The sequence below is a fragment of the Streptomyces sp. NPDC096324 genome (genome assembly GCF_044763015.1).
GTDB lineage: Bacteria > Actinomycetota > Actinomycetes > Streptomycetales > Streptomycetaceae > Streptomyces.
Window position 1 is genome coordinate 1 of sequence record NZ_JBIWFK010000001.1, and the last position, 114,547, is coordinate 114,547.

At 72.0% G+C, this 114,547-nt stretch carries 94 protein-coding genes and 2 pseudogenes (1 of these 96 cut by a window edge); 43 read left to right on the top strand and 53 right to left on the bottom strand.

All coding sequences use genetic code 11. The features are described 5' to 3' along the window. Positions 1-105 precede the first annotated feature (105 nt). Entirely contained in the window at positions 106-609 is a 504-nt protein-coding gene (locus tag ACIQ7M_RS00005) for a hypothetical protein (RefSeq protein ID WP_403638191.1), read from the top strand. 384 nt (positions 610-993) lie between these two features. Here the strand turns inward: ACIQ7M_RS00005 and ACIQ7M_RS00010 are convergent, their stop codons facing one another. The 11 genes from ACIQ7M_RS00010 to ACIQ7M_RS00060 all read right to left on the bottom strand — a co-directional run bounded on the left by ACIQ7M_RS00010 (position 994) and on the right by ACIQ7M_RS00060 (position 15,079). Next, entirely contained in the window at positions 994-2,403 is a 1,410-nt protein-coding gene (locus ACIQ7M_RS00010; RefSeq protein ID WP_403638193.1) for a DUF6177 family protein, read from the bottom strand. Continuing rightward, positions 2,400-6,395, bottom strand: coding sequence for a type VII secretion protein EccCa (gene eccCa / locus ACIQ7M_RS00015; protein ID WP_403638195.1), 3,996 nt, complete (start codon positions 6,393-6,395; stop codon positions 2,400-2,402). Before eccCa ends, ACIQ7M_RS00010 begins: the two co-directional genes overlap by 4 nt. A gap of 43 nt (positions 6,396-6,438) precedes the next feature. Continuing rightward, positions 6,439-7,599 (bottom strand): hypothetical protein, encoded by a 1,161-nt coding sequence (locus ACIQ7M_RS00020; RefSeq protein WP_403638197.1) that lies wholly within the window; start codon positions 7,597-7,599, stop codon positions 6,439-6,441. A gap of 10 nt (positions 7,600-7,609) precedes the next feature. Next, a complete protein-coding gene (eccD, locus tag ACIQ7M_RS00025) occupies positions 7,610-8,989 on the bottom strand; it encodes a type VII secretion integral membrane protein EccD (RefSeq protein WP_403638199.1) in 1,380 nt (459 codons plus the stop codon). Positions 8,990-9,010: 21 nt separating this feature from the next. Then, complete coding sequence (locus tag ACIQ7M_RS00030; RefSeq protein ID WP_403638201.1) at positions 9,011-9,289, bottom strand: hypothetical protein; 279 nt, start codon at positions 9,287-9,289, stop codon at positions 9,011-9,013. A gap of 45 nt (positions 9,290-9,334) precedes the next feature. Further along, positions 9,335-10,207: an immunity 49 family protein gene (locus ACIQ7M_RS00035; RefSeq protein WP_403638203.1), complete on the bottom strand. Its 873-nt coding sequence runs from the start codon at positions 10,205-10,207 to the stop codon at positions 9,335-9,337. A 12-nt stretch (positions 10,208-10,219) separates the two neighbouring features. Further along, on the bottom strand, positions 10,220-12,715 hold the full coding sequence (locus ACIQ7M_RS00040; RefSeq protein ID WP_403638205.1) for a hypothetical protein: 2,496 nt from the start codon (positions 12,713-12,715) through the stop codon (positions 10,220-10,222). Beyond that, positions 12,712-13,107, bottom strand: coding sequence for a DUF6507 family protein (locus ACIQ7M_RS00045; RefSeq protein ID WP_403638207.1), 396 nt, complete (start codon positions 13,105-13,107; stop codon positions 12,712-12,714). Before ACIQ7M_RS00045 ends, ACIQ7M_RS00040 begins: the two co-directional genes overlap by 4 nt. 46 nt (positions 13,108-13,153) lie before the next feature. Next, positions 13,154-13,465 carry a pore-forming ESAT-6 family protein gene (locus ACIQ7M_RS00050; RefSeq protein ID WP_371648594.1) on the bottom strand — a complete coding sequence of 104 codons (312 nt, stop codon included), beginning with the start codon at positions 13,463-13,465 and terminating at the stop codon, positions 13,154-13,156. Between the two features lie 23 nt (positions 13,466-13,488). Then, complete coding sequence (locus ACIQ7M_RS00055; RefSeq protein ID WP_054236766.1) at positions 13,489-13,821, bottom strand: hypothetical protein; 333 nt, start codon at positions 13,819-13,821, stop codon at positions 13,489-13,491. A gap of 502 nt (positions 13,822-14,323) precedes the next feature. After that, the gene (locus tag ACIQ7M_RS00060) at positions 14,324-15,079 is read right to left on the bottom strand and encodes a transposase family protein (RefSeq protein WP_403638210.1); all 756 of its coding nucleotides are present in this window, start codon (positions 15,077-15,079) and stop codon (positions 14,324-14,326) included. A gap of 137 nt (positions 15,080-15,216) precedes the next feature. Here ACIQ7M_RS00060 and ACIQ7M_RS00065 point away from each other — a divergent pair. Further along, positions 15,217-15,426 (top strand): annotated as a pseudogene (locus ACIQ7M_RS00065) (peptide-methionine (R)-S-oxide reductase); the annotation flags it as partial. Between the two features lie 99 nt (positions 15,427-15,525). On the opposite strand, the gene ACIQ7M_RS00070 reads toward ACIQ7M_RS00065, so the two are convergent. Beyond that, positions 15,526-16,584 (bottom strand): YbhN family protein, encoded by a 1,059-nt coding sequence (locus tag ACIQ7M_RS00070; protein WP_403638212.1) that lies wholly within the window; start codon positions 16,582-16,584, stop codon positions 15,526-15,528. Between the two features lie 516 nt (positions 16,585-17,100). Between ACIQ7M_RS00070 and ACIQ7M_RS00075 the strand changes: the two genes are divergently transcribed. Next, positions 17,101-18,489, top strand: coding sequence for a YhgE/Pip domain-containing protein (locus tag ACIQ7M_RS00075; protein WP_403638214.1), 1,389 nt, complete (start codon positions 17,101-17,103; stop codon positions 18,487-18,489). A gap of 37 nt (positions 18,490-18,526) precedes the next feature. Here the strand turns inward: ACIQ7M_RS00075 and ACIQ7M_RS00080 are convergent, their stop codons facing one another. Continuing rightward, complete coding sequence (locus tag ACIQ7M_RS00080) at positions 18,527-19,396, bottom strand: LysR family transcriptional regulator (RefSeq protein WP_389840903.1); 870 nt, start codon at positions 19,394-19,396, stop codon at positions 18,527-18,529. 99 nt (positions 19,397-19,495) lie between these two features. Then, positions 19,496-20,464 carry a helix-turn-helix domain-containing protein gene (locus tag ACIQ7M_RS00085; RefSeq protein ID WP_386980498.1) on the bottom strand — a complete coding sequence of 323 codons (969 nt, stop codon included), beginning with the start codon at positions 20,462-20,464 and terminating at the stop codon, positions 19,496-19,498. Between the two features lie 209 nt (positions 20,465-20,673). Here ACIQ7M_RS00085 and ACIQ7M_RS00090 point away from each other — a divergent pair, with 209 nt between their 5' ends. From ACIQ7M_RS00090 to ACIQ7M_RS00110, 5 genes are read left to right on the top strand one after another with little or no spacing between them, the layout of a single operon-like run. After that, positions 20,674-22,056, top strand: a complete 1,383-nt coding sequence (locus ACIQ7M_RS00090; protein ID WP_403638217.1) for an ATP-binding protein — start codon at positions 20,674-20,676, stop codon at positions 22,054-22,056. Beyond that, entirely contained in the window at positions 22,053-22,466 is a 414-nt protein-coding gene (locus ACIQ7M_RS00095) for a roadblock/LC7 domain-containing protein (protein WP_355768310.1), read from the top strand. Before ACIQ7M_RS00090 ends, ACIQ7M_RS00095 begins: the two co-directional genes overlap by 4 nt. Beyond that, positions 22,463-22,828 carry a DUF742 domain-containing protein gene (locus ACIQ7M_RS00100; protein ID WP_355768307.1) on the top strand — a complete coding sequence of 122 codons (366 nt, stop codon included), beginning with the start codon at positions 22,463-22,465 and terminating at the stop codon, positions 22,826-22,828. The genes ACIQ7M_RS00095 and ACIQ7M_RS00100 overlap by 4 nt, the downstream gene beginning before the upstream one ends. After that, a complete protein-coding gene (locus ACIQ7M_RS00105; protein ID WP_403638220.1) occupies positions 22,806-23,420 on the top strand; it encodes a GTP-binding protein in 615 nt (204 codons plus the stop codon). The genes ACIQ7M_RS00100 and ACIQ7M_RS00105 overlap by 23 nt, the downstream gene beginning before the upstream one ends. Beyond that, entirely contained in the window at positions 23,417-24,757 is a 1,341-nt protein-coding gene (locus ACIQ7M_RS00110; protein WP_355768301.1) for a cytochrome P450, read from the top strand. The genes ACIQ7M_RS00105 and ACIQ7M_RS00110 overlap by 4 nt, the downstream gene beginning before the upstream one ends. Positions 24,758-24,770: 13 nt before the next feature. Here the strand turns inward: ACIQ7M_RS00110 and ACIQ7M_RS00115 are convergent, their stop codons facing one another. The 3 genes from ACIQ7M_RS00115 to ACIQ7M_RS00125 form a co-directional block, all read right to left on the bottom strand. Next, complete coding sequence (locus ACIQ7M_RS00115; protein ID WP_403638222.1) at positions 24,771-26,015, bottom strand: cytochrome P450; 1,245 nt, start codon at positions 26,013-26,015, stop codon at positions 24,771-24,773. A 228-nt stretch (positions 26,016-26,243) separates the two neighbouring features. After that, positions 26,244-26,657 carry a DUF6114 domain-containing protein gene (locus ACIQ7M_RS00120; RefSeq protein ID WP_403638224.1) on the bottom strand — a complete coding sequence of 138 codons (414 nt, stop codon included), beginning with the start codon at positions 26,655-26,657 and terminating at the stop codon, positions 26,244-26,246. Beyond that, positions 26,657-27,328, bottom strand: coding sequence for a DUF6230 family protein (locus ACIQ7M_RS00125; protein WP_355768293.1), 672 nt, complete (start codon positions 27,326-27,328; stop codon positions 26,657-26,659). Before ACIQ7M_RS00125 ends, ACIQ7M_RS00120 begins: the two co-directional genes overlap by 1 nt. A 716-nt stretch (positions 27,329-28,044) precedes the next feature. On the opposite strand from ACIQ7M_RS00125, the gene ACIQ7M_RS00130 reads away from it, so the two are divergent. Continuing rightward, positions 28,045-28,710 (top strand): Tat pathway signal sequence domain protein, encoded by a 666-nt coding sequence (locus tag ACIQ7M_RS00130; protein ID WP_403638226.1) that lies wholly within the window; start codon positions 28,045-28,047, stop codon positions 28,708-28,710. Positions 28,711-28,728: 18 nt separating this feature from the next. Here ACIQ7M_RS00130 and ACIQ7M_RS00135 read toward each other — a convergent pair whose 3' ends face one another. Continuing rightward, positions 28,729-29,685, bottom strand: a complete 957-nt coding sequence (locus ACIQ7M_RS00135; protein WP_403638228.1) for a lytic polysaccharide monooxygenase — start codon at positions 29,683-29,685, stop codon at positions 28,729-28,731. Between the two features lie 394 nt (positions 29,686-30,079). Between ACIQ7M_RS00135 and ACIQ7M_RS00140 the strand changes: the two genes are divergently transcribed. The 6 genes from ACIQ7M_RS00140 to ACIQ7M_RS00165 all read left to right on the top strand — a co-directional run bounded on the left by ACIQ7M_RS00140 (position 30,080) and on the right by ACIQ7M_RS00165 (position 37,670). Then, positions 30,080-31,282 (top strand): damage-control phosphatase ARMT1 family protein, encoded by a 1,203-nt coding sequence (locus ACIQ7M_RS00140; protein WP_403638230.1) that lies wholly within the window; start codon positions 30,080-30,082, stop codon positions 31,280-31,282. 270 nt (positions 31,283-31,552) lie between these two features. Next, positions 31,553-33,730: a germacradienol/geosmin synthase Cyc2 gene (gene cyc2, locus ACIQ7M_RS00145; RefSeq protein WP_403638232.1), complete on the top strand. Its 2,178-nt coding sequence runs from the start codon at positions 31,553-31,555 to the stop codon at positions 33,728-33,730. A 129-nt stretch (positions 33,731-33,859) separates the two neighbouring features. Further along, on the top strand, positions 33,860-34,570 hold the full coding sequence (locus ACIQ7M_RS00150; protein ID WP_403638234.1) for a PDZ domain-containing protein: 711 nt from the start codon (positions 33,860-33,862) through the stop codon (positions 34,568-34,570). A gap of 231 nt (positions 34,571-34,801) precedes the next feature. Continuing rightward, complete coding sequence (locus tag ACIQ7M_RS00155) at positions 34,802-35,422, top strand: LysE family translocator (protein WP_403638236.1); 621 nt, start codon at positions 34,802-34,804, stop codon at positions 35,420-35,422. A 96-nt stretch (positions 35,423-35,518) separates the two neighbouring features. After that, complete coding sequence (locus tag ACIQ7M_RS00160; RefSeq protein WP_403638238.1) at positions 35,519-36,643, top strand: aminopeptidase P family protein; 1,125 nt, start codon at positions 35,519-35,521, stop codon at positions 36,641-36,643. A 64-nt stretch (positions 36,644-36,707) separates the two neighbouring features. After that, positions 36,708-37,670, top strand: a complete 963-nt coding sequence (locus tag ACIQ7M_RS00165) for an aminoglycoside phosphotransferase family protein (RefSeq protein WP_403638240.1) — start codon at positions 36,708-36,710, stop codon at positions 37,668-37,670. 21 nt (positions 37,671-37,691) lie between these two features. Here ACIQ7M_RS00165 and treZ read toward each other — a convergent pair whose 3' ends face one another. After that, entirely contained in the window at positions 37,692-39,437 is a 1,746-nt protein-coding gene (gene treZ, locus ACIQ7M_RS00170; protein WP_403638242.1) for a malto-oligosyltrehalose trehalohydrolase, read from the bottom strand. Between the two features lie 193 nt (positions 39,438-39,630). On the opposite strand from treZ, the gene ACIQ7M_RS00175 reads away from it, so the two are divergent. The 3 genes from ACIQ7M_RS00175 (at position 39,631) to ACIQ7M_RS00185 (ending at position 42,206) form a co-directional block, all read left to right on the top strand. Then, complete coding sequence (locus tag ACIQ7M_RS00175; RefSeq protein ID WP_355760177.1) at positions 39,631-40,197, top strand: DUF1707 and FHA domain-containing protein; 567 nt, start codon at positions 39,631-39,633, stop codon at positions 40,195-40,197. Positions 40,198-40,461: 264 nt separating this feature from the next. Beyond that, the gene (locus tag ACIQ7M_RS00180) at positions 40,462-41,787 is read left to right on the top strand and encodes a M14 family zinc carboxypeptidase (RefSeq protein ID WP_355760175.1); all 1,326 of its coding nucleotides are present in this window, start codon (positions 40,462-40,464) and stop codon (positions 41,785-41,787) included. Further along, entirely contained in the window at positions 41,784-42,206 is a 423-nt protein-coding gene (locus ACIQ7M_RS00185) for an SSI family serine proteinase inhibitor (protein ID WP_403638245.1), read from the top strand. The genes ACIQ7M_RS00180 and ACIQ7M_RS00185 overlap by 4 nt, the downstream gene beginning before the upstream one ends. Before the next feature lies 1 nt (position 42,207). On the opposite strand, the gene ACIQ7M_RS00190 is transcribed toward ACIQ7M_RS00185, so the two are convergent. Further along, a complete protein-coding gene (locus tag ACIQ7M_RS00190; protein WP_403638247.1) occupies positions 42,208-43,458 on the bottom strand; it encodes a M14 family zinc carboxypeptidase in 1,251 nt (416 codons plus the stop codon). Between the two features lie 568 nt (positions 43,459-44,026). Between ACIQ7M_RS00190 and ACIQ7M_RS00195 the strand changes: the two genes are divergently transcribed. Further along, on the top strand, positions 44,027-45,118 hold the full coding sequence (locus ACIQ7M_RS00195; protein WP_403638249.1) for a cytochrome P450: 1,092 nt from the start codon (positions 44,027-44,029) through the stop codon (positions 45,116-45,118). On the opposite strand, the gene treY is transcribed toward ACIQ7M_RS00195, so the two are convergent. Together treY and glgX are read right to left on the bottom strand one after the other, a co-directional pair. Beyond that, positions 45,078-47,525 carry a malto-oligosyltrehalose synthase gene (gene treY, locus ACIQ7M_RS00200; protein WP_403638251.1) on the bottom strand — a complete coding sequence of 816 codons (2,448 nt, stop codon included), beginning with the start codon at positions 47,523-47,525 and terminating at the stop codon, positions 45,078-45,080. The genes ACIQ7M_RS00195 and treY overlap by 41 nt on opposite strands. Positions 47,526-47,701: 176 nt before the next feature. Next, entirely contained in the window at positions 47,702-49,810 is a 2,109-nt protein-coding gene (gene glgX / locus ACIQ7M_RS00205; RefSeq protein ID WP_355760165.1) for a glycogen debranching protein GlgX, read from the bottom strand. A gap of 178 nt (positions 49,811-49,988) precedes the next feature. On the opposite strand from glgX, the gene ACIQ7M_RS00210 reads away from it, so the two are divergent. From ACIQ7M_RS00210 to ACIQ7M_RS00225, 4 genes are all read left to right on the top strand, one after another. Next, a complete protein-coding gene (locus ACIQ7M_RS00210; RefSeq protein WP_403638253.1) occupies positions 49,989-50,801 on the top strand; it encodes a Tat pathway signal sequence domain protein in 813 nt (270 codons plus the stop codon). Positions 50,802-50,857: 56 nt separating this feature from the next. Further along, positions 50,858-52,174, top strand: a complete 1,317-nt coding sequence (locus tag ACIQ7M_RS00215) for a copper amine oxidase (RefSeq protein WP_403638255.1) — start codon at positions 50,858-50,860, stop codon at positions 52,172-52,174. Between the two features lie 118 nt (positions 52,175-52,292). Continuing rightward, a complete protein-coding gene (locus ACIQ7M_RS00220; protein ID WP_355760160.1) occupies positions 52,293-53,531 on the top strand; it encodes an SAV2148 family HEPN domain-containing protein in 1,239 nt (412 codons plus the stop codon). Between the two features lie 105 nt (positions 53,532-53,636). Continuing rightward, on the top strand, positions 53,637-54,359 hold the full coding sequence (locus ACIQ7M_RS00225) for a 3'-5' exonuclease (RefSeq protein WP_403638257.1): 723 nt from the start codon (positions 53,637-53,639) through the stop codon (positions 54,357-54,359). 82 nt (positions 54,360-54,441) lie between these two features. On the opposite strand, the gene ACIQ7M_RS00230 is transcribed toward ACIQ7M_RS00225, so the two are convergent. Both ACIQ7M_RS00230 and ACIQ7M_RS00235 read right to left on the bottom strand, forming a co-directional pair. Next, complete coding sequence (locus tag ACIQ7M_RS00230) at positions 54,442-55,305, bottom strand: phosphotransferase enzyme family protein (RefSeq protein ID WP_403638259.1); 864 nt, start codon at positions 55,303-55,305, stop codon at positions 54,442-54,444. A 198-nt stretch (positions 55,306-55,503) separates the two neighbouring features. Then, entirely contained in the window at positions 55,504-57,780 is a 2,277-nt protein-coding gene (locus ACIQ7M_RS00235) for an MMPL family transporter (protein WP_403638261.1), read from the bottom strand. Positions 57,781-58,079: 299 nt separating this feature from the next. On the opposite strand from ACIQ7M_RS00235, the gene ACIQ7M_RS00240 reads away from it, so the two are divergent. The 3 genes from ACIQ7M_RS00240 (at position 58,080) to ACIQ7M_RS00250 (ending at position 59,710) form a co-directional block, all read left to right on the top strand. Continuing rightward, entirely contained in the window at positions 58,080-58,628 is a 549-nt protein-coding gene (locus ACIQ7M_RS00240; RefSeq protein ID WP_355760153.1) for a DUF1697 domain-containing protein, read from the top strand. After that, positions 58,621-59,016: a DUF4440 domain-containing protein gene (locus ACIQ7M_RS00245; RefSeq protein WP_403638264.1), complete on the top strand. Its 396-nt coding sequence runs from the start codon at positions 58,621-58,623 to the stop codon at positions 59,014-59,016. The genes ACIQ7M_RS00240 and ACIQ7M_RS00245 overlap by 8 nt, the downstream gene beginning before the upstream one ends. A gap of 76 nt (positions 59,017-59,092) precedes the next feature. Continuing rightward, positions 59,093-59,710 carry a DsbA family protein gene (locus tag ACIQ7M_RS00250; protein ID WP_355760149.1) on the top strand — a complete coding sequence of 206 codons (618 nt, stop codon included), beginning with the start codon at positions 59,093-59,095 and terminating at the stop codon, positions 59,708-59,710. 27 nt (positions 59,711-59,737) lie between these two features. On the opposite strand, the gene ACIQ7M_RS00255 is transcribed toward ACIQ7M_RS00250, so the two are convergent. From ACIQ7M_RS00255 to ACIQ7M_RS00325, 15 genes are all read right to left on the bottom strand, one after another. Then, complete coding sequence (locus ACIQ7M_RS00255) at positions 59,738-60,484, bottom strand: sirohydrochlorin chelatase (RefSeq protein WP_403638267.1); 747 nt, start codon at positions 60,482-60,484, stop codon at positions 59,738-59,740. Positions 60,485-60,491: 7 nt separating this feature from the next. Beyond that, positions 60,492-61,394 carry an ABC transporter permease gene (locus tag ACIQ7M_RS00260; RefSeq protein ID WP_403638269.1) on the bottom strand — a complete coding sequence of 301 codons (903 nt, stop codon included), beginning with the start codon at positions 61,392-61,394 and terminating at the stop codon, positions 60,492-60,494. Then, positions 61,381-62,169, bottom strand: coding sequence for an ABC transporter ATP-binding protein (locus ACIQ7M_RS00265; RefSeq protein ID WP_403638271.1), 789 nt, complete (start codon positions 62,167-62,169; stop codon positions 61,381-61,383). The genes ACIQ7M_RS00260 and ACIQ7M_RS00265 overlap by 14 nt, the downstream gene beginning before the upstream one ends. Positions 62,170-62,205: 36 nt before the next feature. Further along, positions 62,206-63,327: an aliphatic sulfonate ABC transporter substrate-binding protein gene (locus tag ACIQ7M_RS00270; RefSeq protein WP_403638273.1), complete on the bottom strand. Its 1,122-nt coding sequence runs from the start codon at positions 63,325-63,327 to the stop codon at positions 62,206-62,208. A 226-nt stretch (positions 63,328-63,553) separates the two neighbouring features. Beyond that, positions 63,554-64,909, bottom strand: a complete 1,356-nt coding sequence (locus ACIQ7M_RS00275; RefSeq protein ID WP_403638275.1) for a sulfate adenylyltransferase subunit 1 — start codon at positions 64,907-64,909, stop codon at positions 63,554-63,556. Between the two features lie 2 nt (positions 64,910-64,911). After that, positions 64,912-65,850: a sulfate adenylyltransferase subunit CysD gene (gene cysD, locus ACIQ7M_RS00280; protein WP_355760137.1), complete on the bottom strand. Its 939-nt coding sequence runs from the start codon at positions 65,848-65,850 to the stop codon at positions 64,912-64,914. After that, positions 65,847-66,383: an adenylyl-sulfate kinase gene (cysC, locus tag ACIQ7M_RS00285; protein ID WP_351861320.1), complete on the bottom strand. Its 537-nt coding sequence runs from the start codon at positions 66,381-66,383 to the stop codon at positions 65,847-65,849. Before cysC ends, cysD begins: the two co-directional genes overlap by 4 nt. Positions 66,384-66,442: 59 nt before the next feature. Further along, positions 66,443-67,153: a phosphoadenylyl-sulfate reductase gene (locus ACIQ7M_RS00290; RefSeq protein WP_386980435.1), complete on the bottom strand. Its 711-nt coding sequence runs from the start codon at positions 67,151-67,153 to the stop codon at positions 66,443-66,445. Further along, complete coding sequence (locus tag ACIQ7M_RS00295) at positions 67,150-67,329, bottom strand: hypothetical protein (RefSeq protein WP_403638278.1); 180 nt, start codon at positions 67,327-67,329, stop codon at positions 67,150-67,152. Before ACIQ7M_RS00295 ends, ACIQ7M_RS00290 begins: the two co-directional genes overlap by 4 nt. Next, positions 67,326-69,020 carry a nitrite/sulfite reductase gene (locus tag ACIQ7M_RS00300; protein ID WP_355760131.1) on the bottom strand — a complete coding sequence of 565 codons (1,695 nt, stop codon included), beginning with the start codon at positions 69,018-69,020 and terminating at the stop codon, positions 67,326-67,328. Before ACIQ7M_RS00300 ends, ACIQ7M_RS00295 begins: the two co-directional genes overlap by 4 nt. A 135-nt stretch (positions 69,021-69,155) precedes the next feature. Next, entirely contained in the window at positions 69,156-69,239 is an 84-nt protein-coding gene (locus ACIQ7M_RS00305; protein ID WP_309486338.1) for a putative leader peptide, read from the bottom strand. Positions 69,240-69,448: 209 nt separating this feature from the next. Next, positions 69,449-70,021 carry a GNAT family N-acetyltransferase gene (locus ACIQ7M_RS00310; protein ID WP_403638280.1) on the bottom strand — a complete coding sequence of 191 codons (573 nt, stop codon included), beginning with the start codon at positions 70,019-70,021 and terminating at the stop codon, positions 69,449-69,451. A gap of 126 nt (positions 70,022-70,147) precedes the next feature. Continuing rightward, on the bottom strand, positions 70,148-71,476 hold the full coding sequence (locus tag ACIQ7M_RS00315; protein WP_403638282.1) for a hypothetical protein: 1,329 nt from the start codon (positions 71,474-71,476) through the stop codon (positions 70,148-70,150). Between the two features lie 160 nt (positions 71,477-71,636). Continuing rightward, positions 71,637-72,932 (bottom strand): GAF domain-containing protein, encoded by a 1,296-nt coding sequence (locus tag ACIQ7M_RS00320; protein WP_403638284.1) that lies wholly within the window; start codon positions 72,930-72,932, stop codon positions 71,637-71,639. A 268-nt stretch (positions 72,933-73,200) separates the two neighbouring features. Then, positions 73,201-74,835 (bottom strand): acyl-CoA dehydrogenase family protein, encoded by a 1,635-nt coding sequence (locus ACIQ7M_RS00325; RefSeq protein WP_403638286.1) that lies wholly within the window; start codon positions 74,833-74,835, stop codon positions 73,201-73,203. A 17-nt stretch (positions 74,836-74,852) separates the two neighbouring features. Between ACIQ7M_RS00325 and ACIQ7M_RS00330 the strand changes: the two genes are divergently transcribed. After that, a complete protein-coding gene (locus ACIQ7M_RS00330; protein WP_355760121.1) occupies positions 74,853-76,022 on the top strand; it encodes a YihY/virulence factor BrkB family protein in 1,170 nt (389 codons plus the stop codon). Positions 76,023-76,041: 19 nt separating this feature from the next. Here ACIQ7M_RS00330 and ACIQ7M_RS00335 read toward each other — a convergent pair whose 3' ends face one another. After that, on the bottom strand, positions 76,042-76,878 hold the full coding sequence (locus ACIQ7M_RS00335) for an NmrA family NAD(P)-binding protein (protein WP_403638289.1): 837 nt from the start codon (positions 76,876-76,878) through the stop codon (positions 76,042-76,044). A 113-nt stretch (positions 76,879-76,991) separates the two neighbouring features. Between ACIQ7M_RS00335 and ACIQ7M_RS00340 the strand changes: the two genes are divergently transcribed. Continuing rightward, positions 76,992-77,963 carry an AraC family transcriptional regulator gene (locus ACIQ7M_RS00340; RefSeq protein ID WP_355760118.1) on the top strand — a complete coding sequence of 324 codons (972 nt, stop codon included), beginning with the start codon at positions 76,992-76,994 and terminating at the stop codon, positions 77,961-77,963. A 343-nt stretch (positions 77,964-78,306) separates the two neighbouring features. Then, a complete protein-coding gene (locus ACIQ7M_RS00345; protein WP_403639196.1) occupies positions 78,307-78,996 on the top strand; it encodes a helix-turn-helix domain-containing protein in 690 nt (229 codons plus the stop codon). A 9-nt stretch (positions 78,997-79,005) separates the two neighbouring features. On the opposite strand, the gene ACIQ7M_RS00350 is transcribed toward ACIQ7M_RS00345, so the two are convergent. Next, entirely contained in the window at positions 79,006-79,425 is a 420-nt protein-coding gene (locus ACIQ7M_RS00350) for a VOC family protein (RefSeq protein WP_355760116.1), read from the bottom strand. 84 nt (positions 79,426-79,509) lie between these two features. On the opposite strand from ACIQ7M_RS00350, the gene ACIQ7M_RS00355 reads away from it, so the two are divergent. Together ACIQ7M_RS00355 and ACIQ7M_RS00360 are read left to right on the top strand one after the other, a co-directional pair. Next, the gene (locus tag ACIQ7M_RS00355) at positions 79,510-80,199 is read left to right on the top strand and encodes a ThuA domain-containing protein (protein WP_403638291.1); all 690 of its coding nucleotides are present in this window, start codon (positions 79,510-79,512) and stop codon (positions 80,197-80,199) included. A gap of 216 nt (positions 80,200-80,415) precedes the next feature. Next, positions 80,416-81,966: pseudogene (locus ACIQ7M_RS00360) on the top strand (carboxylesterase/lipase family protein); the annotation flags it as partial. A gap of 646 nt (positions 81,967-82,612) precedes the next feature. Here ACIQ7M_RS00360 and mmuM read toward each other — a convergent pair. Continuing rightward, complete coding sequence (gene mmuM / locus ACIQ7M_RS00365) at positions 82,613-83,539, bottom strand: homocysteine S-methyltransferase (RefSeq protein ID WP_403638294.1); 927 nt, start codon at positions 83,537-83,539, stop codon at positions 82,613-82,615. Between the two features lie 154 nt (positions 83,540-83,693). Here mmuM and ACIQ7M_RS00370 point away from each other — a divergent pair, with 154 nt between their 5' ends. After that, complete coding sequence (locus ACIQ7M_RS00370; RefSeq protein WP_403638296.1) at positions 83,694-84,296, top strand: nitroreductase family protein; 603 nt, start codon at positions 83,694-83,696, stop codon at positions 84,294-84,296. Between the two features lie 271 nt (positions 84,297-84,567). After that, positions 84,568-86,028 carry an RICIN domain-containing protein gene (locus ACIQ7M_RS00375; RefSeq protein WP_403638298.1) on the top strand — a complete coding sequence of 487 codons (1,461 nt, stop codon included), beginning with the start codon at positions 84,568-84,570 and terminating at the stop codon, positions 86,026-86,028. A gap of 19 nt (positions 86,029-86,047) precedes the next feature. Here ACIQ7M_RS00375 and ACIQ7M_RS00380 read toward each other — a convergent pair whose 3' ends face one another. Beyond that, complete coding sequence (locus ACIQ7M_RS00380) at positions 86,048-88,594, bottom strand: Hsp70 family protein (protein WP_403638300.1); 2,547 nt, start codon at positions 88,592-88,594, stop codon at positions 86,048-86,050. Then, entirely contained in the window at positions 88,587-88,985 is a 399-nt protein-coding gene (locus ACIQ7M_RS00385; RefSeq protein ID WP_403638302.1) for a hypothetical protein, read from the bottom strand. Before ACIQ7M_RS00385 ends, ACIQ7M_RS00380 begins: the two co-directional genes overlap by 8 nt. A 380-nt stretch (positions 88,986-89,365) precedes the next feature. Here ACIQ7M_RS00385 and ACIQ7M_RS00390 point away from each other — a divergent pair, with 380 nt between their 5' ends. After that, entirely contained in the window at positions 89,366-91,102 is a 1,737-nt protein-coding gene (locus ACIQ7M_RS00390) for a DUF2264 domain-containing protein (protein ID WP_403638304.1), read from the top strand. Positions 91,103-91,157: 55 nt separating this feature from the next. After that, positions 91,158-91,892, top strand: coding sequence for a rhomboid family intramembrane serine protease (locus tag ACIQ7M_RS00395; protein WP_403638306.1), 735 nt, complete (start codon positions 91,158-91,160; stop codon positions 91,890-91,892). Between the two features lie 8 nt (positions 91,893-91,900). On the opposite strand, the gene ACIQ7M_RS00400 is transcribed toward ACIQ7M_RS00395, so the two are convergent. Further along, complete coding sequence (locus ACIQ7M_RS00400) at positions 91,901-92,500, bottom strand: TetR/AcrR family transcriptional regulator (protein ID WP_403638308.1); 600 nt, start codon at positions 92,498-92,500, stop codon at positions 91,901-91,903. A 247-nt stretch (positions 92,501-92,747) separates the two neighbouring features. On the opposite strand from ACIQ7M_RS00400, the gene ACIQ7M_RS00405 reads away from it, so the two are divergent. Both ACIQ7M_RS00405 and ACIQ7M_RS00410 read left to right on the top strand, forming a co-directional pair. Further along, the gene (locus ACIQ7M_RS00405; RefSeq protein WP_355760099.1) at positions 92,748-94,457 is read left to right on the top strand and encodes a PHP domain-containing protein; all 1,710 of its coding nucleotides are present in this window, start codon (positions 92,748-92,750) and stop codon (positions 94,455-94,457) included. Continuing rightward, positions 94,454-95,074, top strand: a complete 621-nt coding sequence (locus ACIQ7M_RS00410) for a hypothetical protein (RefSeq protein WP_403638311.1) — start codon at positions 94,454-94,456, stop codon at positions 95,072-95,074. The genes ACIQ7M_RS00405 and ACIQ7M_RS00410 overlap by 4 nt, the downstream gene beginning before the upstream one ends. 55 nt (positions 95,075-95,129) lie before the next feature. Here the strand turns inward: ACIQ7M_RS00410 and ACIQ7M_RS00415 are convergent, their stop codons facing one another. The 6 genes from ACIQ7M_RS00415 to ACIQ7M_RS00440 all read right to left on the bottom strand — a co-directional run bounded on the left by ACIQ7M_RS00415 (position 95,130) and on the right by ACIQ7M_RS00440 (position 104,151). After that, positions 95,130-98,063 carry a glycoside hydrolase family 2 TIM barrel-domain containing protein gene (locus ACIQ7M_RS00415; RefSeq protein ID WP_403638313.1) on the bottom strand — a complete coding sequence of 978 codons (2,934 nt, stop codon included), beginning with the start codon at positions 98,061-98,063 and terminating at the stop codon, positions 95,130-95,132. Between the two features lie 12 nt (positions 98,064-98,075). Next, on the bottom strand, positions 98,076-98,969 hold the full coding sequence (locus tag ACIQ7M_RS00420; RefSeq protein WP_403638315.1) for a carbohydrate ABC transporter permease: 894 nt from the start codon (positions 98,967-98,969) through the stop codon (positions 98,076-98,078). Next, positions 98,966-99,931 carry a carbohydrate ABC transporter permease gene (locus ACIQ7M_RS00425; protein WP_403638317.1) on the bottom strand — a complete coding sequence of 322 codons (966 nt, stop codon included), beginning with the start codon at positions 99,929-99,931 and terminating at the stop codon, positions 98,966-98,968. Before ACIQ7M_RS00425 ends, ACIQ7M_RS00420 begins: the two co-directional genes overlap by 4 nt. Before the next feature lie 20 nt (positions 99,932-99,951). Next, the gene (locus tag ACIQ7M_RS00430; RefSeq protein ID WP_403638319.1) at positions 99,952-101,214 is read right to left on the bottom strand and encodes an ABC transporter substrate-binding protein; all 1,263 of its coding nucleotides are present in this window, start codon (positions 101,212-101,214) and stop codon (positions 99,952-99,954) included. Between the two features lie 298 nt (positions 101,215-101,512). Continuing rightward, positions 101,513-102,760, bottom strand: coding sequence for an ROK family transcriptional regulator (locus tag ACIQ7M_RS00435; RefSeq protein ID WP_403638321.1), 1,248 nt, complete (start codon positions 102,758-102,760; stop codon positions 101,513-101,515). A gap of 140 nt (positions 102,761-102,900) precedes the next feature. Further along, positions 102,901-104,151: an FAD-binding protein gene (locus tag ACIQ7M_RS00440; protein ID WP_403638323.1), complete on the bottom strand. Its 1,251-nt coding sequence runs from the start codon at positions 104,149-104,151 to the stop codon at positions 102,901-102,903. 229 nt (positions 104,152-104,380) lie between these two features. Here ACIQ7M_RS00440 and ACIQ7M_RS00445 point away from each other — a divergent pair, with 229 nt between their 5' ends. Then, positions 104,381-105,358, top strand: coding sequence for a hydroxyacid dehydrogenase (locus tag ACIQ7M_RS00445; protein WP_403639198.1), 978 nt, complete (start codon positions 104,381-104,383; stop codon positions 105,356-105,358). A 107-nt stretch (positions 105,359-105,465) separates the two neighbouring features. Here ACIQ7M_RS00445 and ACIQ7M_RS00450 read toward each other — a convergent pair whose 3' ends face one another. After that, positions 105,466-106,314 carry an alpha/beta fold hydrolase gene (locus tag ACIQ7M_RS00450; RefSeq protein ID WP_403638325.1) on the bottom strand — a complete coding sequence of 283 codons (849 nt, stop codon included), beginning with the start codon at positions 106,312-106,314 and terminating at the stop codon, positions 105,466-105,468. Between the two features lie 163 nt (positions 106,315-106,477). Between ACIQ7M_RS00450 and ACIQ7M_RS00455 the strand changes: the two genes are divergently transcribed. The 4 genes from ACIQ7M_RS00455 (at position 106,478) to ACIQ7M_RS00470 (ending at position 112,998) form a co-directional block, all read left to right on the top strand. Beyond that, the gene (locus ACIQ7M_RS00455) at positions 106,478-107,800 is read left to right on the top strand and encodes a radical SAM protein (RefSeq protein WP_403638327.1); all 1,323 of its coding nucleotides are present in this window, start codon (positions 106,478-106,480) and stop codon (positions 107,798-107,800) included. 474 nt (positions 107,801-108,274) lie between these two features. Beyond that, positions 108,275-109,786, top strand: a complete 1,512-nt coding sequence (locus ACIQ7M_RS00460) for a cellulose binding domain-containing protein (protein WP_403638329.1) — start codon at positions 108,275-108,277, stop codon at positions 109,784-109,786. Positions 109,787-110,087: 301 nt separating this feature from the next. Then, positions 110,088-111,203 carry a ribosome small subunit-dependent GTPase A gene (rsgA, locus tag ACIQ7M_RS00465; protein ID WP_403638331.1) on the top strand — a complete coding sequence of 372 codons (1,116 nt, stop codon included), beginning with the start codon at positions 110,088-110,090 and terminating at the stop codon, positions 111,201-111,203. 271 nt (positions 111,204-111,474) lie between these two features. Beyond that, a complete protein-coding gene (locus tag ACIQ7M_RS00470; RefSeq protein WP_403638333.1) occupies positions 111,475-112,998 on the top strand; it encodes a DNA-3-methyladenine glycosylase 2 family protein in 1,524 nt (507 codons plus the stop codon). Here ACIQ7M_RS00470 and ACIQ7M_RS00475 read toward each other — a convergent pair. After that, positions 112,937-113,305, bottom strand: a complete 369-nt coding sequence (locus tag ACIQ7M_RS00475; protein WP_355760073.1) for a PPOX class F420-dependent oxidoreductase — start codon at positions 113,303-113,305, stop codon at positions 112,937-112,939. The two genes, ACIQ7M_RS00470 and ACIQ7M_RS00475, sit on opposite strands and share 62 nt — an antisense overlap. Positions 113,306-113,566: 261 nt before the next feature. Between ACIQ7M_RS00475 and ACIQ7M_RS00480 the strand changes: the two genes are divergently transcribed. Next, positions 113,567-114,547, top strand: the 5' portion of a protein-coding gene (locus ACIQ7M_RS00480) for an SGNH/GDSL hydrolase family protein (RefSeq protein ID WP_403638335.1). It continues 339 nt past the right edge of the window; only the first 981 of its 1,320 coding nucleotides appear in the window; its start codon is at positions 113,567-113,569; the stop codon falls past the right edge of the window.

Here is a 114,547-nt window from a genome sequence, read left to right on the forward strand (position 1 = left end):
ACAGCTCCCACAAACCGTCCGGCACCATCCGCTCAACAAGCGAAGCAGTCACCACCCCAGACTGCCGCAAGATCACGCCAAACGAAATGGCGTCTAAGCCCTGCCGTGCTCATCGACGACGTGCGGGGGCTGAGCACTCTGGCATTGCTAGCCTCGGGGTGGTGGCAGGAAAGCCCCGACGACAACGCAGAGCTGACGGCAAGCCGCTGGCGTCATCTGGCGGAACAGTGGGTCGAAGAAGCAGCGCTGAGCCGAGCAGCTCCGGGTGTACAGGAGCTCGAGGACTCCTGGGATTTGTCGGCACCGCTCATTTCCTCGCCCAGGTCCAGTGAGGACGGTGGGAGCAGCGTTTCACTGCTCATCGGCGCTCAGGGTGCTGCGGCCCGGGAGAGGGTCATGCAGTCCGATGGCCCTGCGACGCACAGTCTGGGGCAGCTATGGGATCCGGTGCGGGTAACGGCAACGGCCGAGGATTGGGTCGTCGGTGTGGACAGTCGGTCGGTCTCGGCGCTTTCCTTCCAGCTCCGCGGCCGCCTCGCCGCCGAACTGTGGCAGCAGGCTGGCGTTGGACGCGATCTAGCGGGAACAGCCGACCGCCTTCCGGGCTGACGAGCATGTGAGACGAGGGCCTCCACCTTGCAGTCGAGGCCCTCGTCGGGCTCGCACGGACGCTCGGCTGACGAATACCGCAGCAGCCGCCTCGCGGTTCCGCGGCACCGAATGCGGGATCCGGACATCAATCCGGAACGCCACCGTTACTGCGTGAACGGCCCGTCCGGCTGCAGGCCAGCGCACGCGTAGCGCTGGCTCGAGAGCGCTCACCTCAACGTCGGCCTGCGAGACGACCGCCGGCTGCGTGGCCAGGAGCGGTCGCTCCGCCGACGTCGAGGAGAAGGTCGGTGAGTGCCCAAGGCACCGACGTCGCCGCCGACTGCGTCGATCACGCTGCGGATTGCTCGTGTCCGCCGTGTGCCCAGTCGTCTAGGTCCAGGTTCATGAGACCTGCTTCAGGTGCTGGGTGAGCTGTTGGAGGGTGTTCCAGGCGCGGGGGTCTGTTCCGTGGCCGAGTGGGTAGTGGAGGGCGGGTTCGGTTAGAGGGCCTACTTGGGTGGGTGAGAGGTTGAGGGGTGGGTGGAGGGCCTGGTCGAGGCCGATGTCCTGGACTGATTGGGAGCCCAGCGTGAACGAGATGGGGATGGGTGGGGCCTCGAAGCGCGGGAGGATCGTCAGGTCGCGGCAGGCGCTCCGTAGTGAGGTGAGCATGCTGGTGAGGCCGTGCTGCGTGGTGAGGGATTCAGCGAGAGGCTCAATGGCGTCAAGGGGTGTGGTTTCGTCCTTGCCATAGCCAAGGGTGAGAGTGATGTCCTCCTCGACGCCAGCGGGAGTGCGCGTGATGCGGACGGTGGCGATGGTCGGGCGGTCGGGGTGGCCGACGGCGATCAGCCAGGTCGGCTGGGGGGCGCGGCCACGGGCGAGATCGGTCAACTGTCTCGTGGACCAGGGAAGGTTGACAGGTTCGGCGGTGCTCCAGCCGGCGGGTGGGGTGCCGGTGAGGTGCTGCCAGGCGGTTTCCAGGGCGCGGCCGAGGATGAGGTCTTTGTCGGCGGGGTGCAGGGTGCGCAGGGAGAGGATGAGCTGGCGTTCGCCGGTGTCGGGGCTGGCCGTGAAGGCCTTGGCGACGGAGGCCTTGCCGTTCTGGTCTCGGATGGGGGTGAAGGTGCCGCCCTTCCAGTGGAGTACGGCGCCGGAAAGGCCGTCGTAGAAGCCGTGGTCCGGGTCTTGGATGACCCAGCGGTTGGGGTGGCCGAGCAGGGCGGTGCGGGTGGGCAGGGTCAGGCGGGTGGTGGGTGGGGTGACGATCTGCAGGGCGCGGTCGTCGGTGGTCGCGCCGCGCAGGGCGTCGGAGAGCCAGCTGGTCATGGTGACGAGGGGGCGATCCTGGATGACCACGGCCGCCTTGGCGGTGAGTACGTCCACCGCCGGCGCCGATGTGGCGGGGACGGGGACGGCGGAGATGTCCGTGGTGAGCGGGACGACGTCGGTGGAGGCCGCTTCCGGGGGCCACACCGTGCCGCCCAGGACGGTGGCGAGGCGTCCGGCGAAGGAGCCCGCCAGTCGGCCGCCTTCCGCGACGGCGGTGGAGGCTCGGGCCTCCGTCCACCACACCGGGCTGTCCGGGACACCGGGACCGGTGCCGAGGAGGCGGGTGGTCTCCCCGGGGACCTGGACCAGGATGGGGGCCTCGACGGAGACGAGGGGGCGGCCGCCAGGGGTGCAGAGCTGGATGACGGCGCCGTCGGCCAGGGTGTTCACGCCGAGGTCGGGGCCGCCTGCGTAGAGGCCCGCGAGGAGTGTGCGCAGGTCCGGCATCTTCGGGGTGAGGGCGATGACGTCCTTGGTCACAGCTGTCCGGCCTCTTCGTCTGCCTCGTCTGCGAGCGCGGTCTGTATGAGTTGGTGGTGGCGGCCGCGGCGTATGAGGGTGCCGCGGCCGGGCGGTTGCGCGGAGGCGTACAGGCCAGGGAAGAGCTGGCCCTCGGTGCGGTCGCCGGTCATGAGGAGGGCGGTGGTGCCGGTCTCGCGCAGGGTGGTCAGCAGGGGTTCGTACAAGGCACGGGAGGATCCGGCGGTGCGGCGGGCAATGACGAAGTGGAGACCGATGTCCTGGGCGGAGGAGATGTACGGCAGGAACGGAGCCAGGGGCTGCTGGCCGGCGGTGGTGAGGATGTCGTAGTCGTCGACGAGGATCACGATGCGCGGCCCCGTGAACGCGGGCTCCGCGCCGACCGCGTCCGGGTCCGCCGTCTCTGGCAGGCGTTTCTCCAACTCGGTGGCGATGCCGGTGGCCAGCGCTGCGGCCAGCTTCGCATTGTGGGCGTAGCCGCCGCGGTACGGTTCCGGAACGGCACCGCGCAGGCCGCGGCGCGGGTCGTAGATGCCGAAGACCAGCTCCTCGTCTCCGTACCGGTCGATAAGTTGACGGGCCATCAGTTTCAGTAGGTTGGTCTTGCCGCACTCGTTGTCGCCGAGGATCAGCAGATGCTGATCGCTTCCGAACAGGTCCAGCAGCGCGGGGGCGAGCGCGTCCTGGTCCACGCCTATGGGGATTGTCCTGGGTTCGACGGCCGGTGAGGGGAGTTTCGCCGCGGGGAGCCGTGTGGGGAGCACCCGTACCGGGGCGGCGACGTCACCGTGCCAGCCGGCGCGGATCGTGCGGGCGGACCGCTCGAGGACGGACGCGAGGTCGCCCGTGCCGGGGCGGCTGTCGATGCGGGGCAGTGCGACCTGCGCGAACAACTTGCCGTCGGTCAGCACCCGGCCCGGCACTTCGGGTGACAGCGTCTCGGACAGCTTGCGGTCGATGGATGAGTCGGCCGGGTCGTTGAGGCGCAGTTCGACGCGGGTGCCGAACATCGACTGGGTGGCGATGCGGACGTCGTTCCAGCGCAGCATTCCGGCGACGACGTGGATGCCGTATCCGCCGCCGCGCTTGAGCAGGTCGGCCACGGCGTCGTCGAGTTCGGCGAACTCGTCGCGCAACGCGCCGAATCCGTCGATGAGCAGGACGAGGTCGGTCGAGCCGAGTTGGGGCAGCTTGCCCTGGGCACGCAGGTGACGCAGCTGGTCGATGGAGTCGATGCCGTACGCGCGGAAGAGTTCCTCGCGTTGGCCGAGCATGGTGCGGATCTCGGCGACCGTGCGGGCTGCCCGTTCGTGGTCCGCCCTTCCCGAGATGCCGCCGACATGCGGCAGTCCGGCCAGCGCGGACAGACCGCCGCCGACCAGGTCGAGGCCATAGACGGCGACGTCGTACGGGGTGTGGGTGAGAGCCAGGGAGAGGGCGAGGGTACGCAGCAGGGTGGTCTTGCCGGACTGCGGGCCGCCGATGACGGCCGTGTGGCCGCCGGCGACGGTCAGGTCCAGCAGCCACGGCTGCTGCCACTGCTTGGCCGGATCGTCCAGGATGCCCAGCGGAACGCGCATCGCGCCGTCGCGGTGCGCGAGCCGGAGGCCCTCCGCGCCGGCTTCGAGGGGACCGGCCGCAGTGTCGAGGGTGATGGCGTCAGGCAACGGCGGCAGCCAGATCCGGCGTACCGGCGGGGCCGCGGTCGCGAGTTGGCCGACCATCACCGACATCACCGTCGGCCCGGTCTCGCGCTTGGTGGCGGCGTACTCCTGCGCGGCATCCTCATGGGGTGTGCCGAGCGTGTTGTACGTCGGATACGGCGAGGCGAGCGGTTCGTCGTCCTGCTTGTCGCGCAGGGCGGGCCCGAGGTGGGCGCCGGAGACGTACCCGGCCTTGAAGCGTTCGTAGGTGGAGGTGTCGACCTTCAGATAGCCGAAGCCCGGTAGCGGAGGCAGGTGGAAGGCGTCCGTGGTGTCCAGCACGGTGCGCGACTCGTCGGCGGAGAAGGTCCGCAGGCCCAGGCGGTACGACAGATACGTGTCCAAGCCCTTGAGCTTGCCGCCTTCGATGCGCTGGCTGGACAGCAACAGGTGGACGCCGATGGAACGGCCGATACGGCCGATGGACAGGAACAGGTCGATGAAGTCCGGCTTGGCCGTGAGGAGTTCGCCGAACTCGTCGATGACGACGAACAGGTGCGGCAGGGGCTCGAGGTCCGGGCGACCGGTGGCGCGCAGGGCGGCGTAGTGGCCGATGTCGGCGATGTTGCCAGAGTCCTTGAGTACCTGCTGGCGGCGCTTGACCTCACCGGCGAGACTGCTGTGGACGCGCTCAACGAGCCCGGCCTGGTTCTCCAGGTTGGTGATCACGCCGGCCACGTGCGGGAGGTCGGTGAACGGGGCGAAGGTGGCGCCGCCCTTGTAGTCGACCAGGACGAGGGCCAGGTCTTCGGGGGAGTGGGTGGCGGCGAGCGCGAGGACGAGGGTGCGCAGCAGTTCGCTCTTGCCGGAGCCGGTCGCGCCCACGCACAATCCGTGCGGGCCCATGCCGAGCTCGGAGGACTCCTTCAGGTCCAGCAACACCGGCTCGTGACGGTCCGTCAAGCCAATGGGTACGCGCAGGAATGCTCGCTCGCTGCGCGGCGCCCACAGTCTTTTGATGTTGAGTGCCGCAGGGTCGTCGATGCCCAGCAGGCCGGGGAAGTCCACCGGCCCGGAGACAGGGGTTCCCTCGGCCGTGGACTCCGCCGACAACCTGACGGGGGCCAGCATCCGGGCCAGCCCCTCCGCGCCCGCGACGCTCACGGCATCCGATGAGCCCTGTGCCACCGTCGACGTCTCGCGCAGGTCCTCCACGGCGATCCGGTCGCCTTCGACGGTGATGCGGACCGTCACCTGATCCGGCTCGTGCACCTGCTGCTCCAGCAGGTGCAGCACGGTCACGCCCATGTCCGGCAGATCAACCGCCGTGTCAGGGCGGGGCAGTTCGGCGGCCGTCTCGCCGTACTCGTCGCTGACGATCAGCAGTCGACCGGTCATCCGCAGCGCGCCTCGGTCCGACAGTCCGCGCCGTACCTCTGCCGCGTACGAGGCCCGCTGCCGTAGATCATCGCGGCACAACGCGGCCAGCTGGGGCATGCTGGGCGCGATACGGCGGGCGGCGACCGGACCTTCGCGTCGGCCCGGATCGAGCACGTGGGGCAGCCACTTGGCCCACTCCCACTCAGCCAGCTGCTCGCCGGGTATGCCGAGCGCGACGGCCACGTCGTCCGGGGCGTGCGTGACCGCCGTCTGGATCAGCAACGCGCGAGCCACCCGCAGCACACCCTCGCGGTCCCCGACGACGCTGACGTTGCCCGCCCGGTCCAAAGGCACGGTGAGGGGGAAGTTCGTTGCCGTGGCGAACCGGTTCTGCAGGGCGCGAGCCTCGTTGAGCATGAACGGGTCCGGCGGAGTCAGGACCCCGCCCGCGCTGTTCTGCCCGACCACCAGCTCCTGCACTGGTACGTCCCCGGTGCCCACCCGTACCCGCAGGAAGTCCGGGTCCTGGCGGCGCCGCTCCCACAATCGTGCCGGATTGCGTACCAAGTCGTACAAGGCCTCGGGCGGTGGATCGAGCAGCTGGGACTGCCGGCGCCGCTCCCGCTCGCCGGTGCCGAGCTCGTCGCGCAGCTCCTCAAGGTATTCGAGGTAGCGCTCGCGTTGGGTGCGCCGGGTGCGCTGCGCCTTGCCCCGCTGGGACAGGAACAGTGCCACCGCGCCGAGCAGGGCGAAGACCAGGACGATCGCGCCGAGCGCGGCGAACTGGCTGTTGCGGATGACGGTCATCATCACAACCGAACTGATGACGCCGGCCATCGGCAGCAGTGCGGTCGCCGCGTTGCCGATCTTTCCCTCGGGCAGGTTGGGCGGCGGCTCGATGGTGCGCGGCTGCGGCGGGGTGAGGGGGCGGGTGGCGCGCGCGGGCCGGTGGACGAGGTGCTGTGTCACGGACTGGCCTTTTCTTGAACGGGTCCTGAAGCCTGGCTCGTGCTCATCGCGTCCTCACTGCGCGGTGCATCGCCTCCGCCGCGAGGCGGACGGCGGCGTCCCGGGTGGCCCGGCCCAGCATCGCGGTGTGGATGGGGCCTCCCTGGGCCAGATGCCGGTCGTAGGGGAGCGGTACGACGGACACACCCGTCTCTCGCAGGTGCGCGGTGGCCGTCTTCTCGTCGAGCGTGGTGTCCGGGGAGCTCGCGGACAGCGCCACGACGGTGCCGGCCAGGGCGGAGTGCGGCAGCTGGGCCAGCCAGTCCAGGACCTGCCGGGTGCCGTTGACGCCCTCCGCGGTCATCGGGGCGACCACCACCCGGGCATGCGCGGTGTCCATCGCCGTCCGGGCCACTTCGCCGGGCAGGGTCTCGCAGTCCACCACCGTCACCGCGAAGTAGCGCCGCAGCGCCAGCGTGACCGTGCGGTAGGTGCGGACGTCCATCGGCGCGCCGACGCGCCCCTGGCTCGCGGGCAGCAGCCAGCCGCCATCGGACACCGGAACCAAGTAGCCGGTGACGTCGGTGAGTTGCATTGCGGGGGTCAGGATCTGCGCGAGGTCCGCGCACGACCAGCGCACTGATTTGGCGCCCATCCGTACGGGGAGGGTTCCGAGTGCGGCATCGGCCTCCAGGGTGAGGACAGGGTCGTGTCGGTAGTGGTTGAAGGTGCGGCCCAGCAGGGCGGAGACGGTCGACTTGCCCACTCCGCCCCGGATGGACGTGACCGCGATGACCCGGCCGGTGGTGACCGGCTGCTGCAGCTCCCGAGCGAGGCGTGTCTCTTCGGTGACGTCCTGGGTGGCTGACGTGGCGAGTTTGCGGAGCGTGTGTCCGGTGCGGCGGGTCACGGAATCGCCGTGTTGGGGGCGACCCAGGGCGTGTGCCAGGCGGGGGTCGACGGTCGGCACGGACTCCGGGGTGTGCAGGGGAAGCCGGGGATCACGGGGTGACCGGACAGCGGGTTCCGACTGCGCTGCCGGGGCAGCCTGCTGAGGGAAACCCGGAGAGGCAGCGGGACCTGCATCAGCGGGCGGTTCCGGGGCGGGGTGCATCAGTCGAGGCCGCGCGGTGGGCTCGGGGGCGGGCTTGGCCGCTTCGTCCGCTGCATCGTGCTGCCCCAACTGCCGCAGCACGTCCTGCTGCCAGTCCCCTCCCTGAGCCATGAAGTCACCCCTACGCGAAGGTGCCGAGCAGACGCCCGTACACACCGAACGCCCCGATGACGAGCGGGAACAAGGCGATTACTCCCACCGACTCGAGCACGTCGCCGAAGCGCCGCAGCCGCACCCGCACATGCTCGGCAGGCTGCACCGCCAGCACCATCAAGGGCAGGACGGCCAGCGTGACGAGCACGGCCAACGGCCCCGCGGCACCGGAGTGCTCCTGCCACACCCCGACGAGCCGGACGGCGACCACGGCACCGGCCCCGAACAGCGCCACGACCTCGATGACGAGCGGGAAGGCACGCACCCGCAGCGCCAGAACGACCGCGACCACCACGGCGAGCAGGACGGTCCACGCCGAAGGTGCCCGCAGTACGAGAAGCCCCGCCGCCATGGCCGAGACGGCCAGGACGATCGTGGCGAGCGCCAGGCCACGATGAGTGGCAGTTAGGGCGGTGCTCACCTGATACCGGCTCACGGACGTGCCGCTGGAGCGCCGGTCGTCCAGCCCGGACAGACCGGACGCCATGAGCGCGAGCCGCGGCAGCACGCCGAGGGCGACAACCGAGACGACGCTCAGCAAGGCCCCCACACGAGCCTGTTCCACTGACGTACCCGCGCCCGATTGGACAGCGACCGCCACCTGCCAGCAGAGGACACAGCCAACGACTGTGGCAGCGCCGACGAGGCCGCCGCGGCCCAGTGCCGTGAACCAGCCCAGCAGGAGCAGCGTCACAACGAGTGCGACCGCGACGCCGGCCAGCCGCACCGCCCCGGACCAGGCATGGGCATCCGCCAGGGTCCATGCCCCCAGCGCCCCGAGAGTTCCCCCGGTGACGAGGAGCGTGGTGGCCAGGCCACGTTGCCCGGCCCGCCCCAAGAGAGCCCCCGCGAGTACGGACACCGCGGCGACGGCCATCAGAGTGGTGCCTACCACCGGCAGCGCGAACTCCCTGCGGGCCAGGGCCCCGGCCACGACGGCCCAGCCGACCGTCGCGACTCCCGAGACGATGCGCCGGGATGCAGGGCTCCACCGCCACGCACGTACATTCAGATCGTCAGCGACCTCATCAATGACGTCGTGCACCACGGGCGCCGCAGGGGCGTCCTCCAGCCGCACGAGCCGCAGGACGGCGCCGTCCGGAACCCCGGCCGATTCCAGCGTGCTGTCGTGCGCGAGCGCCGAACCCTCCGTGGTGACGAGATGCCGCAACTCGGGCCGGTCCGATGTCCGGTCGTCCAGCAGCCGCATCACTTCGGGCAAGAGCAGCCCGACTGGTTCCTGAGAGGGCAGGACGAGATCAACCCGCCTCCGCTCGCCGATCAGAGTGACCCGGCTCAAAGCAGTCCGGTTCGGCGTCGTACGGCTCAGGGACCCCGCAGATATCACGCGTTCGAACCTATCATCGAGTCATCGGGTGGAAGACGCCGAAGGCGCCGCGGAAGGCGAGGAAGAGGGAACGGAGGTGCCGTACGGGCTTTTCCCGATGATCCGGTGCGAAACGAACGACCAGCCCACGCATCCGGCGCACAACACCGCCGCGACCGCGATCCCGGCGAACACCTTGCCGAGCCGCTCGTCCACCGACCGCCGCTGCCGCTGCGTCCCGAACAGGACGGCATCCCTCAGCCGCCGGCGCCGAACCGACACCGACTCCAGCAATTGGCTGTCGTAATCCTGGGCTGCCACAGGTTTCCGTTGTCCGTTTCAGTTCTCAGGGTTACGTACAGGTTCTCAGGTGGCGTACTCGCCGACCCAGTTGCGCTGGAGAAGTGCCTTCGGCAGGTACTCGGACTCGACCTCGATGGGAAAGTCGTTGTCATAGGCCATGCAGGCGATGGCGAGTGGGCCGAGAGCGACCAGGCCGTCGCTGCTCAGGGATCGTGCTTCGTCGCCGGTCCAGTACTGCTTGTGCCAGGTGAGGGCTTGGGCCAGTGACCTATTGAACTGATCGGTCTCTTGACGGTTGTAGAGTTGGAAGAGCTCGAGTGGTGGATACAGGAGCATCAGCATGGTGTCCCTGTCGGCGACCTGGGCCACGTCGGGGTCTGTGCCGTTGATCGCAGCGACCAGTTTGTCCCACGTGTTTGCAGCCTGGCCGTGCCAGTAACTCTGCAGAGCCTCCACCCAGTCGTAGGTGTACTCGTCGAACAGAGCGCCGGACGCACGAAGGAACGACACAGGTACTTGCATCAGCCGGTCGAGGCGCTCATTCTCACGGCAGATCATCGCCAGGTAGACCGAGGTGATCCAGGCTCCCGCGTGCGTATAGGACGTCGGGCCGGTCGCCGGGAGGTTCTTCACCTGTCCGGTGCTCCCGATACGGCAGGGTACGGGGCCTTCGACTGCCGTGGCCGAGTCGAACAAGGCGGAGCCGACCTGCATGGCCGTGACCCACGCCTCCCACGTTTCGAAGTTACCTCCATACGGATCCGTCAAGCAGTACGACTTGGCCACTGTCAGGGAGCTGCCCAGGGCTCGGGAACGGGACATCTCCGACTCCTCGAGCCGACTGAGCATTCGACCGAGGCTCTCGATGCGCGCGGCATTGCCCTCCGCCGCAACGCTCTCTGCGGGGAAGCCGTGGCGGGAAACGCTCGTGGCCACTGGGTCTCTCCTCTAGTAAATCTTGAAATGCTCCAGCACGGCACCAGCGTACGAGGTGCCCGCGTGATCGTTCGCCTTCACCAGGACGTACTGCAGCTTGCCCTTCTCCAGAGCCTCGGACAGGTCGTCCGCGATCCTGACGTCCTCTGGGCCTCGTTTCCACATCTCCTCGAGGATCGTTTCCACGTACAGCTTGGTGCCCTGCTTGACGCGCATGCCTCTGGCCGAATCGCCCGCCCCGTTGCGCCAGTCGAGTTCCCCTTTTGGCGCCTTCGCCTCGACTATGAGGTAATCGCCGTTATTGCCGAGCTTGTACACCTGGTCGAACATGTTGGCGCCGTTTGAGGTCTTCGGGAGTTCGACCCACTCGGCGTTTGGGAACTCGTGGGGAGTTACGTGTAGTTCGGCAGCCTTCTCGCCGAGATTCTCGGATATCTTGCTGTTGTTCGGCAGGTCGCCGAGCTGTTGGTGATAGGCGTTCTGGGCGTCTTCGAGGGCCTTCTTCGCTGCGGCGGACGGACTGTCCTCGAATGCCTTTTCCGCCTTGGCGAGGTCCATGGACACCCTGCGGTTCTTCGTCGCCTCGTTGAGGTCCGAGCGATGCGCGGGATCGACCGAGTCCGGGCCGAGTGGCGTCCGGTCGTGCCTGATCTCGGATGGCCCGCTCGGCAGGTCATGTGCGGCGACCCACTTGTTTCCAGCGTTCTTGGCCAACTGGGGGAGCTCGACGCCGTCCACCAACTTTGTGGTGCCGTCCGCATTCAACAGGTGCCTACGGCGACCCAATTTGTCGTAGTGCTCCTTGAACCACGTCCGGTCCGGGTCGTTGGCCTTCCGGATGTGCTCGTCCTGGATCTGCTTCCGCTCTGCGGCGGTCAGCTCCCGCTCTCCGCCGTTGCCGCCGTTTCCGGTGCCCTCGTTCGTATGGTGCGCAGGCGGGACGGCCCCGTCGCCGGCGTGGCCCGTGCCGCCCACAGCGTCGTCGCCGGTCCGGCCGACGTCGTCCAGGCCACCGCTTCCGTGGCCACCTGACCCCGTGCCGGCATGGCCATTGCTGATCGGACCAGCGCCGGACCTGGGGGTCTCGGGACTGACGGGATGTGTGGCTCCAGCTCTGCCGGATGCTTCCCCCGCGTGAGCCGTGGCTCCGGGCGTGTGTGAGGAAGCGCCGACTCCGACGGGCTCCCGCTGCTGCGCCGGTGTTCCCTCCGGCGTGGCCCGCGTATCCGCGGCCGCTTCCTGGCGCGGCGGGTCCCCGATGACGTTGCCGTGCTTGTCGACGGGGATGAACTTGCCGTCCTCGATGACGACTTTGGAGCCGTCGCCGAGTTCGATGACGCTGTGGATGCGCTGGGAGTCCGCCGAGGCGCCGATGCCGGTGCGGATTCCGGCGGTGAGGTCGGAGAGCTTGGGCAGTGCGCTGATGGCTTTGCCGGTCGCTTTGAGGCCGACGGCGACCGGGTCGATGTACTCGCCGACCTTGGCGGCGATCCCGGCGCCCTTGGCAACCGCGCCGACTTCCCCGCCCTTGGCCGCGACGGCCAGGGGGCCGGCGCCGAGGGTGAGGCCGTTGAAGACGACCGTTGCCGCGGCGCGGGCGGGATTCTCGCTCCACATGTCCCAGGCGACCATGGACTTGGCGAAGTCCTTGGCGGCCTTTTTCTGCCGGACCTCCGTGGCGCTCTCCTTGTCCGGGCCGATCGCCCAGTCCATGAGCGCGTCGTACGGCTTGGCGGTGTACTGGCCGATCCCGCTGACGACGTCCCCGAGATGCCCCCAGGCGTCCCCGGCCGCGTCCGAGCCGTTCCAGCCGACCAGGGTGCCCAGTCCCTTGACGCCGCCCCAGATGTTGTCGATGACGAGGCCGTCCCAGAAGAAGCTCTTGGCCCAGTAGCCGACCTCCCACGCGTGGTGGGACTCGCTTTCCGGGACGCCCCAGGGCGTCTTCTTGGCGTGCTTGAGGACGTCGAGGTCGTAGCCGTACATCACCGTCTTCTTGTCGACGGTGTGGTGACCGTCGTCGACCACGAACTCCGGCCCGCCGAGGAGGGATGAGATCTTGGTGGCGGCCCGGCGCTCGGCCTCCCGGAAGGCGCTTTCAGCGGCGGCGACGCCGTCCATGAGCTCCTGGTGACGGTGGATCTTGTCCCCGTCGTACGTCCAGTTGTCGTCGCCCTCGACGCTGTCGACGAACGCGAAGGCGTCGGTCTTGAGCTGGGCGAGCTTCTTGGCGAGCGGACGGGCCTCGATGGAGTAAGTGTCCAGAGCGTCCGCGACCGTCTCCAGCTGGGCGGCGAAGGCGTCGGCTTTGTCCATCACCGGCTGGGTGGTGGCGAACAGGTCGTCGGCCTCGGGCGCTGTGTAGAAGGCCTCCAGCATCTGGAAGCGGGAGTGCACGTCCATGCCGCCGTTGCGGATCCCGATGGCGTCGCCGCGCAGCCCGGAGGTGTCCTTGTCAAGCTGGTCGAAGTCGCCGATGAACTGGGGTATGCCGGACGGGTCGATCACCTGGCGCCGCCGTCCTTGCCCTTGCCGCCCTGGCCAGGCAGATCGACCTTCGGTGCGCCGAGCGCCTTGTGTTCGGCCTGGGCGGCCATCTCGAGATCCCCGGCCAGGTAGTACGCGGTCGCCTCCCGTGCCCCGTTCACCGACTTCGCCGCCCGCGCGCCGAGGTACAGCACGTCACCCGCGGTCTTCTCGACGAAGATGGCCAGCGCCGCGCCGATCGCGCCGGTTGGCGCGGACCCGCAGTACGGTCCGCTGATCGTGCCGGCGGAGGTGGCCGCGCTCTCCACATCCGTCCCGTACGCCTTGACGTCCTTGGCCACGTCGTCCATCGCGTCCGCGACCAGAGAGGTCACGAACTCGACGCCGGACGACGAGATGTCCCACCCCGACATGCCAAACCCCCGTGGAAACGTTCCTGCTTACTACGGTCGGCCCCGGTCAGCCGATGTTGTCGACGGCGGCGCGGGCCTTGGCCATGGTCGACTGGGCAGTGCCGTCGTTCTGCTCCAGCGTGGTGCGGACGAGGCGGATGATGTCGCGGACCTCGTTCGCGGCGCGGTTCCAGCGGATTTCCTTGCCGTGGTACTCGTCGGCGACACCGTCGGCGGTGAAGTCGGCCATCGCGGCCTTCACCGCGCGGTCGCGGTCACCGAGGACGCGCTCCAGCTGGCCGATGATGCCCTGCAGGCTGCCCTGCACCTCGGTGGAGGCGCCAGTGTCGTACGAGCGGCGGTCCTGGTTCTGCCCCATGGTCAAGCTCCCCCTGTGCGTGTTTATCGGGCGCCGAAGCGGGCGGCGTCGAAGTTGGACTGGCCCATGTTCTGGTGGGCGTTGTCCTCCTGCTCTAGATCGCCGGAGCCGAACGCGGTGTCCATGCCGCCCTGGCCGCCCAGGATCGCGCTCAGGGATCCGTTCAACGCGTTGGTGATCTCGTCTGTATGCGCCTTGAAAGAGTCGAACGCGGCCTTGCCCGCGCCGTTGAACTTCCCCTCCAGCGGCTCCGCTGCCTGGACCAGCCACCGGATCAGCGTGCCCAGGTCCTCAGTTGAGCCGACCGTGCTCTTACCGAGATCCGCCAGGGTCGACGACCCCATGTCGAACTTCATCCACCCGCCCCCGTGTCAATCGTGTTGTCCGCCATGACAGTTCACATTCGACAGTTGCGACGTCCTTGTGCGCCAGACAGTTCCCGCCTGCCGCGCACGCCTCATGGCGTGTCGAACATCTTCTCGTATCGCGCGTTGCAGGCGCAACGCAGTACAGCGTGAAGTGGCGTGATCCATCTCATGAGTTGTCTCACTGCATACCTGATCCGACTTGAGGAGTCGGTCAGGTCGCGGTGTCCGCGCAGGGAGCGGAACGGATCCGCGGGCCCGAGAAGCGTTCCAGGGCTCCGAGTCGTCAGACGTTCTCGGCGGTGTCCACGGTGAACAGCGTGCCGAGGTAGCTGCGCTCGTAACGTTCGTCGAGCCCCTTCATGCCTCTTTCCGCCTCTGGGCCTCCAGACGTCGTGGCAGGTGCAATGGACTGCTCACCTGCGCTCGGCCAGATCGTCTACCGACATCCCGGGTCCGATCAGCTCGAGCCAGCAGTGAGCGTTTTCCAACCTCACGCTGACGCGTGGTGGAGGACGAGGACAGCCTTCACGACGTCGGTGATTCGGTTGGTGCTGCAGCGGAGCTTCCGTAGGAGGCGCCAGCTCTTGAGGGTGGCCATGGCCCGCTCGCCAAGGCAGCGGATCTTGGCGTGGGTGGTGTTGTGGCGACGCTTCCATCGCTTGAGGCGGCGGCCCCGAAACGGTACGCGGACGGGTCCGCCGGCGCCTTGATATGCCTTGTCCGCCCAGCATTTGAGTCCCGCATCGGCGAGGGCTTCGATGATGCTGTGCTGCCGCGCGGCGGTCAGGTCGTGAGTCGAGCCGGGCAGAGCCGGCGAGGCCCAGAGCAGCCGTCCGAACGGATCGGTGAGGACCTGGACGTTCATGCCGTGGCGTTTGTGTTTCCCGGAGTAGTACGGGGTGTCGGCGGCGATGCGGTCGATCGGCAGCAGGGTGCCGTCGAGGATCACGAACGCCTTCGTCCGGATCGTCTTCATCGCCTCGGCCAGGGACGGGGCGAGGGCGGCCAGGGCCTCGACGGCTTCACGTATGTAGCGGTAGACGGTCGCGATCCCGATGCCGAACCCGGCAGCGAGCTGGGCGTAGGTGTCACCGCACCGTAGATGGGCCAGGGCGAGCAGTGCCTGACGTGCGGCGGGAAGGCGCCGCCACCGCGTTCCGATCTCCTGCCGCCGGGCTGTCAGTTGTCTGGTCAGGAACCGCAGGGTGCGGCTGGACAGATCAATCGAGGACGGGTAGACAAGCACGCGAAGCTCCTGGCGGACACGGGTGATCTTGGTCGAGAACCCGTCTACCAGGGGCTTCGTCGTTGCGCAGGACAGTCCAACTCGCGGTCAGGTACCGCAGCTTGAAAAGGGCTCAGTAATGTGCATCCACAAACCAAGGCTGGCCGTCCTTCTACGACCCGAAGGACTCGGACGCTGTCGAGCTGATCCAGGACCGTTCGCTCGGAATGGTGCGGACGGAGGTGCGGTGCTCCCGCTGCGGGTCGCACCTCGGCCATGTCTTCGAGGGCGAGGGCTACGCGACGCCGACGGATCAGCGGTACTGCATCAACAGCATCTCGCTGCGGCTGACGCCGGACGAGGGCTGAGCGCGGCCGGCCGGCGCCGTTCGGGGCCGGCCGACCGACCCCGTTCGGGGCCGGGCGTGGTCGGCGGGGCTGTCGTGCCCGGCCGGCGCCGGCCTTCGTTCAGAGCACCTTGCGGTGGACCAGGGCCGACAGGATGAGCGTGCCCGGGAGCAGCGGGATCCAGGCCGTCAGGACGCGGTAGCCGATGACGGTGGCCGTCGACAGGCCCGCCGGGGCGCCCAGCGAGACCATCGTGAACACCATCGCCGCGTCCACCGGGCCGATTCCGCCCGGCGCGGGCACGGCGCCGACGGCGGTACTGGCGATCAGCAGCGCGAACACCACCTGGGCCCAGGACAGCGGCAGCCCGAGCGAGAAGCCGACCGCCGCGATCGTGCTGCCCTGGAGCAACGGGGCGACGGCCGAACCACCCCAGAGGGCGAGGACGCGGCTCGGCCGGGTGTGCAGGATCCGTACGTCGGTCAGGGCCGTACGGACCAGGTCGACGACGGGGCGGCGCAGCGAACGGACGATCGTCAGGAGCAGAACGGCGATCGTGAGGCCGAGCACCACGCTTCCCCCCGCGAGGAGCAGCGTCCGGCGGTCCGGGGCGAGTCCGCCGAGCCGGCGGGTGTCCTCGAGCGCCAGCAGGAAGAAGACCAGCACCGGGATCCGAGCCACCGGCTTGACCAGCGAGTACAGGGCGAGCGAGGCGGTGGCGCGAGCCAGCGGGATGCCCCGGCCCAGCAGGAAGCGCAGGGTGACGGCGTGGGCTCCGAGGCTCGACGGCAGGACGAGGTTGGCGGCGCCGGCGGCCAGCTGTGACGCCAGCAGCAGGCCGGGTGGCAGCCTCTCCGGGAGGGCGCCCTGCCGGATGCACGCGGCGACCACCCAGCCCAGCAGGGTGAAGAGGACCCCCGCGAGCAGCCACCGGGGATCGGCGTCACCCAGTTGGACGGCGCCGTCGTGCCAGGCCTGCCGGTCCAGCGCCGCCCACGTCCCGATCACCACGAGAGGGAGCAGCGCCAGGGCCAGCCGGGTGAGGCGACCGGGAGCCGTCAGAGCCGTGAGGCGGGTGGCGGAAAGGGAGTCACCGGTGCGTGCCCCGTCGCCGGGTGCCGGTGCGGTGACGGTGGCGGGGGCGGTGGCGGGGAGGCTGTCGAGCGGGGGCAGGGACACGGCGCACGTCGTCCTTCCGCGTCGCGCCCGGGTACGGACGGACGGATCCGAGGCGATACAACGGGGACGGGGAGAACGTTCCCGTTCGGTGTGACGTCACGGTGTCCGGGAGGGGAAGCGGGACCACCGTGTGAGCGACACGGCCGAAGACACCGACCGCGGTGACGAACGTACGACCCGTGGGGCGAACCCGCGACCGCAGAATCCGGCCTGGAAACCCGTAATCCGGCCCGGGAACCCCGGAATCCGGCCCAGGCGGGCGAAGCCCGGCCCCGGGGCGGCGACGGCGGCGGGGGCGGCACGCCGAGGTGTGATCCGGTTGCCGTGCGCGCGGCCGTCGTCGGGTGTGCGGTGTCCTCGGGTGTGCGGCCGGGGCCGTCGCCGGGGGCTCGGCGAGTCGCCGTCCGTGACGCGCGCGCACCCCCGATCCTGGCCTGACGTGCGGTCCTGGACTCCCCGGCCGAGGGCCGCGCGCCCAACGCCGTCCCCGTGCCGCCCCGGAACCTGTGGAGAACCATGGACGCCGACAGCAATCACCCCGAGGAGCCCCCGGGCACAGCGGGCGCGGATGGCGCCGCCGCACGCGCCGGTGACCACGCCGACGGCCCGGACACGCCCGTGCGGGCGCGTGCCGCCACGCTCCTGCGCCGCCCGAAGCTGTGGCTGGTACCCACCGTGCTGACGGGTCTGCTCGCGCTGCTGCTGTCGCTGCTCTACATGGGCGGCATCGTCAACCCGAACGGACATCTGCGCCGCCTGCCGATCGGCCTGGTCGACGAGGACACCGGCAAGCCCCCTCCCGGGCAACGGCGGAACGCGGGCGCCCAGGTCACCGCGGCCATCGCCGCGAGCGACACCTCCGGCGCGGCGGGCTGGCGCAGACTCACCAGCGCGCAGGCCCAGGACGAACTCTCCTCCGGCAAGATCTACGGAGCCCTCGTCGTCCCCCGGAACTTCACCGACTCCCTGACCGCGCTGACCACGGCGAACGCCACCGTCCGGCCCACCATGACGGTGCTGACGAACCCCGGTATGGGCAGCCTCGGCTCGTCCCTGGCCTCCCGGATCACCACGGCGGCGGCCCAACAGGTCTCCACGACCATCGGCAGACAACTCACGGCGTCCCCCGTCACCGCGAAGGCGGACGCCACGACGAGGCTGCTGCTCGCCGACCCCGTCCAGATCGTCACCCGGGTCGGACACCCCATCGGCGCGCACAGCGGTCTCGGGCTGAGCGCGTTCTACTACACCCTGCTCCTGGTGCTGGCCGGGTTCCTCGGCGGCAACCTCATCGGCACCGGCGTCGACACGGCCCTCGGCTACGCCGACACCGAGATCGGCCCCTGGCACACCCGCCGCCCCACCGTGCCCATCAGCCGCACCCAGACCCTGCTGCTGAAGATGGTCATGACCGCCGGGATCACCGTGCTCACGGTGTCCCTCGTCATGCTGGCCACCGTCGCGATCCTGGGCATGGACGCCACCCACCTGCCGCTGTTGTGGCTCTACTCGTACTGCGCGAGCCTGGCCGTCGGACTGGGCGTCCAGGCCATCAACGCGGCGTTCGGCGGGATCGGCCAGCTCGTGTCCATGTTCGTGTTCATCGTGCTGGGCCTGCCCTCCTCGGGCGCCACCGTCCCGCTCCAGGCGGTCCCCGGCTTCTACCGGTTCCTGTCCATCTTCGAGCCGATGCGCCAGCTCAGCGACGGGGTGCGCGCCATCCTGTTCTTCGACGCGCGGGCCGACGCCGGGCTCGGCCGCGCCTGGCTCATGATCGCCGTCGGTACCGTGCTCGCCCTCGTCTTCGGCTTCGCGATGACCCGCTACTACGACCGCAAGGGCCTGGACCGGCTGACCCCCCAGCCGCCCGCCCACCCGGCCTCCCGCCCCGCGGCATCCACCTGACGACCGGGCCGGAGGTCCGGCGCGCCGGAGCCCGTCCTCAGGTCATGTGCCGCAGGAGCGCGGTGACCGCGGGAGGGGTCTCGCCGCGGGGGTGGATCAGCATGAGCTTCCAGTGCGGCGCGTGCCGGGCGAACGCGTGGGTGCCGAGGCCCGGGAACCGCCCCGCGATCGAGGCGGGCATGACACAGACGCCCAGGTCGTCGCGGACGAGCTCGGCCGCGGCCACGATGTCGTCGACCTCGAAGGCCGGCTCCCGTTCCACACCTGCGGCACGGAAGGCCCGGTCCACGCAGAGGCGGATCGCCCAGCCCGGAGTGAACTCCACCAACGGAAGCCGGGCCGCCGCGCCGAGGGTGACCGTGCCGTCGGGGCCGGACGCGGTCAGCGCGCGCGCCGGGGCGGACACCAGCACCATCTCCTCGTACGACAGCAGCCGGGTCACCAGACCGCGCTGCCGCTGCCGGTCGAGCGCCACCACGGCCAGGTCGACGCTGCCCTCCCGCAGCCCGTCCCGGATGTCGGGGAGGGATCCCTGCCGCAAGCGCACCACCACGCCCGGATGCTCGGCGCGCAGAGCGGCCAGCGGCCGGTGCAGATCGGCCCAGACACCCCGTGCCGTGCCGATGGTGACCCGGCCCCGGAGCTGTCCCCTGACCAGGTCGACGGTCGCCCGCGCCTGCTCGGCCGCCCGCAGCGCGGCGCGCGCCGCCGGGACGAAGACCTCACCCGCCGGGGTCAGGGACACCCGGTGCGTGGTGCGGTCGAACAGCGGGGTGCCCAGCTCCCGTTCCAGCGCGAGGACGGCGCTCGACACGGCGGACTGCACCACGCGCAGCCGCTGGGCCGCCGCCGTGAAACCGCCCTCCTCGGCGACCGCGACCACGACCTCCATCTGCCGCAGATCCATCTCCACTCCCGGGACAGCAGCCGTCCTGGACCGGATCCCCGCCCAGGACCGGAATCCCGTCCTGTACCGATTGTCCCAGGACGTGATCGGCCGCGGGTGTCACGTCGCGCGGACACCGTTGCGCATCTCGCGCGGGCTCACCCCGAACCGCTGCCGGAAGGCGGTGCTCAGCGCGCTCGCCGACGAGAACCCCGAGGCGTGCGCGAGATCGGTGATCGTCAGGTGTTCGCAGTCGCCGCACCGGAGCCGTTCGCGGACCAGCCGCAGCCGCTCCTCGCGGATCAGGTCGCGGGGGGTGGTGCCCGCGTACTGGAGGGCGAGCTGGATCTGGCGCAGCGACCAGCCGAGGGCGCGGGCCATGGACGTGCCGGTGAGGCCGGGGTCGGCGGCGTTCTCGCGGACATGGCGGCGCACCACCGTCTCCACGTCGGACAGGTGCCGGGCGCCCTCGGGGCGGTCGTCGCCGGTGGTGAGCATGCACAGCAGCTCCACCACCCGGTCGGACACGGCGTTGAACTGCGCGTCGGTGAGGTTCTCGCGCTCGGCGTACAGACCGTCGAGCATCGAGCGGACGACCCGGCCGAGCCCCCTGCTCAGGTCCAGGCCGGTGGCCAGCGGCGACTTGCGGTTCAGCGGGCCGTCCAGCTCACGGGCCGGGATCGTGAGGACGAACGCCTGGGTGGAGGCGTCCTGGAGACACTGGAAGGGGGACCCGAACGAGACGAGCGTGCCCGTCCCCGGCGTCAGTCGTGCCTCCTGGCCGTCCTGGCGCAGGACGATCTCCCCGGTCAGCGGCAGCAGCAACCGGTAGTCCGCGTCGGGATCCTCGCGGATCTGCCGCGCGGTCCTGCTGTACTCGATCGCGTCCGACCGGAACCTGACGAGCTGGTACGCCTCGGAGCGCTGGCGGACCGTCTCGCCGCTGAAGTCGTCGGCACGGCCGTACCGATAGCCCATCCGGGACTGGTACGACCCGATGTGCTCGCTCCAGAAGTCGGCCCGCTCCGCCGGTTCCACCGAGCCCGTCGACCGGGCTTCCACCAGGTAGTTCCCCGTGGGCAAGGCCACCATCGACTCCCGTACGGGTGAGGGCAGTTACGCGGTGTCAGCCTAGTGCACACAGCCGGTGCGCATGGCGGCAACTTCCTTGCGCGTCGCGGAAAGCGCGAACGCCGGCATGCGGCTACCGTCGTCCGCCCCGTCAACTCGCGTACCTTCCCTCACTTTTCCCGCTCCTGCCCCGGCAATGCGTCTCCGTACAAGAGGACTTGAGGACCATGACCGAACGGATACCGGAGGCCGTGTCCTGGTGCCTGGCCGCCGGCCTGCTCGCCGTCACCGTGCTGCTGCTGCGCCAGCGCGGGATCAGCGCGCGGCAGCGCCGGCGGACCGACGATCTCACGGAGGACCTGCGGGCTCGCGACGAGGAGCTGCGCCACCTCGCCGAGGTCCGCCTGCCCGTCCTGGAGGACACCCCGCACCAGCCCGTCGCCCCCGACGCCCCTCTGCTCGACGCCCGTCTGGCCGGGACGGACTTCGCGAAGCACCTCGACGGCGTCCGGGAACGCTTCTCGGAGGCGGTGGGACACGCGCAGGCGCGCGCCGACCGGTCCGCGAAGTCCGCGCTCAAGGCGTCCATGCGCTCGATCCAGGCGCTCGCCAACGAGCAGCAGGTGTCCATCGCCGAGATGCAGGACCGCCACGACCACCCCGACGTCCTGCGCGACCTTCTCGAGATCGATCACACCAACGCCCAGTTCGGCCGGCGCGCCCAGGCGATCGCCGTGCTGTGCGGCTCCTGGCCCGGACGGCAGCGCGGCACCTCCGCGCTGACCGAGGTGGTGCGGGGCGCGACGTCCCGTGTCCGTGACTACCGGCGCGTCCGCGTCAACGGACAGGTCGGCCTCGCCGTCGAGAGCCGTGCCGTCGAACCGGTGGTCCTCGCCGTCGCCGAACTGCTGGACAACGCGGCACGCCACTCGCAGCCCGACACCACCGTCGAGGTCACCGTCCAGGCGGCGCACAACGGTGCCTGCGTGGTCGTCGACGACGCCGGTGTCGGCATGGACGCCGGAACGATCGAGCGGGCCGCCGGGCTGCTGACCGGCCGAGACCTGGTGGACGTGACCCGGCTCGAGGACCCTCCGCAGTTCGGCTTCGCCGTCGTCGGCGTCCTCGCCGCGCGGTACGGCTTCAGCGTCTCGGTGGACACCCGTTCCCCGTACGGCGGTGTGCGGGCGGTGGTGTTCCTCCCCGCGAAACTGCTCACGCATCCGGCCCCGGTCCCGGCCGCGCCGCCGGTGCCGCACACCCGGCGCGAGGCCGAGCCCGTCGGAACGACCACGGCCGGTGGTCTGCCGAAGCGGCGGCGCCGGGCCCCGCGACAGCCGGACGGCGCGGGACGGTCACCCGCTGTGCCCGCTGAGCCGCCGGTGTCCGCCGTGCCGCCCGTGTCCGCCGACCCCGCCGTGCCCGCCGAGGACGTCGGCGCCCGGTCGGCCGAGGAGAACGCCCGGCGCATGGGGGCGTTCGCCCGCGGCACCCGCTCCGGCCGCGCGGAGCAGGACAGCACCGCGACCCCGGCGGCCCCCCGGCCGCCGGACGCCCCCGTGCCGTCGTACGGAACACCCCGCCCGAGCGAAGGGAGCACACAGGGATGACCGCGCCCATGACCAACGAGCTGGGGTGGATGCTCGACGAGGTCCTGAAGGTGCCGGAGGCCCGGCACGCGATCCTGCTGTCCGCCGACGGCATGCTCCGCGCCCACTCCGCGGACATCGGCCGGGACGACGCCGAGCGGCTGGCCGCCGGGCTGTCGGGCGTGCAGTCGATCAGCCGCAGCACCGCCGAGTTCTGCGGCAGGCCGGAGACGCCCTGGCGGCAGACCCTGATCGAGTTCGCGCACGGGTACGTCTTCCTCGTCGCCGCGGGCGAGGGCACCCACCTGGCGGTGTCCACGACCGGGGACGTCGACATGGAGGCCGTCACCTACCGCATGCACAAGATGGTCGACCGGCTCGGCAAGGAGCTGACCAGCCCCGCCCGGCGGGACACCGGCAGCCCGGCATGAGACCGCCCGGACGTCGTCCCGGGGAGCGGCTGGTGCGGTCGTACGTCGTCACCGACGGCCGCTCGCAGCCCTCGCGCAACACTCTCGACCTCGTCACGCTGCTGATCGCCGCCGCCGGCCCGCCGCTCACCGGGCTGAGCCCCGAGAAGCGGCGGCTGATGGAGCTGTGCCGGCCCGGTGCCCTGTCACTGGCCGAGGTGGCCGGTCATCTGGAGCTGCCCGTCAGCGTCACCAAAGTCCTGGTCGCCGACCTGATGGACAGCGGTCACCTCGTCACCCGCGCGCCGATCCCCTCCGCCGGACCTCCGTCCGACACCCGCGTCCTCAAGGAGGTGCTCGATGGACTGCGCTCCCGGCTCTGACACCTCGTGTCTCCCCTCGTATCTGCCCGAGAGCGTGCGGACCGCGGTGAAGGTGCTGGTCGTCGGCCACTTCGCGGTCGGCAAGACCACGTTCGTCGGCGCACTGTCCGAGATGCGCCCGCTGCGCACCGAGGAGGTCATGACCCAAGCGGGCTCCTCCGTCGACGACTTGACCGGCACGCGGGACAAGGACACCACCACCGTCGCCCTCGACTTCGGCCGCGTCACCCTCAACGACACCCTGGTCCTCTACCTGTTCGGCGCCCCGGGACAGCGCCGCTTCACCGGACTCTGGCGGGACCTGACACGCGGCGCGCTCGGCGCGCTCGTCCTCGCCGACACCCGCCACCTGGACCGGTCCTTCGAAGTCATGGGCCTGCTGGAGGAGTTGGACCTCCCGTACGCGGTCGCCCTCAACGACTTCGACGGCGTACCCGAGTACGGGCTCGACGAGGTGCGCGAGGCACTCGACCTGCTGCCCTCCACCCCGTTGCTGCGCTGCGACGCCCGCGACCGGGTCTCCGCCACCGGGACGCTGATCGCCCTCGTCACCCATCTGCTGGCCCGCACCGGCGAACTGGAGACCGCGTGAACGCCGTACCGCCCCCCGGCTGCCCGGCCCGTCAGGCCCTGTACGGGCCGGAGTTCGCGGCGGATCCCACGGCGGTCTACCGGCTGCTGCGGGAGTCCGGACCGACCGCCCCCGTCGAACTCGCCCCCGGCGTCCGGGCCACCCTGGTCACCGGGTACGACGCCGCGCTGCACGTCCTGCGCAGCCCGGAGACCTTCTCCAAGGACCCCCGCCGCTGGAAGGACCTCGCCGACGGCACGGTCCCGGCGGACAGCCCGGTCCTCCCGATGATGACGTACCGGCCCAGCGCCCTGTTCACCGACGGCGAGGAGCACAGCCGGCTGCGGGGCGCCATCGCCGACACGCTCGCCCGCGTCGAGACCGGCGCGCTGCGCGGCTGTGCCGAACGCGGCGCCGACACCCTCATCGACAGGTTCGCGCCGCGCGGCACCGCGGATCTGCTCGGCGAATACGCCCAGGTCCTGCCGCTGCTCGTGTTCAACCACCTCTTCGGCTGCCCCGCCGGGCACGGCGTCCGGCTGGTCGAGGGCATGTCCGGGATGTTCGACGGGGTGGATTCCGAGAAGGCGTACGAACTGCTCATCGCCACCCTGGTCGACCTGGTCGAGCTGAAGCGGCGCCGCCCGGCCCCCGACATGACGTCCTGGCTCATGGAACACCCGGCCGCGCTGACCGACGAGGAACTGATCCACACCCTCGCCGTGCTGATGGGCGCCGGCACCGAACCCCAGCAGAACCTGATCGCGAACGGTCTGCGCCTGCTGCTGTCCGACGACCGCTTCGCGGGCGACCTCTCCGGCGGAACCCTGCCGGTGCAGGACGCCCTCGACGAGGTGCTGTGGACCGACCCGCCGATCGCGAACTACGCCGTGCACTACCCGCGTCACGACGTCGTGTACGAGGGCACGCCGCTGCGCGCGGGCGATCCGCTGGTGGTGAGCCTCGCCGCCGCGAACACCGACCCGGCCCTGACACACCATCGACTCATGGGAAACCGGGCCCACTTGGCGTGGAGCGCGGGCCCGCACACCTGTCCCGCGCAGGGCCCGGCGCGACTGATCGCGTCCGTCGCGGTCGAGAAGCTCCTGGACCGGATCCCCGACATCGAACTGGCGGTTCCCGTGGCGGAGCTGCGGTGGCGGCCCGGCCCGTTCCACCGCGCGCTCGCCGCCCTGCCGGTGAACTTCCCGCCCGCCCCGGTGGTCGGACGCGCCGACCGCCCGGAGCGGGCGCCGGCCGAGCCCTTTCCACCACCGCCGTTCGAGCCCCCGTCCCCCGGGGCCGACCGCCCGCGGACCACGTGGGCGCGGGCGGCGGCATGGTGGCGCGGGGAGTAGTCGCAGAGGAGTGCTAAGCGATACGGACCGGCAGCGAGCGGTGGCCGTTGGAGATGAAGGAGTCGACCGGCCGCAGCTCTTCCTCCGGGACGGCGAGCCGCAGGTCCGGGAAGCGGTCGAACAGGGCCGGAAGCGCGACCCGGGCCTCCAGGCGGCCCAGTGGCGCCCCCAGACAGCGGTGCACACCGTGGCCGAAGGCCAGGTGCTCCTTGTCGGCGCGGGTGACGTCGAACTGGTCGGCGTCCTTGCCATGGCGCTCGGGATCGCGCCCGGCGGCGGCGTAGGCCGCGAGGATCGCCTCGCCCTCGGCGATCACGGTCCCGTCGGGACCGCCGAGTTCGGAGAGGACGATGTCCTCGACGGCGTACCGCAGCGGCAGACTCGCGACCGGCGCGTCCGCCCGCAGGGTCTCCTCGACCACGTCGTCCCAGCCCGCGCGGCCCGCCCGGACGTGCGCGAGCTGGTCGGGCCGGGTGAGCAGGGCGTGCACGGCGTTGTCGATGAGGTTGACCGTCGTCTCGTGACCGGCGCTGATCATGAGGATCAGGGTGTCGAGGAGCTCCTGTTCGCTGAGCGCGGTGCCCTGCTCGTCGTCGGTGGCCGCGATGAGCCCGGAGGTCAGGTCGTCGCCGGGCGACTCCCTTTTGACGGCGACGAGTTCGGTGAGGATGACGATCAACCGACCGTAGGCGGCGGTCATTTCGCCCGGATCGGCGGAGGTGGCGAACATGCTGTCCACCAGCTCGCGCAGCTCGGGGCCCCGTTCCTCGGGCAGTCCGAACAGTTCGCTGATCACCTGGATCGGCAGCGGATAGCAGAACTCCTCGCGCAGATCGACGACCCGGGAACCGCGGCCCGCTTCCGCCACGCGGTCCAGGAGCTGCCGGGTGATCTCCTCGATACGCGGCTGGAGCGCGGCCGTCCGGCGGGCGGTGAACGCCTTGGAGACCAGCGTGCGCAGGCGCCGGTGTTCACCGCCGTACGCGGTGAACATGTTCTGCACGGCCACCCAGGTGAACAGCGGCCACTCGGGCGTGATCACACCGTTCGCCAGCAGGGGCCAGTGCTGTTCCGCGTCCTTGGACACCCGGGGGTCGGTGAGCAGCCGCTTGAGCAGCTCGGGACCGCTCACCGCCCAGGCCTCGACGCCCCCGGGAAGCTCCACCCGCGCCACTGGTCCTCTCTCGCGGATCCGGGCGGCCTCCCCGTGGATGTCGCCTCCGGTCGCGTCGATCACCAATGGACGTGGACTTCCCATCAGGAACCTCCTGGCAGTCGAACCCCGATTCGGCGTACGCCACGTCACGCTACGCGACGACGCGGCTCCGCCGGGATACGCCCGGTGCCGGTGCGTGCGGTGCCAACTTCCCTGCGCGTAGAGGCAATTGCGTTCGCCTGATACGCACAGGGCAAGCCAGTGAGGGTTCGGATCACGCCGCGGGGCTCGCCGCGGAGCCCGCCCCGGATCCCGCCGTGGGGCCCCGCCTCAGGCGGGTCCGCGGCGCAGCAGCCGTCTGCGCGGCTTCTGGTCGGGGAGCCAGCCGAAGGTGAGGCAGCTTCCGACGGCTCCGAGGAGCAGGCCGATGAAGAAGCCGCCGAGGTTGGACGTGACCCAGGTGCCGAGCGACAGCAGGATGCCCAGCAGGGAGTAGAACAGGCGCTGGGCCGGGTTGAAGAGGATCAGCAGGCCGCAGAGCAGCATCACGGTGGGCAGGAGATAGCCCGCCAGGCCCTGCATGCCGATGTGCAGGACGACCTTCAGCGACGCCTTCTCGGTGAGCAGGATCTCCGCCCCCGCGAGGGTGAGCAGCAGCCCGCCCCAGAAGGGGCGGTGGGCGCGCCACCGGCGGAAGGTTTCCCTGAGGTCCCGGGAGTCGTCCGTCCGTGACTCGGTACTCATCAGCAGCCTTGGTCGCTGAAGCGGAGCTTGAGGCCCGGCAGCTTGAACACCGCCGCAGTCGTCGCGTAGTTGGTCTGGCGCAGATTGGCGATGCGCACGGTGTCGGCCTGCTGGCTGAACACGCCCTTGGGGCCCTGGACCCCGGCCTTGTCGAGCGTGCTGGCGTCGTTGCCGATCTCGATGTTGTTGAAGGAGGCGTTGCCGGACAGCTCCGTGGAGTCGGTGGTCAGGTTGGTCGCCTGGACCTTGTCCGAGCCGCTGCCTGCCGTGATGAGCAGGTTGGTGCCCCCGAGGTCGACGCTCTGGCACAGGTGGTCGAGGGTCGCGTTCTTGATCGCCGAGGTGACGATGAGGACCTGGCCGCCCGTGTCGCCGGCGTTCGGGCTGTCCTCCGCCATGTTGTCGAGGCCGCCGAACTGCTCGAAGCCGGTGCCGTTCAGCTCGGTCGCGGTGACCGTGAACGGCATGCCGGAGATGGCGAACTGGACACCGAGGGCACCCTCCGCCGTGGCGATCATCAGCCCCGCGGCGACCGCGGTGGCGGGTATCGCCATCACGGCGGCGCGGCGCAGCCGGACCCGCCCGCGGCGGCCCTGTCCGGCGGCTGAACCGCTTTCCGGGGTCTCGGGCGTGGAACCGTTGGACGCCGTGGCGTCCGGGGACGAAGCCATGTCTGCTCCCTGGGCACGTTCGATGCGGGTGTCGATGCGGGTGGGGCTCCAGTGGCGCGTTGTCCTGGCGCGGACAGCAGCCGCCGCGTACGCCTCCTCGCGCCTCCCGGCGGTTGCAAGGGCTTTCTCGTTACGCGGCAGTAGCCGTCGAGGAAGTTACCGGGGGTTACACGTACGGGTCAAGGCACGTGTGGGAAAACCGTGCCCGTTGTGCCGCACCTGTGAACGGACGTCGGCAGTGGGGCCGTCCTGACCTCCAACTTCCTTACACCGCCTTGACGTTGACCCTTCATCAGGTCTACAACTCTCCCTGTTTCCCGGATCCGTGGCGCCGGATCCGTCGGCCGACGCGCCCGTCACCTCCCGGACCCCGCTCTGCGGGGCGGTCATGGCGTGTTCCGGAGTGGCCCTGGCGCGTACGCCGACACGGCGTGCCCCCCGGTCACTCCCCGTCCCGTGGCACCGGTGCGGTCACCTTCCCCCCGAGGGCCGTACCGGTCGCCCGGCTGTCGCCGTCGGCCCGTGGCGTACGGAGAAGGCGTCACGGACCGGCGGCGGTCTCTCCTCGCACCACTCCCGCGGGCGGGCCCGGCATCCTGGCCCGCCGTCGCGCGCGGCCCGTACCACCCGCACCTCCGCGCCACCTTCTCGACCCGCACCCCCGCGCCCCGGCGCGGTCAGGCACCCACACCCCCATCGGAGAAGAGGCACCCCCCATGCGTACTCGATCCCTGCTCGCCCTCGCCGGCGCCGTCGCGGCCCTCTCGGCGTCCGCGGTCGTCCCCGCCTCCGCGGACGACATCGCGGTGCTCACCACCGGCAGCGCCGGAGGAACCCCCGTAGCCGTCGGCGACGTCCTCACCGCCTCGCTGGCGAGCGGCACCAACGCCACGCTCTACTCCAGCGCGACCGGTACGAGCGGCGTCTCCTGTTCCGCGTCGACCTTCACCGCGACCGCCGCCGACAACCCGGCGTCCCCCGGCACGGCCACCGAGTCGCTCACCGGCCACACCTTCGCCGCCAGTTCGTGCAGCAGCAACGTCGTCGGCGTCCTCGGCGTCACCGGCATCACGGTCGACAACCTGCCCTACAGCACCGCGGTGGGCTCCGACGGAAGCGTCACGGTCACCCCGGCCGCCGGCTCCACCATCCAGACCACGGTCAAGCTGCGCTCCCTGCTGGGCACACTGACCTGCGTCTACCGGGCGGCGAGCCTCACCGGCACGGCGGACAACTCCGACAACAGTCTCTCCTTCACCAGCCAGCAGTTCACCAAGTTCTCCGGCTCGTCGCTGTGCTTCGCCAACGGCTACTTCACCGCGAAGTACGCCCCCGTGACCGACACCAGCCAGGCGGGCAGCCCGGCGGTGTACGTCAACTAAGCCCCACGGGAACCGGGTTCACTGCCGGCGTCGCAGCACCACGGCGACGCCGGCAGTGAGCAGCAGCGCCGCCCCGGCTCCTCCGGCGATCATGGGGAGCGCGGGTCCGCCGCCCGAGGTGCGCTCGGCGGCGGGCGTCAGATCGTCGGTGCCCGCCTGCACGGCCGCCGAACTGGCCGCGGGGGAGGGTGATTCGACGGCCGGTGACGAGGCCGTCGGGCTGGGGGTCGTGGTCGCCGAACGCGTCGCCTCGGGGGACTTCTTGGTGCTCTTGCCGGTCGTACCGCTTCCGGCGGTTCCCGAAGTCCCCGTCTTCCGCGCGGGCTTGGACGCCCCGCTCCCGCCGGAGAACACCACGTCCGAGCACGAGTAGTAGGTGTCCGTCGTGCTGGAGTTCTGCCAGATCGTGAACAGCATCTGCCGGCCGGTGCGGTCGGACGGCAGCGTCGCGTTGATCCGGTAGGCGCCGCCGACCAGCGCGGGATCGGTGACCGTGGCGAACGGCTTCTCCGGCAGGTCGGACCACTTCAGCGGCCTCGTCGGGCTGTAGCCCTGCTTGGTCAGATACAGCTTGAAGGTCCCCGTGTGCGCGATCGTCGAGCTGTACTTCATGTTCAGGGACGCGCCGGGCGTCAGACGCGTCGCCGGGAAGTCGGCGCGGGCCAGGTCGAGGCCCTTGTAGGCGGGCAGGCCCCCGCTGCACAGCTTGCCGTCCGGGATCACCGAGCGGTCCCGGCCGTTCACGCCGCCCACCCGCAGGTTGTCCCACGCCGTGAACGGCGAACCGTTCGCCGCGATCGCCGCCCGGCAGGCCGCCGTGCCCTGACTGCCGCCCTCGGGCGAGCACGCGTACACCCGGCTGACCGGAGACGTCGGCGCGCCGTGTGCCGACGCGGTCCCCGCCGCCCACGTCGTGAGCAGCAGTGGAGCCGCCAGGGCGACAGCGGCCGCGGTGGCGGTGCGGTAGGCGGTCATCCGGCGGGTCTCCTCGATGCGTGGACGAAGCGGTGTGCCGCCGTGCTCGGCCGGGACGCCTTCCTCGCACGGGGCACAGGGGGATACGGCTCCCGAGCGCCGTCCGTTCAGATCCGCAATCCGCGCGAATCGGGACCACCTCGCCGCACCGGGGACGGACGAGGGCCCAACACCGCCTGGATCGAGGGTTTTCCCGCTATCCCTCCTCTCCGCGCCCTGCCTATGGTTCAGCGCGACCACCGGGCGCGCCGCACCCCGGACTCACGGACGCGACCGCGCGGCACCCGCAACGGTCAACAGCTCGAAGTCGACCGCTGGGCTCTACGGGGGGAGGGGCCGCTCGGCGCGCAGCGCGTCGGACGGCCCCTTCTGCGCAGCCGGTACGGTGAGCCGCATGCACGATCCCGCCGCCCCCGTCCCCGCCCCCTTCGCCACCGGTCCCGACGACGCTCCGGTGGTGGTGAGTTCGGTGCGCGGCTCGTTCCCCTGGAGCGTGCTGGCCGAGCGGCATCCGGCGCTCATCCGAAAGGTGCGGGACGCCTTCCCGTACGGGCCCGAGCAGCGCCACGCGCTCGACGCGCTGCTGGAGAACTGCGCCGAGGGGGTCGTCGAACCGCTCTCGGAGCCGGCGGCGGACCGCGGCCGCTGGGACGCCTGGGGCGGCCGGGAGTACTACGGCCGGTCCTGGTTCGACCTGCCGTTCCTGTGGTCCGAGAGCTACTTCTACCGCAAGCTCCTCGAAGCCGTCGGCTACTTCGAGCCGGGCCCCTGGCGGGGCATCGACCCCTTCCGTCCCTTCAAACTCGCCGAACTGGACACCCCGGAGGCCGACGAGGAACTCGCCGCGCTGGACGACCTGGCGCGGCGGCCGGTCGGGGAACAGGAGGAGGCGCTGCTGCACGGCTCCCTGTGGGGCAACCGCGCCGACCTCGGATTCAGACTCGCCGGCACCGGGGGCGCGACGGCGGCCGAGTCCCCGCTCGTGGCGGACGACGCGGACGTGCTGCGCTCCCTGTTCGACGGCGGCGCCCTCTGTCTCGTCGCGGACAACGCGGGCCGGGAACTCATCCCCGACCTCCTCCTCGTCGACCACCTCCTCCGGCACGGCCGGATCGCACGGGCCGCCCTGCACGTGAAGCCGTACCCGTACTACGTGTCCGACGCCACGGCGGCCGACGTGCTGGACGCCCTGCGCCGGCTGACCGCCGCGAAGGGAGCGGCCGGCGAGGCCGGGAACCGCCTCTGGGCGGCCCTGTCCGAGGGACGGCTCACCGTCCGGACCCACCCGTTCGCCTGCGGCCCGCTGCCGTACGCGGATCTGCCCGAGGACCTGCGGCGGGAGTTCGCCGCCGCCGATGTGACCCTGCTGAAGGGCGATCTGAACTACCGCCGGCTCATCGGCGACCGGCTCCACCCCGCGACCACCCCGTTCGCCGCCGCCACCGCCTACTTCCCCGGCCCGGTCGCCGCGTTGCGGACCCTCAAGTCCGATGTTGTCGTCGGACTCGGCCCCGCCGTCGTGGTTGCCCTCGACGCCGCCGAGGGCCACCGGTGGCGCACCGGCGGAACCCACGGCCTGATCCAGGCCAGACGCTGATCCAGGCGAGGCGCTGATCGGGGCCGGACGCCCACCCGGGCGAGGTGCTGATCGGGGCCGGACGCCCACTCGGGCGAGGTGCTGATCCGGTTCCGACGTCGATCCGGGCCCGACGCGGCCGATCACCCGCCGTCGGGGCCGCCCGGTCGCGCAGACGGCTGCGAGTGGGCGGGAAGCCCGTCGGGGGCGGTTTCCGGTTCGGTTCACGCGATGGTGTGATCATGTCCTGGCCTGCGGATGTGCCCGCGGAGGCCTGGGTAGGGCCCGGCCATGACGCAGCCGTTCCAACTCCCGTACTTCTACATGCCGTACACCGCCCGGCTGAACCCGCACCTGGACGAGGCGCGGGCGCACTCGGTCGAGTGGGCCCGCGACATGGGCATGCTCGAAGGCTCGGGCATCTGGGATCAGTCCGACCTCGACGCCCACGACTACGGCCTGTTGTGCGCCTACACCCACCCCGACTGCGACGGACCGGCCCTCTCGCTCATCACCGACTGGTACGTGTGGGTGTTCTTCTTCGACGACCACTTCCTGGAGACCTTCAAACGCACCCAGGACCGTGCCGGCGGCAGGGCCTACCTGGACCGCCTGCCCCTCTTCATGCCCCTCGACCTGTCGACGCCCGTCCCCGAACCGGAGAATCCGGTCGAGGCGGGACTCGCCGACCTGTGGGCGCGCACGGTGCCCTCGATGTCCACGGACTGGCGCCGCCGGTTCGCCGTGTCCACCGAGCACCTGCTCAACGAGTCGATGTGGGAACTGTCCAACATCGACGAAGGACGGATCGCCAATCCCGTCGAGTACATCGAGATGCGCCGCAAGGTGGGCGGAGCCCCCTGGTCGGCGGGGCTCGTCGAGTACGCGACCTCCGAAGTGCCCGCGTCCGTCGCGGAGTCGAGGCCGCTGCGCGTCCTGATGGAGACGTTCTCCGACGGAGTCCACCTGCGCAACGACCTCTTCTCCTACCAGCGGGAGGTCGAGGACGAGGGCGAGCTCAGCAACGGCGTCCTCGTCCTGGAGACGTTCTTCGGCTGCACGACACAGGAGGCCGCCGAGACCGTCAACGACGTCCTCACCTCGCGCCTCCACCAGTTCGAGCACACGGCGCTCACCGAAGTACCCGCCCTGGTCGCCGAGAAGGGGCTCACCCCGGCGGAGGTCGCCGCCGTCGCCGCGTACGCGCAGGGCCTCCAGGACTGGCAGTCCGGCGGCCACGAATGGCACATGCGCTCCAGCCGCTACATGAACAAGGGGGTCGTCGAGGAGGCGCGGCCCTTCGGCATGGGCGGGTTCGGGACGTCCGCCGCGGACGTCGGGGCGCTGCTCTCCGCGGCCGGGGCGGAGCGGCTGCGCGCGTACACCCACGTCCCGTTCCAGAAGGTCGGACCCTCCCTGCTCCCCGACTTCAACATGCCCTTCGAGGTCACCCTCAGCCCGCACCTCGCGGGCGCCCGCGACCGCCTCGGCACCTGGATGCACGCCATGGGCATGCTCCAGGAGGGCGTCTGGGACGAGGACAAGCTCATCGCCTACGACCTCCCGCTCTGCGCCGCGGGCATCCATCCCGACGCGACACCCGAGGCCCTCGACCTCAGCTCGCGGTGGCTGGCCTGGGGCACCTACGGCGACGACTACTACCCGCTGCACTTCGGCAACCGCCGTGACCTGGCCGCCGCCAGGCTGACCACCGCGCGCCTGTCCGCCTGCATGCCCGTCGAGGGCGAGGACACGCCCGTCCCGGTCAACGGCATGGAGCGCGGACTCATCGACCTGTGGCGGCACACCACCGCGGAGATGACCCCGGAGGCCCGGACCACCCTGCGCGCCGCGGTGGACGTGATGACGGAGAGCTGGCTGTGGGAGCTGTCCAACCAGGCGCAGCACCGCATTCCGGACCCGGTCGACTATCTGGAGATGCGCCGGGCCACGTTCGGCTCCGAGCTCACCATGAGCCTGTGCCGCCTCGGACACGGCCGGACGGTCCCGCCGGAGGTCTACCGCAGCGGTCCCGTCCGGTCACTGGAGAACGCGGCCATGGACTACGCGATGCTCCTGAACGACGTCTTCTCGTACCAGAAGGAGATCGAGTACGAGGGAGAGATCCACAACGGCATCCTCGTCGTGCAGAACTTCTTCGGCTGCGACTACCCGACAGCGCTCGGCATCGTCCATGACCTGATGACCCGGCGCATGGAGCAGTTCCAGCATGTCGCCGCCCGCGAACTGCCCGTCCTGTACGACGACTTCGAGCTCTCGGAGGAAGCGCGCGGGATCATGCGGGGCTATGTGACGGAGCTGGAGAACTGGCTGGCCGGAATCCTGAAGTGGCACCAGGACTGCCGCCGTTACGGCGCGGCGGACCTGGCCCGCCGCGCCCACGGCTTCGTCCCGGACCGGGCGCCCGCACCGCCGCTGCCCCGGCAGGCGCAGCCCGTCCCCCTCTGACGGGACGGCAATCCCACTCGTCCGGGAACGGCCGCGTCAGTCTCACTCGTTCGGGGATCGTCGCGCACCGGGGCGAGGGGTAGGGCAAGAGCCGAAGGCGGTCCGTAGCACATCTGCCGGAGGCGACCCATGGAACAGACCGCGTTGCGGCCCAAGCCGATGCCCGGCCGGGATCCGGGCGGCGGCACCCGTCCGCCCGGAGGCATCCGTCCGCCCGGTGGGGCCGGGCGCCCACGCGCGGGGCGGCGGCGCGGGAGGCGGGTGGTCACCGTGCTCGCCGGGGTGTCCGCCGCAGCGGTTCTCCTCCTGTCGGGCGTGGGGCTCGGCGCGGTGGGCGCGACCGTGATCGGCGTGGGCGGGCTGGACCTCCAGCGGCAGCCGGGCACGGCGGGGCAGCCACGGCGGGCCTCCGCCGGATCCGAGGCACCGGGGCAGGACGCTTCGGGGCCGCCGGGACCGGGCGTTTCCGGGGCGCGGCGGTCCGGTGCGTCCGGAGTGCCGGGGGTAGGCGGCCCGACGGCGGAGTCCGCCGGTGGCGCGCCGCTCCGGTCGGGGGAGTCAGGGCGGCAGTCCGTACGGGGGACCCTCGGCGTGGAGGCGGTCGACGAACCCGGCGGCGGCGCGCTCGTCGTGGGCGTCCACCTGCCCGGTCCCGGCTACACCGCGGGCCTGGTCCGCGGCGACGTCGTGCTCGGCGTCGACGGGACCGGGATCACCTCGGCCGCCGACCTCGCGCGCGCGGTGGCGGACGCGCCGCCGGGCAGGGAGGTCACCCTGCGCGTGCGCCACGCGAGCGGCGGCCGCGAGTACCTGTCCGCCGTCCCGGGCACCGCGACCTGACGCCCCGGCCCGCGCTTCGAGGCGGCCACGGCGCCCGCCCCGCCGACCACAGGCGCCCGCCCCGCCGACCACAGATGCCTGCTCCGGTGACCACCGGCGCCTGCTCCGGCGACCACGGGCGCCCGCCCCGCCCACCGCGGGCGCCCGCCCCGCCCACCGCGGGCGCCCGCCCTGGCGGGTACAAGGGAAAAAGGGCTGGTCAACGGAGTCGCGGCCCGTCACGATGGCCGCATGCTGAGCACCCTCCTCGCCTTTCTCGGCGCCTGTACCCTCATCGCGGCCTCGCCCGGACCCAGCACCGTTCTGATCATCAAACGGTCGCTGGGCAGCCGGCGCTCCGGGTTCATGACCGTGCTCGGCAACGAGACGGGCGTCTTCCTGTGGGGCGCCGTCGCCGCGTTCGGCCTCACCGCCCTGCTCGCCGCCTCCGAGATGGCGTACGGCGTCATGCGGGTCGTCGGTGCCGTCGTGCTCGTCGGCTTCGGCGTCCAGACGCTGTGGCAGGCACGCCGCTCCGGGAGAGCCGCCGACGGCGGCTGGGAGGGCGCGGAGAAGAGCGCCTGGGCGTCCTACCGGGGCGGCCTGCTGCTCAACCTCGCCAACCCGAAGGCGGCCGTCTTCGCGATGTCCTTCCTTCCGCAGTTCGTGCCCGAGGGCGCCCCGCACCTGCCCGCCATGCTCGGACTCGCCGCGCTCTGGGCGGTCTACGAGGTGGGGTACTACGGCGTCTACGTGTGGTTCGTCGGCCGGATGAGGTCCGTGCTGTCCCGGGCGGGCGTGCGCCGGCGCCTGGAGCAGGTCTCCGGAGGCGTCCTGCTGCTCCTGGGGGCCCGCCTCGCCCTGGAGGGCTGACCCGGGGGCGGGCGCGAACCGGCTCGCGCGCACCCCGTCGGAGGGGCAGGATGCTGCCGTAGCCCCCCGGGGAACTCCGCACACACGGAGGCATGGATGACCGCCGCCACACCCGAGCCCTTCACCGCCGACGACTACGCGGCCCGCATGCGGCGCGCCGCCGAGGCCGCGGCCGCCGCCGGGCTCGACGGCGTCCTGGTCGCGCCGGGGCCCGACCTGGTGTGGCTGACCGGGTACCGCCCGGTGGAGACCGAGCGGCTCACCCTGCTGGTGCTGCGCGCGGGAGCCGACCCCTCCCTCGTCGTGCCCACCCTGGAGGCGCCCGACGCGGCCAAGTCGGCCGGCGCGCCCGCGATGACCCTGCACGACTGGACCGACGGCCAGGATCCCTACGGGGCGGCCGCGCCCCTCCTCGACAGCGCCGGCCGCTTCGGCGTCAGCGACAACGGCTGGGCCCTGCACCTGCTGGGCCTCCAGAAGCGGCTCCCCGGCACCCGCTACGCGGCCCTGACCGAGGTCCTGCCGATGCTCAGGGCGGTCAAGGACGCGGCCGAGCTGGAGCGGCTCGCGTCCGCCGGAGCCGCGGCGGACGCGGCGTTCGAGGAGATCCGCAAGGTCCGGTTCGCGGACCGCAGGGAGTCGGAGGTGTCGAACGACCTCGCCGACCTGCTGCGCCGGTTCGGACACTCCCAGGTGGACTTCACCATCGTCGCCTCGGGCCCGAACGGCGCCAACCCGCACCACGAGGCCGACGAGCGCGTGATCGAGACCGGCGACATGGTGGTCCTGGACTTCGGCGGCCTCAAGGACGGCTACGGCTCCGACACCTCCCGAACCGTCCACGTCGGCGAACCGGACGACGAGGAGCGCAAGGTCCACGACATCGTCCGCGAGGCCCAGGAGGCCGGTTTCCGCGCCGTGCGGCCCGGGGCCGCCTGCCAGGACGTCGACCGCGCCGCGCGCGCCGTCATCGAGGCCGCCGGGTACGGCGAGTACTTCATCCACCGCACCGGGCACGGCATCGGCGTCACCACGCACGAACCGCCCTACATGGTCGAGGGCGAGGAACAGCCCCTCGTCCCCGGCATGTGCTTCTCCGTGGAGCCGGGCATCTATCTGCCGGGCCGCTTCGGCGTCCGTATCGAGGACATCGTCACGGTGACCGAGGACGGCGGACGCCGGCTCAACAACACCTCCCGCGAGATGGTGATCGTCGACTGACGCGCACCCACCGACCGAGCGGCCCGCCCCGCCGCACCCGCCCCCGGACGACAAGGGCGCGACCATGAACCGGACACCGGCACCCGCACCGACCCCCGCTCCGGAACCGACCCCGGACGCGGTCCGTCGGCTGGTCCGCGCCCTGCTCTTCGACGACGCCGCGCCGGGCCCGGGACCGGACGTGCGGCCCGTCCGTGAACACGGCGGGCGCTTCACCTGGTGGGTGGGCCGGCACCATGTGCTGCGGCTCGCCCCGGACCGCGAGGCCTCCCTGCGACAACGGCGTGAGCTGCGGCTGCGCGACCTGGTCCGCCCCTTCGTCGGGGGCGCCGTGCCCATGAGCGTCGCACGGGGCGAATGGGCGACCGGACTGACGTACACCCTCGACACCTTGGTGCCCGGCGTGTCCGGCGAGGAGCAGGCCGTCTCGGCTCTCGGCGAGGCCGACCTGGCCGACCTGCTGACCGGGCTGCGCGAGGTCCCCGTAGGGCAGGCCGAGACGCTGGGGGTGCCGCGGACCCCGCCGCGCTCCCTGGAGGCACTGCGGGCCGCCGCCGTACGGGCCGCCGGACGGCTGCCCGCCGAGGAGTTCGACCCCGCCCGGTTCGACCAGCTCGCCGCGCCGGCCGCCGTCCAGCTCGGCGCGCAGCCCGGCGCCGCCGTCCTCGTGCACCACGGACTCCTGGGCGAACACCTCGTGGTCAGCCCCGACGGCCGGGTGCGGGGCGTCCTCGACTGGGCCGGCGCGGTGACCGGGGATCCGGCCGAGGACATCGCGGGGCTCGCCCTGGCGGTCGGCGCCCCCGCGGCCGTACGCGCCGCCACCCTCGCCGGGTACGGCGCCCGCCCCTGTCTGCGGGGCCTGTGGCTCGCCCGCTGCGACACCGTCATCCGGCTCGCCGACCGCCTCCACGACCGCGACTCCGGACAACTCGCGCTCCTGGAGGCCCGGTTGGCGCGCGCCTGGGAGTCGATCCTGCTGGAGCGGGTCACGGACCCGAGGGACGGGCCGGACGAGGCTCCGTAGGGCCGCCCGCGCCAGGCGTCCTCACCCCTGGGTCAGCACCACGCACGACTCGCCCGGCACGTTCAGCACCCCGTCCGGGCCCGGCGCCTCGACCGGTTCCCAGGCCGCGAGGACGTGCGCGCGGCGGATGCCGAGGGGAATCGGGGCCGGGTCCTTGCCGAGGTTCACGGCGATACGTACGTCCCCGCGCCGGACGGCGATCCAGCGGGCCCCCGGATCGTGCGCGACCCTGACCGCCGCGAGATCGGGGGCCGACAGGTCGGCCTGGCCCACGCGCAGGGCGATCAGCTCGCGGTACCAGGCCAGCAGGCGCGCGTGCGGGGCCCGGTCGCGTTCCGACCAGTCGAGACACGAGCGGTCCCGGGTCGCCGGGTCCTGCGGGTCCGGCACGTCCTCCTCGGCCCAGCCGTGCGCCGCGAACTCCCGCCGTCTGCCCCGCCGTACGGCGTCCGCGAGCTCGGGGTCGGTGTGGTCGGTGAAGAACTGCCAGGGAGTCGTGGCGCCCCACTCCTCGCCCATGAAGAGCATCGGCGTGAACGCCGCGGTGAGGGTCAGCGCGGCGGCGCAGGCCAGCAGCCCGGGGGAGAGGGCCGCCGACAGTCGGTCCCCCTGGGCGCGGTTGCCGATCTGGTCGTGGGTCTGGGTGTAGCCGAGCAGCCGTTGCGCCGAGACCCGCGCCCGGTCGAGCGGACGGCCGTGGTGCCGCCCGCGGAAGCTGGAATAGGTGCCGTTGTGGAAGAAGCCCGACGTCAGCGTCTTGCACAGCGCGGCGAGCGGGGGGTGCGCGAAGTCCGCGTAGTAGCCCTGCGCCTCGCCGGTCAGGGTGGTGTGCAGCGCGTGGTGGAAGTCGTCGTTCCACTGGGCGTGCAGCCCGAGGCCGCCCTCCTCGCGGGAGGTGATGAGCCGCGGGTCGTTGAGGTCCGACTCGGCGATCAGGAACAGCGGCCGGCCCAGGTCGCCGGCGAGCGCGTCCACGGCCGCCGACAGCTCCTCGAGGAAGTGCACCGCCCTGGTGTCCCGCAGCGCGTGCACCGCGTCGAGACGCAGCCCGTCGAGCCGGTAGTCGCGCAGCCAGGCCAGCGCGCTGCCCACGAGATACGCGCGCACCTCGTCCGAGCCGGGCGCGTCCAGGTTCACCGCGGAACCCCAGGGCGTCTGGTGGGTGTCCGTGAAGTAGGGCCCGAACGCGGGCAGATGATTGCCGGACGGGCCGAGATGGTTGTGCACGACGTCGAGGACGACGCCCAGGCCGAGTTCGTGCGCCCGGTCGACGAAGCGCTTCAGCGCCTCGGGGCCGCCGTACGGCTCGTGCACCGCCCACAGGGAGACACCCTCGTATCCCCAGCCGTGCCGTCCGGGGAACGGGCACAGCGGCATCAACTCGACGTGCGTCACACCCAGTTCCGCCAGATGCCCGAGCCGCTCCGCCGCCGCGTCCAAGGTGCCCTCGGGGGTGTACGTCCCCACGTGCAGTTCGTAGAGGACCGCGCCCGGCAGTGCCCGTCCGGGCCAGTCGGCACGCCACGCGTACCCGCCGCAGTCGACCACCGCGCTCAGTCCGTCCGGCCCGTCCGGCTGCCGGCGCGAGCGGGGATCGGGCAGGACCGGACCGTCGTCCACCGCGAACCCGTACCGGGTCCCCTCCGCCGCCTCGGCCTCTCCCGACCACCATCCGGCACGCACGGGATCACGGTCCAACGCGCGCGTGACACCGTCGCAATGGAGCGTCATCCGGTCGGCCCGTGGTGCCCACACCTCGAATCGCATGGACGTTTCCCCCTCGTCGGCTCGTGGTGACCCAGCCCGTCCATGGTGCTCCACGAGAGATCAATTCGCCTTCGGATCCACCCTTTTGCCGCGTGTTCGTCGCCCTTTGGTCGCGCGAACGGCCGCACCCGGTCCCACCAGCCGTTTCCGGGTCTTCTGGACACCCTGTCGTTACTGGCAGACAATCACGAACGTGACGTCGTCCTTCGAGTTCCATCCGTACCCCGCGCGGCTGTCCGACGCGGAGCGCGACCGGGCGCTCAAGTCCCTCCGTGACGGCGTCGCGCTCGGCCGCCTCTCGCACGACACGTTCGTCCGCCGCATGGAGCTGGTCCTGTCCGCGCGCCGGTCCGAGGAACTCGCCGTGCTCACCGCCGACCTGCCCGCCGGCGAGGAGGGCTCCGGGCGGCGCTGGTCGAAGGTCGTGTTCGGCACGGTGGAGGCCGTGTCCGGCTTCACGGTCCGGCTGCGCCGGGCCTGGCAGGCCGAGCGACTGCCCAAACTGCAACTGCCCGACCCGGGCGACTCCTATCCGCTGCGCATCGGCCGCGACCCGGCCAGCGGACTGCGCCTGAACCACGAGACGGTGTCCCGGGTGCACGCCGAACTGCGCCGCCAGGACGGCGTGTGGGTGCTGCGCGACCTCGGGTCGACCAACGGCACGACCGTCAACGGGCGGCGCGTCATCGGCGCCTCCGTCGTGAAGGACGGCGACCAGATCGGCTTCGGCCGCATGCTGTTCCGCCTCACCTCGGGCTGAACCCCGGCGCCACGCCCCGGGTTGCGTTCCGGCGCCCCGCCCCGGGCCGCGATCTCGGGCGCCGCGCCCCGGCCGCACCGCGGTGCCGCGCGGGGCGCCCGGGAGAGCCCCGCGCGCCCGGCCTCCGCGCCGTCCTTCCGCCGCGGCGGTGTTGACGTACCCCCCGACTCGTGACTGACTGTGCGTACTTCATGTACATCTGGTGAAACGACGGCACTGTACGAGTGGAGGTGTGCCCTGCCGCCACTGCGCCGCTACCCGACCGTGGACGAACTCGGCGTCCGCGCCGCCGCGCTCGTCGCCCGGCGCCCCGACGAGGCCCGGCTGCGCCAGGTGGGCACCTCCCGGGCGGGCACCCCGATGCTGCTCCTGTCCGTCGGACACGGCGGCCGCCAGGTCCTCGTCGTCGCCGGACCGCACGCCAACGAACCCGTCGGCGGCGCGACCGCCCTCAGACTGGCCGAACGGGCCCTCGCCGACCCCCGCCTCACCGAGGGCGCGGACGCCACCTGGAACCTGCTGCTCTGTCTCGACCCCGACGGCTCCCGCCGCAACGAGCCCTGGCTCCAGGGCCCTTACACGCTCGGCCACTACTTCCGGAACTTCTTCCGGCCCGGCTTCCTCGAACAGCCCGAATGGCTGCCCGACGGCGCGGACGGCGCCGCCCTGCCGGAGACCCGGGTCCTGCTCGCCCTCCAGGACGAGCTGAGGCCTTTCCTCCAGTGCTCCCTGCACGGCGTCGACGTCGGCGGCGCCTTCGTCGAGCTGACCCGCGACCTGCCGGGCCTCCCGCAGCGCGTCGCGCACAGCGCCGCCCGCCTCGGCATCCCGCGCGAACTCGGCCCCTACGACACCCTGTACTGGCCGGCGCTCGGCCCCGCCGTCTACCGCGTCCCGCCGCCGCGCGGGGGAGACCTGGCCGCCGCCATCACGGAGGCAGCGGTCGACTCCACCTGGTTCCACCCCCAGCCGCACGGCACGGTCACCGCGATCGTCGAGGCACCCATGTGGGGCGTCGGCGCCGTCGAGGACCGGACGCGCCCCGCCGATCCCGACGCCGTGCTGCGCTCCGTCAGCCGCACACTGCGGCACGACACCGAGGTCCTGGAGGACATCCTGGCCCGGGTGCGGCCCGGCCTCGGCGGCTCGCCCGACGCACCCCGGCTGCTCGCGCCCGTCGACGACTATTTACTGGTCGGCCCCGGACTCGCCGACTCCTGGGACCCCGACGTGCGCGACGCCGGGGGACGCGCCCTGCCCTCGCTCGACACCGCCCGGCTGACCGCCCTGCGCCTCGCCGGGCGGCGGGTCGCGCTGCGCACGGCCGGACTGCTGCACCAGTTGGTCACCGCCTCCGGGCGGGACCCGGGCGAGGCGCTGCCCGAGCTCGACCGGCTGATCGACGCGTGGTGCGCCGACTACCGCGACGGCTGCGGAGCGCGCTGGATCCCGGTCGCGCGCCAGGTCGAGTACCAGGCGCGCGTCGTGCTCGCCGCGTTCGACCTCGCGGGGCGTCCCGGCGGCACGCGTTCCCGTTCGGGTGATTCCGGGTGGACCGCGCAGGCCACCGTGCCGATGCACCGGGAATGACGACGACACCTCTTCGGGCGATCCGCGCCGGCCTGCTGGTCCCGCTCGCGCTCCTCCTGGCGGGCGCGGTCCCCGCCGCCCACGCGACCCCTGGACACGGACGGCCCGGCACCTGGCTCCGCCTCGTCGTCACGCGCGGCGACGCCCGCTCCGGCGACACCCGCGGCGTCCTGCTGCGCTGCGATCCGCCCCGGGGGCACGCCCACGCCGCCGGCGCCTGCCGGCAACTCGCGGCGGCCGGGGGCGACATCGGACACGTCCCGCGCAGGTCCGGCGTCATGTGCCCGATGCTCTACGCGCCGGTGACGGCGTCGGCGTACGGGGTGTGGGAGGGCCGCCGGGTCGACTACCGGCACGCGTTCTCCAACTCCTGTGTGATGAGGGCGGAGACGGGCGCGGTGTTCGACCTGCCGGTCTGAGTCAGGCGGCGCCCTCGCGTGCGTGGCGGGCGGCCGCCATCACCGTACGGGCCTGGTGCTCGACCTGGTTCTCCAGCGGCACCCAGCGCGCGCGGAAACGTTCGGCGAAGGCGTCGCTCCAGCCGGCGACCAGCTCCTCGAGGTGGGGTGCCTCGCGGTCGTCGGCCTCCTGGAGGACGCGCAGCAGCATCGACGCGGCCCGCAGCGGGATCCGCCGGCCGAACGCGTCCACACTGCCCACGTACGCCATCGTCGTGTCCGCGGGGAGCGGCTGCGACCAGTCCGCGGCGAGCCCCGGCACCAGGTCCAGCGCCCACTTCGAGGCCCGCAGAAGGGGTCCGTCGGGCCCCCGCAGCCGGGGCAGGGCCCGCCCGAGCACCGCCTCCACCTGTCCCGCGTCCGCCACCAGCCGGTGGGCCAGGCGCCGCATTGCCGCCGCGGGCGCGGGGTGCGGCGCCGGGTCGTCCACCAGGTCGCTGGCCCACATCGGCACCTCGACGACGGCCGTCAGACCGCCGTACCGATGGGCGTGGTACCAAGTGCTGTGCCGGGCGTCGTCCGGCATGCTCGGGTACGCCGCGTCCGAGCCCGGGGCCGGCATCACGTGCACCCCCGGCCCCGAGGCGGGCCAGCCCGCGGCGTCCGAGGCGGCCGTCTCCACCGGGATGCGCAGCTCCGCGGCCGACTTGGCGAACGGCTCCGCGAGACCCGGGATGTCCCTGGTCAACTGCACCCAGCTGCCGCCCAGATCGGTGCCGTGCAGCGTCACCTGGAGGTAGGGCCGCACCTCGTCGATGACCCGGGTCAGCGCCCGCGTCTCCGGCGGCAGCCGGTCGGGCGGCAGGACGGAGGGCGACCACTCCGGCTGCTCGGGTCCGGCCGGACGGAAGAACCCCAGGTGGTAGTCGAGGAGGGTCCGCGGCGCCGGGGTCACGTGGAGGCTCGCCCCGTCCGGGTCCGCGCAGAGCAGGAAGTGCCAGGAGGTGTCCCGGCGCAACTCCCGCCCGGACAGCACACGTTCGGCCAGCGACAGCAGCGTCGAACCGCCCGTCGGTTCATTGGCGTGGGCCCCCGCCACGACGAGCACCGCGCGCCGGGCATGGCCGACGGACAGCAGGTGGAGGGGCCTGCCCGCGCGGGAGGCGCCCACTTGCCTGAGGACGCAGAGATCGGGCCGGTGGGCCGCCAGCGCGCAGGCGGACGACACGATTTCGGTCACACTGGGGTAGCGCAACTCCGGCAGATGACTCACCCCCGACTTGTCCGCCCTGCGTCGCTTTTGGCAGTACTCCACGGTCTCGGAGAACTGTCAAGGACGCGTCGGCGCGGCCCGGCGGGAGCCCTGGTGGCATTTTCCGCTGGCAACGGGCAGCGGAAGGTGCGCGGGCTTCCCCGGCCGGAGCGGACCGCGTCCCGCAGGCCTGCGGAGAACCCGGAGGCGCGCCGCGGAAGGGGCGCCCGGGAGGAGACGGGCGGCGTACGCGCGCGCCACCGGCGGGCGGGCCGGTTCGACGTACGCGATTCACTCGTCCGGGTGTACGGGACCTGCGGTCCCGGGTGGGCGGTGGTCCACTCGGAACAACCGCGCGCGGGTCCGGCGCGCAGACCCGAGGTGGTGGCCCGCGGTGCTGTGTCCACACGGCCTTCCCGGCGAAGGCGCCCCGACGGCGACCCGCACCGGCCCACCGGCCCCCGCGGGCGCGTCGGTGATCCCGTCCGCCCCCGCCCCGACCCGCCCCCCTCACCCGTCCGCCCCGTCCCGCCCCTCGCCGGACGGGCCGTGCGGCCCGTACACGCCGCCGTGCGGGCCGTCCGCGCGCGTGGTCGCCCCCGCGAGCCTGCTCGACCCGGGGACCGAGCGCGATCCCCACCCGCTCTACCGCACCCTGCGCGGAGACTTCCCCCTGGTCCACGACGAACCGTTCGGCGCCTGGCTGATCAGCCGCTACGCCGACGTGCGCGCCGCGCTCGCGGACCCGCGGTTCGCCGCGCCGTCACCCGGACCCGGGCCCGCCCACGGGGAGGACCACGCGCACGGCGCGTACGGGGCCGCCGTGTCCGCGGCGCTGGGGGACCGGATGCCGGCCGGCCTCCGGGCGGGCGTCGAGCGCACCGCCCACGTCCTCGCCAGCCGCCTGGTGAGCCGTCAGGAAGCGGATCTCGTCGCCGAGTTCTGTCAGTGGCTGCCCGTCGCCGCCGCCGTCACCGCGCTCGGACTGCCGTACGAGGACACCGCGCGCGTGCACGCCTGGTGCCGGACGGGACTCGACCACCCCGGGGGCCACGGCCCCGGACTCGACGCCTGGCTGCGCCCCCATCTGGTCCGCCGCCGCGCCCACCCCGGCGACGATCTGCTGTCCGCGCTGTGCGCGGCCCGCCCCGGCGGACGGCCGCTGCCGGACGAGGTCGTGACCGGGCTCGCCGGGACCGTGCTGGGCGCGGCCGGCGGGACGACCGCGCGCGCCCTCGCGTCGTTCCTCGCCAACCTGCTCGACCACCCGGGCCGGCTCGACCTGATCCGCGCCCGCCCCGAACTGGCGGGCGCCGCCTGGGCCGAGTCGCTGCGCCGCGACCCCCCGGTGCAGATCGTGGCCCGCCGGGCGCTCGAACCGATCGGCCCGATACCCGAGGGCGCCACCGTGGCGTGTCTGCTCGGCGCCGCGGGCCGCGACCCGGCACGGTTCGCCGACCCGGACCGCTACGACCTCTTCCGCGCCGACGCGGGCGGCCTCGCGTACGGCGCGGGACCGCACCACTGCCTCGGCGCCCCGCTGGCCCGGCTGACGGCGGAGGCCGGGCTGCGCGCCCTGCTGACCGTGCTGCCGGGCCTGCGCAGGGCCCCGGGACCCCGGCCGCGCGCCGAGGGCCTGGTCAGCCGCTCTCCCCGGACCCTTCCGGTGTGTCCGCGCTGACGCGCTCCAGCAGGGCGACGGGTGACCCCTCGAAGAGGTCCGCCACACGCGCGTGTCCCGTGAACTCCCGCCCCGCGGAGCCGGAGGGGAGCACGTCGGCCCACCGTCCACCGGGGAGCGCGAGAACGGTGTCCCGCCAGCCGCCGGCCTCGGCGAGCCCCAGCGACAGCCGGGTGACGGCCGTGATCACCTCTCCCGACCGCACGAACGCCACACAGTGCTCCGCCGCCGGCCCCTCGGCGCGCAGCGGCGCGTACGTCGCCGCGTCGCCGAAGACGCCGGGCCGCCGGGCGCGCAGCCGCAGCGCGGCGGTCGTGAGCGCCGGCTTCTCCGCGGACGGGTCGCGCGGCGCGAACGCCGCCCGGTTGTCCGGGTCCACCAGCGCCAGATACTCGTCCTCGGTGCCCTGGTACACGTCCGGCACCCCCGGCATCGTCAGATGGACCAGGGCGGCCCCCAGGACGTTCGCCCGCACATGGGGGCCCAGTGCGGCCCGCAGGGCGGCCACGTGCCGTCCAGGGGGCCCGCACGGCCCGTCCGCGACGAACGCCGTCACCGCGTCCTCGTACGCGGGATCGCGCTCGGTCCAGGCGGTGCGCGTCCCGGCCTCCCTGATGTGCTTCAGCAGGGCGCCCCGGACCCGCTCCGTGTACACCCCGGCCCCGTCCTCGCCGGTGGCCGGGCCGAGCCCGAACACCGTCTGCCACGCGGCCCACGCCACCTGCGGGTCGGGGCTCCCGAGCCCCTCACCGGTCACCTCCGCCAGGACCTCGGACCAGGCCTCCGGGCACTGGGTGAGGACGGCGACGGCCGCGCGCACGTCCGCGCTGCGCTTGGTGTCGTGGGTCGACAGGACGGTCCCGGTGGCGGGCCAGTCGCGCTGCACGCGCGCGCAGTAGGCGTGGAAGTCGTCCGGGGACACCGCGGGGCGGCCCGGGTCGCCGCCCACCTCGTTCGCCGACAGCAGCGGCACATAGCGGTAGAACGCGGTGTCCTCCACCGACTTGGCCCGCAGCGCCGACGAGGTCTGCGCGAACCGGGCCCGGAAGGCGGCCTCCCCGGGCCCGTCGCCGTCGCCGAGCAGCAGATCCCGTACGACGTCCACGGCGTGCGCCTCCTCGGGCACCCGGAACGCGGACCTGGCCTCGGCGGCGGCCCGCTCGGTGATCACCAGGGACGCGTCCGTGGACGGGTAGGGCCGGTACACCTCCAGCCGGACGAGGAGCTCCCGCAGCGCGGCGCCCAGGGCCCAGGGGGCGTGGTCGCGGGCGGCGGGGTCGGAGGACGCGGCGCACAGCGCGCTCACCTCACGGGTGAGGCGTTCGACCTCGGCGGCCAGTTCGTGCGTGATCACCTTGTACGCCGCCCGGCGCACGGTGCTGTCCCAGTGGCCGCCCCGGTCGGCCTGCGGTCCGGCGAAGCGCCGGTAGCGGCCGAGGAGCCGGCTCGCGCCCGCCTCGTCGGTGAAGAGGCCGTCGACGTGCCGCAGCGCGTCGTAGCCGGTGGTGCCCGCCACGGGCCACGCGGGCGGGAGCGGCTCGCCGTCCGCGAGGATCTTCTCGACCACCGTCCAGCGGCCGCCGGTCGCCTCGTGCAGCCGGCGCAGATAGGCGTCCGGGTCCGCCAGCCCGTCCGGGTGGTCGACGCGCAGGCCGCCGATCACACCGTCGGCGACGAGCTCCAGGATCTTCGCGTGGGTCGCCGCGAACACCTCGGGGTCCTCGACGCGCACCCCGATGAGCTCCGAGATGCTGAAGAAGCGCCGGTAGTTGAGCTCGGTGCGGGCCAGCCGCCACCACGCGGGGCGGTACCACTGGGCGTCCAGGAGCTCGGGCATCGGCAGTTTCGCGGTGCCCTCGCGCAGCGGGAACACGTGGTCGTAGTAGCGCAGTATGTCGCCGTCGACCTTGAGCTCGCCGATCTCGGAACCGAGGCGGTCCCCGAGCACCGGCAGCAGCAGCCGGCCGTCCTGGGCGTCCCAGTCGATGTCGAACCAGCGGGCGTACGACGAATCGGGGCCCTCGCGCAGGACCTCCCACAGGGCGTGGTTGTGGCGCGGGGCCATCGCCATGTGGTTGGGCACGATGTCCACGACGAGCCCGAGGCCGTGCTCCCGCGCGGTGCGCGCCAGGGAACGCAGCCCCTCCTCGCCGCCGAGTTCGTCCCGTACGCGCGTGTGGTCCACCACGTCGTAGCCGTGGTTCGAGCCGGGGACCGCCTCCAGGACGGGGGACAGGTGCAGGTGGGAGACGCCGAGCGAGGCCAGATGGGGCACGGCCGCCTCGGCGCGGCGGAAGGGGAAGTCCGGCTGGAGCTGGAGCCGGTAGGTGGCGGTCGGTACGAAGGGGACGACCGGGTTGGGGACGACCGAGTGCGCGATCGCCGGTTCGGGGCGCTCAGGTGTCATGCGTGTCTACGTACCCGTCCGGCCGGACTTCTGTCACCGGCGCCCGCAGATGGGCACGCACGGACCCCTTCCGGACGCCCACGTGCCCGCTCCCGGAACGGGAAGAGGTCCACGCGCGCGTGTTCCCGGACATCGCGGTCCACGCGCGCGTGCTCCTCAGAAAGGGGCAGGCCCTCCTAGGCCGGCCGCTGAAGCACCGTCATGCTCCGGTCGACCAGGCTCAGCCGGTCGCCCGCCGTGACCTTGGCGCCCGTACCCGGGGCCACGCCCTCCGGGAGGGAGGTGTCGACGACGACCTGCCACTGGCGGCCGTGATCGGCCGGCACGACGAATTCCAGGGCCTTGGGGGAGGCGTTGAACATCAGCAGGAAGGAGTCGTCGGCGATGCGCTCCCCCCGGGCGCCGGGCTCGGAGATCGCGTTGCCGTTGAGGAACACGGACAGCGCCCGGGCCTGCGCGGATCCCCAGTCGCGCTGGGTCATCTCCTGGCCCTCCGGGGTGAACCACGCGATGTCGGAGAGCTCGTCGTGGGTGCCCTGGACGGGCCGCCCGTGGAAGAAGCGCCGCCGCCGGAAGACGGGATGGTCCCGGCGCAGCCACACCATCGCGCGCGTGAAGGCGAGGAGCTCGCAGTCCTCCTCCGGCCACGGCACCCAGGCCAGCTCGCTGTCCTGGCAGTAGGCGTTGTTGTTGCCGCCCTGGGAGCGCGCGAACTCGTCGCCGTGGCTGAGCATCGGCACGCCCTGGGAGAGCATCAGGGTGGCGATGAAGTTGCGCCGCTGCCGGGCCCTCAGGGCCAGCACGTCCGGGTCGTCCGTCTCGCCCTCGGCGCCGCAGTTCCAGGAGCGGTTGTGGCTCTCGCCGTCCCGGTTGTCCTCGCCGTTGGCCTGGTTGCGCTTGTTGTTGTACGACACGAGGTCGTTCAGGGTGAAGCCGTCGTGGCAGGTCACGAAGTTGATGGAGGCGAGCGGACGGCGTCCGTCGTCCTGGTACAGGTCGGACGAGCCGGTCAGCCGGGACGCGAACTCGGCCAGCGTGCGCGGCTCGCCGCGCCACAGGTCCCGTACGGTGTCGCGGTACTTGCCGTTCCACTCCGTCCACAGGGGCGGGAAGTTGCCCACCTGATAGCCGCCCTCGCCGACGTCCCAGGGCTCGGCGATCAGCTTCACCTGGGAGACCACCGGGTCCTGCTGGACGAGGTCGAAGAACGACGACAGTCGGTCGACCTCGTGGAACTGGCGCGCGAGTGTGGCCGCGAGGTCGAAGCGGAAGCCGTCCACGTGCATGTCGGTGACCCAGTAGCGCAGCGAGTCCATGATCAGTTGCAGGACGTGCGGCGAACGCATCAGGAGCGAGTTGCCGGTGCCCGTGGTGTCCATGTAGTACCGGGGGTCGTCCGCCAGACGGTAGTACGAGGCGTTGTCGAGGCCCCGGAAGGAGAGCGTCGGGCCCAGGTGGTTGCCCTCGGCCGTGTGGTTGTAGACCACGTCGAGGATGACCTCGATACCGGCCTCGTGCAGAGCCCGGACGGCCGACTTGAACTCCAGCACCTGCTGGCCCCGGTCGCCCCAGGAGGCGTACGCGTTGTGCGGGGCGAAGAAGCCGATCGTGTTGTAGCCCCAGTAGTTGGCGAGGCCCATGTCGGACAGCCGGTGGTCGTTCACGAACTGGTGTACGGGCATCAGTTCCAGCGCCGTGACACCCAGTTCCGTCAGGTGGTCGATGATCGCCGGATGCGCGAGGGCCGCGTACGTGCCGCGCAGCTCCTCCGGGAGCTCCGGATGCAGCATCGTCAGGCCCTTCACATGGGCCTCGTAGATCACCGTGTGGTGGTACTCCGTCCGGGGGCGCCGGTCGTCGCCCCAGTCGAAGTAGGGGTTGACCACGACCGACGACATCGTGTGCGGCGCCGAGTCGAGGTCGTTGCGCCTGTCGGGTGAACCGAAGGGGTATCCGTACACCTCCTCGCCCCAGTTCACGGAGCCCGCGATCGCACGCGCGTACGGGTCGAGCAGCAGCTTCGCGGAGTTGGCGCGCTGCCCGCGCTCGGGCGCGTACCGCCCGTGCACCCGGAAGCCGTACCGCTGTCCGGGCATGACGCCGGGCAGGTACGCGTGGCGCACGAACGCGTCGGTCTCCCGCAGTTCCACGGCCGTCTCCGAGCCGTCGTCGTGCAGAAGGCACAGCTCAATACGGTCGGCGGCCTCCGAGAAGACCGCGAAATTGGTGCCGGCGCCGTCGTACGTGGCACCGAGTGGATACGCCTCGCCAGGCCAGACCTGCATGGATATGACTCTTCCAGTAGTTCCGTGCCCCTGGGGGCGAGTCCGAGCCGAGTCTCCCCGAAAGTGATGGAACCTCACATGCCTTACATCCCTCTTACCCCGCGACCAGGCATATCTCGTATGCCGAACCAGTGGGACTCAAACGACTCCTGGGGACGTAGGGGGAGTAGGGGGAAATGTGCGCAAGATAGTGCACCGCCATCTGGGCAAGGTGGTGGCGGGTGCGGCCATCGCGGTGGCCGGCACGGCCGTGATGATCGGAGTCACCCTTCCGGGGTCGGCGGGGGCCGACGAATCGGGCGGAACGAGCGGGACCGGCGCGTCCGCGCAGCAGGCGGCGCAGGACGGGCCGGGCGGCGCCGTGCGGCCCGGCGTCGTCGAGCGGGCGCCGGCCGAGGGGGACAAGGGCAAGGGCCGTGACCCGCTGACCGACGACGAGATGCGGCGGGCCGAGCGGATCGCGGTGAACCGGCAGCTCTTCAACTCCAGCGAGAACGTCGAGGGCGCGCGCGGACCGCAGCGCATCGGAGTCGACCTCGCCGAGCCGGAGACGGCCGATCTGGACAACCCGAACGCGCCGCGCCGGGCCGACATCACGTTCTACGACTACAAGGACGACACGCTCGTCACCAAGACCGTCGACCTCGACACCTCGAAGGTCGTGGACACGGGCGTCCAGCACGGTGTGCAGCCGCCGATCAGCCGTGACGAGATGACCGAGGCCGCCAAGCTGCTGATCGCCGATCCGCTCGGCGCCGGCCTGAAGGCCGACTTCAAGGACGCCACCGGCAAGGAACTCACCTCGCCCGACCAGCTCATGCTCAACAGCATGGTCTACCGCGCGACTCCCGGGGTCCGGGCGGCCTCTCTCGGCGTCTGTGGCGAGCACCGGTGCGTCCGGCTCTTCCCGAAGGTCAAGAACGGGCCCTGGATCGACAGCCGTGACCTGGTGATCGACCTGAGCGCCCGCAAGGTCGGCAAGCTCGGCTGAGCGCCGCCCTTCTTTCCTTCCCACCTTCACAGCTTTCCGCAAGGAGTCATGTCTTCATGCGCGTCAACAGAAACAGCCGTGCCCGCAGCCGGGCGGCCGTGGGCCTCTCGGCGCTCGCCCTGGCCGCCGGCGCGACGACGGCCGCGGGACCGGCCGTCGCCCAGCCCCGGTCGGCGCCCGCCCCGGCCGCCGACTGCAGCGCCGCGTACCGGATCGAACAGAAGCTCGCCACCGGCACCACCTGGCGGATGTGCTGGCACTACGAGAGCGAGGCCGGACTCGTCCTGGAGCACATCTCCTACCAGCCTCCCGGCGAGGCGGCCCCGATCAAGGTCCTGAGCACCGCCAAGCTCGCCCAGATCGACGTCCCCTACGACGACGGCTCGGTCGAGTACAGCGACCTCACCGGCGCCGGCTTCGGGCAGGGCCTGGTCGACATGGTCCCGGCCGAGTGCCCCGGCGGCTCCATCAAGACGGTCAAGGTCCCCGAGGCCTGGGACCCGGCGCACGCGAACGTCAAGGGCCTGTGCACCACGACCCGTTCACGCGGTCACGCCTACCGCATGGAGGCCGACACCGGGAACAAGGTCTTCCAACAGCAGGGCAAGGACCTGCTGATCTACACGGTCAACAAGGTCGGCTGGTACGAGTACATCACCGAGTGGCGCTTCCAGGACGACGGCACCCTCAACATGAACGTCGGTGCCACCGGCAGCCTCTCGCCCGGTGACTACGACGCGGGCGACGGCCGCGGCTGGCCGCTCGGCAAGGGCGCCAAGGACTACGCCACGAGCCACAGCCACAACATCTTCTGGCGGCTCAACTTCGACCTGGACGGCTCGGCCAAGGCGAAGGTCGAGCAGTACGACTCGACGGTCAGCCCGCCCGCGAGCGGCGCCGAGGCCCCGAGCAAGAAGACCACGGTCACGAAGGTCACCAAGGAACTCGCGGGGGACGCCAAGAACTCGCGCTGGTGGCGTCTCGTCAGCAACTCCGGCAAGAACAAGGACAATCACGCACGTTCGTACGAGCTCGTCCCGGGCGCGACGACCAAGTACCTCGGCCGCGCCTTCACCAAGCACGACGTCTACTTCACCGAGTACAACAAGTGCGAGCAGTTCGCCAGCGACAACCTGCGCAACTGCGGTGCCGGGCACGGTAAATCCGTCGACAAGTGGGTCGACGGACAGACGCTCACCCACCCCGTGGTCTGGGTCAACGTGGGCTTCCACCACATCGCCCGCGACGAGGACCAGCAGCCGATGCCGGTCCACTGGCAGGGATTCTCCATCGCCCCGCGTGACGTCACCGCTATGAATCCGCTCACTCCGCCGGAGCTCGCGGACCAGAACGGGCATGTCCAACCTAGGTAGTTGGGAAACGACCTGTGCATCGGGCTGCACCGCTCGCCGCTCCCGGAGTACCCTTCCTTGATCGTTGATTGGGGCTTGCCCCCGGGGAGTGCTCGGGGGAGCGGAAGGCGGTGCGTGGGTGGGCTCGGGAGGGCTGGAGCTGCCTCCTGGTGACGAGGGTCACGAGGGGAACTCCACAGATGTCCCACCCGGCGCGGTGTCCCTGGCGCGGCCGATGGAAATGGGATCCATTGGTCCGGAACTGGACTGGGGCGCCGACGCCTGGCGCGAGGTGCGTACGCGCGCCCAGCGGGCCGGGCGCGCCTACATCTGGCTGAACCTGGTCGAACAGCGGCTGCGCGCGGTCGTGGCCGCTGTTCTCCGGCCCATCTACGAGCCCGTCCACGGCGACGACTGGGTGGTCGCCGCCGCGGGACCGGCCGGCCAGGAGTGGGTGCAGCGCGCCGTCGCCGTGCGCGAAGTCAGCCGCCGCAAGGGGTACTTGCTCGACCCGGCCGACGACAACGTGCTGAGTTTCCTCACGCTGCCCCAGCTGCGGGAGCTGATGGTGCAGCACTGGCCGTGCTTCGAGCCCTACTTCGACGAACGCCGGGACGTCGAACTCGCCCTCGACGAGCTGGAAGTGACCCGGAACGTCGTGTCGCGCAACCGCGCTCTGTCCGAGGCCGTCCTGAACCAGGCCGAGCGGGCCGCGGCGAAACTCCTGGAGATCCTCGGCGCCGGGAGCGACGTGCCCTCCGCGCGCAGACTGCCCGTGGACGCCGTCGAGGAGCTCGTGGGCGACCGCTACGCGGACGTCGTCGGGGTGCACTCCGACCGGGTGCGGCTGCTGCGCCAGTTCCCCGCCGAGGACCTCTTCGGCGGCGCCCGCCGGCTCGACGCGGTCGGCATCGGACTGAACCTGCTGGTGCAGAACTTCTCCGGGCGCCGGCTGGTCCGGCTCGCCGAGGCCGGCTGCCGGACGCGACTGCTGTTCCTGAACCCCGCGTCCAGCGCCGTCAAGCGGCGCGAGCGCGAACTAGGCATCAAGCGCGGCGAGTTGAGCCGGTCGGTCGAGATGAACATCCTGCACATGCGGCGGGTGCGGTCGAGGCTGCGTGACCCGGACGCCTTCGAGATCCAGGTCTACGACGAGACGCCCCGCTTCACCGCGTACCTCGTGGACGGGGACGGCTCGGACGGCATCGCGGTCGTGCAGTCCTATCTGCGCCGGACGCGGGGCATGGAGGCGCCGGTCCTGGTGCTGCGCGGCGGAAGCCGACTGCTCAAACCGGATCAAATCGGCGAAGAGGGACTTTTCCCCACCTATCGCGAGGAGTTCGAGGTGGCCTGGGCCGATTCGCGGCCGGTGTCCTGAAAGGCCGTTCCTCGCGGCCGGTGGAACGCGGTCCCCGGATTGTCAGTGGCTCATGGGATCGTGGGGACCACTGGGGGAAAGCACCACGAAGAAGGGGGGCCATCCATGGGCTGGCACCGGGAGCTGCTGATCGGCTTCGACCTGGAGACGACCGGGACCGATCCGCGTGAGTCGCGCATCGTCACGGGTGCCGTGATAGAGGTCAAGGACGGAGAGCCGCTGGGCCGCCGCGAATGGCTGGCCGATCCGGGCGTGGAGATCCCGGCCGACGCCGTGGCGGTGCACGGGATCACGAACGAGCACGCGACCGCCGAGGGCCGTCCGGCCGACGAGGTCGCCGACGCCATCGCGGGCGTCCTCGTCACCTACTGGCGCACCGGCGTCCCGGTCGTCGCGTACAACGCGGCCTTCGACCTCACGCTGCTCTCCGCCGAGCTGCGGCGCCACGGACTGCCCTCGCTGCGCGAGCGCCTCGGCGGCATCGACCCGGCTCCCGTCATCGACCCGTACACGATCGACCGCTCCGTGGACCGCTACCGCCGGGGCAAGCGCAACCTGGAGGCGGTCTGCACCGAGTACGGGGTGGTCCTGGACTCCGCCCACGACGCCTCGGCCGACGCCCTCGCCGCGGCCCGGCTCGCCTGCGCGATAGCCGGCCGCCATCCCAAGGTCGCGGCCCTCGGCCCGGTCGAGCTGCACGGCCGCCAGATCGAGTGGTACGCGGACTGGGCGGCCGACTTCCAGTCCTTCCTGCGCCGCAAGGGCGAGACGGACGCGGTGGTGGACGGCACCTGGCCCCTGCGGGACCTGGCGGACGAACGCGTCTGACCCGGACCCGGGCCCGGAACTGGGCCTTGGCCTGGGCGCGAGGACCCCGCGCGGCCCCGGACGGGCACACCCCGGCGGCAGGTCAGAACGGGTACCAGCGCACCGTCTCGTCGCCGTCCCGCAGTGACGCCACCCGGCGTTCGAACTCGGCCCGCGCCTTGGGGTTGGTCGGCGCGTGCTGGGCGACCCAGGCACAGCTCGCGGTCTCGCGGGCACCCCGGAGCACCGAGCAGCCCTCCCACGCCCGCACGTCCCAGCCGTACGCCTCGGTGAAGGAGTCGTAGGCCTCGGCGGGAAGACCGTAACGGTCGCGGGACAGGGCCATGACCACCAGATCGTGCTCACGCAGATCCGCCGAGAAGGTCTCCAGGTCGACCAGGACCGGGCCGTCCGGGCCGACGTGGACGTTGCGGGGCAGCGCGTCGCCGTGGATCGGGCCCGGCGGGAGGCGGGGGGCGAGCGCGGCGGCCGCCGCGGCGAAGCCGTCGCGCCGCTCCCGCAGATACGCCGCGTCCGCGGGGGCGATCGCGTCGCCCGCCAGCCGCAGCCAGCGCTCCACGCCGCCGAGGAGTTCCCGGGGCGGCAGGGAGAAGGAAGGGGAGGGCAGCGCGTGCACCACGCGCAACAGCTCCGCCAGATCACGCGGCTCGGCGGGGCGGACGGCGTCGGGCAGCCGGTGCCACACCGTCACGGGGTGTCCGTCGACCAGCAGCGCCTCCGGCCCGGCGGCCCGCACCGCGGGGACGCCCGACTCCTCGAGCCAGGCGGCGATCGCCAGCTCCCGGCGGGCCCGGTCGTGGAGTTCGGCGTCGCGTCCCACCTTGACGACCAGATCACCGGCGCCGAACACCGCGTTCTCGCCGAGGGCGAGGAGCGTCGCGTCCCGCGCCGGACCCGGCAGCACCTTCGCCGCGGTCAGTACGTCCCGCGCCCGTGCCTCGTCCATCGCCCGCCTCCGTGTCCTCGCGTACGACGGCTCCCGGGGTGCGTGCCGTCCGCCGGTCAGTCTCCCATTCCCGCAGGCAGGAACGGCGAAGGGCCTGTCGGCCCCTCCGTGAGGAGAAGACCGACAGGCCCTGGGCGGGTGAGCCCGTTCCGGCGACCGGCGACCTGGCGCCGAGCAGTCGTGGCCGGCGCCGGGTGCCTAGACCCCGGCCCGCTCGCCCTGGGGCAGTACCGCCTGCGCGACGGCCTCGGGGGCCTCGTCGTGGGTGAGGTCGGGCATCCGGTTCAGCCACTTCGGCAGGTACCAGTTGCGCTCGCCGAGCAGCGCCATCACCGCGGGGAGCAGGACACCCCGGATGATCGTCGCGTCGATGAGCACCGCGGCCGCCAGGCCCACACCCATCTGCTTCATGGACTGCATGGACAGCGTCCCGAAGATCGCGAAGACGGCGACCATGATGACGGCGGCGCTGGTGACGACACCCGCCGTGGTGACCACCCCGTGCCGGATCGCGTCCTTGGTGCTGCGGCCCCGCAGCCGTGCCTCACGGATCCGGGACACCACGAACACGTGGTAGTCCATCGAGAGCCCGAAGAGGATCACGAAGAGGAACAGCGGCAGCCAGGCGACGATCGCGCCGACGCCCTCCGCGCGCACCAGGGAGGCGCCCCAGCCGTGCTGGAAGACCGCGACGAGGATGCCGTAGGCGGCCGCCACCGAGAGGAGGTTGAGCACGATCGAGGTGACCGCGATCGTCAGCGAGCGGAAGGAGAGCAGCATCAGGACGAAGGCGAAGACGACCACGAAGGCGAAGACCGGGGTCACCGAGCCGATCAGCTGGTCGTTGAAGTCGTGCGATCCCGCGACCTGTCCGGTGATCGGCGCCTCAAGCCCGTCGACCTTGCCGAGCGTCCGCGGGCGTACCGTGTCGCGCAGCAGCTCCAGGCTCTTCTCCGCCTTGTCCTGGTCGGAGCCGCCGACCAGCGGGACGTAGACGAAGGCGACGTTGTCCTCCGCGTGCACCTTGACGTCGACCGGACCGCGTGAGGCACCCGAACTCACGGCCGCCGCACGGAAGTCGGCGAGCGCGGCCTTCACATCGGCGGCGTTGATGTCCCGCGCCTTCACGACCACCTCGGCCGGCTCGGAGCCGCCGGGGAAGGCGTCGTTGAGCCGGTTGTAGGTGCCGACGATCGACAGCGAGTCGCCGAATTCCTTGTCCAGGGTGAGCTGCTGGGTCTTCATGCCGAGCGCCGGAGCGGCGATGGCGAGCAGCGCGCCCGTCGCGACGACCAGGGAGATCGCGGGCCGGGCGAGCACCACACGCAGGACGGCGCCCCAGAACCGGCTGCCCTCGTCGGCCGGACGGCGGTTGCTCCGGCCGCCGTCCGCGGCGCGCCGCTTGGCCCGGTGCAGGAACGGGATGCGGCCCTTCTCGACGCGCTCGCCGAGCAGGGAGAGCAGCGCGGGCAGCACGGTGACCGAACCGACCATGGCGACGGCGACGACCATCAGGGAGGCCAGGCCCATCGCCTCGAACTCGGCGAGCCCGGTGAACAGCATGCCCGCCATCGCCACGCACACGGTGACGCCGGAGACGATGATGGCGCGGCCACTGGTGGCGGCGGCGATCCGCAGGGCCGTACCTGCGTCACGGCCCGCCTCGCGCTCCTCACGCTCACGCCGCAGGTAGAAGAGGCAGTAGTCGACACCGACGGCCAGCCCCACCAGCAGCATCACGGAGTTGGCCGTGTCGCTCATCGGCATCAGATGGCTGACGATGCCCATCAGGCCCATCGTCGCCATGATGGCGGTGACCGCGAGCGCCACCGGAAGCAGGGCCGCCACCAGCGCGCCGAACGCGATCAGCAGGATGCCCAGCGCCACCGGGACGGCGGAGAGTTCGGCCTTCTGGAAGTCGTCGCCGAACGCGTCGTCGTACTGCTTCATCATGCTCGCGGCGCCGATCTCCTCGATCCGCAGCCCGGAGTGGTCCTTCTGCACGCCCTCGACGGCGTCCAGCACGGGTGCGACGCGATCGCCCGCCGTCTCCGAGTCGCCGCGCATGTCGAACTGGACGAGCGCGCTGCGCCCGTCCTTCGAGATCGACTTCGTGTCGTACGGCGAGGTCACGTCGCTGACCTTGCCGGTGGCGCCGACCGCGTCGACGACCGCGGAGACAGCGCTCCTGAACTCGGCGTCGGTGGCCTTGGTGCCCGCGTCCTTCGCCTGGATCAGAACCGTCTCGCCGGCCGGCTCCTCGATGCCCGCATCCTCGATGATCTTGGCCGCGGTGTGGGTCTCGCCCTTGAGCTGGTCGCTCTCCTTGACGTCGACGCGGCCCGCCGCGGAGCCGAGGCCCATCGCCAGGACGACGAACAGCACCCAGATTCCGACGGCCGCCCATCGGTGGCGGGCGCTCCAGCCGCCTGCTCGCGCGGCGATGCCGCGCACCCGTGTGTCTGCGTTCCCCATGACGGGCCTGCCCCCTTGAGCACGGTGACAGCCCCCTGCCGCCACCTTCCGTAATGAAGGTATGGGCCCGATAAACGCTTCTCCTCGTACTGTCCGGTGAACCGGCGGACCTCCCGCTCCTCCCCGCGGACCCCGAGGTCTCCGCACTGGGGAGGACGGAAGCCCCTTACACGTAACGGCACTTCTCGGGGATGCCGCTCAGGGACCGGCCCCGCTCCCCGGCGGCCGGCGGACGGCCCCGCGGGGTACGGCCGTCGCGCCCACCCCATGCGGCGCGGCGCCCGGCCTATGGTGTGCGGATGACGACGACGTACGCGGCGCTGTTGCGCGGCATCAACGTGGGCGGCGCGAAGAAGGTGCCGATGGCCGAACTGCGCACCCTGATGGAAGGACTCGGGTACGGCGGCGTCCGCACCTATCTCCAGAGCGGGAACGCCGCGTTCAGCAGCGACGGCGGGGACGAGGAGTCCCTCGCCGAGGAGCTCTCGGGGGCCATCGAGAAACACTTCGGCTTCGGCGTCGGCGTACTCGTCCGCGCGCACCCCTATCTGCGGGCGGTCAGGGAGGCCTGTCCGTTCCCGGCCGCCGAGCTGGAGGCCAAGCAGCTCCACGTCACCTACTTCTCGCACCCCGTCGACGCCGAGCGCTTCGCCTCCGTCGAACCAGCGGCCTTCCTCCCCGAGGAGTTCCGTCTCGGCGACCGCGTCCTCTACCTCTACGCGCCCGACGGCCTCGGCCGCTCCAAACTGGCGGAGGCCCTGGCGAAGCCCCGACTGCTCAAGGGCGTCCTCGCCACCACGCGGAACTGGAACACCGTCGTCAAACTGGAGGAGCTGACCGGTGCTTGAGCGCAATCCCGCCGTCGAGGCCGCGATCGAGGGCGAACTGCGCCTGCTGGACCCGGCGGTCCGCCGCTCGGCCGACCTCGTCGCCGCGCTGCTGCACCCCGACTTCTACGAGTTCGGCGCGTCCGGCCGCATCTGGGACCGCGACTCGATCGTCGCGCTGCTGGCCGCCGGGACGGAGGACGGCAGCCGCACCACGACCTCACGGGTGAAGGGGGTGCAGCTCGCCTCCGACCTGGTCCACCTGACCTTCGACACCGACAACAACGGCCGCCGGGCACACCGGAGTTCGCTGTGGCGGCTGTTCGGGAACGACTGGCTCCTCTACTTCCACCAGGGCACCCCGTACACCCCCGGCGAGGCAGGCGCGTTCGTTCGGGAGACGGGCTGAGGCCGAGAATTGGCCCAAGATTTCGGTGCGGGATTGGGCCGGGATTCCATGCCACCGAGTGACTAGCCTCGACGGTATGACGACGACATCGCCCACCCGGGTCGACTTCTGGTTCGACCCCGCCTGCCCCTTCGCCTGGATCACCTCGCGCTGGATCCTGGAGGTCGAACGGAGCCGCCCGCTCGACCTCCGCTTCCACGCCATGAGCCTCTATCTGCACAACGTCGGCAACGAACTGCCCGACTGGTACCGGGACCTGGTGGACAGGTCCATCGGTCCGGTACGCGTGGCGGTGGCCGCGGCCGAGCGGCACGGTGAGAAGGTGCTCCGCGATCTCTACACCGCCCTCGGCACCCGCATCCACCAGAGCGGCATGACGGACTTCGACGCGGTGATCGCCGAGGCGCTCGCCGAGCTCGGACTTCCGGCCACGCTCGCCGAGGCCGCCCACGACCCCTCGTACGACGAGGCGGTGCGTCGCAGCCACGACGCCGGGACCGAGGCGGACACCGGCGCCTATGTGGGAACCCCCACCCTCCACGTCGACGGAACGGTGTGGTTCGGCCCCGTGCTCCGGGCCGTGCCCCGCGGTGAGAAGGCCGCCGAGCTCTTCGACAGCTTCCGTGTCCTCGCCGCGCACCCCGACTTCTTCGAGCTCAAGCGGACCCGTACCGGCGGACTCTCCTTCGACTGACCCCCGGGAAGAGAGGCCGTGCGAAGGTCAGGCGCCGATCGCGGCCAGCGTCGGCACGCGCGCCTCGTCGTAGCGCTCCAGCAGGACCCGCGCGACCTCCGGCGCGGGACCGAGCACGTCGGCGAGCACGTCCGCCCCGGCGGCGCCCCGGGCGATACGGTCCGGCAGGAAGCCGGGCGCGAGCACGTACGGCGCGACGGCGACGCGCTCGCAGCCGAGGGCGCGCAGCTCACGCACGGCGTCCTCGGTGCGGGGGAGGGATGCGGAGGCGAACGCGGGCCGCACGGCGCACCAACCGGTGTGCCGCCACTCCCGCGCGATTTCTGCGATCACCGCGATCGCCTCCGGGTCGGTGGATCCCGCCGAGGCCAGCACGACCCCGGTCCGGGACCTGTCGGCGGGCGTCAGCCCGGCCTCGTGCAGCCGGCGTTCGAGCGCGGCCGTCAGCAGCGGGGACGGGCCCAGCACCTCCGCCTGCCGGATCCGCAGCCGCGACGGTGCCTGGCGCAGCACCGCCGGGATGTCCGACTTGGCGTGGAAGGCGCGGGTCAGCAGCAGTGGCAGCGCCACCACATCGCGGATCCCCTCGGCCGCCAGTGAGCTCAGCACCCCTTGTACGGAGGGGAGGTTGAAGTCGAGGAACGCGGTCTCCACGCGCAGGCCCGGGCGCTGGGCGCGCACCCTTCGCACCAGGGCGTGCACCGTCGCGGCATGCCGCGGATCGCGGCTGCCGTGGGCGATGACGACGAGGACGGGACGCTCGGGCCTGCTCATGACGGGGTCAGCCCTTCACCAGGAGTCCGCGGCTGCGCAGCACCCACCGCTCCACCGGACTGAAGACGATCAGGTCGATGGCGATGCCGACGAACAGGATGAGGAAGATGGCGAGGAAGACCATCGGCATGGAGCTGGCGTTGCGGCCGTTCTCCAGCAGTTGCCCGAGGCCCACGCCGAGGTCGGGGGAGGAGGCGATGATCTCCGCGGCCATCAGGGAGCGCCAGGAGAACGCCCAGCCCTGCTTCAGACCGGCCAGATAGCCCGGCAGCGCGGCCGGCATCACGATGTGCCAGGTCCCGCGCAGACCCGTCGCGCCCATCGTGCGGCCCGCCCGCAGGAACAGCGGCGGCACCTGGTCCACGCCCGACACCAGTCCGTTGGCGATCGAGGGGACCGCGCCGAGCAGGATCACCGCGTACATCATCGAGTTGTCGAGCCCCAGCCAGATCACGGCCGGCGGCACCCAGGCCACCGACGGCAGGGACTGGAGGCCCGACAGGATCGGACCGATCGCCGCGCGCACGAACTTCACCCGGGCCACGATCAGGCCCAGCGGCGTCCCGATCACCAGGGCGAGCAGGAAGCCGAGCAGACCGCGCGAGACACTGGTCCAGATGTAGTCGAGCAGCGTGCCCTGGAGCCAGGCGGTCTCGACCTCGTTCCAGACGTCGGACGGCGAGGGCAGCTTGGTCGGGTCGTCGACGATCTTGAAGGTGATCAGTGCCTGCCATGCGGCCAGAACGATCACGAACGCGATCAGCGGCGGCAGCACCTTCTGCCGGAACGTCGTGCCGAAGGAGCGCCGGCCGGCCACGGAGGACTCCAGCGCGTCGAGGCCCGCCTCCAGCCCGCCCAGGCCGTCGCCGTCCCTGACGGCCGCGTCGGACTTCGTCTCAGTGCTGGCCATGACGGCGGATCTCCCCACGCAGTTCTTCGGTGATCTCGATGGACAGTTCCGCCACGGGCGCGTCCTCGATGCGGCGCGGCTGCGGGATGCCCACCGTCCATTCGCGGGCCACGCGCCCCGGACGGGAGGACAGCAGGACCACGCGCTGGGCGAGCCGCACGGCCTCGCGGACGTTGTGCGTGACGAAGAGGACGGACAGTCCCGTCTCCCGCCAGATCCGCGTGAGTTCGTCGTGCAGTACGTCACGCGTGATCGCGTCGAGCGCCGCGAACGGCTCGTCCATCAGCAGGATCTGGCTGTCCTGGGCGAGTGCCCGGGCGAGCGCCACGCGCTGGCGCATGCCGCCGGACAGCTCGTGCACCCGCTTGCCGTACGCGCCCTTCAGCCGGACGAGTCCGAGCAGTTCCTCCGCCCGCTCGCGCCGCTCGGCCTTCGGAACTCCCCGCAGTTTCAGGGCGAGTTCGATGTTCTTGCCCGCGGTCAGCCACGGGAAGAGGGCGTGCTCCTGGAACATCAGAGCCGGACGCCCGTTGGTCGTGATGGTGCCGGCCGAGGGCCTGTCCAGCCCCGCGACCAGGTTCAGCAGTGTGGACTTGCCGCACCCCGAAGCCCCCAGGAGGGTGACGAACTCACCCGGCGCGACATCGAGCGTGATGTCGTCGAGGACGAGCTGGGGACCCGCGGGTCCGGCGAAGGACTTCGAGACGTGCTCGATGCGGGCGGCGTACTCCGTCGTGTCGGCGCCGTCGGCGGCCTTGGCGAGCGTCGTTGCCATGGTCGTCACCTCCTGGGAACTCATCGGGATCCGGACTTACTTGACGCCGAGACCGGCGTCGTCGACCTTGCTCCCGCCCGCGGCGGCGAGGACCTTGTTCAGGAGCGTCAGGTCGTAGATGCCGGTCAGGTTCGGCTTCTCCAGGAGACCGGCCTTGACCGCGTGGTCCGCCTCGGAGTCGAGCGTGGAGGCCAGCGGGTCGTCGGTGATCTGGATGGACTTCCAGGCCGGGTCGAGGACGTCGGCCGGCAGCGCCTTGCCCGAGTCGGCCTCGAGCTGCTTGTTCGCGGCCGCCTTGGCGTCGTCCGGGTTGGCGTTGATCCACTTGTTGGTCTCGACGGAGCCCTTCAGGACCGCCTCGACGACCTTCGGGTGCTCCTTGAGGAACTTCTGCGACACGATGATGTTCGTGATCACGAACTTCTTGTCGGGCCACAGGTCCGACTCGTCGAGCAGCACCTTGCCGCCCTCGGCGACCAGCTTGGACGCGGTCGGCTCCGGCACCCAGGCACCGTCGATGGAACCGGACTTGTAGGCGTCCGGGGTGATCTTGTTGTCGGTGCGGACCACCGAGACGTCACCCTTGCCGCTCTGGACGTCGACCTTCCAGCCCTGCTCCGCGGCCCAGTTGAGAAACGCGACGTCCTGCGTGTTGCCGAGCTGCGGCGTCGCGATCTTCTTGCCCTTGACGTCCTTCAGGGACTTGATCTTCTTGGGGTTCACCACGAGCTTGACGCCGCCCGAGGCCGAACCGCCGATGATCCTGAGGCTCTTGCCCTCGGACTTGGTGAAGCCGTTGACGGACGGCGACGGGCCGATCCAGCCGATGTCGATGGAGCCCGAGTTGAGCGCCTCGATCTCGGAGGGCCCGGCGTTGAAGATCTGGTACTTCGCCTGGGTGGCGCCGAGCTCCTTCTGGAAGAAGCCCTTCTGGTTGCCGACCAGCGCGGTGGCGTGCGTCAGGTTGCCGAAGTAGCCGATCTTCACGGAGTCGAGTCCGTCGATCTTCTTCGAGCCGGCGGCGACCTTGGCCGCGGCGTTGTCGTCCTTGGCCTCGGAACCGTAGCTGCACGCGGCGAGCGCCAGCAGGGGGAGAGCGGTGACGAGGGCTATACCGCGGCCGAGCAGCTTGGTGCGCGTGGAGCGGATGGCAGGCACGGGAGGTGTTCCTCTCGGTGGCCCGGCGGTCACGCCTTTCTCAGGTCGTGGCCGGGAGGTCGGCAGGTCTTCGTCTGTGCGGGCGGTGGGGGGTGAGGGCGCGCAGGCGGTGCGCGTACGTCATCGCGCACATCGCGCCACTCCGCCCTGCCCGCTGCCGAGGGCGCCGCTGCCGACGCGGCCGCCCTCCTTCGCGAACGTGGAGTAGATGTCGATGGGGTTCATGTCAGAAGTCCCAACCGTCGTCGTCGGACTCGTCCTTGACCGGCTGCGGCGCGGCGAAGGACTCGCCGACCATGCCCGCGGTCAGGGTGGTGCCGTCGGAGGGGTCGATCAGGATGAAGGCACCGGTGCGGCGGGAGTCGGCGTAGGAGTCGAGCGGGAGGGGTTCGGCGGTGCGGATCTTGACGCGGCCGATGTCGTTGGCGACCAGACGGCCCGGGTGCGGGTGCAGCGAGAGGTCGTCGAGGGTGAGGCGGGAGGGGATGTCCTTGACGATCGCCTTGACCGTGCGGGTGCCGTGCTTGAGCAGGACCCGGTGGCCGACGGTGAGCGGTTCGTCGGCGACGTGGCAGACGGTCGCCTCGACGTCCTGGGTGGTCGCGGGGGCGTCCTTGGTCGGCACGAGCAGGTCGCCGCGGGAGACGTCGACGTCGTCGGCCAGCAGGACGGTCACCGACTGGGTCGTCCACGCCGCGTCGACCGGCTTGCCGAGCAGGTCGATGCCGGAGATCGTCGTCGTCCGTCCGGAGGGCAGGACGGTGACCTGCTCGCCGACGCGGAAGGTTCCGGCGGCGATCTGGCCCGCGTAGCCGCGGTAGTCGGGGTGCTCGGCGGTCTGCGGGCGGATCACGTACTGCACGGGCAGCCGCGCGTGGCAGTGCGCCAGGTCGTGGCTGACCGGCACCGTCTCCAGGTGCTCCAGGACGGTCGGGCCGCCGTACCAGTCCATGTTCGCGGAGGGTTCCACGACGTTGTCACCGGCGAGCGCCGAGATCGGGATCGCGGTGATCTCGGGGACGCCCAGCTCGGAGGCGTACGCCGTGAACTCCTCGGCGATCGCGGCGAACACGGACTCCTCGTAGCCGACGAGGTCCATCTTGTTGACGGCGAGCACCACGTGCGGGACGCGCAGCAGCGCGGCGACGGCGGCGTGCCGGCGGGTCTGCTCGATGACGCCGTTGCGGGCGTCGACGAGCACGACGGCGAGGTCGGCGGTGGAGGCGCCGGTGACCATGTTGCGGGTGTACTGCACGTGGCCGGGGGTGTCGGCGAGGATGAAGCGGCGGCGCGCGGTGGCGAAGTAGCGGTAGGCGACGTCGATGGTGATGCCCTGCTCGCGCTCGGCCCGCAGGCCGTCGGTGAGCAGCGCGAGGTCGGGGGTGTCCTGGCCGCGGTTGCGGGAGGCGTGCTCGACGGCCTCCAACTGGTCGGTGAGGATCGACTTCGAGTCGTGCAGCAGCCGTCCGACGAGGGTGGACTTGCCGTCGTCGACGGAGCCCGCGGTCGCGAAGCGCAGCAGGGTGGTCGCCGAGAGCTGTTCGACCGACAGGGGCTCGGTGGGTTCGGTGGTGCTGGTCATGTCTAGAAGTACCCCTCGCGCTTGCGGTCTTCCATCGCGGCCTCGGACATCTTGTCGTCGGCGCGGGTCGCGCCGCGCTCGGTGAGCCGGGACGCGGCGATCTCGGTGATGACGGCTTCCAGCGTCGTCGCGTCGGAGTCGACGGCGCCGGTGCAGGACATGTCACCCACCGTGCGGTAGCGGACGAGCCGCTTCTCGACCGTCTCGCCGTCCTTGGGGCCGCCCCACTCGCCGGCGGTCAGCCACATGTTCGACCGCTGGAAGACCTCGCGCTCGTGGGCGAAGTAGATCTCGGGCAGTTCGATGCCCTCGCGGGCGATGTACTGCCACACGTCCAGCTCGGTCCAGTTGGACAGCGGGAACACGCGGACGTGCTCGCCGGGCGCGTGGCGGCCGTTGTACAGGTTCCACAGCTCGGGCCGCTGGCGGCGGGGGTCCCACTGCGAGAACTCGTCGCGCAGCGAGAACACCCGCTCCTTGGCGCGGGCCTTCTCCTCGTCACGGCGTCCGCCGCCGAACACGGCGTCGAAGCGCTCGGACTGGATCTTCTCCGTCAGCGGCAGGGTCTGCAGCGGGTTGCGGGTGCCGTCCGGGCGCTCCCGCAGCACACCGCGGTCGATGTAGTCCTGCACCGAGGCCACGTGCAGCCGCAGACCGTGGCGCTCCACGGTCCGGTCGCGGTAGTCGAGGACCTCGGGGAAGTTGTGCCCGGTGTCCACGTGCAGCAGCGTGAAGGGGACCGCCGCCGGGGCGAACGCCTTCAGCGCCAGGTGCAGCATGACGATGGAGTCCTTGCCACCGGAGAAGAGGATCACCGGCCGCTCGAACTCACCCGCCACCTCACGGAAGATGTGGACGGCCTCCGACTCCAGCGCGTCCAGGTGCGACAGCGTGTACGGGCTGCTCTCGGTCTCCTCGGAGACGCTGGCGACGGTCGTCATGCGAGACCCTTCTCGGTGAGCAGCGCGTGCAGCGCGGCGGCGGACTCCTGCACGGTCTGGGTGTGCGACTCGATGCGCAGGTCGGGCGACTTCGGCGCCTCGTAGGGGTCGTCGACCCCGGTGAGCCCCGTCAGTTCCCCCGCTGCCTGCTTGGCGTAGAGGCCCTTCACATCGCGTACGGAGCACACCTCGACCGGAGTCGCCACGTGCACCTCCAGGTACGTCGTCCCGTTCTCCTGGTGACGCCCGCGCACCGCCTCGCGGCTGTCGGCGTAGGGCGCGATGACCGGGACGAGCGTCTTGACGCCGTTGCGGGCGAGCAGTTCGGCGAGGAAGCCGATGCGCTGCACGTTGGTGTGCCGGTCCGCGCGGCTGAAGCCGAGGCCCGCGGAGATGAACTCCCGGATCTCGTCGCCGTCGAGCACCTCGACGCGGTGGCCCTCCTCGCGCAGCCGGCCGGCCAGCTCGTAGGCGATGGTGGTCTTGCCGGCACTCGGCAGACCCGTGAGCCAGACGGTGGCTCCGCTCGTCACTTCCCGCTCCTGAGAATTCGTGGGACCCGCGCAGGGCGCGGTGTTCGTCGTGGTCGTCGTCATCCGTGCAGTCCGCACTCGGTCTTCGCGCGGCCCGCCCAGCGGCCGGCGCGCGCGTCCTCGCCCTCCAGCACCCGTCGGGTGCAGGGGGCGCAGCCGACGGAGGGGTAGCCGTCCATCAGCAACGGGTTGGTCAGGACGCCGTGTTCGGCGATGTACGCGTCCACGTCGTCCTGTGTCCAGCGGGCGATCGGCGAGACCTTCACCTTGCGGCGCTTCTCGTCCCAGCCGACGACCGGGGTGTTCGCCCGGGTCGGGGACTCGTCACGGCGCAGCCCGGTCGCCCAGGCCCGGTAGCCGGTCAGGCCCTCCTCCAGCGGCTGGACCTTGCGGAGCTTGCAGCACAGGTCCGGGTCGCGGTCGTGGAGCCGCGGTCCGTGCTCGGCGTCCTGCTCGGCGACGCTCCGACGCGGGGTCAGCGTGATGACGTTGACGTCCATCACGGCCTCGACCGCGTCCCGCGTGCCGATCGTCTCCGGGAAGTGATAGCCCGTGTCGAGGAACACCACGTCCACACCGGGCCGGGCGCGCGACGCGAGATGGGCGACCACCGCGTCCTCCATCGAGGAGGTCACGCAGAACGTCCCGCCGAAGGTGTCCGCGGCCCAGCGCAGGATCTCCAGGGCGGACGCGTCCTCCAGGTCGCGTCCAGCCCGTTCGGCCAGAACCTTCAAGTCGTCGTCCGTGCGCTCGTGCTGAGTGACCGTCATGTCTCCGCCCCTCCACGCTCTTCCTGCTGCACGCCCCGGGACAGCAGTCCCAGGAACTTGAGCTGGAAGGCTCGGTTGCACGCCGCGCATTCCCACGCGCCGTGGCCCTGTTCGCTGGGTCGCAGGTCCTCGTCTCCGCAGTAGGGGCAGTAGAAAGGTGCCGCGCGCTCGCTCATGACAGCGCCTCCTCGGAGGCACGCGCGGCCCAGGTGGCGAAGCGCTCGTCGGCCTCGCGCTCCGCCTGGAAACGCTTGAGGACGCGCTCGATGTAGTCGGGCAGTTCGTCCGAGGTGACCTTCAGGCCGCGGACCTTTCGGCCGAAGCCGGCCTCGAGGCCCAGCGCGCCGCCCAGGTGCACCTGGTATCCCTCGACCTGCTCACCGTTCTCGTCCAGGACCAACTGGCCCTTGAGACCGATGTCCGCGACCTGGATGCGGGCGCAGGCGTTGGGGCAGCCGTTGATGTTGATGGTGATGGGTTCTTCGAACTCGGGGATGCGGCGCTCGAGTTCGTCGATCAGGGAAGCTCCGCGCGCCTTGGTCTCGACGATCGCGAGCTTGCAGAACTCGATGCCGGTGCAGGCCATCGTGCCGCGCCGGAACGGCGAGGGCTTCACGGTCAGGTCGAGCGCCTCCAGGCCCTCGACGAGCGAGTCGACGCGCGTCTCGTCCACGTCGAGCACGATCATCTTCTGCTCGACGGTGGTGCGCAGCCGGCCGGAGCCGTGCGCCTCGGCGAGCTCGGCGATCTTCGTCAGGGTGGCGCCGTCGATGCGGCCGACGCGCGGGGCGAAGCCGACGTAGTAGAGGCCGTCCTGCTGCCGGTGGACTCCGACGTGGTCGCGCCAGCGGGCGACCGGCTGGTCGGGGGCGGGGCCGTCGACCAGCTTGCGCTTCAGGTACTCGTCCTCCAGGACCTGGCGGAACTTCTCCACGCCCCAGTCGGCGACCAGGAACTTCAGGCGGGCACGGTTGCGCAGCCGCCGGTAGCCGTAGTCCCGGAAGATCGAGATGACGCCTTCGTAGACGTCCGCGACCTCGTCGAGGGGCACCCAGGCGTCGAGGCGCTGGCCGATCTTCGGGTTGGTGGAGAGGCCGCCGCCGACCCACAGGTCGAAGCCGGGGCCGTGCTCCGGGTGGTTCACGCCGACGAAGGCGATGTCGTTGATCTCGTGGGCCACGTCGAGCAGCGGCGAGCCGGAGATCGCGGACTTGAACTTGCGGGGCAGGTTGGAGAAGTCCTTGTTGCCGATGATCCGGCGCTGGATCTCCTCGACGGCCGGGGTGCCGTCGATGATCTCGTCCTCGGCGATGCCGGCGACGGGCGAGCCGAGGATGACGCGGGGCGTGTCACCGCAGGCCTCGGTCGTGGACAGGCCGACGGCCTCCAGGCGGTTCCAGATCTCCGGAACGTCCTCGATGCGGATCCAGTGGTACTGGACGTTCTGGCGGTCGGTGAGATCGGCCGTGCCGCGTGCGAACTCCTGTGAGATCTCGCCGATGACACGGAGCTGTTCGGTGGTCAGCCGGCCACCGTCGATCCGCACGCGCAGCATGAAGAACTCGTCGTCCAGCTCCTCCGGCTCCAGGATCGCGGTCTTGCCGCCGTCGATCCCGGGCTTGCGCTGGGTGTAGAGACCCCACCAGCGCATCCGGCCGCGCAGGTCGTTGGGGTCGATCGAGTCGAATCCGCGCTTCGAGTAGATCGTCTCAATGCGTGTCCGCACATTGAGACCGTCGTCGTCCTTCTTGAACTGCTCGTTGCCGTTCAGCGGGGTGAAGTGACCTACGGCCCACTGGCCCTCACCGCGGTGACGGCTCACCTTGCGGCGGGGCGCGACGGCTGGATCCTGCGGGGTGGCGGCCATGGCTGTTTCGTCCTTCGAGACTGCGGGGCAGGTCTGATCTGCGGCTCTGACCTGCGCATACGGGTGCATACGGAAGAATGGGCGCAGCACTGCGCAAGGGTCGCAAAAAGAGGGGGGTCGGCGTTGCTGGGCTGATCAGCTCGCCGGACAGATGGCGCTGGACATGCGGCCGAGGTCGACGTGCCGCCGACTCACCAAGGCAATTCCAGTTCCAGACATGACGGAAGCGTGTCACGGGGATCTCGGGGCAGTCCACCGTCATCCAGAATGTGGACACCCTTGTCCCGAATGTCGAGATAAGGGTGTTGTCGATCACATGACCGGCCCTCCAGTGGTGGTGCGAGGAGGGGTCGGAGCCGTGGTCACCACGGCACAAAGCGGGTCAGACGGGATGCGTCACGCGGGAAACGCGGGTCGGACGGGATGCGTCACGCGGGAAACGCGCCGGGCCACGGACCCGGTGTGACGGCCTCCGCCTCCTGTTCGACCTTGGTGTCGAAGAGCCGGAAGCCGCGTCGCAGGTAGTTGTCCATCGCGTGCTCGCCGTCCTTGCTGCACGTGTGCAGCCAGACGCGCTTCGTCCCGGCCAGCCCGGGCCAGCGGTCGGCCAGGTCCCAGGCGCGCGCGGCCCCGTACGAGAGGAGGTGGCCCCCGATCCGGCGGCCGCGGAACGCGGGGACGAGTCCGAAGTAGACGATCTCCACGACCCCGTCGTCCTGGGCCTCCAGTTCGACGTAGCCCGCCGGGGTCCCCCGGTCGTAGGCGACCCAGGTCTCCGTGCCCGGCCTGTCGAGCACCTCCCGCCACCGCGCGTACGTCCACGCGAGCCGGTCCGTCCAGAGGATGTCCCCGCCCACGGAGGCGTACAGGAAGCGGCTGAACTCGGGCGAGGGGACCTCGGCGCGGACGATCCGCAGATCCCCGTCCGGCGCGCTCGAGGGGAGCAGGTCGGCCGGGGCCGTCTGCTCCAGGGACCAGGTGGTCACGCTGATGTCGCTCATGACCGCCAGGGAATCACGGAGGGGGCCACCCCTCCAAAGGCGTCCACGAACCGGCCCGCGGAGCGGGGGCGCGCCGAGGCGGACGGGACCGGTCGGCGTCCGAGTGGCCCCTCCCGGGTGACCCCGCTAGTCGACCGAGTCGTCCACCGACGACAACGGCACCGCGTACAGCGCCCTGTGGTCCGCCGCGTCGGACAGGCTCCACAGTTCGCCGGTCCGCTGCGAGTAGGAGAGCGACCCGGTACCGAGGCCCCAGCAGGCGTGCGACTGGTCCGCGGTGCACGTGGCCGCGTCGGCGCCGTCGCCGCTCTGGCGCCACAGGGACGCGTGTCCGGTGCCGCTGTCGGACGGCCGCCCGATGTACCACCGGGACCGGTGCGCGAAGGCGCCGGAGATCCCGGAGCCCTTGGTCGTCCAGGCCTCGGCCGCGTTCACATGCCCCTGGGCGTCGGCGAGCAGCCCGGTGCGGTAGGCGGCGGTGCTGAACCCGTACCGCCAGACGCGGGTGCGCTCCGGGCGGTCGCTGGCGGCCTCCGTGGCGACCAGGCTGTCGGGAGCGGTCGTGCGGTCCAGGGAGAGCGAGCCGATACAGGGGACCGCGTGGTCGCGGCCGCGCGCGCACGAGCCGCCCTCCAGGTCGTACGAGCCGATCGCGGGAAGGACGTAGCGGTAGCCGGCGGCCGAGTAGCCGTGGCCCGTCCGGCCCACGGCACCGCTGTCCACGTCGGCGCGCAGCAGTCGGTGCAGGTCGAAGACGAGCAGACCGTCGCCCTGGTCCGCGGTGACGATCAGTTTGTCCTGATACCAGACCATGCCGCCCAGGCCGGTGCGGACCGCCGTGAAGTCCTTGCCGCCGGCCCGCGGGGCGACCAGCAGGACCCAGCGGTAGCGGAGGGCGTCCGGGTCCGTCGCGTCGACGACGGCGATCCGGGCGAGCCCCTCGTCCCGGTCCGGTGCGGCCGCCCGGCCGTCGCGGTGGGTCCAGCCGGCCAGGATCACCTGGTGGGTGCCCCACGCGCCGTCGTCGCCGGCGTCGCCGGACGTGGTCACGGAACGCGGCCGCCACCCCGGGGTCCGCGCGTCGGCGTCGTCCCAGCAGTACGCGCGGGTGGCCGTCGGCTCCACGGGGAGCGCGGCCCGCTCGTCGGCCGTGCAGTCGGCGGTGTTGCGCATCGCGTGGTCGGCGTCGCGCAGGACTCCGTCGACGCCCACGTTGCCGCCCATGCTGCCGCTGAGCGTGTCGAGTGATTCCCGGGAGGTGAGGTTCTCGTGGAGGCTGAGCTGCGTGGCGGAGCCGGTGCGCAGTGCGGTGAGGCCGCCCGGACTGTTGGCGCCGGTGGCCTGCGAGGTGCTGATCAGGGTGGCGGCCGCGGTGAGCGCGAGCGCGGTTCCGGCGAGGGTGGCGCGCAGCGCCTGTCCCCTTCTTCGACGACGGTGCCTGCCGCGCTGCTTCATGCGTCCTCCCGGATAGGCCAACTGCCTCCCCCGCCGAGGGCGTTGACGGAGAGACGCGTGGGGTGGCCTGTGGAGTGGATGCTACGGCAGTGACCCCCCGGCCAGGACGAAGACCGCGGAAGACGCCCCCGAAATACGCTCGGTTCACCCCTGTTCGTCCTCATGACGGCGCCGGTTCGGCCGTCGCGCGCGCTCCGAGCACCGCGGGCGCGGTCGAGTGCGGCAGCAGGTCCCGGGGGTCGTCCGGCAGCAGGACCTCGACCTCCACCTCCTCGCGGAAGCGGTACGGGCGGTGGTCGAGGAGCCCGATGAGCCGGCGGCGCACGCGGGACAGTTCGGCGCGGACCGTGACCGTGCGGGTGGGATCGCCGAAGAGGTCGACCGCCAGCTGGGCGGCGCTGCGTCCCTGCCGGTGCACGGCGAGGACGTAGAGGAGTTCCGCGTGGCGCGGGCTCAGGTCCTGGGCCCAACTGCCCGCCGTGCCCGCGACGGTGATGTGCGGGCGGCGGGGTTCGGCGAGGTCGAGGACCACCCGCCCGGCGCTGCCGAGGTCGCCGGCGCCGGTGACGCGCAGCAGCCAGCCGCCGGGCATCGGCTCGACGGCGCACGTTCCGAGGGAGGGCAGCCAGACGAGGCCCGCGCCGAAGGAGTCGGGCAGCGGGACCCGGTCCACGGGCGGCATGCCGGTGACGGCGGCGAGCCAGCCGTGGGTGTCCACCACGAGCGCGGGACCGTCGAGCCGGCACAGCAGGGGCGCGGCCACCGCGCGCAGCCGCTCGATGGCGGTCAGATGCGCGGTGCGCAGTTCGCTTTCGGCCAGTCTGGAGACGGTGTCGACCAGCGCGAGGGTGGCGGGGTGGAAGGTGCTGTCCGGGCCGCTCACGTCGATGATCCCGAGGAGCCGTCCGTCGCGCGGGTCGTGGACGGGCGCGGCGGCGCACGTCCAGTCCCGCAGGGTGCGCACGAAGTGCTCGGCCGAGTGCACCTGGACGGGGGCGTCCGCCGACAGGGCGGTTCCGATGGCGTTGGTGCCGGTGGTGTCCTCGCTCCAGGCGGCGCCTTCCTCCAGGCAGATGGTGTCGGCCCGGCGCAGCACGCTCGTGTTCCCCTCGCGCCACAGCACCCGGCCCTCGGGGTCGGTGACCACCATGATCTGCTGGGAGGCGTCGGCGACCGTCCCGAGGCCGCCGTGCAGGGTCGGCATCACATCGGCGAGCGCGGTGGACGTCCGCCGGTGTTCGAGTTCTTCGGGATGCAGCAGGATGCTGTCCGTTCCCTGTTCGGGATTGACGCCGAAACGTTTCGCTCTTTGCCAGGAGCGGCCGATCACCGGACGCGGCGCGAACGTGCCCCGCTCGCCCTTGACCGACGCCGCCCAGGTCTGCTGGAGGTGTCCCGCCGTTTCGGACGCGTCGGACGGTGCGAAACGGGCTGGGTTGAACGATGTGGTCTTCACAGAGCACTCCCGAAACCAGGACCTCGTACGGGCCGCGACACCGCCGTCATCCCACATCGTGCCTGCTCTCGGCCGGGTTCGTGGGGCCTTCGCACAAGGTGCACAAAGGAATGCAACGGTCTGCAACTCTCGCCAACGGTCACAAGGTTCCCCGAAACTGACAGCGACGCCGCCCGTGCGGTGTCCGAGCTCCTGAACGGGGCGAGCGGCGGGGGTGGTGCCGTGTCGGCGCAGCACCACCCCCGCGTCAGCGCCTCCCCCGCCTCCCTCAGGCCATCGGCCGGGCCCGCTCCACCACCGTGGCCAGATCCAGACTGTGCGGCAGCGTCCCGAACCCCGTGCCCCAGTCGCCGCCCAAGCGCGAGGCGCAGAACAGGTCGGCGACCTCCGGGGGCGCGTACCGCACGAGCAGCGACCCCTGGAGCACCAGCGCGATCCGCTCGACCAGCCGGCGGGCGCGGGCCTCGATGCCGTCCAGGTCGGCGAGTTCGGTCAGCAGGTCCTTGATGGCCCCGTCGAGCCGGTGGTCGGCGCCGCGGGCCCGGCCCACCTCCCGCAGATACGCGTCCAGGGCGCCCGGCTCCCGCTGGAGGGCGCGCAGGACGTCCAGCGCCTGCACATTGCCGGCGCCCTCCCAGATGGAGTTGAGCGGAGACTCCCGCAACAGTCGCGGCATGCCCGACTCCTCGACGTAGCCGTTGCCGCCCAGGCACTCCAGCGCCTCCACCGCGACCGGCGTACACCGCTTGGTCACCCAGTACTTGGCGGCGGGCACCGCGAGCCGCAGGAACGCCCGCTCCTGCTCGCTCCCGTCGTCGTACGCCGCCGCGAGCCGCATCGCCAGCGTCGTCGCCGCCTCCGACTCCAGCGCCAGATCGGCGAGGACGTTGCGCATCAGCGGCTTGTCGACGAGCCGGCCGCCGAACGCCTCGCGGTAGGTGCAGTGATGGATGGCCTGCGCGACCGCCTGCCGCATCAGCGCGGCCGAACCGAGCACACAGTCCAGCCGGGTCGCCGCGACCATCCCGATGATGGTGCGCACCCCGCGCCCCTCGTCGCCCACCCGGCGCGCCCACGTCCCGTCGAACTCGACCTCGCCCGACGCGTTGGACCGGTTGCCGAGCTTCTCCTTGAGCCGCTGGATACGGAAGACGTTGCGGGTGCCGTCCTCCAGGACACGTGGCACCAGGAAACAGGTCAGCCCGCCCGGAGCCTGCGCCAGCACGAGGAAGCCGTCCGACATCGGCGCCGAGCAGAACCACTTGTGCCCGGTCAGCGCGTACGTCCCGTCCTCGGCGAGCGGCCGCGCCTGTGTGGTGTTGGCGCGGACGTCGCTGCCGCCCTGCTTCTCCGTCATGCCCATACCGAAGAGCACGCCGGCCTTCTGAGCGGCGGGCCGCAGCTCCTGGTCGTAGACGGTGGCCGTCAGCCGCGGCACCCACTCCGCGGCGAGCGCCGGATCCGCGCGCAGCGCCGGCACCGCCGCGTGGGTCATCGACAGCGGGCAGCCGTGGCCCGCCTCGGCCTGCGTCCAGACCACGAAGCCCGCCGCACGTCTGACGTGTCCGCCGGGCCGGGTCCACGCCGACGTCAGCCCCGCCGACACACCCTTGCCGAGGAGGCGGTGCCAGGACGGATGGAAGTCGACCTCGTCGATCCGGTTGCCGTAGCGGTCGTGGCTGCGCAGCCTCGGCGGGTTCTCGTTGGCCAGCGCACCCCACTCCTGGACCTGGGCGGAACCCGTCGTCCGGCCGAGCGCCGACAACTCCTCGCGCGCCTCCTGGAGGAGCTCCGGATCGAGATGCCGGCCGACCGCCTCGCCGAGGGCCCGGTCGGCGGCGAATACGTCATATCCGACCAGGGGCGGAGCCTGGTTGGTCACGGTGTGGGTGCTGGCTGCCATACCGCTACCGTAAGGACGTGCACCAGGCAAAAGAAACAAGCGAACGGCCTCGCTCGGGCCGCTTCCACCGCGCTCGCGCGCTCTACCGGAACGTCTCCAAGCGCAGGACCGCCTGGCTGCTGCTCAAGGACACCGTCAACTCGTGCATGGAGTACCGGATCCTCGGACTGGCGGCCGAGGCCGCGTTCTTCACCCTGCTGTCCGTGCCCCCGCTGCTGCTCAGCATGATCGGGCTGCTCGGATACGTGGACGCGTGGACCGGCGCCGACACCATCGCCAGCCTGGAGTCCAACATCCTGGACGCCTCCCGCACCGTGCTGACCCAGAAGGGCGTCCACCAGATCGCCGAGCCGATCCTGCACGACGTGATGAAGGGCGGCCGGCCCGACATCATCTCCCTCGGATTCCTGTTCGCCCTGTGGTCGGGCTCGCGCGCGGTGAACGTCTTCGTCGACACCATCACCGTGATGTACGGACTCGACGGCACCCGGGGCATCGTGAAGACCCGGATGATGTCGTTCCTGCTGTTCATCGTGGCCCTGCTGATCGGCTCCGTGGCGCTCCCGCTGATGGTGGCGGGCCCGGACGCCGTGGTGAACGTCGTGCCGTGGTCGACGACCGTCGTCCAGGTCCTGTACTGGCCGGTCGTCATCGTCCTGTCGGTCGCCTTCCTGACGACCCTCTACCACGTGTCCGTCCCCGTGCGTTCGCCCTGGGTCGAGGACGTGCCGGGCGCCCTGGTCGCCCTCGCCATGTGGGTCCTCGGCAGCTTCCTGCTGCGCATCTACCTGACCAACACCATCGAGGGCCCCACCATCTACGGCTCGCTCGCCGCCCCGGTGGCCGTCCTGCTGTGGATCGGCGTCGCCGCCTTCGCCGTCCTCGTCGGCGCGGCCGTCAACGCCGCCATCGACCGGGTCTGGCCGGCCGCCGCCACCGCCGCGGCCCGTGCCGCCAACGAACGGCTGCGCGAGGTCCAGGCCGCCGAGTACGTCGCCCGCGTCGCCGCGCACCGCTCGTACGACGCCGATCCCGACGACCCCGACATGCCCTCCGAGTTCCCGGAACGCTGGTCGCGCTTCCTGCCCCCGGAGGACGTGACGTCCCGCCTGCGCACCCACGCCAAGAACACCCACCACACCCACCACGCCCCGAAGAACGGCGAGGAGCACTCGTCGGGGGAGTGAGCCCGGCCGTACCGTCCCGTCAGGCGGCCTTCCACACCCCCGCCGCCGCGGCCTCCCGCGCGAAGTCCCCGAAGTCCCGCGGCGCACGGCCGAGGATGTTCCGGACGCCGTCCGAGAGGTGGGCGTTACGGCCGTCGAGGAGGCTCTCGAAGAGGTCGACGAGGAATCCGGCCTCCTCGGCCGGCACCCCGAATCCGGCCAGCGTGTCGCCGTACTGCCGCGCCGTAACCGGTGTGTACGACAGCTCCTCGCCCGTCGCCCGCGCGATCTCCGCGACCGCCTCCCGGAAGGTCAGCAGCCGGGGCCCCGTGATCGCGAGTTCCCGCCCGGTGTACTTCTCGCCCCCGGTCAACGCGGCCACCACCACGTCCGCGATGTCCCGGACGTCGATGAACGGCTCCCGCACCTCACCCGCCGGGAAGACCAGCTCCCCGTGACGCAGCCCCTCGACCAGCGGGCCCTCGCTGAAGTTCTGCGAGAACCACGACGCTCGTACGATCGTCCAGTCCGCGCCGGACGTCCTGAGCGCCTCCTCGGTCGGTCCGGCCCGGTCCTCGCCCCTCGACGACAGGAGCACCAGCCGCCGCGCGCCGAGCTCCACCGCCTCCCGGGCGAGGGCCCCGACCGCCTTCGTGGCGGCCGGGGAGCCGACGTCCGTGGGGTACGCCAGATAGGCCGCGTCGGCGCCGCGCAGCGCCCCGGCCCACGTCGCGGCGTCCTCCCAGTCGAAGCCCGTGCCGCGCGAGGCGGCCCGCACCGTCAGGCCCGCCGCCCGCGCGGCCCGCGCCACCCGGCTCCCGGTCCGACCCGTGGCCCCTGTCACCAGCACCGTCATGTCCCGCGTGTTCTCTGTCATGCGCCCCAGTCAACTGCCGTCCCCGGCGCGGAACCATCGGCGAACGGCTCATTCCCATAAGCGGTCGTCCACGGTCGTCCACGGCTGTCGGAGCCGCCGTCTACGCTGGCCGCATGGACGCTCCGCCACGTTCGGACATGCTCATGCGGGGGGACCCGCTCGCCGGTCTGCTGGAGGGTCCCCGCGCGCGGGGCGCCTTCATGATCCGCGCGTGCTTCGACCCGCCGTGGTGCGTACGCGTCGAGGACCGCGCCCCGCTGTCGATCATGCTGGTGGTCCGCGGCGACGCCTGGGTCGTACCGGACGAGGGCGAGGCACTGCGGCTGCGGGCCGGTGACCTCGCCATCGCGCGCGGCCCCGACCCGTACCGCTGCGCCGACGAGCCCGCCACCCCGCCCCAGGCCGTGATCCTGCCGGGCGGCGAGTGCTCCTACCCGGACGGACGCTCACTGAAGGGCCACTGGGACCTAGGCGTCCGGAGCTGGGGCGACCGGCTCGACGGCTCCACGGTGCTGCTGATCGGGACGTACATGATGCGGGGCGAGGTCAACCGCCGGCTGCTCGACGCCCTGCCGCCGCTGCTCGCGCTCCCCTCCGACGTGTGGGAATGTCCGCTGACGCCGATCCTCGCCGCCGAGATGGTGCGCGACGAACCCGGCCAGGAGGTCGTCCTCGACCGGCTCCTCGACCTGCTGATGATCACCGCCCTGCGGGCCTGGTTCTCCCGCCCCGAGGCCGCCGCGCCCGCCTGGTACCAGGCCCTCGCGGACCCGGTCGTGGGCCGCGCGCTCCGGCTCCTCCAGGACGACCCCGCCCGGCCCTGGACGGTCGCCGCGCTCGCCGCCGAGACCGGCGTCTCGCGCGCCGCGCTGGCCCGACGCTTCGGCGAACTCGTCGGGGAACCCCCGATGACGTACCTGACCGGCTGGCGCCTCGCCTCCGCCGCCGACCGGCTCCGCGAGAGCGACGACACCCTGGAGACGATCGCCCGCCACGTCGGCTACGGCAGCGCCTTCGCTCTCTCCAGCGCCTTCAAGCGGGTCTACGGCGTCAGCCCGCAGGAGCACCGGGCCCGCCCGGCGTAGCGTGGCCGTCATGTACGCGGAACGGGCGTCCCGGCTGCCGGGCGCGGTGCTCTGGAGCCGCGTCCCGGCCGGCCCCGCGCCGGGCGCCGGGGCCGAGACGCCCGCGCGCCCGACGCCGGGTGCGGAGGCTGGGGCCGCCCGACTCCGGGGGCCGGGTTCCGCACGGCGTGCGGGGGCGGGGCACGCGGGCTCGGCGGAGGCCGGGGTCGCGTGGGGTGCGGAGGCGGGCCCGGGGGAGCGTGCGTCCGCGCCCCACGACAGGGCCATGGCCTCGTTCGTCCGCGGGATCGAGGGCGACGGCGAGGGCGGGATCGAGGGCGAGGGCTGGGCCCGGGACCATCTCATGGCCGTCCGGGACCGTCCCACGACCGCCCGGCGCGATCCCGCGGAAGCCCAGGACCGTTCCGGGACCGCGCGGGACGCCGTGCTTCCCGACGGATGCATGGATCTGCTCTGGAGCGAGGGGCGGTTGCTCGTCGCCGGTCCCGACACGCGGCCCCACACCCCGGAGGCGGCGCCCGGCGGCTGGGCGGGCATCCGCTTCTACCCCGGTACGGCACCCGCCTACTTGGGCGTACCGGCCAGTGAACTCCGGGACCGGCGCGTGGAGTTGACCGACCTGTGGCCCGCCGCGGAGGTGCGCCGCCTCACCGCGCGGATCGACGCGGCCGCCGACCCCGTGGAGGCGCTCGAAGAGGTCGCGCTGCTCCGGGCGGCCGAGGCCGGGCCCCCCGACCCGCTCCTCCGCGACGTGGTGGCCGCCCTGGGCGCGGGCCGCCCGGTCGCCGAGACGGCCGACCGACTGGGCCTCGGAGCACGGCAGTTGCACCGCCGCTCGCTCGCCGCCTTCGGGTACGGACCCAAGACCCTGGCCCGGGTCCTGCGTCTGCAACGGGCTCTCGCCCTCGCCCGCGACGGTGTGCCCTTCACGGAGACCGCGCTGCGCGCCGGGTTCGCCGACCAGGCCCATCTGGCGAGAGACGTAAGGGAGTTGGCGGGAGCGACACTCGGTGAGCTGGTCGGTCACCGGTGACGGGCCCGACTACTGCGCGGGCGCCGGCGCGGGTCCTCCCGGCAGCGGGGCGAACAGGTCGACGCCGTTGCCGTCCGGGTCGTGCACGACGGCGTACCGCATGCCCCAGAAGGCGTCCCACGGCTTGAGCTCGCCGTGGTGGCCCGCGCCGACGAGCCCCTCGTACACGGAGTCGACCTCGGCGGGGCTGTCGCAGCGGAAGGCGAGCGACGCCCTGCCGCCGCCGCTCGGGGGCCGCCACCCGGCGTGGAACGACCGGATGGTGTCCTCGGTGTCCAGCGCGAGACGCAGCCCGCCGGGCAGCCCGGCCTCGACATGCGGCTCGTTCTCCGCGCCGTCGGGGAAGACGAGCCCGAGCCGGCTGTAGAAGGCGATGGAGGCGGCCATGTCGGAGACCGCCAGCCCGATCACATCGAATCGTGGAGTCATACGGCCACCGTAGACGGGCTCCGGGCGGCCGGTCTTGAACGAAACGGACACCGCGCCCCGCGAGCGTGCGCCTAGGCTCCGGCCATGGTCTTCCGCGTTCTCGCCTACACCCGTACGACCGGCTACCGGCACGACTCGATCCCGGCCGCCGTCGAAGCGGTGCGCGCACTCGGCCGCGCGCACGGTTTCGAGGCCGACGTCACCGAGGACCCCGCGGTCTTCGAGGCCTCCCTCGACCCGTACGCGGCCGTCGTCTTCCTGTCGACGAGCGGCGAGGTGCTGACGCCGCCGGGCCGCGACCGACTGGCGGCCCACGTCCACGGCGGGGCCGGCTTCGTCGGGGTGCACGCCGCCGCCTGTACCGAGTACGACTGGCCCCACTACGGCGAGCTGCTCGGCGCCCGCTTCGACCGGCACCCGGCCCTCCAGCCGGGCAGGGTCCTCGTCGAGGACCGCGGGCATCCCGCGACCCGGCTGCTGCCGCCGGTCTGGGAGTTCACGGACGAATGGTACGACTTCCGGACCAACCCGCGCGAGGCGGAGCGCGTGCGCGTGCTGGCCTCCGCCGACGAAACCTCCTACGAGGGCGGGGGAATGGGTGCCGATCACCCGCTGGTGTGGTGCCGGGAACAGGGCGCGGGCCGGGTGTTCTACACCGCGCTCGGCCACGCCGTGGAGGCGTACGAGGATCCGGACTTCCTCGGGCACCTGCTCGGCGGCATCCTCTGGGCGGCCCGGCAGCCCGCCGCGGCGGCCTCGGACCAGGGCGCCTGACCCGGCGCCCGACCGGGGCACCCGACCCGGCCACGGACCCGGCGGGGGCCCCGCGGGCCCCGCCCGGACCCGGCCGACCGGCCCGCTTCGTACCGCGCGGTCGGCCGGACAGGGGGCTTCCGCAGGAATACCGGGACGCGATGTGGTGCTCTGATCTCTACAGCGCGGTGGTGCTCCGACTCTCTACGGCGCGCGACGGTGAGGAGCTGGTCCAGCATGGCGGTGGACACGGTGGATCCGGTGGCGGAGACGGGGGACCCGGTGATCTCCACCCCTTACGGAGCGGTGCGCGGCCGGTACGAGAACGGGATCGCGGTCTTCCGGGGCATTCCCTACGCCGCCCCGCCCTTCGGCGCCCGCCGCTTCCGCCCGCCCGAGCCGCCCGAGCCCTGGGACGGCGTCCGGGACGCCGGCGCGTTCGGACCGACGCCGCCGAAACCGCCGTACTCCGAGGCCTTCGCCCGCCTCCTCGCCGACCCGGTCGTGCCCGGCGACGACTGCCTCAATCTCAACGTGTGGACACCGGCGCCGGACCCCGCCGCCCGCCTCCCCGTCATGGTGTGGATCCACGGCGGAGCACTGACCCGCGGCTCCTCTGCCGTGCCCGTGTACGACGGGCACGCCTTCGCCCGCGACGGCGTGGTCCTCGTGTCCGTCAACTACCGCCTGGGCGTGGAAGGGTACGGCCTCTTCCCGGACGCGCCCGCCAACCCCGGGCTGCGCGACCAGCTCGCCGCGCTGGAGTGGGTGCGGGAGTCCGTCGCCCGGTTCGGCGGAGATCCCGGCCGTGTGACCGTCTTCGGCGAGTCCGCCGGAGCCATCAGCATCGGCGCGCTGCTCGCCAGCCCGCGCGCCCGGGGCCTGTTCCACCGGGCGGTCCTGCAGAGCGGGCCGCCCGAGGCGAGCGACCGCGACAAGGTGCGCCGCATGGTGCGCAGGATGGCCACCCGGCTGAAGATCCCCGCGACGGCGGAGGCGTTCGCCGGCGTCGACCGCGACCTGCTCCTGCGCACCCAGGCCGACGTGGGCAGGCTCAGCAGCCCGGTGCTCGGCGGTCCCGCCTTCGGCATCGTCGTGGACGGCGACCTCGTGCCACGTGACCCGATGGAGGCCCTCGTCGAGGGGGCCGCGGCGGACGTCGGACTGCTGCTCGGCTGGACCCGGGACGAGTACCGGCTGTGGCTCGTGCCGGGCGGGCTCATCGAGCGGGTCGACCGGCTCGGCCCGGTCGCCCTGGCCGGTGCGATGGCCCGCTGCCACTGCGGCCACGAGGTGCCCCGCGGCTACCGCGCCCTGCGCCCGGAGACGGGCACCGCCGATCTCGTCGGCCAGATGATCACCGACCATCTCCTGCGGGTCCCGCTGCACCGCCTCGCGGACGCGCGGAGCGGCACGCCCACCGCCTCCCTCGACGCGGACGTCCCCGCGGAGGGCAGGGCCCCGGCCCACGTCTACGAGTTCGCCTGGCGGTCCAACGTGCCCGGCCTCGGTGCCTGCCACGCCCTGGAGCTGGGCTTCGTCTTCGACACGGCGGGCGCCCCGGAGTCGGCGAAGCTCGCGGGCGAGGGCGCTCCGCAGGAGCTGGCGGAGGCCATGCACGGGGCGTGGGTGCGGTTCGCGGTCGACGGCGACCCGGGGTGGGCCGCCTGGGACGCCTCGCACCCGGTCCGGGTCTTCGGCGCCGGTGACCCGCACACCGCGCACGGCCCGCGCGACCGTGAACTCGCCCTGTGGGAAGCCGAGTCGGTCAGGGCCGCGGCCAAGCCCGACCCCGGCGCCACGGGCAGGCGCCCCGAGCGGGCCACGATCTGGACGGCCGGCCGCTCCACGGTCGTCGCCGCCGGGCCCACGGCCGGGCCCCCCGCCGAACCCGCCGACGGACCTCCCGCCGAGCCCGCCGACAGGCGCACGGCCGAACACCCGGACCAGCCCGCGGACCACCCGGCGGACGCGCCCGCCGACCGGTCCGTGGAACGGCCCCCGGCGCGGCCCGCGGACCGTTCCACGAGCCGGTCCCCGGGCCGGCCCGCGGAGAACCCGCCGGGGCCGGCGGAGGACTCGCCCAGGCCGGTCCCTCCGGGCGACCTCTTCGCGCGCATCGCGACCCCTCTGTCGGCGGTCCGCCGCTTCCGCCGCTCGGGCGGCGCGGACCGTCCGTGAGGCCGGCCCCGGCCAAGGGGCGGTGAGCCTCGGCGGCCGCGAGCCGGGTGCCGTACCGGAGATCGGGCGGGGAGCCGCGGGGCCGCGTCGGAAGGGGGCTGGGGCCTGTCGCTCGGATCGCGTGGCGCCGAGGTGCGGCGCCTTGTCGGAGTTCCTTCCGTACCGCCGCCTGATCCGAACGGCGGGCCCTGGTGCCGGAGGCCGGGCGGGTGCCGGGACCGGGCGCGGTGTCGTGAGGCCGGGGCCTCCGGGATCACGCCCCGTGCAGTGCCGCCGTGACTCCCGCGATCGCCCCGGGGCCGACACGGCAGCAGCCGCCGATCAGGCGGGCCCCGGCCCGCTCCCACCCGCCGACCTGGGCGGCCGTGAACGTGGAGCTGCCCTTCCAGGCACGGGCCCCCGCGTCCCAGGCCTCGCCGCTGTTCGGGTAGACCACGACCGGTTTTCCGGTCACCCGCGAGGCCGTGGCGACGGCCGCGTCGACATCCTCGGGAGCGCAGCAGTTGACCCCGACCGCGATGACCTCGTCCGCCTCGGCGGCCAGGGCGAAGGCCTCCTCCAGCGGCTGTCCGGCCCGCGTCCGGTCGCCCGCCACGCTGTACGACAGCCACGCCGGCACACCGAGCCCGCGCACCCCGCCGAGCAGGGCCCGCGCCTCGTCCGTGTCCGGGACCGTCTCCAGGGCCAGCACGTCGGGCCCGGCGGCGGCCAGTACCTCGAGGCGCGGCAGATGGAACCGCTCCAGTTCCGCGACGCTCAGCCCGTACCGCCCCCGGTACTCCGAACCGTCCGCGAGCATCGCCCCGTACGGACCCACCGACGCGGCGACCCACAGGGGCCGCGTGACGCCCTCGGCGTGCGCGCGCCGGGCGGCCTCGCGCGCCAGTTCGACGCTCAGGCCGAGCAGTTCGGCGACCCGTCCGTGCGGGATGCCGCGTCGGGCGAACCCCTCGAACGTCGCCTGGTAGCTGGACGTGATCGCCACGTCCGCGCCCGCCTCGTAGTAGGCGAGATGCGCCTCGACGATCGCCTCGGGCCGGTCCGCGAGCAGCCGCGCCGACCACAGCGCGTCACTCAGGTCGTGTCCGGCCGCCTCGAGCTGGTTGGACATGCCTCCGTCGAGCACGATCGTGCCGGAGGACAGTGCTGCGGCGAGGGTGAGGACGTTGTCGCTGGCCATGCCCCGACGCTAGTCGATCAGGTCCGCCGCACCCCGGCGCCGTCCGCCCATCGAGCGACCGTCTCGCGAAACGAGACGTCGGGTCCTCGGCGCGAGGCCTGATCCCGACGCCCGCCCGGCATCGCCGGCCCGGCTCCTGGCAGGATCGGGCGCCATGGAGTTCTCCGAAGTGGTCCGCCGCCGTCGCATGATCCGCCACTACTCCGACAAGCCGCTGGCCCCCGAGGCGGTGGAGAGAATCCTCGCCACCGCGCTGCGGGCCCCGTCGGCCGGCTTCTCCCAGGGCTGGGCGTTCCTGGCCCTCACCGACCCCGCCGACCGCGCCCGGTTCTGGCCGTTCGTCCCCACCCGCGTGGAGCAGACGCCGACCATGCAGGACGCCCCCCTGGTCGTCGTACCGCTCGCCCACAAGGCCGCCTATCTGGAGCGCTACGCCGAACCGGACAAGGGCTGGGAGGACCGCGCCGAGGCCCGCTGGCCGGCCCCGTACTGGTACATCGACACGGGGATGGCGGCCCTCATGATGCTGCTCGGCGCGGTCGACGAAGGGCTCGACGCCTGCTTCTTCGGCATCATGCCCGAGCAACTGGAGCCCTTCCGTGCCGAGTTCGGGGTGCCGGGGGATTACGCGCCGATCGGCGGCATCACGGTCGGCCACCGGTCGGACGACGTTCCCCCGCAGGGCGCCCGTATCGCGGAACGCCGACGCGGGCTGGACGAGGTCGTGCACCGGGGGCACTGGGGGCTGCACAACTGAGCGGCCGGTCGCGTCGTCCGGTGTGCGGGGCGCCGCGCCGGGGTGCGTGACGGTGCGGCAGGCACGACGCGGCGCGGCGGTGTGGCAGACGTGGTGGTGCGCGCGGCGGTGCGGCAGGCGTCCGGTGTCCGCGGTGGGCTTGGCGGACCGGCTCCGTCCGACCCGTTGACCTCGCCGTAGTACGCGCTTACTTTTTCGGCGCAATGTTCGTCATCGCAGATGATGTTCGGCATACCGGACGGACGGTCACCGTATGAGTCGTATGAGTCGTATGAGCCGCACCATCCCCGCCCTGCGCCCCTTCCCCGCCGAACGGCACCCGCCGAGACGCGTGTACGCCCTGCTCGTCGCCCTCTGTCTCGCCCTCGCCGGAGGGCTCCTCGCCGCCGCGCCCGCCCGCGCGGCGGCCCAGACCATCACGAACGGCACGCCGTTCAGCGACACTTCGGGCGCGGCGGTGCACGCGCACGGCGGCGGGGTCCTCGAAGTGGGCGGCTATTACTACTGGTTCGGCGAGAACCGCAACGCCGACAACACCTTCAGGTACGTCGACGCCTACCGCTCCACCGACCTGAAGAACTGGGAGTTCCGCAACCACGTGCTGACCCGGTCGAGCGCCGCCGAGCTCGGCACGGCCTACATCGAGCGGCCCAAGGTCATGTACAACGCGTCCACCGGCACGTTCGTCATGTGGATGCACAAGGAGAACGGTGTCGACTACAGCGAGGCGCGAGCCGCCGTCGCCGTCTCGGACACCGTGGACGGCGCCTACACCTACCGCGGCAGCTTCCAGCCGCTCGGCCAGTACATGTCCCGTGACATCACGACCTTCGTCGACACCGACGGAACCGGCTACATGGTCTCGGCCGCCCGCGAGAACTACGACCTCCAGATCTACCGGCTCACCGCCGACTACACCGGCGTGGCCGCCCTGGTCGCCGATCCCTGGCACGGCGGACACCGCGAGGCGCCCGCGCTGTTCAAGCGGGGCGGCGTCTACTTCATGCTGACCTCGGCCGCCACCGGCTGGAGTCCCAACCAGCAGCAGTACGCCACCGCCACCTCGCCCGCCGGTCCCTGGACCGCGATGACGAACGTCGGCGACTCCACGGCGTACGGCTCGCAGACCGCGTACGTCCTTCCCGTGCAAGGCACTTCGGGCACCTCCTACCTCTACCTGGGCGACCGCTGGGGCAACGCCTTCGGCGGGACGGTGAACGACTCGCGGTACGTCTGGCTGCCGATCGCGTTCCCGACGGCCACCACGATGTCTCTGTCCTGGTCGCCGGAGATCGCGATCGACACCGCCGCCGGGACGGTCGGCGGGATCAGTGCCGTCTACGAGACCCTGACGGCCCGTCATTCCGGCAAGTGCGCGGACGTCCCCGGCCAGTCGCTGTGGCAGGGGATCGCGCTCGCCCAGTACACCTGCAACGGCGGAGCCAACCAGAAGTTCTGGTTCAAGTCCCTCGGCGGCGGCTCCTACGAGCTGATGGGCCGGGGGAGTTCCCTGTGTCTGACCGAGAACAGCACCGGTGTCCGTCAGGAGGACTGCACCGGCGCCACCACCCAGCAGTGGTCGGTGACGGCCTCCGGCGGTTACGTACTCCTCAAGGCCAGGGCGTCCGGCGAGTGCCTGGACGTGTCCGGCGCATCCACCGCCGACTCCGCCCCGCTCATCACGTACACCTGCAACGGAGGCACCAACCAGCAGTGGACACGCGGGACGTGACCTCGGGGGTGTCCAGCGGTCAGGAACCGGCCTCCGGCTGTTCCAGGGGTACCTGGGTCAGCGCCTTCCGGGGGTCGGATTCCCGCGCCCGGGCGTGGACCGTGCTGCGCCGGTCCAGCAGCACGGACGTCTCGGCGCCGGTCCCGAGGTCCTTGGCGACGACGTGCACCACGTGGTTGGCGTCGATGTCGAAGGTCACCTCGATCCGCGGGACGCCGCGCGGGGCCGGTGGCAGCGGCAGTTCGAGCACACCGATCTTCGTGTTGAACTCGGCGATGTCACGGGTTCCTTGGTAGACGCCGATCTGGGCGTGGGACTGCCCGTCCGCGACGGTGGTGAAGATCTCGCCGCGCTTCGTCGGGATCGTCGTGTCCCCTTCGACGAGCGTGGTCATGACGCCGTCCTTCGTCTCGATGCCGAGAGGCAGGGAGGTCACGTCCAGGAGCAGTTCGTCGCGCAGTTGGCCGGTCAGTACGGCACTCAGCAGCGTGGCACCGATGACCACTCCTTCGGGGATGATGGCCCGGATCGGGTCCCGGCCGCCCGCCAGCTCCTTGACGAGCGCCGCGACCGCCGGCATCCGGGTGGCTCCGCCCACCAGGATGAAGTGGTCGATGTCCTCGATCCGGTCGGTCCCCCACGCGTTCTTCAAGGCCTGGTGCATCGGCTGGGCGCAGCGCTCCAGCAGATCCTTCGTCAGCTTCTCCACCTGAGCGCGCGTCAGCGTGACGTCCAGGTGCACCGGCCCGGACGGGGACATCGCGATGTACGGCAGGCTGACGGTGGTGGCCGTGGCCTGGGACAACTCGATCTTCGCGGCTTCGGCGGCCTCGGCCACCCGCTGGAGGGCGGCCCGGTCGGTGAGCCGGACGCCCTGGCGGAGGGCGAGATCACGTACGAGATGATCGACGATACGACGGTCCCAGTCGCTGCCTCCCAGGCGACCGTCGCCGCTGGTCCCCTCGGTCGCGACGACCCCGTCACCGACGTTCAGCAGGGACACGTCCAGGGTGCCGCCGCCCAGGTCGAACACCATGATCGTCTCGTCGTCCCGGCCGAAACCGTACGAGAGCGCGGCGGCGGTCGGCTCGTTCAGCATCCTGACCGCCTCGAGGCCCGCGAGAGCCGCTGCGTCCGCCAGGGCCGCGCGCTGGACGTGGTTGAAGTAGGCGGGCACGGTGAGGACCGCCCGGGTCACCGTCTCGCCCAGATACGTCTCCGCGCTGTGCCGCAGGTCGGCGAGGATCCAGGAGGCGACCTCCTCGGCGGAGAAGCGGCGGACCCCGTGCCGGTGGGTCCACCCTGTGCCCAGTTCCCGTTTGACCCGGTGGATGCCGCCGCCCGGAACGCGGGAGGCCCGCTCCTTGGCGGCCTTCCCCACCAGCAGGGTCCCGTCCTCGGCGAACGCCACGACGCTCGGAGTGGTGACCTCTCCGTGGCGGTTCGGGACGACCCGCACCTCGCCGTCCAGGAACACGGCCACCGCGGAATTGGTCGTCCCGAAATCGATGCCGAGGATCTTCGACCCGTCCGCGATCGGGCGGGTGACCCGGGAGGCGGTGTCCGGCGTCCCCGACGGCAGGTCGCCGAGGCCACGGCTGTGCCAGAGCCCCTCGGCCCGGGCGCCGACCTGCGGATCGCGGTCCCGCACCAGCACGGTCAGGGCTTCCAGGGCGGCCTCGCGGACCGGGCCGCGCCCGCTTCCGAGCAGCCGTTCCACCTCGTGCAGGGCGCCCAGCCGCTGCCAGACGGCCCCGGTGAGGATCGCGGCGCGGAGGGTGTCGGGAAGCGCCGGGCCCTCGGGCACCGTCACGTACGGGGCGCCCGGACTGCGCGTCAGATAGAGCGTGCCCTCGGAGTTGTTGACGCTCCGGGTCGGCGTCTGGCTGGGCAGCCGGCTGCGTACGCGGTCGTGGACGAAGGCGTACAGCTCCTCGACCGACACGTAGCCGTCCCCGTCCAGATCGGCGCTGCCGTCCCGCAGGCCCTCCACCACGGCCGCGGTGAAGATGGACGGCTCGGCCCGTTCCCTGCTGCTCAGCTCGCTCTCGTGGCTGTACTGCAGGGCGGTCGAGGACGTGATCACGACCCGGCCCCGCCCGGAGAACGGCTCCCTCACGTCGACCGCCGGCGCGGCTCCGCGGGTCCGCATCCCTTTGGCGAACGCCCCGCTGTAGCAGCAGTCCAGCAGGACGACGGCCCGGCGGCAGGGACTCTGCTCCAGTTGGTCCGCGACGAACTCGGAGGAGACCGCGGTCGCGTCCAGGAAGTCCCCCTCCGTGTCCGAGGCGATGAAGTGCAGCCGGCCCCGCGCGTCCTTGCGGCCGTGGCAGGAGAGATGGAGCAGGAGCAGGTCCTGGCTCCGCGCGCGGGCGAAGAAGGACTGGATCGCCTTGCGGATCTCCACCGCGGTGCCGTTCTCGACGACGGTGACCTCGAACGCGCCGACGGCCGGGTCGCCGAGCACGCCGGCGAGGTGCTCGGCGTCCGCCGCGGCACCCGGTAACTCGCCGAAACGTCCGTCCGCGTAATGCTGGTTGACGACGAGGAGCGCGGCCTTACGCATCGGCCGCGTCGGCCTCTCGGGGAGCGTGCCTGGCCGCGAACAGTTCGACGGCGTGCCGCTGGTCCGCGCGGGACACGGACGTCAGATGCAGTTCGTCACCGTCGATCGTGATGTCGATCGAGCCCGAGTTTCGGCGCGCGAGCCAGTCCTGCGCCAAGGCGATGAGCGCCCTCAGTGTCGCCGCGCTCGTCGCGCCGACGAGGAGCGTCGTCCAGAGCACCGTGTCCCCGGCCCGTGTGCCGTCGGGAGCCGGACCGCCGGTCGCGTGCCGCACGAAGGCCGGATCCAGCAGGGACAGCTCCTCGGCCAGCAGGGACACGGCCTCCGCCGCGCCCTCGGGGTCCGCCTCGTCGGTGAACACCAACGCCGCTTCGCATCGCGGATCGCTCAAGGTTCCCTCCCCGTGGGTCACCCGGGCCCCCACCCGGGAGAGGCCAGTGTGGCACCTCGGAGTCGGCCTCCGGCGGGTCCCGGGGAAAGGTGCGTCCTGATCCGACCGGATGTGTAAGGTGCCCCGGCCCGAGCCCGGGACGGCCCTCTGGAAAGCGCTTGCCGATCGGCGGTATCGTCCTTCGGCCAGGCCCCGTCGCCCTGTCGCCCCGCCCTCCCGTCGGAGGAGCCCGCGTCCGGTGCCGAGGGCCCTGGCGGGGGTGGGACGAGCCCCTGGGGCGTTCCGACCGGAACCGGGGCGCCCCAGGTATCAGGTCCGGCCCGCCCGAGGACATCCGGCGTCCGGGAGGCCGGGCCCGGCCCGGAACAGGAAGGCCAGTGATGCACGCCGAGCCCGCCGAGGACAGGTCCCTGAGCCCGTACACCGGCCGCACGCGCGCCCATTGGGAGGCGGCCGCCGACTCCCTGCTCGCCGCGGTCGCCCCGTACGCCACTGACGACCAGGCCCTCTACCACCTCCCCGGAGCGCACACGAGCAGCGCCGGGCGACTCTCCGACGGCCTGGAGGGCTACGCCCGTACGCTCCTGCTGGCGGGCTTCCGCCGTGACGAGAAGGTCCTGGAGCGGTACGCGCGGGGGCTGGCCGCCGGAACGGCGGGCGTGTGGCCCCGGGTCGAGGACCGCGGCCAGCCCCTCGTCGAGGCCGCGTCGATCGCCCTCGCGCTGCGGCTGACCCGTCCGCTGCTGTGGGACCGCCTGGACGACGGCGTGCGGCAGCGCGCCGCCGCATGGCTCGGCGACGCGCTGACTGCCGAACCCTGGCCCTGCAACTGGGAGTTGTTCCCGGTGACGGTCGGCGGCTTCCTCCAGGAGGTCGGCCATGAGCCCGAGGCCTCGCGTGCCGCGATCGACCGCGGGCTTGCGCGCATCGAGCAGTGGTATCTCGGCGACGGCTGGTACACCGACGGCCACGGGCGCAAGTTCGACTACTACAACGGCTGGGCGATGCACCTCTATCCGGTGCTGCACGCCTGGCTGGCGGACGACGCCCGGCTCCTCGACCTGTACGCCGGCCGCCTGGAGGCCCATCTCGGCGACTACGCCCGGCTGTTCGGCGGTGACGGCGCGCCGATGCTCCAGGGCCGCTCGCTCACCTACCGCTTCGCCGCCACCGCCCCGCTGTGGCTCGGCGCGCTCACCGGCCGGACCCCCCTGTCCCCGGGCGAGACCCGGCGCCTCGCCTCCGGCGCCCTGCGCTACTTCCTCGACCGGGGCGCGGTGGACGGCGACGGCCTGCTCACCCTCGGCTGGCACGGCCCCGACGAGGCCTTCGCCCAGCACTACTCCGGGCCCGCCTCGCCGTACTGGGCGAGCAAGGCCTTCGTCGCCCTGCTGCTGCCCCCGGAGCACGAGGTCTGGACGGCCACGGAGGAGGCGGGCCCGGCGGAGCGCGCCGACGCCGTCACCAGGATCGGGCCGCCCAACTGGCTTCTCCAGTCGACGCGTTCGGACGGTCTGGTTCGCCTCCACAACCACGGCAGCGAGGACGTCCGCTACGACCCCTACTACACGCGGCTCGCCTACTCGACGGCGACGAGGCCCTCACCCTCGTACGACAACAGCGTGATCGTCGGCGGCGAGGCGGGCCGTACGGCGATCGTGCCGCTGGGGGTCGGGCAGGACTGGGCGGCCTCCCGGCACACGGTCTCGGAGGGCGTCGGGGCGGTCTCTCTCGTGGTCGCGCGGGGCGCCGTGGAGGTGCGGGCGCACCTGGTGTCGGGCGCGGATCCCGGGACGCGGGTACGGATCACCGGCTGGTCGGCGTCCGACGGCGCGCGCCCCGAACTCCTGCCCGCGCACAGTCTGTCGGCCACGGGGGAGGGCCTCACCGGGGACGGCCCCTCCCTTTTCGTCGCCCTCGTCCGCCTCACCGGCGACCGGGACCCGCTCCCGCTCACGGACCTGGTGTCCGTGCGGGTGACGACGCCCGAGGGCGCGGGACCGGGCACGTACGAGGTGACGGTGACCTGGGCCGCGGGAGGAACGGCGGCCTTCCGCTTCGACGGCACCGGCGGAGTGGTCCCCCTGGACGGTGGCGATCTCACCGGCGTTGCCTAGAGTGCGGAGTGCGGAGTGAGGCGGAGACGGATCCGCCGGAGCAGGGGGGTGTGTCATGGGTGGTTCGGACCTGGGCCGGGGCGGGGGCCCGGTGGGCGCGGAGCAGATGATCGCGGAGGCGCGAAAGGCGTTCTTCGTGATGTTCGCGTTCCTGGCGGTCGTCTGGCTGCTGCAACTGGCCAACTACGCCGACGACTACGCGTTCTCGCGGGACTACGGTGTGGTGTCCGGCGATGTCGCCTCGCTGCCCGACATCCTCAGCGCGCCCTTCCTGCACTGGAGTTGGGCGCACATCGAGAGCAACTCCGGTCCGCTGTTCGTGTTCGGGTTCCTCGCCGCCTACCGGGGTGTGGCCCGCTTCCTCGGCCTGAGCCTGCTGGTGGCGCTGACCAGCGGGTTGGTGGTCTGGTTCTTCGAGAGAGGGGACGTGGACACCGTCGGCGCGAGCGGCCTGATCTTCGGGTACTTCGGCTATGTCGTGGTCCGCGGGATCTTCGACCGTCACCTGATCGACACGCTGATCGGTGTCGTCATGGCGGCTTCCTTCGCCTACATGCTCACCGTGGCGGTGCCCGGAACGCCGGGGGTGAGCTGGCTCGGCCACCTCGGCGGCCTGATCGGCGGCCTGGCCGGCGCCTGGATCTTCCGCGACCGCCGCCCGCGCACCCTCCCGGCCACCGGTTCCGGCAGCGGCACCGGCACCGGCTCGGGAACCCCGACCCCGCCCCAGAACTCCGCCAACCCCCGCGCGGACCTGCACAAGGAACTGGGAGATCTGGGGCTGCTGTAGGAGGTCGGTCAGCCGGGCTGCCCCGCCTCGGCACGCGGCCAGTTCTCCAGGGCCACGTGCAGGGCGTCCAGCGCGTGCCTCCAGGACGTCCCGACCGGGCGCGGCGCGCCGAATCCGCCGATGGCCTCCAGCGTGCAGTAGCCGTGGAAGGTGCTGCGCAACAGGCGTACGGCGTCGGTCAGATCGGGCTCGGACAGCCCGTAGGCGCGGAGCATCCCCTGCGTGACCTCGGCGGTGACCTCGGCCGTGCGGCGGTACTCCGCCCGCTCCGCGACCAGGGCCGGGTCGAGCTGCGTGTGCGTGGCCCGGTAGCGCCCGGGCCGCTCCAGCGCGTAGGCGCGATAGGCGTCGGCGAAGGCGACGAGCGCGTCCTTGCCGGCCCGCCCGGCCACGGCCGTGGCGATCCTGTCGATCATCTCGCCCGACGCCAGCAGCGCGACGCGCTCGCGCAGCTCCCGGACGTTGCGCAGGTGCGCGTACATGCTCGCGTCCTTGACCCCGAACTGCCGGGCCAGCGCGGCCACGGTGACGTTCTCGAAGCCGATCTCGTCCGCGAGATCGGCCGCCGCCAGCACGACCCGCTCGGTCGTGAGTCCGGCACGAGGCATGAGAACCACCTTTTCGCCACAGAGCATTTCCTCGGGAACCCAGGCAGAAGCCTAGTCCCGCCCGATCGCCGACTCCGTGGAATTCATGACGCAACGGACACGGCGAGGAGCAACAGGGTTATGGATAAAGCCAGTTGACCGATTCAGGTCGCCCGGCGAACACGAGGGGGCCGCCCGTTGTTCATGCTCCGCCCCGAATCTCCTCATGACGCGCCCGCAGGGGCGGGGCGGGACTCAGGAGGCGGTCATGGGGCACACGCACGGACACGAGCACGGGCATCACCATCACCACCCGCACGGCCACGAGGGCACGGGCACCACGCTGCCCGCCGCCTTCGACACCGCCGTGCCCGACGAGGCCCTCAGCCCCGAGCAGCAGTCGCGCCGCTCACTCCTGCGCCGCGCGGGACTGCTGGGCGCCGGCCTCGCCGCCGGCGGTGTCCTCGCGGAGGGGGCCGCCGCCCCCGCGTACGCCTCGACGGGCGGCCGCAGAAAGAACGGCTTCCTGTGGCTCGCCGGAGACCACCACATCCACACCCAGTACAGCAGCGACGGCAAGTACCGCGTCCGCGACCAGGTCCGCCAGGGCGCCGCGCACGGCCTGGACTGGATGGTCATCACCGACCACGGCAGCGAGACCCACGCCAAGATCGGGGTGGACAAGGTCAACCCGGACATCCAGGAGGCCCGGGACATCCACGAGGACACCCTCGTCTTCCAGGGCCTCGAATGGAACATCCCGGCCGCCGAGCACGGCACCGTCTTCGTCCACCCCGGCCGCAACGAGGTCGCGGTCCTCAAGCAGTTCGAGACGGACTACGACGGCAGCCTCAAGGGTGCCACCGACTCGACGCCCGCCAACGAGGCGCTCGCCATCGCGGGCCTCAACTTCCTCGCCGAGCAGGTCCAGCGGCGCCGCGTCAAGGACATCCTGATGCTGGCCAACCACCCCGCCCGCAAGGGCCTCGACTCCCCGCACGAGATCCGTGCCTGGCGCGACGCGACCCCCGCGTCCCACCAGATCGCCGTCGGTTTCGAGGGCGCCCCCGGCCACCAGGCGGGCGGCATCGAGAAGACGTACGGCATGGGTGTCGCCCGCGGTCTGTACGACAACAGCCCGAGCGCCAACTCCTTCGCCGGCTACCCGCTGGAGAGCTACCGCACCTGGGGCGGCTTCGACTGGATGACCGCCACCGTCGGCGGCCTGTGGGACAGCCTGCTCGCCGAGGGCAAGCCCTGGTGGATCACCGCCAACTCCGACTCCCACCAGGTCTACACGGACACCGCCGTACGCGGCGGACCGGACAGCGACTTCAACCTCAACGGCCGGCACACCGACCCGGTCTACGGCGGAAAGATCGACACCACCCAGGGCGACTACTGGCCCGGCCAGTACAGCCGTACGCACGTCGGCTCCGACGGGTTCTCCTACGCCGCCGTGATGGACGGCATCCGCGCCGGCCGGGTCTGGGTCGACCACGGGCAGCTCATCAGCGGCCTCGACGCGCGGGTCTCCGGCGGCGGCCGCTGGGCCACCCTCGGCGGCGCGCTGCACGTACGCAAGGGCACCCGGGTCACCCTGACCGTGGACCTCGGACTGGCCGGCGGCCCCAACTGGGCGGGCTTCGTACCGAAGCTGGCGCGCGTCGACGTCATCCAGGGCGATGTGACGGGCGCGGCCTCCGACCGGGACACGCTCGCCGCCCCCACCGCACGGGTCGCCAAGTCCTACGAGGTGAACAAGTCGTCCGGCACGGTCCGCCTCACCTACGACCTCGGCACCGTCGACCGTCCGGTGTACGTCCGTCTGCGCGGCACCGACGGCAACCGCTCCGCCGTCGGCCTGAGGGGCGCGTCGGTCGACCCGGCGGGTCCGGCCGTGGACGTCCTCGGTGACGCCGACCCGTGGAAGGACCTGTGGTTCTACTCCAACCCGGTGTGGGTCCTCCCGTCGTGAGCGAGCCGTACGTCGTCGGAGTCGACACCGGTCATACGGGCGCCCTGCGGGAGGCCGACCATCTGCTGCGGGCGCTCGCCGCGGAACTCGGCCTGCCCGCGGACGCGCTGGGCTGCACGCACCACGTGCGGGACGGTCGGCGGCCGCACACGGCGCTGTCCTTCGCCGTGCTGTCGGAGCGGGCGGCCCGTGCGGCATGGCAGCGGCTCACCGAGAACGGCTCCGGCACGCCCGGTGACGGGCCCGGGCCCGGGTCCCTCCTGGGTGCCGCCTTCGGCGAGGAGCGGCACGGGCCCGACGAGCTCGCGGCCGGAGCCGCCCACGCGGCCGCCGAACACGGGGCGCGCACGGGCGGCCGTGCCGTCCTGTACCCGGGGGCCGGCGCCGTCACCGGAGTCCTGACCGTCGGGCGCCTGCTGGAGGTCTCCGCGGTGGACCGGGTCACCGTGCTCGGTTCCCCCGAGGGGGTCGCCCCGGAGGCGGAGTTGGTCACCCGCGACCACGTGCGCCCGGAGTGGCGCGACGGCCGGCTCGTCCTCGCGACGATGCCGGCCGCCGGCGGCACCCTGGTGCCCTTCGAGGTGCCGGACCCGACACCCTGTTGCGCCGACCACTGACAGGTGCGGCCGGACGGCTGGGGAGAGCCGTCCGGCCGCGCTCGGCACGCGGGCCTCAGTCCCGGATCGTGGAGAACACGAACGAGAACTCCGCCGGAGCGGCCCGCAGTTGGTAGGACGGAAGAGCGCCGGGACCGCACGACTGCGAACCGATGCCCTGCTGACCGTGATCGAGGTTGACCCAGACCGTGTCGCCGGGGGCGAGATCCGTCAGGTGGTCCGCCGCGTCGAGCTGCTCGGTCGTCCAGCGGCGCGCGGTGAACCAGAACGCCGGGTCGCCCTCGACGCGTACTCCGCCGATCTCGGCCCAGTGGACGCCGGGCCGCGCGCCGTTCTCCTGCGGGCGCACGTACGGTGTCTGCATCGCATCGACCGTCGACTCCCAACGCCCGTTCATACAGGCGGTCCTGGTGTCCGGATAGCCCTCTCCGGGGCCACCCCCGAACCAGGTCACCCGGTCCGCGGAGCCCGGGAGGCCGAGCCGGACGCCGAGGCGCGGCAACGGCAGTGTCCACCGGCCCTCCGGTGCCACGGACACGGTCAGCCGCAGCCGGGTGCCGTCGGAGGTCCAGCGGTACACCGTGCGCAGGCCCACGTCACGGGCCGCGGGCGCCACCCGGGTGCGTACGGTCAGGGAGTCGTCGCCCGCCTCCACCGCGTCCAGGCGGTGCCGCATCCGGTGCAGGCCCAGGGCGCGCCAGAGCGGGCCGTGACGGGCGTCGGGCTGCCAGTGCGCGCCGTTGTCGTTGTCGGTCGGGGCGCGCCACACGTCGAGACGGGGGCCGGTGACCTCGACCCCGCCGAGGGCCAGCAGGGCCCCGGTACGGGCGTCGAACGTGCCCGGGCCGAGGGTGATCACCCCGTCGCCGGAGACCGGAGCCGCGGACGGCACGAAGGAGGGCAACGCGGGTGCCGTCATGGGAAGTTGGGTCCAGGCGACGACATGGCCGCGCGGCCCCCAGGCCGTCTCCTCGGCCAGTGCCGCCCGGACCGTCCACTGTGCCGCGGCCCCCGGCGGATCCACGGGCGGTTCCGGCAGTTTGACGTCGGCCGACTCTCCCGCCGCCAGCGCGGGCACCACGAGCGGGCCCGACCCGACGGTCTCGCCGTCCACCTGGTACGACCACGTGAAGGCCAGAAGGGAAAGGTCCGCGAAGTCGTACCCGTTGGTGACGCGCACGGTGCCGTCCCGGCCCGCGTCGGCCGTCAGGCCCTCGGCGGAAGGCGGGAAGGATCCCCCGCCGTCGATGCGGACGGGCTCGACGACCTTCTTGAACTCGACGAGCCCCGGGGACGGGGTCCGGTCCGGGAAGAGCAGCCCGTCGCACACGAAGTTCCCGTCGTGCAGCTCCTCGCCGAAGTCCCCTCCGTACGCGAACCCGTGGCGCTCGTCCCGGACGCCGTGGTCGATCCACTCCCAGATGAAGCCGCCCTGGAGCCGGTCGTACGTGGTGAACAGGCGCTGGTAGTCGGCGATGCCGCCGGGGCCGTTGCCCATCGCGTGCCCGTACTCGCACAGGATGAAGGGCAGTTGGCGCCGTTTCAGTCCGCCGTCGTCCTGATGCCGGCCGATCCGTTCGACCTCGGCGTGGTCGGCGTACATGCGTGAATAGACGTCCGTGTCACGGCAGTCGTGGTCGCCCTCGTAGTGCAGGAGCCGGGAGCCGTCCCGGCCGCGGATCCACTCGGCCATAGCGGTGAGACCGCGCCCGGTGCCGGCCTCGTTGCCGAGGGACCACAGGACGACCGACGGATGGTTCTTGTCGCGTTCGACCATGCGCGCCACCCGGTCGAGCAGCGCGGGTGTCCAGCGCGCGTCGTCGACGGGGTTGTCGCGCCAGCCCTGTTCGGTGAAACCGTGGGTCTCCAGGTCGCACTCGTCGACGACCCACAGGCCGTAGGTGTCGCACAGGTCGAGGAAGGCGGGGTGCGGCGGATAGTGCGAGGTGCGCACGGCGTTGATGTTGTGCCGCTTCATCAGCAGCACGTCCGCGAGCATGGTCTCCGGGTCGAGGGCGCGGCCCTTCTCCGAGTGCCATTCGTGCCGGTTGACGCCCTTGAAGAGGAGGGCCGTGCCGTTCACCTCGATCCGGCCGTCCGCGAGTTCGACCGTGCGGAAGCCGATGCGCAGGGGGACGCGCTCGCCCTCGGTGACCAGTTCGCCGTCGTACAGCCGGGGCGTCTCGGCCGTCCAGGGCAGTACCGGGACGGTGACCGGGGTCCCGGTCCCGACATCGATGTCCAGAGCGGGGACGAGGACCCGCCCGTCGACGTCGGAGTCGACGCGCAGGGTCCCCAGGCCCTCGTGGTGGTCGTAGGAGGCGTGCACGAAGAAGTCGAGCGCGCTGCCCGGCGGCCGGTGCAGCAGGGTGACGTCGCGGAAGATGCCCGGCAGCCACCACTGGTCCTGGTCCTCCAGGTAGGAGCCCGCCGACCACTGGTGGACCCGGACCGCGAGCACGTTGGCGCCGGGTCCGAGCAGATGGCCGACGGCGAACTCGTGCGGCAGCCGCGAGCCCTGGAACGTGCCGAGGTCCGTGCCGTTCAGCCAGACCCGGGCACAGGACTCGACCCCGTCGAAGCGCAGGACCGTACCGCCGTCCGCGGGCCAGTCCGGCGGCAGGTCGAAGCGGCGCAGATGGTCTCCGGTCGGGTTCTCGGTCGGCACGCGCGGCGGGTCGACGGGGAACGGGTAGAGGTGGTTGGTGTAGATCGGCGATCCATGACCTTGCAGCACCCAGTGACCGGGGACCTCCACCCCGGTCCAGCCGTCGGGCTCGTACCCCTTCACCGCGAAGGAGTCGTCCTCGGCGTCGGCGGTGGGCGAGAGCCGGAAGTCCCAGCGGCCGTTCAGGGACAGGGACCGGGCGTCCGAGGAGGCGTACCAGGCGCGGGGCGGGAGGGCGCCGCTGCCGGGGGAGACGTCCTCGACGTAGTCGGTGGTGGACGGGGGAGAGGCCGGTGGTCCGGGAGAGGTGCGGAAGGACATGCGTCTCCTCGTTCAGCCCTTGATGCCGGTCTGCGCGATTCCCTGGACCAGCCAGCGCTGGAGGAAGAGGAACACGAACACCAGGGGCAGGATGGAAATGGCCGTGGCCATGAAGATCAGATGGAAGTTGACGGTCTGGTTCGTCATGTACGAGGACAGCGCGACCTGGACGGTCCAGGCGTCGGGGTCCTGGCCGATGACCAGTGGCCACAGGAACGCGTTCCAGCCGCTGATGAACGTGATGGTCGCGATCGCGGCGAAGAAGTTGAGGGAGTTGGGCACCACGATGCGCCAGTACGCGCCCCAGTGACCGAGCCCGTCCATGCGCGCCGCCTCCTCCAGTTCCTTCGGGAACCCCAAGAAGTACTGCCGGAAGAGGAAGCACGTGAAACCGCTGAAAAGCCCCGGGATGATGAGGCCGCGAAGACTGTCCACCCAGCCGAGCGACGACACGAGCACGAAGCTCGGCACGAAGGTCACGGCGGAGGGGACCATCAGGGTGACCAGCACCGCGTAGAAGACCTTGTCGGCGTGGCGGTACGGGATCCGCGCGAGGCCGTAGCCGGCGAGCGAGCACACCAGCAGGGTGCCGAGGGTGTGCAGCACCCCGACGACGGCGGAGTTCCACAGGGAGCGGGCGAACGGGACGGTGGGGTCGTCGAACAGCTCACGGACGTTGCCCCACCTCAGGTCGGTGGGGAAGAACTGCCAGTTCTCGCCGGTGATGGCGGCGTCGGTCGACAGGGCGTTGCGCACGAGCAGATAGAAGGGGACGAGGAACAGCAGACCGGCGACCCCGGTGGCGATGTACAGGCCGGTGCTGCCGAGTACACCGCCCGGACTGTTCCGCCGGGGCCTTCTCCGCGCCGCCGCGTGGGCCTTGCGGCTCTGGGTGACGGTGGTCATCCGGCCTCCTCCCCGCGCCCGAATCCCATGAACCTGCCCTGGAGCAGGGTCACCATGCAGATGAGCAGCGTGAGGATGACGGCGCCCGCGCTGCCCGCGCCGTAGTCCTGGGCCTGGCCCAGCGCCGTGTAGTACAGCTCGACGAGCGGCGGGCGGCCCCACGTGGTCTTCGAGAGCAGGTTGAAGAATTCGTCGAAGGCCTGGTAGGCGGCCACGAGGAGCAGCAGGATCACGGCCGTCGAGGTGGCCCGCAGTTGCGGCAGGGTGATGTGGCGGAAGGACTGCCAGCCGGGACCGGCGCCGTCGATCGCGGCGGCCTCGTAGAGCTCCGGAGGGATGTTCTGCAGGGCGGCCAGGAAGAGGATCATGTAGAAGCCCGCCTGGAGCCAGAGCCGCGCGGTCACGATGACCAGCCAGTACCAGGGCGGATCGGGGTCGGCCAGCCAGGCGGTGTTCTCGATCCCGAACCAGCCGAGGAGGGTGTTCATCAGACCGAAGCGGACCCCGCTGAAGATGGACATCTTCCAGATCAGCGAGGCGGCGACATAGCTGCACGCGGTCGGCAGGAAGAACACCGACCGGAAGAACGCCCGCATGAACCGCAGCCGGTTCACCAGCAGCGCGAGGCCCAGGGAGAGTGCCCAGGTCAGCGGCACGATGAAGGCGGCGAAGACGGTGAACGTCACCAGCGAGCCGGTGAAGTTGCCGTTCTCCAGCATCTGCCGGTAGTTGTCGAGGCCGACGAACGTGTCGGGGGTGACGGTGAAGCGCGCCTCGAAGAAGCTCAGCCACAGGCTCCAGCCGATCGGCACGTACACGAAGACGGTCAGGCCGATGAGGAAGGGGCCGGTGAACAGCCAGAAGGCGAGGGTGCTTCCGCCTCGCCGGAACCGCCGCGGCCGGGCCGCCGTGGCCCCGGCCGGGGCGGAGCGCGAGACGCCGTGCGACGTGGTGGTCGACATGTCGGGGTCCGTCCGCCGGTCTATCCGAAGAGCTTCTTGAGCTCGCGGTTCACGGTCACGTCCGCCTCGTCGAGCGCGGCCTCCGGGTCGCCGTTCTTGCGGACGCAGTTGGCGAACACGTCCTCAAGTGCGGTGATCATGGATTGGGTCCAGCCGATGTTGTCGAAGTGCCCGTACTGGCCGAAGAGTTCGACGCCCTTCGCCGGCAGACCCGACTTCAGCTTGGTGGCGGACGCGGCGAGCGAGGAACGCGGCGGGATGTGGAAGCCGTACGACAGCGACCAGTCCTCCTGGTACTTCTTCTGGTCGATCCAGAGCCACTTCACGTACTCCTTGGCCAGGTCGACGTTCCTCCCCTTGGCGTTGACGAACATCGACCAGCCGCCGTTGTAGACGGACGGCTTGCCCGAGTCGGTGACCTTCGGGAAGGGGAAGACCCCGATGTCGTCGCCGAGCACCTTCTGCATCTGCGGCATGGCCCACATCCCGCAGAACTGGATCGCGCACAGGCCCTGGTTGATCGCCGACGGGTCCCAGTAGTCGGCCGGGGCGTCGAGGAGCAGATGGCCGCTGGTGAACAGGCCCCGCATCTTCTTCAGCCCCTCCTTGACCCCCTCGGTGTGGTAGGCGATCTGGTTCCTGTCGTCGAGGGTGTCGGCACCCGCGGACCAGATCATCGGGTTGATGACGGCGTGCAGGTCGTTGCCGATGAACAGACCCTTCACCTTGCCCGTCGTCAACTTCGCCGCGGCCTCGACGAGTTCGTCGAGCGTGGTCGGCACGTCGAGCCCCGCCTTCGCCAGCAGGGAGGGCCGGTAGAAGAAGAACTGCGGGTCGTCGATCATGCGGACGCCGTAGGTCTTCCCGTCGACGGTGTGCGAGGCGATGTCGGCCGGGTTGAAGTCGTCCTTCACCGGACTCACGATGTCGCTCAGGTCCGCCACCTGGCCGCTCTTGACGAGCTGGATCTGCGGATGGAACTCGAAGACGTCCGGCGCGTTCTTCGTGAGCAGCGACGCGAACAGCTTGCTCTCGAAGTCGCTGCCGGTGATCCACTGCGTGGTCACCTGCGCCTGGTCGTAGGCCTTCGCGTACCGCTTGATGGCCTGCTCGGTGCCCGCCTCCCCGTAGGCGTGGAAGTACTGGACCAGCTCCTTGCCCGAACTCCCGCCCCCGGAGCGCCCGTTGTTGCTGCCGCAGGCGGCCAACGGCCCGAGGGCGGCGAGGCCCGCGGCGGCCCGCAGTACGGATCGACGGTCCCAGTTGCTGCTCAATGCCGACATGGTGACGTCCTTGTCCTCGCGGGCGGTTTGAGTGCGCTGCGCTGTACCGGTCGGGTGCGGTCGTGGCTCGAATGCGGTGTGCGGTGCGGGACGTTAACCTTCCGCTAAGGCTTCGGCAAGGGGTTGGACGAAGTCGGCGCGAAGCGTTGCCGGGGGTTCGGGATACCGGACGCCACGGCTCCCGTCCCATCGGGTGGCGGCCCCGACGATCAGTCAACCCGCATGCATATGGCGGTACTTGGTGAGCGCCGTGCCGTTGGAACCGATTCCGGCACTCAGGCCGGAGGCGCTGTTCGACTCAGGCCGGAGGCGCGGTACGACTCCGGGCGGGAGCGGTCCGCCCGGCCTGCCGCCGGCCGACCGGCTGGAGGGCCCCTTCGAGGGCGAACGTGGCGGCGCCCAGACAGACCGGGTCCGTCGGAATGGGGGACAGCACGATCTCCGTGGCCGCGAGCGGACGCCGCAGCGCGTGCCGGGCGACGGCCTCGCGCACCTCCCGCAGCAGCGGTTCCCCGAGCGTGGCCGCGACCCAACTGCTCAGCACGACCACTTCGGGGTTGAGCAGGTTGACCAGGTCGGAGATCCCGGCACCGAGATAACGGGCGGTGTCGCGCACCACCTGGAGGGCCACCGGGTCCTGCGCGGCGACACCCGCCGCGAGGGCGTCGATGGTGGCGGTCTGGTCCTCCGGGTGCAGCAGCGTGCTCCCGGGGCTCAGCTCCCGCAGGTTCAGCATGATCCCGGGCGCCCCGACATACGTCTCCACACAGCCGTGGTTCCCGCAGTGGCACGGCCGGCCGTCCAGTACCAGCGTGGTGTGACCCCACTCGCCGGCGCTGTTGCTGACACCGCGGTGCAGTCCGCCGCCGAGCGCGAGACCGGCGCCCACGCCCGTGCCCAGATTGACCACGACCGCGTCACCGCGTCCACGGGCCGCGCCGAACCACAACTCGGCGACCGCGCAGGCGCGCAGCGGGTTGTCGAGATACAGGGGGTGGGCGATGTGCTCGGCGAGCAGATCGAGCAACGGCACGTCGTGCCAGTCCCAGTTGGGCGCGTACTCCGCGACCCCGGTGTCGCGGTCGACCTGCCCGGGGACGCTGACCCCCACGCCCAGGACCCGCGCGCCCTCCATCCCGGCCCGGGCGACCACCGAGTCGACGGCGGCCGCGACATGGCCGACCACCTGCTCCGGGCGGCTCTCCCCGGGGCGCATGTCCTCGTCGGCGCGGGCGAGCACGTTCAGGGCCAGGTCGAACAGCTCGACACGGACGTACGTCTCCGCGATGTCGACCCCGATGAGGGCGCCCCCGGCCGCGTTCACCGCCACCAGCCCGCGCGGCCGGCCGCCCGCGGAGTCCTCGAAGCCGACCTCGGTCAGCATCCCGAGGTCGAGCAGTTCACCGACGAGCGTCGCGACCGTGGCCAGGCTGAGCCCGGTCGCCGCCGCCAGCTCCTGCCGCGAGGTGGGGGATTCGGCGATGATCTGGCGCAGCACCTCGTACCGGTTCGCGGTGCGGATGTCGCGTGATGTACCGCGCTTCATGGGGCTCCCCTCGCTCCCGCGCACCGGTTGCCGGGCGCGTCGGCCCCTGCGCGCCGCGCCAGGCTATGGCCCGCCGGGGACATTCGACAAGGGGTTAGGAAATGGGGTGGAGGAAGGGTCCTGGCCGGGATGGAGCAAGGTCAGGGGCGGGGGCCGAGAAAGTCCCGCACGAAGACGTTGGTGAAGGTCCCCGCCGGGTCGAGCTCCCCGGCCAGCGCCCTGAACCCGTCCAGCCGCGGGGACCGTTCGCGCAGCACCGCCGACGGCACGGCGAACACCTTTCCCCAGTGCGGCCGCGGCCCGAACCGCTCCAGCGCCCGCTCGACCAGCCGGACCACCGGCAGGACGGCCGCGGTGTCCTCGACCCAGGTGAAGTGCAGGGCCACGGAGTCCCGGCCGTACGCGGGACTCAGCCACTGCTCGTCGGCGGCCACGGTCCGCACCTCGCAGATCTGCAGCACCGGCGCGATCGTCCCGCGGATCGCGTCCAGCGCGTGCAGTGCCGCCAGGGCGTCCGAGCGCGCCAGCAGATACTCCGACTGCAACTCGGCCCCGCTGCTCGGCGTGAACTCGGCCCGGAAATGGGGCAGTCGCTCGTGCCAGGGGCCCGGTACCCCGAGCTGCTCGGTGCAGTTGCGGGCGGGCATGCCCGGTACCGGATGCAGGGCCTCGGTCGCGGGGGCCGCCCACGGGAAGTCCGGCGCGGGCCGGTCCGTGCGCCGTTTGAGCCAGACCTGCCGGAAGCCGGGACGCCCCCAGTCGGTGAACAGGCTCACGCTGTATGCGGAAGCCGCGACCGTCTCGAAGTCCAGGCCCTCCAGCGGGAGTTCGGTGAACACGTGCTGGCTCACCTCGAAGTCCGGTTCCAGGTCGAGGGTGAGCGCGGTGACCACACCGAGCGCGCCCAGCGAGGTCACGGCGCCGGCGAACCGTTCCTCGTCCCGGCCGATCACCAGGGCGGAGCCGTCCGCCGTGATCAGCTCGACCTCGCGCACGGCGGCGGCGAGCGAGCCGTTCGTGACCCCGGACCCGTGGGTGCCGGTGGCGACCGAACCCGCCACCGAGATGTGCGGAAGGGAGGCCATGTTGTGCAGCGCGAGTCCGTGCTCGTGGACCCGGCGGGCGAGTTCGGCGTACCGGACCCCGCCCGAGACCCGTACCGTACGGGCCCTCGTGTCGACGTCGACCGCGGGCGGCAGCGCGTCCAGCGACAGCAGGACGCCGTCGGCACCCGGCTCGGCGATCGCGTTGAACGAGTGCCCGCTGCCCAGTACCCGGACCCGGGAGCTGTCCGCGACGAGGGCGCGCAGCGCGTCGAGCGAGGAGGGCCGGTGCAGCTCCCCGGCCGCGTACGTGATGTTGCCGGCCCAGTTGGTCAGGGTCCGAGTCATCCCTGTCGTCCCTCCCGCGAGTGGCTGTGCGTGGCCCATGCAATGACCACCCGGGGGAACCTACCCCGTCGCTCCGTCGCGGTGGCACACCGGTCCGTTGACCCGCCCGCGTGGCGCGATCTACGGTAGAGAGCGCTTACTGTCCTCGGAGCCGCCGAACCGGAAGGCCACCTCCTTGCCCGAACGTCCAGTGGAGCCGCCCTCCCGGCGTCCCGTGGCGATGTTCGCCATGACCCCCGAGAACGTGCCGCGGATCTTCCCCCCGGACATCCTCGCCCGGCTGCGCGAGCGGGTGGACGTCGATCCCTCGCTCGTGGCGGGCGACTTCGCCGATCCGCGGGTACGGGCCCGGCTCGCGGACACCGAGATCCTGATCACCGGCTGGGGGTGCCCCCTCCTCGACGCGGCCGCCCTCGACGCCGCTCCGAAGCTGCGGGCCGTGCTCCACGCCGCCGGTTCCGTGAAGGGCTTCGCGACCCCCGAGGTGTGGGAGCGCGGCATCGTCGTCTCCTCGGCCGCCGCCGCGAACGCCCTGCCCGTCGCCGAGTACACGCTCGCCATGATCCTGCTCGCGGGCAAGGACGTCTTCGCCCACCGGGAACGCCTGCGCACCGAACGGGCCTTCCCCTACGGCGAGATCCTCCCCGGCGTCGGCAACTTCGGCCGCCGCGTCGGCGTCGTGGGCGCCTCCCGCATCGGCAGACGCCTCATCGAACTGCTCCGCCCCTTCGACCTGTCGGTGAGCCTCGCCGACCCCTACGTCGACGAGGCCGGGGCGGCCGCCCTCGGTGTCCCCCTGCTGCCGCTCGACGAACTGCTCGCCGACAGCGACATCGTCACCGTCCACGCCCCGCAGACCCCGGAGACCCGGCATCTGATCGGCCGCCGCGAACTCGCCCTGATGCCCGCCGGATCGGTGCTCATCAACACCGCGCGCGGCTCCCTGGTCGACCACGACGCCCTGATCGAGGCGCTGCGCGCCGGGCGGGTCGGCGCGATCCTCGACGTCACGGACCCCGAGCCGCTGCCCGCCGACTCCCCGCTGCACGACCTTCCGAACGCCTTCGTCACCCCTCACCTGGCCGGCTCGCAGGGCAACGAGGTCGCCCGCCTCGGTCTGACCGTGCTGGCGGAGGCGGAACGTCTGCTGTCCGGGCGGCCACCGGAGTTCGGGATCGACGTGGCGGAACTGGAGCGGAGCGCCTGAGGGCCGCCTCGTACGCGGCCACCGGCGTCACTGAACGGCTCGCCGGCACCCTCGCCGGAGCGGGCTGCCCCCTCACCCGGCGGGGTGTGCGCCGCCGGACCCGGCCGTCAGCGGGCGGGCCCGGCCAGGAACGCCTCCGCCGTCGCCGTGAACCGCTCCGGATCGTCGAGCCACGGGAAGTGTCCGGCCCCGGGCTGTACGACCAGCTCGGCGCGCGGGAACAGGGCGGCGACCTCGGCCATCGCGGGCGCCGGGGAGTTCAGGTCGGCCTCTCCGGCGAGCACGAGCACCGGGGAGGCCAGACGGGCGAGGGCCGCCCGGGTGGCGTCCGGCGCGAAAGCGCCGTCGGAGAAGCGGGCCGCGGCCTCGTGGTTCTTGTGCGCGTCCTCCGCGTCCCGGTGCGCCCGCGCGTCCTCGTCCCAACGGCCGTACCAGAAAGGGGCGATGGCCCGGAACGCGGCGGCGTCGCCCTCTCCGGCGACGATCGCCTCAAGGGCCGCGAACGCCTCCGGGAACCACGGCTCGTCCTCACGGAGCAGCGCCGTCGCCCGTCTGACCTCCGGAGTGATCTCGATCCCGAGGGCGAAGACGCTCGGGGTGATCAGCGCGAGCCGCCCGACACGCTCCGGATGCCGCTGCGCGTACAGGACGGCCAGATTCGTCCCGGCGGAGTGCGCGAGCAGGTCCATCCGGTCGAGACCGAGGTGCTCGCGCAGGGCCTCGACGTCGTCGACGAGCCGGTCGCAGCGGTACGAGGCGGGGTCCGCCGGGATCGCGGACGCGCCCGTGCCGCGCGGGTCCGTCATGATCAGTCGCCGGTGCGCGGACAGTCCGCCCAGGTCACCGAGGTACGCGCGGTCCTGCATCGGCCCGCCGGGCAGACACACCACCGGCGGTCCGTCCCCGTAGGTGTCGAAGGCCAGCTCGGTCCCGTCGTACGAGGTGAAGGCAGGCATGGCGACGACTCTCGCAGCGGCGCCCGGACGGAGCAAGCGAGATCCGGCGCGGCGTGGGCCTCCCGCGGCGCGGGGGGACCCGGTACGGCCGATGTCCGGGCGGGGGCATACCGTGAGGAGTCGAACACGTCGGACGAAGCAGGTCGGGAGCGAGGAGAACGGGATGGGCAGCCGCACCGCGCTGGTCGAGGATCTGATGGAGCGGTTCCCGCACGTGCCGCGGGAAGCCGTCATCAAGGAGGACCTGCTCCGCGGGGGCGTGGCCTTCGACGCGTCGGCCCTCAGCGACAACGAGGGCGGCGAGGTGAAACCGAAGTCGTACTTCATCTTCTCCTTCGACCACGGAACCCTGCCCGAGCTGGGCGAGGCCGCGCTCCGGCGCCCGCCCGAGGAGATCATCCTCACCGGAGGCCCGTACGACCTGCGGCGCACGGTCGTCTCCGTGCGCGTGAACCCGACCTCGCCCTACCGTGTCGCCGCCGACGCCGAGGGCGTCCTCGGGCTCTACCTCGACGGGAAGCGGATCTCGGACGTCGGTGTGCCGCCGATGCCCGAGTACTACCGGCACACCCTCTCCAACGGGAAGTCCGTGATGGAGGTGGCCCCGACGATCCAGTGGGGCTACCTGATCTACCTCACCGTCTTCCGGGTCTGCCAGTACTTCGGCGCCAAGGAGGAGTGCCAGTACTGCGACATCAACCACAACTGGCGCCAGCACAAGGCGGCGGGCCGCCCCTACACCGGGGTGAAGGACGTCGAGGAGGTCCTGGAGGCCCTGGAGATCATCGACCGGTACGACACCGCGAAGGCGTCGACGGCGTACACGCTCACCGGCGGCGCGATCACCAAGACCGTGGCCGGACGCGACGAGGCCGACTTCTACGGCCACTACGCCAAGGCCATCGAGGAGAGGTTCCCCGGGCGCTGGATCGGCAAGGTGGTGGCCCAGGCCCTGCCGCGCGACGACGTCCAGCGCTTCAAGGACTACGGCGTGCAGATCTACCACCCGAACTACGAGGTGTGGGACCGCCGGCTGTTCGAGCTGTACTGCCCCGGCAAGGAGCGTTACGTCGGCCGCGACGAGTGGCACAAGCGCATCCTGGACTCCGCCGAGATCTTCGGCGCCCGCAATGTGATCCCGAACTTCGTCGCGGGCGTGGAGATGGCGGAGCCCTTCGGCTTCACCAGCGTCGACGAGGCCATCGCCTCGACGACCGAGGGGCTGCGCTTCTTCATGTCGCACGGCATCACGCCCCGCTTCACCACCTGGTGCCCCGAGCCGACCACCCCGCTGGGCAAGGCCAACCCACAGGGCGCGCCGCTGGAGTACCACATCCGTCTGCTCGAGGCCTACCGCGCCACCATGGACGACTTCGGGCTCAAGTCGCCGCCCGGCTACGGGGAGCCCGGTCCGGGCCGCGCGGTCTTCTCCGTCAGCTCCTTCATGGACAGCCTTCCCGCGCAGGAGCCGGTCTCCCAGGTGTGACCGTGCCCTTGAGGCGCACCCGCACGGCCCGGACGTCGTCCCGACGTCCGGGCCGTCGCGCGTGGGCCGTGGCCGTCGGGCGTGGGGGCGTCGTACGACGGGCGTGGAGTGCCGGGTGGGGGAGCGGGGGTCAGTGGGGGGTTCTGTGAAAGTTGAAGCGTTCGGTCCCGCCGGGCAGGCGTTCCGTACGACACTCGGGTGACCTCCGTACGAGACTAGGGCGATCCGAGTCCCGGCTCGGGCGATCCGAGTCCCGGCTCGGGCGGCCGGAGACCGGACCGAGGGGGCGCCGGCGTTCGACCGACCGTCCTGTGATCGCGCGACCGCATGATGTGACGGCGTCGCTTGTCAGTTGTGTCGGAACCGTGAAAGGCTCTGGCCCGTTGTCGAGCCGCCCCCAACTACCGCTGAAAACAGGTGAGTTGGGCGTTTGTGTGACGTTGCACGCGGAAGCCGTGGATGCAGGAGTCCCCCATGCCAGACCTGCCGACCCCCCAGGACGCCGCCGAGGCCGCGCTGTTCTCGGAATGCTGGGACGCCGTCCTGTCGTACGCCGATCTGTGCACGTCCGGCTCCGCCGCGGCCACCCAGCTCGCCACCGAGGCGTTCACCCACGGTATCCACGAGGCCCGCTCGGCCGCGGCCCGTACGAAGACCACGGGCCGCAGAAACCCCGGGCTGCCCCGGATTCCCCTGCTGCTGAACTCGGTTCGGACCACCGCCGCCGCCTGGGAGGCGCACGGCCAGGGACACCGGCTGGACCCGGACCTCAGGCTCTGGCTCAACTCCGAGAAGGCCGCCCGCTACACGGGGCCGCCGCTGCACCGCCCGGTCGCCCTGCGGGGTCTGAGGGACCTTCAGGAACCCGACGCGGCCCTGTTGTGGCTGGTGGAGGTGGAGGCGCTCCCGCTGCCCGCGGTGGCCCGGCGGCTCGCTCTCGACCCGGTGGCCGCAGCCGAGGAACTCGGCCAGGTGCGGGCGCTGTTCAGGGACCGCTGCCACCGCAACCACCTCGACACCCCGATGGACGCCGACTGCCGCAGCTACGCCCGGCTTCTCGACGCGGTCACCCGCTCGCCGGGCGCCGAGACGCCCGAGGACCTCTCGCAGCACCTCGCCCGGTGCGTGGAGTGCGCGGAGGCCGCGGCCTGTCTGCGGCTGCACGGCGGCGGACTGCCCGCAGCGCTCGCGGGCGGGGTGATCGGCTGGGGCGGCCTCGCCTATCTGGAACGCAGGCGCCGCGCCGCCGAGGCGGGGCTGGCCGGCGGCCGCACGGACGCGGCCGCGGACACCGGTCTGGCCGAGATGAAGGAGGCCGCGCCCCGGATCGGCCGCACCGGACTGCTGGTCGCCGCCGTCATCGTCTCCGGCCTCGCCCTCACCGTCTCCCTGATGCCCTTCGACTCCGGGAACGGCGGCGCCGCCTCCGCGCACGGTGACGCGGCCGACCGCCGTCCGGTGGCCGACCCGGGCGGGTCCTCCCCGGCGGCGACCACCCGCGCCGAGGGTTCACTCGTCTCGCCCGAGCCCGTGGACGCCACCGCCGACGCGGGCTCGAAGTCCGACCCCGAGCCCCAGGGCACGTCCTCGTCGTCCCCGGCGCACGCCACCGCCGAGGCCCCGGGATCCAAGGACTCCGCACAGCCCGCGCCCGCCACGAGGAGCCCCGCGACCTGCGCGGTGACGTACGCCCTCGTCGACCAGTGGACGGACGGCTTCCAGGCCACCGTCACCGTCACGTCCCAAGAGGCCCTCGGCACCTGGCAGATCGGCTGGACCTTCGACGACGGCCAGCGGGTCACGCAGATGTGGGACGGCACCGCCGCCCAGACCGGCTCCCGGGTGACCGCTTCCGCCAAGGACTACAACAAGTCGGTGGCCGCGGGCGGTTCCTTCACGGTCGGCTTCAACGGAAGCTGGAGCGGCGGGAACTCGGCTCCGGACGCGTTCACGCTCAACGGCGGGCGCTGTACGACGGCACGGTGACCCGTCGGGACGGTGACTGTCGGGACCGTGACCCGTCGGCACGGTGGCCCGTCGGGACGTTCGATCGGGGCATTTAAATCGATTGACGGGTCCGCGGGGGCCCCGGATACAGTTCACGCGTCGGCATCGAGGCGTGGGCCTCGACCGAGTACCAGGAGGTGTGACCGATGGCTGTCGTTGCGATGGGCGCTGCCCGCATTCAGAAGTGCATCAAGTCCACCTCCGTGGCCGCCGGCTGACCTTCCTCCTTCCTTCGCGCCGCAGTGCGCGTCGCCGGGGCCGCCCTTGTGAAGGGTCTCCCTTGACTTCCAGCTCCGCCTTCCCGACCCCGTCCGCCTCCCTGGGGCTCTCCCCGCTCGTTCCGTACGGCTGGGACGACGCCTGGGCGGACGAGTTCGCTCCCTACGACTCCGAAGGGCTCGTCGCCGGCCGGGTGATCCGCGTCGACCGCGGCCAGTGCGACGTCGCCACCGCGGACGGCGTCATCCGCGCCGACACCGCCTTCGTGACACCGCACGATCCGCTGCGCGTCGTGTGCACCGGTGACTGGGTCGCCGTCGAACCGGACGGCAACCCGCGCTACGTACGGGCGTATCTGCCCCGCCGTACGGCCTTCGTGCGCTCCACCTCCTCCAAGCGGTCCGAGGGGCAGATCCTCGCGGCCAACGTCGACCACGCCGTCGTGGCCGTCTCCCTCGCCGTCGAACTCGACCTGGGCCGCGTCGAGCGCTTCCTCGCGCTGGCCTGGGAGTCCGGCGCGCAGCCCGTGGTCGTCCTCACCAAGGCCGACCTGGTTCCGGAGGCGGCGACCCTCGCGCACCTCGTCGAGGACGTGGAGACCTCCGCGCCCGGGGTCACCGTCCTCGCCGTCAGCTCCTCGACGGGGGCCGGTCTCGACGTCCTGGAGGCCGTGCTCGCGGGCGGTACGGCCGTGCTGCTCGGCCAGTCCGGTGCGGGCAAGTCCACCCTGGCCAACGCGCTGGTCGGCCAGGACGTCATGGACGTACGGGCGACCCGTGACATGGACGGCAAGGGACGGCACACCACGACGACCCGCAATCTGCTCGTGCTGCCCGGCGGCGGTGTCCTCATCGACACTCCGGGGCTGCGCGGAGTGGGGCTGTGGGACGCCGGGAGCGGGGTCGGGCAGGTGTTCTCCGAGATCGAGGAGTTCGCCGCCGACTGCCGCTTCCAGGACTGCGCCCATGTCGCCGAGCCCGGGTGCGCGGTGCTCGCGGCCGTCGACTCCGGCGACCTGCCGGACCGGCGGCTGGAGAGCTACCGCAAGCTGCTCCGCGAGAACCAGCGGATCGTCGCCAAGACGGACGCCCGGGTGCGCGCCGAGATCCGCCGTGACTGGAAGCGCAAGGGGGCGGAGGGCCGCGCCGCCATGGAGGCCAAGCGGGGCCGCTGGTAGCCGGCCACGGGGTGGAGGACCGGAAGCACCCGGCCCTCCACCCCGGGCCCGCTGGTCCTCGGCCCCGGACCCGCTGGTCCTCGGCCCCAGACCGCTGTCCTCCACCCCGGACCGCTGTCCCCCCCCGGCCCACGGGTTCTCCGGGCCGGTCCGCCGTCCTCCGGCTCGGTTCGGGGGTCCTCCGCTCCGGTCCGTCGGGCTCTTGCCCGGCCCCGGGTGCCGTGTCCGATTTCCGCCAGCCCTGGCGTTCGGGCGGGAGCACACTGGAGGGGTGAACGACGAGGACACCAGGTACGAGGACACCAGGTACGAGGCCGTGCGGAGCCGGGACGCCCGGTTCGACGGGGAGTTCTTCTTCGCCGTGCGGACCACCGGGATCTACTGCCGGCCGAGCTGCCCCGCCGTGACGCCGAAGCGGCGCAACGTGCGGTTCTACGCGACGGCCGCCGCCGCGCAGGGCTCGGGTTTCCGGGCCTGCCGCCGATGCCGTCCGGACGCGGTGCCGGGTTCCGCGGCCTGGAACGTACGGGCCGATGTCGTCGGCCGCGCCATGCGCCTGATCGGCGACGGAGTGGTCGACCGCGAGGGCGTCGGCGGCCTCGCCGCACGGCTCGGGTACAGCACCCGCCAGGTCCAGCGACAGCTCACGGCCGAGGTCGGCGCGGGTCCGGTCGCGCTGGCCAGGGCCCAGCGGGCGCACACCGCGCGGATCCTCCTCCAGACCACCGAACTCCCCGTCACGCAGATCGCGTTCGCGGCGGGGTTCGCAAGCGTGCGCCAGTTCAACGACACGATCCGCACGGTCTACGCGTCCACGCCGAGCCAGTTGCGCGACGCGGCGCCGCGCAGTACCCCCGCCGCCCGCGGCGCGGCCACCCCCGCCGCGGGAGTCCCGCTCCGGCTCGCCCACCGGGGCCCGTACCAGTCCACCCCCGTCTTCGACCTGCTGGCCGCCGAGGCCGTCCCGGGTGTCGAGGCCGTCGGCGGAAGCCGTGGCCGCCGCACGTACCGCCGGACGCTGCGACTGCCGTACGGCACGGGCATCGTGGCCGTGGAGGAACGGCCGGGCGCCCCGGTGGGCCGCCGCCCCCGGACCGGCACGACGGGCCGGTCCGCCGGAGCGCCGGGCCCCGCCGACGCCGCCCACCCCGGAGGCTGGCTAGACGCCCGGCTGCACCTCACCGATCTCCGGGACCTCACCACCGCCGTGCAGCGCCTGCGGCGGCTCTTCGACCTCGACGCCGATCCGTACGCCGTCGACGAGAGGCTGGGAGCGGACCCGCGACTGGGTCCGCTGGTCGCGGCGCGGCCGGGCCTGCGGTCGCCGGGCACCGCCGATCCGGACGAACTGGCGGTACGGGCGCTGGTCGGGGCGGCGGAGGCCGAGCGGCTGGTGCTGCGGTACGGCAAGACGCTGGACGCCGAGTGCGAGACGCTCACCCATGTCTTCCCCGAGGCCGCCGTCCTCGCGGAGGCGGAACCCGGTGGACCGCTCGGCGCGCTGACCGCGGCCCTCGCCGACGGCACCCTGCGGCTCGACCCCGGCGCGGACCGCGAAGAGGCGTGGGCGGCGCTGCTCGCGCTGCCCGGCATGGACGAGGGCACCGCCGCCGTCATCCGCACCCGGGCCCTCGGCGACCCGGACGTGGCACCGCCCGGCACGGACGCCCCGGACACCTGGCGGCCCTGGCGCTCGTACGCCGTCCGCCATCTGAGGGCGGCGGCGGGGGAGTTCAGTCCTCCAGGCCCCAACTGTGGATCCGCCGGGGATGGATCCGGATCAGCTCCTCACTGAAGTGCGGGCCCAAGTCGTGCGCCCCGGTGAGGAGTTCCGCCTCTCCGCGGATGTCGACGCCCCGGACCTTCCATGGCTGGACACTGACGATGTCGTCGACGACGAGCGCCACCTTCGGGTTCTTCAGGAGGTTGCGCCACTTCTTCGTGGTGCCCATCGAGTAGCCGCCGATCAGGATGGTCCCGTCCTCCTGGGGGAAGAAGCCGACGGGGTTGGCCTGGGGCTGCCCGAGCGGGTCGACGGTGGCCAGCCGTCCCAGTCGCTGCGACCTCAGATACGCACGCTCGGCCTCACTGAATTCGGTCATGACAGCAGCCAAACACGCCCCCGGCCCCCGGCGCATCGGGTTGCGGTCCTAGGACCGGAGGAGGAGAAGCGTCGCGTCCGGTCCCGTCCCGTCCGGGAGCGTCCGGCCCGTTTCGGCCCGTCCCGTTCAGGCGCGTCCAGTCCCCGGACGGTCCGGTTCGGGAGCCTCCAGCCCTGTTCGGCCCTGCTCGGTCCCGTTCGGGCGCGTCCGACGGTGTGATGATGTGATGCGGGGGCGCGCGGGCGGGGAATCGATCGCCGCATGTCCCGCGCGATCATGTTCCGGCGTCTTCTCGTCCCTCTGGCGACCGCCCTGGTCCTCGCCTCCACCGGTGTGATCGCCGAAGCGCGGTCCGCGCCCGGCCGCACCGCCCCGAAACCGGCCCGGACCTGGACGGGGACCTGGGAGGCTGCGGCCTCCGGTACCGCGCCCGCGCTGCCCGGCGCCTCGATCCGCAACGTCGTCCACACCAGCGTCGGCGGCCGGGCCGCGCGGGTCCGGCTGTCCAACCGGCTCGGCACACGGCCGCTCCGACTCGGTTCCGTCACGTTGGCGTTGCAGCTTCCCGGCGCGCCGGGAAGCCCCCGGGCTGTCGCGGGCTCCGTGCGCGCGGTCACCTTCTCCGGAGCCGGAGCCGGAGCCGGAGCCGGAGCCGGAGCCGGAGCCGGAGCCGGAGCCGGAGCCGGAGCGGGAGCGGTCACCGTCCCGGTCGGCCGGGACCTGGTGAGCGACCCCGTCCCGCTGCGCGTCCCCGCCGACGCCAACCTGCTCGTCTCGGTGCACACTCCGGCCGATTCCGGCCCGGCGACCTACCACCGCTCCGCGCTCCAGGCCAACTTCGTCGCGCCCGGGGGCGATCGGACCGCCCAGGAGAGCGGCGCGGCCTACACCACCAGGGTCGGCAGCTGGTACTACGTGACCGGCGTCGACGTGCTCGGCGCTTCGGCCGCGGGCAGCGTCGTGGCGCTCGGTGACTCGATCACCGACGGCACCGGCTCCTCGTCCGACGCCAACCACCGCTGGCCCGACCGGCTCGCCGCCCGGCTGCGCGGGCTCCCCGCGCACCGCAGGCCCGGTGTCCTCAACGCGGGGATCTCCGGGAACCGCCTTCTGCTCGACGGCCGGGGCCCGAGCGCGCTGACCCGCCTGGACACCGACGTCCTCTCCCGCGCGGGTGTCCGTTCGGTGATCGTGCTGGAGGGCATCAACGACATCAAGGGAACCCCCGAGCAAAGGGACCCA

Excerpts from the sequence above, each read along its gene's own strand:
- ACIQ7M_RS00020 (WP_403638197.1), bottom strand. The coding sequence starts at position 7,599 with ATGGCTCAGGGAGGGGACTGGCAGCAGGACGTGCTGCGGCAGTTGGGG.
- ACIQ7M_RS00045 (WP_403638207.1), bottom strand. The coding sequence starts at position 13,107 with ATGTCGGGGTGGGACATCTCGTCGTCCGGCGTCGAGTTCGTGACCTCT.
- ACIQ7M_RS00050 (WP_371648594.1), bottom strand. The coding sequence starts at position 13,465 with ATGGGGCAGAACCAGGACCGCCGCTCGTACGACACTGGCGCCTCCACC.
- ACIQ7M_RS00055 (WP_054236766.1), bottom strand. The coding sequence starts at position 13,821 with ATGAAGTTCGACATGGGGTCGTCGACCCTGGCGGATCTCGGTAAGAGC.
- ACIQ7M_RS00075 (WP_403638214.1), top strand. The coding sequence starts at position 17,101 with ATGGACGCCGACAGCAATCACCCCGAGGAGCCCCCGGGCACAGCGGGC.
- ACIQ7M_RS00080 (WP_389840903.1), bottom strand. The coding sequence starts at position 19,396 with ATGGATCTGCGGCAGATGGAGGTCGTGGTCGCGGTCGCCGAGGAGGGC.
- ACIQ7M_RS00090 (WP_403638217.1), top strand. The coding sequence starts at position 20,674 with ATGACCGAACGGATACCGGAGGCCGTGTCCTGGTGCCTGGCCGCCGGC.
- ACIQ7M_RS00095 (WP_355768310.1), top strand. The coding sequence starts at position 22,053 with ATGACCGCGCCCATGACCAACGAGCTGGGGTGGATGCTCGACGAGGTC.
- ACIQ7M_RS00100 (WP_355768307.1), top strand. The coding sequence starts at position 22,463 with ATGAGACCGCCCGGACGTCGTCCCGGGGAGCGGCTGGTGCGGTCGTAC.
- ACIQ7M_RS00105 (WP_403638220.1), top strand. The coding sequence starts at position 22,806 with ATGGACTGCGCTCCCGGCTCTGACACCTCGTGTCTCCCCTCGTATCTG.
- ACIQ7M_RS00115 (WP_403638222.1), bottom strand. The coding sequence starts at position 26,015 with ATGGGAAGTCCACGTCCATTGGTGATCGACGCGACCGGAGGCGACATC.
- ACIQ7M_RS00120 (WP_403638224.1), bottom strand. The coding sequence starts at position 26,657 with ATGAGTACCGAGTCACGGACGGACGACTCCCGGGACCTCAGGGAAACC.
- ACIQ7M_RS00125 (WP_355768293.1), bottom strand. The coding sequence starts at position 27,328 with ATGGCTTCGTCCCCGGACGCCACGGCGTCCAACGGTTCCACGCCCGAG.
- ACIQ7M_RS00130 (WP_403638226.1), top strand. The coding sequence starts at position 28,045 with ATGCGTACTCGATCCCTGCTCGCCCTCGCCGGCGCCGTCGCGGCCCTC.
- ACIQ7M_RS00135 (WP_403638228.1), bottom strand. The coding sequence starts at position 29,685 with ATGACCGCCTACCGCACCGCCACCGCGGCCGCTGTCGCCCTGGCGGCT.
- ACIQ7M_RS00140 (WP_403638230.1), top strand. The coding sequence starts at position 30,080 with ATGCACGATCCCGCCGCCCCCGTCCCCGCCCCCTTCGCCACCGGTCCC.
- cyc2 (WP_403638232.1), top strand. The coding sequence starts at position 31,553 with ATGACGCAGCCGTTCCAACTCCCGTACTTCTACATGCCGTACACCGCC.
- ACIQ7M_RS00150 (WP_403638234.1), top strand. The coding sequence starts at position 33,860 with ATGGAACAGACCGCGTTGCGGCCCAAGCCGATGCCCGGCCGGGATCCG.
- ACIQ7M_RS00155 (WP_403638236.1), top strand. The coding sequence starts at position 34,802 with ATGCTGAGCACCCTCCTCGCCTTTCTCGGCGCCTGTACCCTCATCGCG.
- ACIQ7M_RS00160 (WP_403638238.1), top strand. The coding sequence starts at position 35,519 with ATGACCGCCGCCACACCCGAGCCCTTCACCGCCGACGACTACGCGGCC.
- ACIQ7M_RS00165 (WP_403638240.1), top strand. The coding sequence starts at position 36,708 with ATGAACCGGACACCGGCACCCGCACCGACCCCCGCTCCGGAACCGACC.
- treZ (WP_403638242.1), bottom strand. The coding sequence starts at position 39,437 with ATGCGATTCGAGGTGTGGGCACCACGGGCCGACCGGATGACGCTCCAT.
- ACIQ7M_RS00185 (WP_403638245.1), top strand. The coding sequence starts at position 41,784 with ATGACGACGACACCTCTTCGGGCGATCCGCGCCGGCCTGCTGGTCCCG.
- treY (WP_403638251.1), bottom strand. The coding sequence starts at position 47,525 with ATGACACCTGAGCGCCCCGAACCGGCGATCGCGCACTCGGTCGTCCCC.
- glgX (WP_355760165.1), bottom strand. The coding sequence starts at position 49,810 with ATGCAGGTCTGGCCTGGCGAGGCGTATCCACTCGGTGCCACGTACGAC.
- ACIQ7M_RS00215 (WP_403638255.1), top strand. The coding sequence starts at position 50,858 with ATGCGCGTCAACAGAAACAGCCGTGCCCGCAGCCGGGCGGCCGTGGGC.
- ACIQ7M_RS00225 (WP_403638257.1), top strand. The coding sequence starts at position 53,637 with ATGGGCTGGCACCGGGAGCTGCTGATCGGCTTCGACCTGGAGACGACC.
- ACIQ7M_RS00230 (WP_403638259.1), bottom strand. The coding sequence starts at position 55,305 with ATGGACGAGGCACGGGCGCGGGACGTACTGACCGCGGCGAAGGTGCTG.
- ACIQ7M_RS00235 (WP_403638261.1), bottom strand. The coding sequence starts at position 57,780 with ATGGGGAACGCAGACACACGGGTGCGCGGCATCGCCGCGCGAGCAGGC.
- ACIQ7M_RS00240 (WP_355760153.1), top strand. The coding sequence starts at position 58,080 with ATGACGACGACGTACGCGGCGCTGTTGCGCGGCATCAACGTGGGCGGC.
- ACIQ7M_RS00250 (WP_355760149.1), top strand. The coding sequence starts at position 59,093 with ATGACGACGACATCGCCCACCCGGGTCGACTTCTGGTTCGACCCCGCC.
- ACIQ7M_RS00255 (WP_403638267.1), bottom strand. The coding sequence starts at position 60,484 with ATGAGCAGGCCCGAGCGTCCCGTCCTCGTCGTCATCGCCCACGGCAGC.
- ACIQ7M_RS00260 (WP_403638269.1), bottom strand. The coding sequence starts at position 61,394 with ATGGCCAGCACTGAGACGAAGTCCGACGCGGCCGTCAGGGACGGCGAC.
- ACIQ7M_RS00265 (WP_403638271.1), bottom strand. The coding sequence starts at position 62,169 with ATGGCAACGACGCTCGCCAAGGCCGCCGACGGCGCCGACACGACGGAG.
- ACIQ7M_RS00275 (WP_403638275.1), bottom strand. The coding sequence starts at position 64,909 with ATGACCAGCACCACCGAACCCACCGAGCCCCTGTCGGTCGAACAGCTC.
- cysD (WP_355760137.1), bottom strand. The coding sequence starts at position 65,850 with ATGACGACCGTCGCCAGCGTCTCCGAGGAGACCGAGAGCAGCCCGTAC.
- ACIQ7M_RS00290 (WP_386980435.1), bottom strand. The coding sequence starts at position 67,153 with ATGACGGTCACTCAGCACGAGCGCACGGACGACGACTTGAAGGTTCTG.
- ACIQ7M_RS00295 (WP_403638278.1), bottom strand. The coding sequence starts at position 67,329 with ATGAGCGAGCGCGCGGCACCTTTCTACTGCCCCTACTGCGGAGACGAG.
- ACIQ7M_RS00300 (WP_355760131.1), bottom strand. The coding sequence starts at position 69,020 with ATGGCCGCCACCCCGCAGGATCCAGCCGTCGCGCCCCGCCGCAAGGTG.
- ACIQ7M_RS00305 (WP_309486338.1), bottom strand. The coding sequence starts at position 69,239 with ATGTCTGGAACTGGAATTGCCTTGGTGAGTCGGCGGCACGTCGACCTC.
- ACIQ7M_RS00310 (WP_403638280.1), bottom strand. The coding sequence starts at position 70,021 with ATGAGCGACATCAGCGTGACCACCTGGTCCCTGGAGCAGACGGCCCCG.
- ACIQ7M_RS00315 (WP_403638282.1), bottom strand. The coding sequence starts at position 71,476 with ATGAAGCAGCGCGGCAGGCACCGTCGTCGAAGAAGGGGACAGGCGCTG.
- ACIQ7M_RS00325 (WP_403638286.1), bottom strand. The coding sequence starts at position 74,835 with ATGGCAGCCAGCACCCACACCGTGACCAACCAGGCTCCGCCCCTGGTC.
- ACIQ7M_RS00335 (WP_403638289.1), bottom strand. The coding sequence starts at position 76,878 with ATGACAGAGAACACGCGGGACATGACGGTGCTGGTGACAGGGGCCACG.
- ACIQ7M_RS00340 (WP_355760118.1), top strand. The coding sequence starts at position 76,992 with ATGGACGCTCCGCCACGTTCGGACATGCTCATGCGGGGGGACCCGCTC.
- ACIQ7M_RS00345 (WP_403639196.1), top strand. The coding sequence starts at position 78,307 with ATGGCCGTCCGGGACCGTCCCACGACCGCCCGGCGCGATCCCGCGGAA.
- ACIQ7M_RS00350 (WP_355760116.1), bottom strand. The coding sequence starts at position 79,425 with ATGACTCCACGATTCGATGTGATCGGGCTGGCGGTCTCCGACATGGCC.
- ACIQ7M_RS00355 (WP_403638291.1), top strand. The coding sequence starts at position 79,510 with ATGGTCTTCCGCGTTCTCGCCTACACCCGTACGACCGGCTACCGGCAC.
- mmuM (WP_403638294.1), bottom strand. The coding sequence starts at position 83,539 with ATGGCCAGCGACAACGTCCTCACCCTCGCCGCAGCACTGTCCTCCGGC.
- ACIQ7M_RS00370 (WP_403638296.1), top strand. The coding sequence starts at position 83,694 with ATGGAGTTCTCCGAAGTGGTCCGCCGCCGTCGCATGATCCGCCACTAC.
- ACIQ7M_RS00375 (WP_403638298.1), top strand. The coding sequence starts at position 84,568 with ATGAGCCGCACCATCCCCGCCCTGCGCCCCTTCCCCGCCGAACGGCAC.
- ACIQ7M_RS00380 (WP_403638300.1), bottom strand. The coding sequence starts at position 88,594 with ATGCGTAAGGCCGCGCTCCTCGTCGTCAACCAGCATTACGCGGACGGA.
- ACIQ7M_RS00390 (WP_403638304.1), top strand. The coding sequence starts at position 89,366 with ATGCACGCCGAGCCCGCCGAGGACAGGTCCCTGAGCCCGTACACCGGC.
- ACIQ7M_RS00395 (WP_403638306.1), top strand. The coding sequence starts at position 91,158 with ATGGGTGGTTCGGACCTGGGCCGGGGCGGGGGCCCGGTGGGCGCGGAG.
- ACIQ7M_RS00400 (WP_403638308.1), bottom strand. The coding sequence starts at position 92,500 with ATGCCTCGTGCCGGACTCACGACCGAGCGGGTCGTGCTGGCGGCGGCC.
- ACIQ7M_RS00405 (WP_355760099.1), top strand. The coding sequence starts at position 92,748 with ATGGGGCACACGCACGGACACGAGCACGGGCATCACCATCACCACCCG.
- ACIQ7M_RS00415 (WP_403638313.1), bottom strand. The coding sequence starts at position 98,063 with ATGTCCTTCCGCACCTCTCCCGGACCACCGGCCTCTCCCCCGTCCACC.
- ACIQ7M_RS00420 (WP_403638315.1), bottom strand. The coding sequence starts at position 98,969 with ATGACCACCGTCACCCAGAGCCGCAAGGCCCACGCGGCGGCGCGGAGA.
- ACIQ7M_RS00425 (WP_403638317.1), bottom strand. The coding sequence starts at position 99,931 with ATGTCGACCACCACGTCGCACGGCGTCTCGCGCTCCGCCCCGGCCGGG.
- ACIQ7M_RS00430 (WP_403638319.1), bottom strand. The coding sequence starts at position 101,214 with ATGTCGGCATTGAGCAGCAACTGGGACCGTCGATCCGTACTGCGGGCC.
- ACIQ7M_RS00435 (WP_403638321.1), bottom strand. The coding sequence starts at position 102,760 with ATGAAGCGCGGTACATCACGCGACATCCGCACCGCGAACCGGTACGAG.
- ACIQ7M_RS00440 (WP_403638323.1), bottom strand. The coding sequence starts at position 104,151 with ATGACTCGGACCCTGACCAACTGGGCCGGCAACATCACGTACGCGGCC.
- ACIQ7M_RS00445 (WP_403639198.1), top strand. The coding sequence starts at position 104,381 with ATGACCCCCGAGAACGTGCCGCGGATCTTCCCCCCGGACATCCTCGCC.
- ACIQ7M_RS00450 (WP_403638325.1), bottom strand. The coding sequence starts at position 106,314 with ATGCCTGCCTTCACCTCGTACGACGGGACCGAGCTGGCCTTCGACACC.
- ACIQ7M_RS00455 (WP_403638327.1), top strand. The coding sequence starts at position 106,478 with ATGGGCAGCCGCACCGCGCTGGTCGAGGATCTGATGGAGCGGTTCCCG.
- ACIQ7M_RS00460 (WP_403638329.1), top strand. The coding sequence starts at position 108,275 with ATGCCAGACCTGCCGACCCCCCAGGACGCCGCCGAGGCCGCGCTGTTC.
- ACIQ7M_RS00475 (WP_355760073.1), bottom strand. The coding sequence starts at position 113,305 with ATGACCGAATTCAGTGAGGCCGAGCGTGCGTATCTGAGGTCGCAGCGA.